Genomic DNA, 85,095 nt, shown 5'->3' with positions numbered 1-85,095 from the left:
CAGCGGGGGCCCCTCCCCCGCGCCCCCCCGGCCGGGCGGCCCGGCGGGCCCGCGCGGGCCCCGGGGCGTTTCCGGGCTCCTTGAGGGAATCAGATTCCCTCAAGGAGTCCTTCACGGACCGCCACGCAAGGAAGGGCCTGCCGGGGAGTCCCGGCAGGCCCTTCCTTTCACCCCTCGGTCACACCAGCAAGAGGAACGCCACTCCGTTGGGCGAGCCGAGGCCCGTCACGTCGTCGTAGCCCTTGGTCGTGTGGATCGTCAGGTTCGGGTAGTCGAGCACCCGGGCCGAGGTCTTCAGCCCGGCCGACGCGTCGGTCCCATTGGCGAAGTCCACGCGCTGCACCGCGCCGTCGACGTGCTGCACGTCGTGGATCGCCGACGTGCGCGACGTCAGCTGGTACAGCACCGGGTTGATGAACCCGTGGTGGAAGTGGTCGAGGCTGTCGGCCACCGCCATCACGCCCGCGAACACCGGCGACGCCAGGCTCGTGCCGCCGATCCGGTACTGGTCGTAGTAGACGCCGTCCGGGAAGGTCTGCGTCTGGCCCACCAGGAACCCGGTGTTCGGGTCGGCGATCGCGGAGATGTCCGGGACCACGCGGCCCTTCGCGCCGCCGGTCTGGTTCTTCGTGGACAGTGCGTCCGGCACGATTCCCTTCTGGTAGAAGGGCTGGCCGAACAGCCGGCTCGTACCGCCGCCCGCGCCGCCGTTGAACGTGCCCGGGAACGCCGGGGCGTAGGCGCCGTTGTCCAGCGTCGACTTGCCGGTCTCCCAACCGGTTTCGAAGATCCGCTTGCCGTCCTGGCCGACCGCCAGCGACGTGCCGCCGACCGCGGTCACCCACGGAGCCGAAGCGGAGAAGTCCGGCGACGGCGTGCCCAGCCGCGCGACCTCGTCCCCGTTGTCGCCGGAGGAGAAGTACACGCCGATGCCCTCGAGCACCGCCTGCATCGAGATCTGGTTGAACACCTTGACCTCGGCGGCCGGGATGTCCTCGCCGGTGTCGCCGTAGGAGTTGGAGATGATGTCGGCCTTGTGCCCCGCGACGACGTAGTTCAGCGCGGTGTCCAGCGACAGGTCTTCACAGTCCTGCCCGCCGACGTAGAGGATGTTCGCGCCCGGCGCGAGCCCGTGCGCGGCCTCGACGTCCAGGGTCTCCTCGCCGTACCAGCCGGAAGCGTCGCACTGGTCCGGCCCTTCGAGCACCGGGTTCGGCGGGAAGATGTGCTGCTTGAACTGCTGCTTGGTCAGCGGGTGCGCCGGGTCGTTGCGCTTGGCGTACTCCGCCGCGTCGGCGTAGATCGTCGGCGAGGCGAACGCGTCCACGATGGCGATCGTGGTGCCGCGACCGTCCGCACCGAGCTTCGCGGCCTGGTCCAGCCCGTACGCCGAACGCAGTTGCGCGGGCGTGTAACCGCACGGCGCGTAGGGAAGCTGCTTGCCGTTGTACGCCGGGTCAGTCGTGTCGGTCTTCTCGCCGTAGTAGGCGCTACACGGTCCCGAGTTGCGGAATCCCTTGCTGGGCGGCGCGGTAGACGGGCTGCCCTGCACGCGAGACTGCTTCGTCGCCGGCGTGTCCGCACCGTCGGTGTGGTCCGGCTTGAACAGATTCGTCGCCTGATCGACGCCGACGACGCCGAGCACGTCCTTGGCCAGTGAGGCCGGAACGGACAGGTCCTTGTCCGCCGCCCGCAACGTCTGTCCCTTGACCTGGTACTTGCCCAGGTTCACGGCGAACGCGCGCTGCACCTGGTCAGCGGTACCGGTCGCCTCGACGTACGCCCGGTTGGACGGCACCTCGCCGGTGGTGAATCCGCTTGCGGACAGCCAATTCTTCACCGCGGACACAGTCTGGTCGGAAGCCGCGAACTGGTCGCGCACCTGGTCCGGCGAAAGATAATGCCGGTACCCGCGACTGTTCGGATCGGACACCGACTGCGCGGCCGCCTCCGCCGCGCCCTGGTCCTTGAGGTTCAAGTAAACCCGAAAGTCCATTGTGGACGACGCGGCCGTGTCGGCCACCTTGGACTGCGGATTGGCCCAAGCCGGATGCGATTGCGGAATGTCCGCCCGCCCCTGAGCCGACGCCACGGCAGGCGAAGCGGCCAAGCCGCCCACCACCGCCAGCGAAAGAAACATGGTGACGCTTCTACGCACAGCAACTCCCTCGTGTTGCGCGGCCTCGACCCCGCCTGCCGCCGGAACGAGATTAGGACTGCCCCCGCCCGCCAGGGAAGCGTCAAGCTCCCCGGTGCGGAACCGTTATCTGCTCCTCTCATCGCGACACAAGGGACAAGCGCGACCAAAGTCCGTTTCATCCGCACTGTCCACAGCGGAATGTGCCGAAATCAGAAAAACGCCCGTTTCGCAGCCCTCCCCGCACAGCACTAGACAGCCCCAAACACCACCTACGAAGGTCGCACAATCCCGATCAGCAACACCAAAAACTCACCCATCTGCCCAACCGCAGCAGACTCACCCGCCCATCGAGACACCCAGCCCCTCCCCCAACCCCGATACGAAGCCTCCCTGCGGTCTGAGGGTGCTTGCCAAGGCATCTTTCCCGCCTTGACAAGCACCCCCAGACCGTCAGCACAATCAACCTTCGGGGTGCCCCGCGCAACCAACGCAGCAATGTCGCCGCCAGGCGACAAGCCGAACCCCGCACATGAAACCGATTCACCCCCAGGAAACACTCGGTGACATCCACCCCCGATATCACCCCTTATGGGGTATTCCTCCCCAAGTGGATCTAGCTAACCGGCGCAAACGCTCCTAGCATGCCGACCATGGGGACCTTGCCGCCAAGGCGGGTAAATTGATTTCGCTGACCTTCCGGATCCTGGGGCCGCTGGAGGTCATCGCCGAGGGCAGGGCCGTACCGCTGGGCGGCCCGAAGCCCCGCTTGCTGCTGGCCGCGCTGGCCCTCCAGCCGAACATCGTCGTATCCACCGAAGCCCTGGTCGAAGTCCTGTGGCCGACCACCGCCCCGCGCTCCGCGGCCGCCAACATCCGCACCTACGTCCACTCCCTCCGCCGCCGCCTTGCCGAAACCTCTCCGGACCTAGCCGACCGCATCACGAGCCGAGCCTCCGGCTACCTCCTGACCGTCCCGGAAGAGGAACTCGACCACCTCGTCTTCACCCGCCTGGCCACGCAAGCCTGGGAAACCCAAGACAACCCAGAAACCGCACTAACCCTCCTGGACGAGGCCCACGCCCTCTGGCGCGGCGAAGTCTTGGAAGGGCTCCCCCACGACCCGACCTGGGGCCCCACAGTCGCCCGCCTGGACGAACTACGCCTGGCAGTACAAGAACAACGCCTACGCGCCCGCCTAGCCCTGGGCCGCCACAACGAAGTCATCGCCGAACTACGCGCCCTGGTCACCGAACACCCGCTCCGCGAAGAACTCTGGCACCACCTCATCACCGCACTACGCGACGCAGGCCGCACCACCGAAGCCGCGGAAGCGTACGAACTGGTCGAACAAACCCTCGCCGACGAACTGTCCGCGAGCCCCGGCGCAGCACTCCGCGAACTCCGCACCACCCTCGAAGTCCCGTGCGCCAAAGTCCCGCCGATCTGCCAATTACCGCTGGACCTGCCAGATTTCACCGGCCGCGGCGAAGTAACCCGGCATCTGGTCGCGAAACTCCGCCAACACGCCGAAGCGGAACGTCCCACGATCGTCGTCCTGTCCGGCGCACCGGGAATCGGCAAATCCTCAATCGCGGTACGGGTCGCGCACGCGGTCCGAACCGTTTTCCCAGACGGGCAATTGCATGTAGACCTCGCCGGGACGTCGTCGTCCCCACGCTCGCCCATGAGCGTCCTGGCCGAACTCCTGCGCGCCCTGGGCATCCCGGATTCCGGCCTCCCCCGAGACCTGGCGGAACGCGCCGCACTCCTGCGTTCCCAGCTCGCCGGCCGCCGGATGTGCATCGTCCTCGACGACGCGGGCAGCGCCGCCCAAGTACGCCCGCTGCTCCCCGGCGCAGGCGCGTGCGCCGTGCTGGTCACCAGCCGAATCCGCCTGCCGGACCTGCCCGGCGCGGTCCCGGTGGACGTCGACCTGCTGCCGGAGCCGGAAGCCGCCCGTCTGCTGGAAGGCATCGTCGGCCACGACCGAGTAGCCGCCGAACCCGAAGACGCGGCGGCGATCCTGCGCCAATGCGGACATCTGCCGCTGGCGATCCGCGTGGCCGGCGCCAAGCTCACCCATCGCCCGACCTGGTCCCTGCGCATCCTCGCCGACCGCCTCCACGACGAACACCGCCGCCTGGACGAGCTGCGCGTCGGCGACCTGGCCGTCCGCGCGAGCGTGACCCTGAGCTACGACCTCCTGCCCATGTCCGCCGCCGCGGCCTTCCGCCGGTTAGGCGCATTGGGTCCGGTGCAATTCCCGGCGTGGGCAGTCGCCGCGGTCCTGGGCCGCCCGTCCGCCGACGACGTCCTCGACGTGCTCGTCGACGCACACCTGGTCGAGCTAGTCGCCACTGATGTCGCGGGCCAACCGCGCTACCGCCTGCACGACCTCCTGCGCGTGTACGCCGCCGAACTGGCCGAACCCGACGAAACCCGAGCCGCGGTCGGCCGCGTACTCGAGGGATATCTAGCGCTCGCAGTAGAAGCCGCCGAGCGAATGCCGATCCACTTCTTCGGCCAGTACCACGACGAAACCGACCCAGCCCTGCCGCCGGACGCGGACCGGCTGCTGACCGACCCAGCCGCCTGGTTCGCCGCCGAACGTGCCACCTGCGTCGCCGCCGTCGCACTGGCCGCCGAACGCGGTTTCGACGACCTGACCTGGCGGCTCACAGTGGCCCTTACCCCGTACTTCGACCTCCGCGGCCACCAGGACGACTGGCACGCCACCCATCTGATCGCCCTGGAAGCGGCACGCCGGGCAGGCGCGCTCCGCGGCGAGGCAGTCGTCCAGCGCAACCTCGGTCAAGTCCTGCTGTACCAAGACAACGACGCGGACGCGATGGTCGCCTTCGAAGCCGCACGCGAGCTGTACCACCGCATCGGCGACCAGCAAGGGCTCGGCGAGGCACACGCCGGCCTCGGCACCGTGCTGCGGATGCAAGGCCGAACCGACCGCGCGCTCGAGCCCTGCCACGAAGCGCTCCGGCTGTTCGGCGAGGCGGGCGACCCGCACGGCGAAGCGGTGATCCGGATCGCGATCGGGTCGATCTGGGTCGCGCGCAAGTGCTACGCGACCGCCCGCCGGTGGTACACCGACGCACTGGAGCTGTCCTGCGAAATCGGCGACCGGCACCGGGAAGCCCATGCGCTGCAACGGCTCGGGCTCCTGCACCAACGCGAGGGCAATCTCGCCGAAGCCCGCGAACACGTCACCCGTGCCATCGCGGTGTTCACCGATCTCGGCGACGACCACTGCGTCGGCTACGCGAACCAGAACCTGGGCGAACTCTGCCTGTACAGCGGCGATCTCGCGCACGCGCAGCTGCTGCTGGTGAACTCGCTGAGCGTGCACCGCCGCAACGGAGACCGCCGTTCCGAAGCCCACGTGTCCCAGCTCCTCGGCGAACTCCACTCCGCGCTCAGCCAGCCCGAACGGTCCCGCGGCTACGCCGAACGCGCCCGGGCCATCCGCCGGGAACTGTCCGCCGACGTCCCGGTCGACGACCAGCCGCGCAAGACCGGGCCGCACCGGATCGTTTCCGCCTGACGCGCGGGCCCGGTTGCGCGGCCAATCCCGCGCGCCGGGCCACGATGCGCTCATGAAAACCAGGAAAGCGGCTGGTCACGTCCTTCTCGCGGTGACAGTTATCGCTTTGTCGACTCCAGCTCCCGCGTCGGCCAAACCCAAGCACGGCCGAAGAGTCCTGGAGAGACCGCAGACCTACCGCCTCTACGCGACTCGCGAAGGGCTCGTCGGCGGCACCACCTCGAGCGGGCACCGGATCACCGAACGGGACCATTTCGTAGCGCTCCCGTCCACGAAAACGGTGTCCTCCAAGGGAAGAGGGACGTTCACCGTCAAGGTGTGCCGAACCGACGGCGCACGCTGCGAGTACGCGCCGGTGTGGGATGTCGGGCCGTGGAACGAACACGACGACTACTGGAACACCGCCGAGCGCCGCGCGCAGTTCGATTCGCTCCCTCAAGGCGTACCGGAAGCACAAGCGGCGTACCAAGACGGCTTCAACGGCGGCAAGGACGAACACGGCCGCACCGTGCGCAACCCAGCCGGCCTCGACCTGGCCGACGGCACATTCTGGGACGGCCTCGGCCTCAAAGGCAGCAGCTACGTGGACGTCACTTTTCTCTGGACTGGCAGCGCGCCAGCCACCGGCGTGGTGACCGGCGGAGCCCCGCTGGTCGTGCGTACGTCGGCGGACAACGATGCGCCATCAGCCGGATTGGCGGCCGATTCCGCACAGGTGCCGATCGAGTGTTCCGTGCGCGGCGAATCGGTGGACGGAACTACCCGCTGGAACCGGATAGGCCCCGGGCACTATGTGTCCGAGGCCTATCTCCGAGCCGATTCGCCGGTGCCGTCCTGCTGAACCTCAGTGCTGGTGGTGGGCATGCACGACGGCGTGCCCACGACCGCGGCCGATCATCCACTTGTTGACCGGAACCGTGACCACGAAAGCGATCGCGAGCGACAAGGCCAGCGACAGCCAGAACAATCCGCTCGACAGTCCCGCGTCCATCGCGCCCGGGATCGCCACGACGACCGTGTTGTCGATGACCTCCATGACCGCGATCGACACCGTGTCGGCGGCGAGCGCGACCTTGAAGGCCGCCCCGAGCGCGAGGCCCGACTTGAGCACGCCGCGCATGGTGAGGGCGTAGCCGAAGACGAACGCCAGCACGATGGACAGCACCACAGTGGCCGCGTTGTGCAGGCCGAACGCGGTGCCGAGAACCATGCCGAGCACTTCGCCGATGGCACACCCGGTAAGGCAGTGCAGCGTCGCCTGGGCGGCGGTGGACCAAGACGCTCCGTGCTGGTGCTCGTTCATGCGGCCGACTATACCCCTGCGGGGTATCAATGGCGCAAGGTCGCCCGATGTGATGACTGTCGCCCGGCGCGTCTGGCAAATCGGTATAACCGGAAGTGTGGTGATCAACTTGGCGCGCCGTTGCGCCACCGCACTTGTCCTTGTTTTTCTCCTCGGAAGCTTCCTCAGCGCTCCAGCCGGCGCGCAGACGTCCCAGCTCAAGTGGGGCGAATGCCCGGCCGGGACACCCCGGCAGGTGTCGTGCGCGCGTCTTCAGGTGCCGCTCGACTACGCGAAACCGGACGGGAAGCAGATCACCCTCACCGTCTCGGGCATGGGCAGTCTCAGTTCGCCGCACTTTCTCTTGGTGAACCCCGGCGGCCCGGGCGCGTCCGGGCTCGGCACCGAGAAGCTCGTGTTCAGCCAGCTGCCGCAGGACGTCGCCCAGCAGTACGCGGTGTTCAGCTTCGATCCGCGCGGAATCGGTGCGAGCACACCGGTTTCCTGTGGCGACACCTCGAAACTCACGCCGCATCCCGCGGCGCCGTACCAACCGGCCGGCCTTCCGCAAGAGCGCGAACGCGAAGATCTGGCCAAGCAGATCGCGGCGCAGTGCGCGGAGAACGGGAAAGACCTGCTTCCGCACCTCACCACCGAGAACGCGGCGCGCGACATGGACCGGATCCGCGAAGCGCTCGGCAAGGACAAGATCGACTACCTCGGCTATTCCTACGGCACCAAGCTCGGTGCCACCTACGCGACGTTGTTCCCGGCGCACACCGGCCGGATGATCCTGGACAGCGTCGTCGATCCGACGGTCACCACGTATCAAACGCAGTTCCAGCAAAACGCGGCACTGCAGGCACGGGCCGAGCAGCTGTTCGCGTGGACCGCGGAGCGCGACAGCACGTATCACCTCGGCGCCACCCCGTCCGCGGTGAAGGCTTCGTGGAACGAGCTGCGCGAGAAACTCGCGGCGCAACCGGCTGGCGGCAAGACCGGAGTGTCCGAATTGGACGATCTGCTGTCGTCCGCGATGTACGGCGACTGGGCCTGGCCGTCGCTGATGCAGGCGGTCGCGAGCCACCGCGGCGGGGATTCGACCGGGCTGAACATCGCCGCCGGACAGGCCCAGTACGCGGTCGATCCCGGCCAGCTCGCCTACAACTGCGCCGACGCCGGCTGGCCGCGCAACTGGGCGACCTGGCACGCGGACACCGCGAAGTCGGCCACCGCCGCGCCGCTGTTCGCCTGGCTCAACAGCTGGTACAGCGCCCCGTGCGCGTTCTGGCGGGTCCCGCCGTCGCCGGAGGTCCGGATCGGCTCCGCCCCGGTGCCGCCGATCCTGTTGCTGCAAGGGAAAGACGACGCCGCGACGCCATTGGCCGGAGCACAGCGGATGCACCGGGTGCTGCGCGGTTCGAGCCTGCTCGTCGACGGCGGCGGCAACCACGCCGCCTACCTCAACGAGGCCAACCCGTGCGTCGACGACAAGGCCGCGCACTACCTGCTGACCGGTGAACTGCCCGCGGACGGGACATGTCCGGCGGGCGGAGAGGAGGCTGCGCCGTCCGGCGGTTGAACTCGTTTGCGTAACCGTTTGATCGCGTTCGGTTGACCCCCTGTGGCCACTGGCCCTACCTTCGGCTCCCAGGTCGAGTTGCCGGGGAACGGTGGGGGATGCGAGGGCGGACCAAAACGCTCGTGCTGGGTGCGGCGCTGGTGGCGACCGCGGCGGCGGTGGCGGCCAGTTGCACGCCGGTGCTGTCGGACTCGGCTCCGGAGCCGGCGAAAATCGCCTTCGTGCCGAAAATCGGCGGGATCCCGTACTTCGACGCGATGAACGCCGGCGGCATGCTGGCCTCCGAACGGCTCGGCGCGAAGTGGTTCACTCGCGCGCCGGCGAGTGTCGACCCGGAGGCGCAGACGGCGATCCTGCGGCAGCTCATCGCCGAACGCGTCGACGTCATCGCGGTGGCCCCGAACGATCCGGCGGAGCTGGCCCCGACGATCGCGGAGGCGCGGGCGAAGGGCATCCACGTGCTCACCACGGACACCGACGCCGCCGATTCGCAACGCGAGGTCTTCGTGAACCAGACGACGGCCGAGGGCATCGGTTCGGCGCTGGTCGGCTCGCTGATGAAGAAAACCGGCGGCACCGGCGAGTACGCGATCGTCTCGTGCGGGCGCGCCGCGGCGAACCTCAACTCGTGGATCGAAGCCGAGAAAGCCTATGCGGCACAACACTATCCCCGAGCGAAACTGGTCGAGACGGTGTACGCCGACGAGGACACCACCACCGCCACGAAGCTGGCGAAGGAGATCCTCAACCGGCATCCGAAGCTCACCGGCATGATCGGCCAGTGCACGACGGCGACACCGGGCATCGCGCGAGCGGTGCGTGATCAGCAGAAGATCGGCCAGGTGTTCACCGTCGGCACCGGCACGCCGCAGACGATGAAGCCGTACCTCGTCGACGGCTCCTGCTCCATGACGGTGCTGTGGAACGTCGAATCCCTCGGCTACCTCACCGCCTGGACCGCCGAGCAGCTCGCGACCGGCACCCCGCTCCGGCCCAGCAACAACGTGAGCCCGGAGCTCCCTGCAGTGCGCTACGACGCGGCCACCCGGACGGTCCTGCTCGGCGATCCCCTGCTGATCACGCAGAACAACGTGGATCAGTTCAAGTACTGACGCCCCTTAGCGCACGTCGACGGTCACCGTCAGCGTGCGCGTCCGCGCTGGCAGCTTCGTCATATCCACCTGCAGATACTCGCCGTCGTCCTGACGCCCGTTCGGCTGCGTCTTCGCATGCAGCCTGTACGGAGCCGCCGAGTTCGACACACCATCGATGCCGAAGTCACTGTCATTGCTGATCACCACGGTCCGGCCGCCGTCGGTCGTCGCGACGCCTTCCACCTTGTCGTGGCCGAAGAACCCACCACTCGGATCAAGCCCAGTCACCAGACCACCGACGTCGAGGAACAGCTTCTTCGCCACCCGCGTCACACCGACCTTCTTAAGCGCGTCAGCAGCCTCGGCGGTGGTCGCCTTGCCGACGTACGCCTCAATGCTCTTGCCGCCATCGACGAGCAGCCCGCCCTTGGCCGCGTCGTAGGTCGCGCCCGGCACCTTCGCGGCGGGGCCGAGATCAGTCGCCTTGCTCAGGTCGATCTCGAACAGCTTCTTGTACGCGCCGGGCTCGGCCTTGCCGTCGCGCTCGTCCACGAGGAACCGAGTCGCCGACAGCGCGGTGATCTCGGAGACCGCCGTGCCGGTCTCGTCCGGGTTGTCGAGCAGGTACGCGTACTCGTGCGTCGCGCGGGTCTTCAGGTCGACCGTCACGATCCGCAGTGCGGGAACCTTGCTGGGCTTCTTCGTGAGATCCGGCTGCTGCAGCGCGGACTGCATGACGCCGACGAGTGTCCGCCCGTCCGGCGTGAGCGCGAGACCCTCCATGCCCTTGTTCGGAACGCGGTTCTTCAGTTCCTTCGGCAGCGAACCGTCAAACGGCGAGAGCCGCTCGATCGCGCGGCCGTCGGCGCGGAAGTGCGTGATGAACGGGCCGTACTCGTCGGACACCCAGAACGTCCCGTCGCGCTGGGCGACCAGGCCTTCGGAGTCGTAACCGTTCGGCGACGCGGGCAGTTTCGCGCCATTGAGGTCCACGATGGTCTCGCCGGTGTTCGCGAGGGTGTTGACCTGGCCGTTGTACGGCGAACCGTCGGCCGCGCGCAATGGAATGTTCCGCTCCAGCACGGCTTTCCCGCCCTTGAGCCGAAACTTGCCGATGGCGGGCTTGAACGACGGGATCGGCTCCACTTTGGACCCGTCCGGAGCGTCGACGTTCGGGCCGCGGTCGGTCAGCCCGTAGAACTCGTCGCGCGAACCCGGCACCGGGGTGAGCGCGGAACCGTAACCGCCGCCGGTGATCTTGACGCCGCCGATCGTGCCGAGCGGCGGCAAGTCCGTCGGGTACAGCCGGACCGCGTCGCTGACGGTATAGGTGAACGTGTCGCGCCCGGTGAACCCGGCGGCGGGCGTGTAGCGGAACGCTCCGTCCGGGCCGATGGCCAGCGCGCCGTGCCCGGGGGCGGTGTGCCGCACGACCGCGCCGTCGCGCTGGGCGTCGCCGCGCACCTGCAGCGTGTGCCCGGCCCGCACCCGGTAGTGATCGTCCGGGCGGCCCTTGGCCTCGGCCGGGCCCGCGGCGGCCAGCGGCAGCACCAGCGCCCCGGCGACCAGCCCGATCTTCACGCGTTTCATCGGCTTTCTCCTCCTCTGGCGTCATTTCGACGCCCGGGGAAGTCTCGACGGCCGAGTTGGACAACGTCCGTCATCGAGACGACTGCCGCGTTAACGAGCGCGCCGTGCTCGAGCCGCTACCGCACCTCCTCCGACGATCAGCAGGATCGCCGCGACACCCCAGCGGCGCTGCTTCTTCACATTGGCGCGCGCTTTTGCCGCTCGTTTCTCGGGCGGTTTCTGGATGGCCTTCACCGGAGCGGCGCGCGAGGGCGCAGGGGGTTGCGGCATCGGGATGGGCTGGATGATCGCGTCCCGCGGCTGCGTCGGGGTCGGGGTCGGGGTTGGTGCGATCGGACTCGGCTGGGTCGGCTCAGGGGAGGGTGGGGTTGACGGTGGGGTCGGTGGCGTTGAGGACGGCGTGGGGCTCGCCGAGGTCGACGGCGTCGGGGATGGAGACGGCGTCGGGGACGGTGTGGGAGAAGGCGAAGACGGCGGCGGTGTCGAAGACGACGTCGTTGGCGGTGGCGGTGGTGGAGGCGGAGGCGGCGGGGGCGGTTCGGCCAAGCACCCGGCACCGTCGGAAAGCACCAACGGCGGCCCGGTGCTCACCTCGACCGCGGAACCGCCGTCCATCCGGTACGTGACGCTCCGCCCGTCGATCCAGTTCGCGGTCGCGTAGAGCTTGTGGTCCGGCCCGAACACGACCGAACCGTAGGTCGCGTCCGGGAACCGCTCCCCCGGCACCTTCGCGACCTTTCCGCTCACCGGATTCACCGTGACCACCGCACCCTCTGCCGCGGAGGAAACCCCGTACAGCAGACCGTCTTCGGGGTTATACGCGAAATCGTCAACCCCCGAAGCGAGCCACCACGGATGCAGCAGCACCGGCCCGGTCGCGGTGAGATAACCGGAGCTGTGCGGGTCAACGTCCACTGTGTACAGACTGGTCGCCCGCTTCACGTACCAGGAATTGCCGGACATCGCTCCGGCCGTCGCGCCGGTCACCCAGCTCCAGACGCCGTGGTGAGTGTCGCGGCCGACCGGACCGAGGTCGGTCAGCTCGCCGTCGGAGTCGATCCGCACCGCGTGCCAGCCGTCGCGGAAACGGCCGTCGGCGACGCCGTACGTCACGTCCTGCGCCGCCGAGTACGCGATGGCATTCAGCGCGAAAGGACTGTGGTGCAACAGATGCCGGGCACCGGAGGGCAACGTCAGCCGCACGATGTCGGACGACCACCCGTCGCGGCTTTCGACCTGCAGCACCCGGCAGGACGTCGCGGCCGCGCGCTGCCGCGCGGGGGCCAGCCAACCGGACGCGACGAGCAGCCCGGCGACCGCGGCCGCGGCGACCACCACAGTCAGGTACCGGGAACCTCGCACCGGTCAGCCGAGCCGCGAGATCGCCGTGGTGAACGCGTCCGGATGCACGTTCGCGCCGCCGGCATAAGGGTTCTGCAGCTGGAAGATCGCATAGAGCAGCAGGACGATCGTGCCGGCCAGGGTCGACACGATCACCAGGTGCGCGGCCATCCGGGTGCCGCCGAAGAGGTTCGGCAGCAGGATCGAGATCACGCTGCCGAGGATGAGCGCGAACCACATCACCGAGCCGACGCCGTCGGTTTCCGCGCCGGTGATGCGGGTCTGCCGGGCCTGGTAGACCTGCCAGAGCTGGGCGGCGGCGTCCTTCTTGCGGTCGTTCGTCCAGTCGTCGCCTGCCTGCGCGTTGGCGACCACGCGGCGCATCTGGTCGAGCTGGGTCCAGCCGGTCTCGGGGATCGGACCGTCGTCGATGAGCCGGGGCCACTCCTGCTTCGACACGGTCGTCGCGTACGCGATCGCGAGGTGCCGCACCTGCTCGCCGGTGTCGCCGGGCAGCGCCTGAGCCGACCAGGTCGCGGCGACCAGGCCTTCCGCCTCGGTGTAGGAACCCTCGCGCGTGGACGTGACGGCGTCGAAGAGCGAGATCAGCACGAAGGCGACCAGCACCGCGTGCAGCCCGCCGACGATGGTGAACACCTGGCCCGCGGCGTCGTTGTTGTCGCGGCGGCCCTCGTCCCAGCCGAAACGCCGGACGAGATAGCCGATCACCGCGGCCGCGATCGCCGCGCCGACGACCCAGAACACCCCGGTCACGTAGACGTTCATCCGGTTCCTTTCGCGCGGGGAAATACGCTGGCCGACGCTATCCAGCCGATTCCGGAACGGACAACGGCGGAACGCGCGATTCAGCCGGGTGGCCGTCCGGAGCCCCCGCGGTTCGCCGGATCGGAGCAGCGGGCCGGATACCGGTTCCCCCGATTGACCTTGCTTGGCAAGGGAAAACGACTCGGGTACCGGTGGCGCGCACACGACCGGGTCACGGCAGCAGACCCACGGTGACGCACCCGCCGTTGTCGACCCGACAACAGCACCGGCAATGTCCGAAAAGGAACCTCGGCAAACAGGTGAACCGGCGGCGGCTACCCGATCGAGTGATTGTCGGGGTGATCCCGCTTGCTATGTTGATCCGCGGCGCCGCTTTTCGATTCGCATTCCTTGCCCGCTCCCGGAAAAACCGTGTCTCTCCGTGTTCCCGGGTGTTTTCGACGTTAGGTGGTTTCGCAGTGACCGTCACCCACCCCGCCGCACTGTCCGCTTTGGCCGCCGCGCCGCGCAGGGAAGCGGTGCGACGATGACGACGGTGGACGCGCGCGCCGGGGCCCGCTCCGTCGCCGAGGTGCTGGACTGGAGCCGGAGCCGGTGGGAACCGGCGATGCGGGCGGCGGTCGACCGGCTGCCCGTGTCGATGCGCCGGATCGCCGGCTACCACCTCGGCTGGTGGGACGAGACGGGAACCGCGACGAGCGCCTCCGGAGGCAAAGCACTGCGCCCGGCGCTGGTGCTGCTCTGCGCCGAGGCCTGCGGCGGAGACCCGGAAGACGCGATCCCGGCCGCGGTGGCCGTCGAACTGGCGCACAACTTCTCGCTGCTGCACGACGACGTCATGGACGGCGACCGCACGCGACGGCACCGCCCCACCGCGTGGACCGTGTTCGGCACCGGACAAGCGGTGCTGGCCGGAGACTCCCTTCTCGCCCTGGCCTTCGACGTCCTGTCCCCCGACGGCCCCGCCGCGGCGCGTCTGCTGAGCACAGCGGTGCTGGACCTGTTGCACGGCCAGCACGAAGACCTGTCGTTCGAACAACGGACGAACGTCGAGGTCGCGGAATGCGTGCGAATGGCACAGGGCAAAACGGCGGCCCTGCTGAGCGCGGCGTGCACGCTCGGCGTGCTGGTGGTCGGCGGCCGAGGCGAACACGTCGAACGATTCGGCCGCTTCGGCCGATCGCTAGGCCTGGCCTTCCAACATGTAGACGACCTCCTCGGCATCTGGGGCGACCCGGCCGTCACCGGAAAGCCGGTGTACTCGGACCTGCGCAGCCGCAAGAAGTCCCTGCCGGTGGTCGCCGCGCTCACCTCCGGCACGTCAGCCGGAGCGGAACTGTCGATGCTGTACCGGCAACCGCTGTCGGACGATTGCCTCGCCAAAGCCGCGGCCCTAGTCGACGAGGCCGGCGGCCGGGCATGGAGCCACGCCCAAGCGGACGAGCTGCTCACCGACGCGCTGACCGCACTGACCGCCGCCAACCCGACCCCGCGCGCGACAGCCGAACTGACTGCTTTAGCCCAGCTCATCACCCGCCGAGACCACTGACCCGGCCGATCACCCGCCCCGGACGAACGCCCGTCTATGCCGAACACCCGCCCAGGGCGATTGTCCGCCCCGCACGGTCGCCCGGCCCGGACAATCGCCTAACCGGGGCGACCGCCCGACCGGCACGGACGCCTGCCCTGGACGACCGCCCGACACTCAAGACGATCTGCGGCCTAACCGCCCGACCACCTGCCCAGTACGACCGTCCGACCAGGGCGAACGCCCGCCCTACACGGACACCTGCCCAGGGCAGTCGTCCAGGGCGATCGCCCTGATGCCGTCCCGGCCGCATCCCACCACGCCCCGGGAGAAGGCGGGCCATCGCCCCAGCGGCATCGGGTGCTCCATCGACACCTCGCCACCGAACCGGCCCGAACCGTCACCGACCCGGGCGGCTCAATCCGTCATCCCCAGCACCCCGGGAAAGCACCACCTCATCGGTATTGGCGAGCGCTTCCTTCCCCCGCTGCGTCGGCGGCGCAGTCGTCAGGTCCCGCAACCGAATCGGCGGCCCGAGGTCGATCAACGTCGGCACATACTCCGCCTTGTCCACCGCCCAATGCCCGTCAGCCCGGCTGAACCGGAACCGCGCCGCGACCCCTTCCTCAGTCGACCCGCGAGGCTCGTCATGCCGAGCGACCTCATTGCCCAGCCCGAACGCCACCCACTTGCCGCCGACCTTCTGGAACGGCTGCACCACGTGCGCGTGATGCCCGATGATCAGGTCGAGGTCCGGCGACGCCGTCAGCTTCTGCGCCAACTGCTTCTGCTCAGCAGTCACGTCATGCTGATACTCGACACCCCAATGCAGGCTGGCGATCACGACCTCCGCCCCCGCCGCCTTCGCCGCGCGCGCCGCAGCCAAGATCTCGTCGGGGTCGATTTCGTTGGCCAGCCACGGTTTCCCGGCCGGCCGCTTGATCCCGTTGAACCCGAACGCGTACGAAAGCTGCGCGACCTTCACCCCGTGCACGTCCACGATCAGCGGTTTCCCCGCCTCCTCAGCCGAACGCGCGGAGCCGGTGTGCTTCAGCCCGGTCTGGTCGAGCTTGTCCAAAGTGCGCGTGACACCCGCCGCGCCCTGGTCGAGGGTGTGGTTCGACGCGGTGGAACAGGTGTCGTATCCGGTGTCCTTCAACGCGTCCGCGATCTCCGGCGGCGCGCTGAACGACGGATATCCGCTGTACGGCCCGCCTTCCGGCGCGAGCGGCGTTTCGAGGTGGCAGATCCCCAGATCCGCGCCGGACACGAGCGGTTTGACCCCGGCGAACAGCTGCCGGTAGTCGATCTTCCCGCCGCCGTCCGCCTCGGCCTGCTCGGTGAGCCGCGGGTGGATCAGCACGTCGCCGGTCGCCACGACGGTGAACGAATCCGGCGAAGCGGCCGCCGACGACGACGGCCCGGCCGAGGGCGATCCGTCACGTTGCGGGGCGGCTTCGCTCCCACACGCCGTGAGCATCAGCGCGACCCCGGCGAGGGCGGCGGCGCGGCGCATGTTCGTCATGATCATCCCCTTTGCCCGACTGCCCGGCACATCCTTCCTCATCACTCTTGTGGGTTAACACCCCGGTCGTGACCAGGCGAAACGCTCAGGCTAGGCAGTCGGCGGGCTGTCCGCGAGTCAGCGCCGGATCGGTCTGGTCGAACGTCCGCGCGACGCCCGGGCCGGACGTGCGCGTTTCGAACCGCACCGTCACCCGGCCGTGCCCCGCGCCCTGCACCCAGCCCGTGCCGTGTTCGGCGTGCACGACGTCGTCGCCCGGACGCCATCCTGACGACGACACCGGCGCACTCCCGCCCGGCGACGGCTCCGAGGTCGAGGTGACCACCGGCTCCTCCGTCGCAGCAGGCACGGTCAAGCTGAACAACGCGTCCTGATGCGGCACCGAAAGCCCGCTGAACGCAACGCCCGCCAGCCGCACGCCGCCGAACTCCTGCGGGTCGAGCAGCAGCCGTTCCGCAGTAGCCGCAAGCTGTTCGAGGTCGTCAGTCGGCGAAGCGGTGGTCTCGGAGCGGGTCACGGTGCTCATGTCCGTATGCCGCAGCTTGATCACCACCGTGCGCGCGACACGACCCGCCTTCACCAGCCGAGCGTGCGCGCCAGCCGCGATTTTCCTTACCTCAGCACGCAACCGGACGAGATCGACCACATCGACGTCGAAGGTCGTCTCCGCGCTCACCTGCTTGGCTTCGCCCCGCTCCGCGACCGGACGGTCGTCGAACCCGCTCGCCAGCCGTCGCAAGTCGCGGCCCACCACACCACCGAGCGTCGACACCGCGTCCGGCTCCGGCAATGCCGCCAGCTCGCCCAACGTGAGGACACCGATCGTGCGCAGTTTCGCTTCCGCTACCGGCCCGATCCCCCACAACGCGCGCACCGGCAGCGGGGCCAAGAACTCACGTTCAGTACCCGGCGGCACAACGAGCAGACCGTCCGGCTTCGCGCGGTCCGAACCGATTTTCGCGACCTGCTTGCCAGTCCCCGCCCCGACGGACGCAGTCAGCCCGGTCTCCGAACGGATCCGCGCCCGCAGATTCTCGGCCCACTCGGTCACCTGCTCGACCGAAGCGCCAGCCAATGCGGGCGGTTCGGCGAACGCCTCGTCGAGCGAAATCCGTTCCAGCACCGGCGCGACCTCGCCGACGACGTCGAAAACCTGCTTGCTCAGGACTTCGTACAACCGGAACCGCGGCGGCAGCACCACTCCGCCAGCCGGGAGCAGCCGTCGCGCCTGCGACATCGGCATCGCCGAACGCACGCCGTATTCGCGGGATTCGTAACTCGCCCCTGCGACGACGCCGCGATGCCCGGTGCCGCCGACCACCACCGCGCGCCCGCGCAGCGTCGGCCGGGTGAGCTGTTCGGCGGAGGCGTAGAACGCGTCGAGGTCCAAGTGCACGACCCAGCGAGACATGTCAGGTTCCAGCGTCCAGGAGCCGTTGCAACGCCTTGGTGTAGCTCTCGAACGCGGCCCGGCCCTTGCTCGTGAGCCGCACCAGGGTGACCGGCGTGCGGTGCTCGTAGGCCTTGGTGATCTCGACGTACTCGGCGTCCTCGAGCTTGCGCAGATGCGTCGAGAGGTTGCCCGCGGTCATCTCCAGCAGCTGCTGCAACCGGGGGAAGGTGATCTGGTCGGCGGGACGCAGCCCGGCGAGCGCGACCGTGACGCGCAGCCGCGCCTGGGCGTGGATGACGGGGTCGAGCTCCGGCAGCTCAGCCACGGGGCCGCACCACGTAGACCAGCGCCGCGACCGCGAATCCGCCGCCGCCGGCTAGCGAGAGGACGAGGAAGTTGCCCGGCACACCGACCAGGACACTCGCCCCGCTGCACACGATGATCCAGCCCCCGAGGAAGTACTGCCGCATGTCCTGCCAGAGCATCCCGCCCGCGAGGTAGAGCGTTCCGGTGAGCAGCAGCGACGTGCCCGACCACAGCAACGGCACGAGGTCCGAGCCTTCGGGGAGGAGTTTGGTGATCCGGATGTCGATCAGGCACATCGCGGCGTACGAGATACCCCACGACCAGCCGTACATCGCGCCGATCCGCCGCGACGGGCCGCGGATCCCCCGGCTGGGTTTGCTGCCGTGCCAAGCGGAGTAGAAGATCGCGCCCACCATGAGCACTGCGACGACGATTCCCGCGACCCAGCCGGGCAGCAGCGCCGCCGACCGGTCGTCGGAGAGGTAGACGAGTCCCCAGCCGACGAGCCAGGTGAACGCCCAGACGCCGAACAGACGCGCCGGGCTGACTCGCAGCTCCCGGCGCGTCCGCTCGTGCTGAAGGGCGATGAGTTCGAGCGATTCCGCCGCGGACAGCGGCTCGCCCTCGTCCTCGACGGGGTCCCCCGCGTCGTTGTTCACCCCGGACCGCCCTTCCCCCGTACTGACCCCGCATGCAGCACGGAAGCTAACACGTCACGCGACCTTCACCGGTCCCAGCCGGAACCGCCGCACCACCACGAGCGCGGGCACGACCAGCCACGCCGCCAGCACGCCGACCGCAAGGCCGAGACCGCCCGCGTGATCGATCGGGAGCGTGCCGACGCGGCCGAGCCAGTACGTAGGGAAGAAGTGCGCGAGGGTGGACATCCATTCCGGCAGGAACGCGAGCGGCATCCACAACCCGCCGAACACGCCGAGCGGCAGCATCAACGCACCGGTCATCGCGCCGACTGTGTCGCCCTTGCCGAACAGTCCGAGCAGCAGCCCGAGCACCGCGAACGGCAGCGCGCCCAGCCACAACGAGACGCCGCTGATCAGCCACTGTGTCGCAGTCAGCTGCACCCCGCGCAGCGCACCGGCCACGAAGATCACCAGAACCACCGGCAACGCCATCGCCATCGAGGACGCGATCTTCACCGCGAGGTAGCCGGGTCCACGCATCGGTGTGAGCCGAAGCTGTCGCTGCCAGCCGTCAGTCCGCTCGGTCGCGACCCGGGTGCCGGTGAACAACGCGCCGCTCATCGCGCCGTACGCGCCCATGTTGATCATCGTCGTGACGCTGCCCCTGATGCCGTTCGCGCCGACCTGGTCGCCGAACAGTCCGCCGAACAGCAGGAACATGCCGAGCGGAACCACAATGGTGAACAGCGCGAACTGCGGACTGCGGACGATGCGCAGGATCTCGAGGCGGAGGTAGACGAGGTTCATCGGAGCGCTCCCTGCGGCTCGTCGGAAGTGAGGGCGAGGAACGCTTCCTCCAGCCCCGCGGAGGTGATCTCGATCGAGCTGGCCTGTGGGAATGCCGTGAGCAACGCGCGGATCGCCAGGTCGGAGTCGCTACAGCCCAGTTCCGCACGTTCGCCCTGAACACGTGCACTGGCGACCCCGTCCAGCGCGGCCAGAGCTTCCTCGCGGGCGCCCTGTACGACTGCCCTGATCACTCGCCCGGACACATTCGCGCGCACCTCGTCGACCGCCCCGTCCGCGACGACCTTCCCGTGCCGCATCAACACGACCCGGTCCGCGTAGTCCTCGGCTTCGGCGAGGTAGTGCGTCGCGAAGAGGACGGTCCGCCCAGCCGCCGTGAACTCGTGCATCGACGCCCAGAACTCGCGCCGGGCGTCGACGTCCAGCGCCGCCGTCGGCTCGTCGAGGAGCAGCAGCTCCGGGTCGCCAGTGAGCGCGAGCGCGTACCGGACCCGCTGAAGCTGCCCGCCGGACAACTTGCCGCACCGCCGCTTCGCGAACTCCCCGATGCCAGCCCGCTCGTAAACCTCCTTGGCCGGCAACGGATTCCGGAACATCGACCGATGCAACTCGACCAGCTCGCCCGGCGTGACGTCCCGCAGCAGGAACCCGTTCTGCACCATCGCCGCGAGCCGCCCGGAGTCGAGCGCCGCCCGGGGCGAGCCGCCGAACACCTGCACGCTCCCCTCGTCCGGCGAGGTGAGCCCGAGCAGCATGTCGATGGTGGTCGACTTGCCAGCGCCGTTCGGCCCCAGGAGCGCGACGACCTCGCCGCGCCGCACGGTCAAGGACACGCCGTCGACCGCGCGGACCTGCTTGAACTGCTTCACCAGGCCGGTCAGCCTGAACGCTTCTGTCATCTCGTCCCCCAGTGCTTCGCTGTCCTGAACTTTGTAACACAAAGTTGGTTGCGATGGAAAGTAGTAGGTGATGCGGAGTTGTTCACCACGGCAAGCCGGTGACGGCTATGCCCGGCAAATCCGGTTGCTCCCCGCGACCGGCCGCACTACCGTCCCGGTCCATGACGATCTTCGCCCGCTGCCGCCTGTCCTGATCCCGGCACGACTCTCCGGGCCGCCCGCCACCGGGCTGCCCCTTCTTTGCGTGCCGGACCGCATCTCGTCCGGAAAGGACACTTTCGCCTTATGGGCAAGCACATCGTCGTGGTCGGCTGTTCCGCGCCCTCCCACGTCTACCCCTCGCTCGGAGTCATCCGCGAACTCGTGCGACGCGGGCACCGGGTCAGCTACGTCGTGGGCGAACCGCTCGCCGAACTGGTCGAATCGACCGGCGCGGACGTCGTCGCGCATCCCACGATCTTCCCGATCGGCCCGGACGCGGAGTGGCCGGAGGACCCGGCCGAAGCGATGCGCGTCTTCCTCGACGAGGCCATCGCGATCCACCCGCAACTGATCGAAACCTTCGACCAGGACCGCCCGGACCTGCTGCTTTACGACATCGGCGGCCTCGGCGCGCCCCTGCTCGGCCTCCGCTACGGAGTACCGGCGGTGCAGCTCTCCCCCACCTACGTCGCCTGGGACGGCTACGAGGAAGAACTCGCCGAGGTCCTCAAACCGATCCGCACCTCACCGTCCGGAGTGGACTACGACCGGACGTTCACCGAATGGCTGGCGGAACACGGCGTCACCGAAGACGCCTGGACGTGGCTCGCGCGACCGGTACCGATCCTGTCCCTGATCCCGCGTGCGATGCAGCCGAACGCCGACCGCGTGCCGGAGGACCGCGTCCAGTTCGTCGGCCCATGCCTCGACCCGGCGCGCGCGGCAGAGCACTGGACGCCGCCGTCCGACGGGAAGCCTGTACTGCTCGTGTCGTTCGGCACCGCGTACAACGATCAACTGGACGTCTACCGGCACTGCATCACGGAGTTCGACGGCTGGCACGTCGTGCTCTCGATCGGCAAGCACGTCTCGAAGGACGACCTCGGCCCGCTGCCGGAGTCGGTCGAGGCGCACGAAACGGTGCCCCAGCTGGCGATTCTCGACGTCGCGTCGGCCTTCATCACGCACGCCGGCATGGGCGGCTGCACGGAATCCCTGTGGTACGGCGTCCCGACAGTCGCCATCCCGCAGGCCGTCGACCAGTTCGGCAATGCCGCGCAACTGGAAGCGTTGGGGGTCGGCAAGCATCTTCCCGCAGACCAGGTGACCGCCAAGTCCCTCCGCGAAGCCGTCGATGAGGTCAGCAGTTCGCCGGACGTCGCCGCGCGACTGGCCGAGTTGCGCGCGGAAATCCGTGCCAACGGCGGAATCACTGCGGCTGCGGACGCGGTGGAGAGGTTCCTGAAGTAAGCGCACATAGGCCGCCCGGGCTTGGCAGCACCAAGCCCGGGCGGTTCGGCTATCCGGCCCGGATTTCGTTGAGGTAGTTGTAGATCGTGTACCGAGTCACCTCGAGCTGCCCGGCCAGGTGGTCCACGGCGTCCTTGATCAAGAAGTATCCGGCCTCGTCCAGCTCCCGGACCACCGCCGACTTGTGCCGCTTCTTCATCAGCTCCACCGGAATCCCGGATTTCCCGATCGCCCGCCCGACGAGGAACCGCTGCAGGCTGTCGACGTCCGGCAGGAACGTCTCCTCCCGCCGCTCCTCTGACGTCTGCGCCGCTGCGGGAAGCTCGCTGTTCACGCACAGACAACCGATCGCAGTACCCTCGGCGTCCCGCAGGAACAATGTGGACGACCGGATCTCGCGACCGTCCGGACTGTGCGTGCGGTAGTTCGTCAGGTCCTGCGTCGTGCCGCGACGGACGAGCCCGAGCAGCAGATCCGTCATCGGCCCGCCGACCGAGCGGCCGGTGAGCCTCCCCGCGATCGCGACGATCGAATCCGGCAGCCGTGACAGGTCGTGCAGCAACACCTCGTTGCCCGGCCCGAGCATCGCCGCCAGCCCGTCCACCGCCGGAATCAACGCGGTGAGCAGCTCATGCGTCGCCGTGCCCGAAGCCGACGCGACCGGTACGACCCGGCGCGGCCGGATCAACGTTTCCAGCGCATCCCGCACGAGATCGGCAGCCGCCACCGGGGTCGACGCGTGCGGCGACAATCGGACATGTTCCGGACGGACCGTCGCCGCGATCCCCGCCGCCGTCAACGCCGCCCCGACCTGCTCCGCTGGCTTGTCCGGCAAAGAGAACGCGAGAATCCCGGCCCGTCGCTCAGTCGCCGACACGATCTCCGCGCCGAACGAACGCAGCACTTCCTCTAACTCGCCGACGCGTTCATCGATCCGGCCAGCGATCGCCGCGACTCCGGTTTCCTCGACCAGTTCGAGCGCGGCCGCGAACGCTCCGGACGTGACCGGGCTGAGGTTCGAGATCGACCAGCTCGCCGCGGTCGGGTCGGCCGGGTGGATCTCGTTGTCGAACAGACCGGGGTCGCGCGCGCCGGTCCAGCCGGACAGGATCGGGTCCATCCGCGCCAGCGCCCGGTCCGACAGCACCGCGAACCCGGTGCCCCAGCCCGCCCGCAGCCACTTCTGCCCGCCGACCACGAGTACGTCGGCGACCTCCCACGGCGCGTCGACGGCCCCGAAACCCTGGATCCCGTCGACCACCAGCAGCCGGTCGCCCACCACCTCGCGCAACGCGGCGAGATCGGCCCGGTAGCCGGTGCGGAAGTCGACGGCGCTCACCGAAACGACCGTGGTTTCCGGCGTGAGCGCTTCCGCGAGGCGATCAGCGGTGACGTAACCGCCTTCCAGCCGCCGCATCCGCACTCTTCCGGCCTGCTCGGCGCGCGCCCACGGGTACGTGTTGGCCGGGAACTCCGCGGCCGAAACGAGCACTTCGCCGTGACTGTTGAAAGCCGCCTGGAACAAACCGAGGCTGGTGTGCGGCAGCAGTACCGTGTGGTCGGTGTCGCTGCCGCAGAGCCGCGCGGCCGCTGCTTTCGCCCGGATCTCCTGCCGCATCAGCTCGTCCACAGTGGACGGACCGGCCTTAGTCGTCGCCTCCAGCAATCGCGCGGTGGTGTCTAAGACGGTGTGCGACGGCGGCCCGAACCGCGCGAAGTCCAGGTAGCCGGCGGGCTCGTCGAACTGGAGCAGGTACCGGGGCGGGATCCGGGTCACGAGAGGACCCGCGCGAGGAACTGCCGCGTCCGCTCGTGTTCCGGCGCCTTCAGCACGCGCTCCGGCGGCCCGGTTTCGACCACCGCGCCGTCGGCGAGGAACACCACCTCGTCGGCGGCCTCCGCGGCGAAGGCCATCTCGTGCGTCACGACCACCATCGTCATCCCCTCCCGAGCCAACGTACCCATCACCGCGAGCACCTCCCCTACCAACTCCGGGTCCAGCGCGGACGTCGGCTCGTCGAACAACATGAGCTTCGGCTTCATCGCCAGCGACCGCGCGATCGCGACGCGCTGCTGCTGCCCGCCGGACAGTTGCCCTGGGTAAGCGCCCGCTCGGTCCGCGAGCCCGACCCGGTCGAGCAGGTCCAGCGCCTCTTTCCGGGCCCGCGCCGGATCGACGCCGAGCACCCGCACCGGTCCCTCGACCACGTTCTCCAGCGCCGTCCGGTGCCCGAACAGGTTGAACCGCTGGAAAACCATGCCGATGTCCCGGCGCTGCCGTGCGACGTCCTTCTCCCGCAACTCGTACAGCTTGCCGCCGCGCAGCTTGAACCCGATCGGCTCGCCGTCCACCCAGACCTGGCCGCCGTCGATCGTCTCGAGGTGGTTGAGACAGCGCAGAAACGTGCTCTTGCCCGCCCCGGACGGCCCGAGCAGGCACACCACCTGTCCTTTATGGACCTCCAGGTCGATGCCCTTGAGCACCTCGGTGTGCCCGTAGTTCTTGCGAACCCCGACAGCTTTCAGCAGCGGCTCAGACACGCGCACCCCTCACCAACGGCATCCCCTTGAGCGCCTTCCCGGCCCGCGCCACCGGACTCCGGTCAGCCGCCCCGAACGATCGTTCAAGGTAGTGCTGGCCGATGCCCGCCACCGTCACCACGACCATGTACCAGATGGCCGCCGCGATCAGCGTCTCCATCACCAGCAGGTTGTTGGACGAGATGTTGTTGGCCGCGTGGATCAGCTCGGTCACGCCGATCACCGACGCCATCGACGTGCCCTTGAGCATGTTGATGAAGTCGTTGCCGGTCGGCGGGATGATCACGCGCATGGCCTGCGGCAGCACGACCCGGCGCAGCGTCGCGCCAGGCGTCATGCCGATGGATTTCGCCGCCTCGGTCTGCCCGGTGTCGACGCTGGTCAGCCCGGCGCGGACGATCTCCGCCATGTACGCGCTCTCGTTCAGCGCCAGTCCGAGCAGTGCCGCGGTGAACGCGCTGATCAGCACATTCGTCGGCTCGTGGACGAGGTAGCCGCCGAACGGCAGCGGGATCGAGACCGTCGGGAAGATCAGGGCCAGGTTGTACCAAATCAGGATCTGAAGCAGCACCGGAAGCCCGCGGAACAGCCAGATGTAGGCCGCCGCGAACCACTTCGCGACCGGGTTGGCGCTGAGCCGCAGCAACGCGATCAGGATGCCGAGCACGATCGCGACCGCCTGCGCGATCACCGCCAGCACGACGGTGTTGAGCAGCCCGAGCGCCATCACTCGGTAGAAGACGAAGTCGGGTACCGAACTCCACTCGATCTGCGCCTGCGCGAGCGCGAAACCCAGCAGCACCAGCAGTGCGACGATCACCGCCGCGCTGACCCAGCGACCCCAATGCCGCAGCCGGACGATCGGCAGCGGTTCAGCTTCCGCCATTGACGGCCGCCTCCTTGACCGCACCCTGCTCGACGCCCCAGGACTGCAGGATCTTGCCGTACGTCCCGTCGGCGACGAGCGACTGCAACGCCTGCTTGACGGCGTCACGCAGCTTGGCGTTGCTCTTCGCGAACCCCATCCCATACGGCCCGCCCTCAATCGGCTGGCCAGGTACGACCTCGAAGAACTTGCCGTCGCCCGCGGTGCGCGAGATGTAGACCGCGCTCGGCAGGTCGTTGAGAATCGCCGCGACGCGACCGGTACGCAGCTGATTCTGGTTCTGGTTGTCGCTGTCGGTCGCGGTCACCGTGATCGCTGACTTGCCCGCCTGCGTGCACTTCGCGCTCTGCGCGGTGGCGAACTTCTGGTGACTGGTGCCCTGTACGACTGCCACGTTCTTGCCGCACAACGTGTCCGGCCCGGTGATGCCGTCCGGGTTGCCCTTGCGGATCATGATCGTGATGCCGGACGAGAAGTAGTCCACGAAGTCGATCTGCTTCTGCCGTTCCTTGGTGTCGTTCATCGCCGCCATGGTCAGATCGACGCGGCCGGACTGCAGACTCGTGATCAGCGAACCGAACGCGAGATCCTGGTACGCGACGGTCACCCCGAGTTTCGCCCCGACCGCCTTCGCCAGATCGACCTCGTAGCCGATCGGCGTCTTGCCGTCCGCGGCGTAGAAGTTGTTCGGCGCCGACTGGATATTGGACGCCAGCCGCAACGTCTTGGCCTGCGCCACCGCCGGCGGCAATGCCCCGGCGACCTGCGGGTCAGCCTTGATCGAGCCGAGCAACGCGGCGTTGTCCGGAACAGCGCTCTGCTTTTGTGGTTGCCCGCCGCCAGCCCCGTCAGGACCTCCTCCACAAGCGGTAGCGAACGCGAGCAAGCCGCCGAGCAGAACGGCCTGCCAGGCACGGGAACGAAGCGACGACATGCGGAACCTCCAGGACGTCGTTGGTTCCGCGGGACGCTACAACTGGTTGTTAAAGAGGTCAACAAGCAGTTGAATTCCTGTCTCGTCTAGCGTGCGGACATGACACTCGACGAGGGCTTCCGCCAGTTCTGGACCGAACGGCGGCTCGCGTCGCTCACGACGGTGCGCCCGAACGGAACGCCGCACGTAGTCGCGGTAGGCGTGACAGTCGACTTCGAACAGGGCCTCGCCCGCGTGATCGCCTCCGGCACGTCGTACAAGGCCCGCCTCATCCGCGCCGCCGGCGACACCGGCCTGGCCGCCGCGGTGTGCCAGTTCGAAGGCCGGACCTGGTCCACGCTGGAAGGCCGAATCCGTCTCCTCGACGACGCTGTTTCGGTCCGCGACGCCGAAGAGCGCTACGCCCAGCGGTACCGGCAGCCGCGAGAGAACCCGCAACGAGTCGTCCTGGAACTCACCATCGGACGGGTGCTGGGCAACGCTTGAGTCTCCGCACCTCCGGACGACCGCCCTAGTCAATCGCCCTGGGCAGCCGCCCTGATCATCTGCCCTGGTCAATCACCCCGGGCAGTCGTCCTGGGCAGTCGTCCTGGGCAGTCGCCCTGCGCACATGCCCTGGGCAGCCGCCCCGGGCAGTTGTCCTGCCCGCCCGCGCTGGTCAGCCGTTGCTCTGATCAGCCGCCCCGGCCTACCGCCTTGATCAATCGCCCTGAGCAGTCGTCCTGGCAGTTGTCTCGGTCAACCGCCCCGGTCGACTGCCCTGATCACTAGCCCCGGTCAGTTGTCCCGCCAACCAACCCGGTCGACCGTCCAGGGCAACTGCCCTGGACGACTGCCCGAGTCACACGAACTGCGCCAGCAGCCCTTCCGCACTGCGCACCACAACCTGCGCCGCCGCGCGCTCCGCCAGCGCCCGGTCCGGCCGCTCCGCCTCATGACGCCATCGCATCACCGCGTCGAGACCGGCTTCGTACATCTCGCGCGGATCCGTACCCGCCGCGAGCCCCAACCGCTCCTCCGGCTGCGTTCCCTCCGCGCCCAGCAGCCGCACAGCTTCTTCCGCCGACTCTCCCGCCAGCGCGGTACGCCCGCCGCGAATGTCCGCGATCAGCCGCAACTCGCGAAAGTCATGCGCACCAGCCGAAAACCGCTCAACCCGCGCCGCAAGCCGATCACTGTGCGGCCGAGGCTCCGCGTTCAAGACGGTCTCCAGCCGAATCAACGCCGTCCGCGCACGCAACGCGTCCGCACGCGCGGCGAAACACCCCGCAATAGTGTCGCGAAGCTCGCCAAGACCACTACGCCGCACCAGTTCCGTCGACAGCTTCACCCGGTCGTCACAGCCCGTTCGGATCAACGTCAGCGCGAGCTTCACCCCGAACAGCCCGAAGCGCACCACCAACGACCGTCGCGTCTCGACCGACACCGGTCCAGGAAACGCCGGATCAGTAAACGAATCCACTGACAGCAGGTACCGCTCCAACTCCTCACGCGGTACAGCAGCGAAGGCCGCGAGAAGCTCAAACTCGTCATCAGTAAACGCGCGCGCCCCGTACGCAAGCTGCGCCGCCACCGCAATCACGCCTTGGAATCCACTGCACAGCGGATCTTCGCGCCACGCGCGCCGCGCAATCTGCTTCGCAGTCAGCAGTGCGTCAATCCGCCCCGCGCCTGTTTCGTCCGCGCGCGCAAGCACAAGGATCGTGTCGACGGCCGTCTGTCGCGCGAACGCTGAAGGCGCTGTCGGACGCAGCGTCGCCAACTGCTCGGGCTCAAGGTGACGCAGCAGTCGTACGGATGCGTCAGTGAGCGTCGACGGATGCGGCGCGTCGAGAAACTCCAGATCCCGCAACGCCCGCGTCGGCCAATCGCCCAACGCCGCAGCCAGCGTGGACTTCCCCGTCCCCGCAGTCCCTCCGATGCTCACCCGAAGCGGCTCATCAAGATGATCAAGCGCTTCCCCCAGCAACGCCGAAGCCCGCGGACTGTCGCGGTAGTACGCACAAGCATCCGCCAGAAGCGCCCGAACGTCCTCAACCACGCGCGACACCACTCCTCACTCGACTCACGCCGCCCAGCACAGTCCCGCACATCCTCGACTACCCGGCGACCTCCCGCTCACCGACCACCGAATCCGGCCATCGCCAATCCGGCCACCAACTCCCGAAACGCCTCAACCGCCCAAGAAGGCCACGTTCCCCGCAGCCGAACCACCACGCAAGAGCACCTCCGCCTCAGCTCCGGCGACCGAAGCGTTTCAACCCCGCCAACCCAAACCACAACTCGCCAACCAACCACCGAAACTGCTCCACCACGCAAACTGATGCCAGCTCACCAAACCACGTTCACCGCGGCAAAACGCCTCAGCGGACCAACTGACTCCCACGATGCGGAACCCCGCTCGGCAACCACCAGCCCAAGGCTCAGATTCCGCGCCTCATCCAGCCAGCACCGAACCCCGCCGAAGACTCAGCTCACTCAACCAATCCCGAGGAAAGCCATCCGCACAACCAAAGACGCCGCATCCGGCCATCCCCGCCGAAGTCACGCAGGCAGTTCCTCGGGCCCGGTCGGCACGCGAACTCCCAGCCCGCAGAGCCGCCCGCACCGCTAAAGCCCAACCATCCCCGCGAAGTCGCGCAGCCAACTCTGCAGACACCTGATTAGCCAGCATCCCGCTCGCCAGCCCGCAAAGCCCTCTGCCCTGCCTGAGCAAGCCGCACCTAGCCATCCCCCGAGGTCACGCGGGCAACTCCCTGGGCACCCGACCAGCGAGCATTCCCACCCACCAAGCCGCTAGCGGAACACGCCGCACTCAGTCGAGGTCAAGCGAACAACTCTTCTGGTGCCCGGCTGGCCTGCATCCCCAAGCCCCGCCCGCAAACGCCCAGCACTACCCGAACAGGCCGAGTCAGCCGAGGTCACGCAGGCAACTCCTTCGGCGTCCGATTAGCCAGCATCCCCAACTCCCCAGCCCGCTTGTGCAACCCCGCGAGCCGGTCGATCTCCCGTCGCAGCGACGCGCTGCGCCGCTCCCGCTCGGCCGATCCGGCGATGATCATCTCGCGTTCCCGCGTCAGCTCGTCGGCAAGACCGTCCGCGAGTTCAGTGAAGTGGTCCCGCAACCGACGCTGCACATGGCGGATCGCATCGCGGCATTCCTTGCTGAAGCGCAAGAACACGTCGTCGACATGCCGTTGCGCGGTCATCTTCGCCACCGCCTGCCGACGTTGCAGCCGCATGCCGCCCTCGTCGCTGATCGTCTTCGCCGCGAACGCGACGCCCGCGCCGATGGACACCGGGTTGATCAACGGCAGTCCCGCCAACCCGGTCACCAGGCCGAACATCAGCACGCCACCGTACGAACCGCGCAACCCGGTGAACGCCTTCTGCCCGATCTTGAACCGCTCGATCCGCGGCTGCCGAACCTCGGCGATCTGGTCCACACCGGAGTCGATCAAGGCCAGTTCCGGCAGGTCGTACTGCGCGCCGAAGCTCACCGCCACTGCCTGGGCGATCCACTCGGCGCGTTCTGCCGTGAACGTATAAGTCGTATCGACCGCTTCCGCGAGCGTGCTGTCCAGCCACGGCCCAAACTCGTCCCACACCTTCACCGGGTCGCCGCGGTCGAAGGTCTCGTCGATCGTCTCGACGATCTTCCGGGTGCGTTCGCGCAGGTCGTACTCGGCGTCGGACTGCAGGTCGGCGATTTCGTCCGACAGCAGGTTCTGCCAGCGGCTGTTGCGCCGGCGCAGCTCGTCGGCGCGACGTTGGGAGCGTTGCAACAGCGTCGTCTGGTCGACGCCTGCTTCCTGCCCCGCCGCTTCGGCCCGCGCGCGCAATGTCTCGACCAGCTCCGCTGCCGCCGCTCGCACGCTCACCGCGGCAAGCAATGCGGCCGTGCTCTCCGCCGGCCGCGACACCTGTGTCGCGATCCACGAAAGCAGCTCCGGGAATCCGGACCGCGCGTTGAGGTCTTGATCGCCGCCCTTGGCCGCGGCGAAACGAACCGTCGCGGACACCGGCAGCACCGGCGAGTCGATCCCCGCCGACGACAACGCGGTCCGGTTCTGTTCGGCGACCGTGCGCCACCCGGCGCTGACATCGATCTTGGTCAGCGCGATGACCACGTGCGGACACCACGTCCGGATGTGATGCGCCAACGCCAGCTCGGCCTGATCCAGCGGAGCGGCGGCGTCGGAAACGAGAATGACCGCGTCGGCGTCCGCGAGAACGTCGAGAGCGGCAGCCGTGCGAGGCGACCTGGGGTCACCGATCGCCGGAGTGTCGATGAGCACCAGGCCCGCGGACAGCAAATCGCGCGGGACCCCGACCTCGACCCGCCGCAGCGACCCGGCCGGCCGTGCGCCGACCTCGCCGGTCAGCTTCTCGATCTCGACCGGCATGCGTTCGTCAGCGCGTCCGACGAGCGTCGCGCCGGGTTCGGCCGCGTACGCGACTTCGATCGGCACTGCGGGTGTCGCCGCGTCGCCGACCGGGCAGACCGGCGCGTTGAGCACCGCGTTGACCAGGTAACCCTTGCCTTGTTTCGGGAAGCCGAGCACCGCGACGCGCGTGCCTCCCGGCGGCCGGTCCTGACGCCGGCGAAGGCGCTGGGCCAAGTCTTCGCGGCCGTGCGTCCGGCAGGCGTCCGAGGTCTCGGCGAGCACTTCGAGCCAAGCTGGAGCCGTCACGGCGAACCAGTGTCCCCTGTGTACGGGGAGTATCCGAACCGGGTGGTGGCTCCGCGGTCGCACCCAGACCGCGGAGCCACTCCCGAATTACCCTTGCTCAGAGGGAAATGTGCAGCTCACCGCCGCCGTGCGAGGTCTCCGCACCGCCGTGCAGGTCAAGGCCGAGGCCCTGGTGCCCGAGGTCGGAAACCGTCGACACGGTGTCGTGCACCATGCCGACGCCGGCGTCGGTCCCGGTGTGCGTCTCAGTCGCGGCGTCGGAACGCTCGGCGTCGCCGTGCGACATGAGCGAGTGCGCCTGCTGGGTCACACCGTTGACGGCGTGGTTCAGGCCGTCGGCGCTGAGCGTGTTGCTCAGGCTGCCGACGTTGTCGGTGACAGTCCCGACAGCGTCGCTGACGTGCCCGGCGATCCCGCCGCCAGCCTCGGTCGCGTGGTCGGCGACCTGCGCGCCGGAGTTCGCGACCGGCAGGTCGCTGACGTTGACCGGCGAAGCCGCGGCGAGCTCGCCGCCGACGTGCTGCACCTGCGAGACGGCACCGTCAGCCGCGGCGGCCGCCTGCCCGCTCGCCTGCGCGACGGCGCTGGAGTCCAGCCCGCTGGCCAGGTCGTTGCCCAGGGCGAGTGCACTGGTCGGGTTCTGCACCAGCGCGGTCACCGACGCGGCAGCGTTCTGCACGTCGCCGACGCCCGGCACCGAGGGCAGAGCCGGAGCGGCCGGGAGACCCGGCACAGCCGGGACCGACGGCAGCTCGCCGGCCACCGGCAGCGCCGGAACAGCGCTGGCGACGTCGCCGACACCCGGCAGCTCGCCGACACCCGGAAGGGAACCGGCACCCGGCAGCTCGCCGAGACCAGGCAGCTGGCCAACGCCCGGGAGCTCGCCCAGACCCGGCACCGCCGACAGTTCGCCAAGGCCCGGCAGGTCACCGGCCGCGGGCAGCGCCGAAGCACCGGCCACGTCGCTGACGACGGGCAGTTCGCCGAGACCGGGCAGGTCGCCGACGGCCGGCAGCGCACCCGCGCCCGGCAGCTCGCCGAGACCCGGCAGCTCGCCCAAGCCCGGCACCGCCGGCAGCTCGCCGAGACCCGGCAGCTGAGGCGCACCCGCGGACGCGGCCGCACCGCCGAGCGAAGCGGTGAGCGCCTGCAGCTGCTCGATCGCGCCCTGCGGGCCGTCGCCGAGCGCAGTGGTCAGGTCGCCCGCCTGGGGCAGGTGACCGAGAGAGGCCAGGTGGTCCACCGGGACGTAGTCGAGCACCAGCGGCGCGACCTCGTTCACGTCGGCGGCGCTGATGTCGCCCAGCCCGGCAGCGGCCAGCGCGGCCTGCGGGTCCTGGCCGAAAGCGGCGAGCGCGGACGGGTCTTGGAGCAAGGTGAGCGTGAAGTCGTGCAGAGTCTGCACCGAATCCATTGGGGGATCTCCACTTGTCGCGATTACGGGGGAATGCCCGGCCCTCCCCGGCCGGGCGTGGCGCCCAAGGTAGGGACGGGGCACCCCCGCTCACATCGGGGTTTACACCCAGTCGCGCCTCGCTCAGCCGTTAGGGGGTCGATATGAGATCGTTAGGGAGTTAGGGGATCGGACACGCGGAACCCGGTTGGGTTAAATCCCACCCCACCCTTGCCCGTCTGACCCGAACGGGTGAGGATGCGTATCCGTTGAGTGAGTTACGCCCCTTGGCCGAACCCTGACTGCGACGAAGGGAGGAAGCGGCGGTGCCCTACGTGCTCGGCATCGACCTCGGCGCTGCCCGGACCCACGCCGCGCTCCGTCGCAGGCAAGGTGACCGGTGGGACGATCCCGAGCCGTTGTGGCTGGGCGAGACGTCTCCGGCGACCGCGACCGCACTCTTCCTCGACGACGAGGGATACCTGCTCACCGGCGATGCGGCCACACAAGCTGGTGCCGCCGTGCCGTCCCGGCTGATCACCGGCTTCCACCGCCGCGTCGGGGACGACGTGCCGGTATTCATCGGCAGCGAACCGTTCACGCCGGAATCCCTGACGACAGTCTTCGTCGAAGGCATCGCCGACGTCGCGGCCAGCCAGACCGGCGGACCGCCGCGCCAGCTCGTCGTCACCCACCCCGGTGACTGGGGCGGTTACCGGCGTGACCTCCTGCGCCAGTCGCTCGCGGAGTCTGGTTTCAACGCGGTCACCCTCGTTCCCAGTGCGGTCGCCGCGCTTTACGCACACCTCCCGGAGCCCGGCGCGGGCGACCGGACGGCCGCGGTGTGCGAGTTCGGCCCGGACGGCGTCACCGTCACTTTGGCGACCGCTTCGGGAGCCAGCGGATGGATCGCCCGGACCAGCACCGAAGGCGTCGCCCCGGGTGCCGCGATCACGACCGCGTTCGGCCTCGCACAGGCGGCGAACGTCACCCCGGAGTCGCTGGCCGGCATCGTGTTCTGCGGCGAACCGAGCCAGGGCGTCCGCCCCGGACGTTTGCCCTGCCCGTTTTTCACCGGCCCTCAACCTGCGGATACGGCCGCCATCGGCGCCGCGATCCTCGCCAGCCAGCGGACGAGGCCCCTCGCACGGCGGGAGGCCCCCGCCCCCGAAACCACCTTGCTGCCGCGAGTCGACCGAGAACCCGAACTTCCCGAGAGACCCGAGCGGCCGCCGGTGGAAATCACTCCGTTCACACTGCCGGAGCCCGAGGGCGCTGCCAAACTGATGCGTCGCTGGCGACCACTCGCCGCCGCGGCGGCCGTGCTGGCGGTCAGCTCCTCGATCCTGATCGCGGTCCTCACGTCACACGAAGCGACCGCGGACAAGGAACCCGCTTCTCCCCGTCCCCCTGTCCTGAGTTCGTGCGCCCACCCAGCCACAGCTCCCTCCGGTGAAGGTCACTGTTGAACGCACTGCTGGCGAAAACCGGCAACGACGCCGTCCACCCCGCAGCCCGCCGCCTCCTTGAACAACTCGCCGACACCCCCGCGGCCCCAGTCCGGCTCGTTGTCGTGGCCCCGGGCGGTTACGGCAAGACTGCCTTGCTCGGTGCCCTCGACCGCAGCTACCGCGAGGCAGGCATCGAGGCAACCGTCGTCGACGACGCCGACCAGCTCGACGACGATGACTTGACCAGGCTCACCAGGCTCGCCGCCGCCAAAGAGGGGCCGCTCGTGGTGGCACACCGTCCAAATCCGCGCGCGCAAGCATTGCGGGCCCTCGGCGAAACGCTGCTGCTGCCGCCGCTGACCGTCGACGAAGTCGGCAAGCTCGCGAAACAACTCACCGGCCGCACCGCGGACGCCTCCGCTCTGCACGCCAGCACCGGCGGCGTCCCTCGCCTCGTAGAACGCGTCGTAACCGCCCACCTCGCCGACTTCCGCGCCGAACTGGCCGCACTCGACGACAACGTCCTCCGCTACCTCATCGCCGCCGAAGCCGGCGCGGCGCGCAACCTCGACCTGCTCTGTTCCTTGCTGGAGCGCACACCGGACGAACTTCCCGAAGTCGTCGACGGAGCCCGCGCTACCGGTCTCCTTGATGCTGAAGACATCCTCCTGCCTGCCGCCGCCGAAGCGGTGCGCGCTTATGGTCCGCCTGCCCGTCGCCTCGCGGTTTTGCAACAACTCGTGGAAGCACAGCTGACCCGCGGCCTGCCCGTACTCGATCTCGCGACCTCGCTCCTCGACGCCGGCAGCTCTGGTGCCTCCGCAGCCACCGCATTCGCAACCGCAGCAGGCGAAGCGCTCCCCACCGATCCAAAGCACGCCGCACGCCTCTTCGAAGCCGCAGCCGAAGCCGGTGCCCGCGACGCCGCGACTACTACTGGCTGGGCCCGCGCCGCCGCGCTGTCCGGGGATCTGGACACCGCCCTCCGCCTAGGCGACGGCATGCTGTCCGGTGAAGACCCCGAAGCACGAGCCGCCGGCGCGGAGATCGCCGCGACAGTCTTGGCCCACCGCGGCGAACTGGCTCGAACCGCAGAGCTGTACCGCTGGGCTGCGGCCACGGATAACTGGTCTCGTCAACACGCAGCTACCACGTCGTCCAGCGCTGGCGGCAACGGCTCCGCCCCGGCAGGCACCGAAAACCCCAACGCCGCAGCAACGAGCCGCCAAGACGCAAACCACCCGACGGCAGCCAATTCGCCACATTCTCAGGCCTCTGCGCTCCCCCACGGCACGAACGTTGTCGAAGCTCCGAGCGATCCCACTGCTCCGGCACCCACCGCATACGCTCCCAACGGGAATGCCTCTTTCTCGACGTCGCCTCAACAAAATGGCGAGAGCTATCGCTGGGTGGGCCCTGGCGCGGTGGATGCGTTCGCCACGATCGCCCTCGTCGGAACCGGCCAGACCACCGACGGCCAAGCTGTCGCCACCGTCCCGATGCCGGGCGTCGCGCCGACGTTGTTCACCGGTGCCGCAGCGCGAACGGCGAGCGGGATCGTGGAATCGGTATTCGGTTGCGGGACAGAGGCGTTGCCGACGCTCGTAGGTGCAGCGGCAATGCTCGAACCAGCCGTCGGCGGCGCGCCGCTTCCGGACAGTCCGGCCGCGCTCGCCGCACTCGCCGGTCTACATGCTGGTGAACTGGCGCTCGCAGAATCGGTGCTGGAACGAGCGCTGGCCAGCAGCGTCGGCGGCGACCTGCTCGCCACCCGGCACCGGCTGCTGCTCGGTTGGGTCGCGATGACCGGTGGCCACCTCGCCGCCGCGACTGAACACCGAGACGCCGTTGCTGGTACCAAACTCGAAGCCCGCGACGAACTGTTTTTCGCGACGCTGGAACTCGGTCTCGCTCGGCGGGCCAGCGACCTGGTCGGACTGCAACAGTCGTGGGAGCGGGCGTATCAGGCGTCCATGCGTCAGCAAGTGGACTTGTTCACGCTGTTGCCGTTGGGCGAGTTGGCAATCGCAGCAGCTCGGACCGGTGCGCACGCCAAGCTGTCCCGGCGGCTAGAGCGCGCCCACGCCATGCTGGACCGTCTCGGCAATCCTGCTTTGTGGACAGTTTCGCTGTGCTGGCACGAACTGCATGCCGCAATCACCACGGAAGACCGAGTCACTGCGGAACGGCAACTGGCTGCACTGAACCGCTTCGCGGACTGCGGCCGCTATCCGGCTGCGCTCGCCCGCGCGGCTGGGTGCTGGCTTGCCGTGCTCAGCGGCACGTTCGATCCGGGCGAAATCTCCGCAGCGGCCGCAGAGCTTCACGAGCTGGACCTGTGCTGGGACGCTGCCCGCCTTGCGGGCCAAGCCGCGATTCGCACCTCGGACCGCAAGGCGATGGTCCAGCTCCTCGAAGCAGCTCGGCAGTTCCAAGGCACAACTGGACGTCTCGAGTCCTCCACCCCGGCTCCAGGCGCGGCGACCGGATTGAGCGCACTGAGCGAACGAGAGCTGGAGGTCGCACGCCTCGTAGTCGACGGGCTTACCTACAAACAAGCTGGCAGCAAACTCTTCATCTCCGGCAAGACCGTCGAACACCACATGGCCCGCATCCGCGGCAAACTCGGTGCCGCCGACCGTCGCGAACTGCTCGCGACTCTGCGCGAACTGCTCGCCAAGCCGACCGTGCATTGACTGGTGGACGGCCTCAGTCCCGGCTGGGGCCGAAACGCTCGGTGCGGATCGACTGCGGCGAATGCCCCAGCGCGAGCATGATGTCCGCAGCAGTTTCGACGAACCCGGTCGGCCCGCAAATGTACGTGGTGGCACCGAATTCAGCTGGCCACGCGGCAGTGCTCAACGTGGCCACATCGATGCGCCGAGGAATGCCGGAGCGCCCTTCCGGAAGCTCTCGCGTGTAGACGTATGTGATGTCCAGCCCCGCGTACGGACGGCGAAGTTCCTCGGCATAGTACAGCTCCGCTGGGGTACGTAGCGAATAGACCAGCCGGAACAGCGCTTTGCTGCCAGCGTCGCGCCGAGCCCGGATCATCGACATCAGCGGGACAATGCCCGCACCACCGGCGACAAGCAGCACCGGAGTCGAATCGGTGGGACGCCATACGAACCAGCCGCCGATCGGCCCGCGGATCTCGACCGGGTCTCCGATCGAGTAAGGGCCGGTGAGGTGTTCGGACACTTCGCCGTCGGCTACCCGCTGCACAGTCAGTTCGATCCGGTCTCCGTTCGCCGGTGCGGCGAGCGAATAGCTGCGCTGCGCGGTGTAGCCGTCAGCCGCGGTGAGACGAACGTCGACGTGCTGTCCCGCGATATGGCCTGGCCACCCGGGGACGTCGAAGACCAGCGTGCGCGCGGTCGGCGTCTCCTGCCGGATCTCCGCGAGCCGGGCGACGCGCCACGCTAGTCGCCCTGATACCGCTGTTCCCGCCATGGATCTCCGTAGTCGTGGTAGCCGGCCGCTTCCCAGAAGCCCGGATCGTCCTTCGCTGCGAGTCGCAGTTCGCGCACCCATTTCGCGGACTTCCAGAAATAGAGGTGCGGCACCAGCAGCCGGGCGGGACCGCCGTGTTCCGGAGTGAGCGGCTTGCCGCCGTATTCATAGGCGATCCACGCCTGCCCGCTGAGGAGGTCGGCGAGCGGAAGGTTTGTGTTGTAGCCGCCGTAGGAATGCGCCATGACGTAATCAGCGGCTGTCTCGAGGTCCCCGACGAGCGTGTCCACTGAGACGCCGCGCCAACGAGTGTCCAATTTGGACCATTGAGTGACGCAGTGGATGTCGACCGTGATCTTCTCGCTCGGCAGCGCCATCAATTCCGGCCACGACCACGAGCGACGTTCGCCGCTTTCGGTCACCACCGCGAACTCCCACCGCTCGGTGCTCACTCGAGGGGTGGGCCCGGCCGAAAGAACCGGGAAGTCCTCGGCGAGATACTGCCCTGGCGGCAGCCGTGGGTTGGCACCACGGGCGCGTCCGGTGAAGCCTGGCGTGACGACTCCCATCGCGCTCCCTTCCGGACATACCCGACAGCTCAGCCCCTGAACGCGAGACTACCCGCGCACCTGTAACCCGAGCGACGTGACGAGCACCGCTGCCTGCTCCGGGGACACGATCGCGCCAGTCAGCGACGCACGGGTCAGGTCAAGCGACGACAGATCGCTCCCCCGCAGCTCAGCGCGTGTGACGTCGATGTCCTGCAGTTCCGCCCCGGACAGATCCACGTCGGTGAACACGGCACCCGAGCACTTCGCCTTGGTGAGGTCCGCTTCGCGCATCCGGACGCCCTGGAACGTGACTCCGCGCAGGTCGGCACCGTTCAATCCGACGAAAGACCAGTCTCCGCCCGTTACGCGCAACGGCCGCAGGTCGCAGTCCTGAAATCGGCTGCCGACCAGCTTGCATCCGGTGAATTCGGCGTCGAAGAGATTGCACCCCTTGAACGCGCATCCGGTGAACGCCGAGTCGGTGTGCCGCGAAGCGTTGAACTGGACGTTCCCGAACACACAGTCCAGGAAAGTGACACCGCGCGTAACGGCCTCGGTGAGATCAACCTGGTGGAACTCACAGCGCACGAACCGCCGCGCCGTGAACTCCTCCGCGTACCAGTCTTCCCGCCGGTAGACACGGTCCTCGACCGTCTCGATGCCGGGCGGCTCCGGCTCGTGTTCGGACATTCGCCAAGCCTAGTTCGCTCGCCTGCCGACCGGGTGCTGAACGCGACAGCAGCGTCTCGCCGCCACGGGATTTTGGCTGGTGGTGGTCAGGATCACCGGAGCCGCCGCACGTGCTCTGTCGCCTGTTGCCTGGCCGGTTGTGTGATCGGCCCCTTCCGCTCCGCTACGCGGCTCATGCCACAGCGAGGAGCGGTCGCCTCAGGACAGCCATACGATGGCCGGATGAGCGAAGGCCGATGGTTCGATGCCTGGGTGCCCTGGCCCGAACTGTCGGGCCTGGCCGCCGCGGGCCGGGCGCTGCTGCCCGCAGTGCCCGCGACCCCGGCCGCGCTCGCCCGGACCGTCACCGAGCAACTGGTGGGCCGTCGCCTTACGACAACGGTGCAAGGCCACGAAGTCGGCCTGACCCTCACCGAACTCGATTACCCGGCGGACTCGCTTCGCCTGGCCACCGGCCGGGTGGGAGACGTCCGCATTGTCGCGGAAGACGTCGACTGGCCCGTTCCGAACAGTTCGGCGGCCCCCGCTGAGCACGGCGCTGGCAGCCTTGCCGGCACTGCCGGCTCGTCTCGATACGCAGCGGCTGCAGCAGCGTCGAACGCGCGTGGTGAAACAAAGGACGCGACCACTTCGGGCTCATCCGGCGCGCCTGCCGAGAAGGGCACGCGACCTCCCGCTGACGAGCCGAGCAACACGGACGGCTCGCCGGACACGGCTGATCTTGCGACTGGCCGCATCGAGCAGCCCGGCGACGACCGAACTCCCGCACGCCCATCCGGTCCACGAGAGACGACGGCATCGTCGGATTCTGTTCAGGCGCACCGTGATCGCCGAATCGCGGAAGCCACCCAAGGTGCCGCAACGCGGAAGCCCACCTCGGCACCTGACGCATCAACCGCGGAACCGCGCGAATCCGAGCAACCGACTTCTCGGCAGAACTCCGGACGGCCGTCCAGCAGTCGCCAAGCCGACTCGGCAAGCCGGTCGACTGCCGACACGCCTGCACAATCAGACGTCGACCGCATTCCGCTGCGCCGCGTAACCGTGCTCGCCAAGGACGTACGGCTTCGAGGATTGCCTTCGCCAGCGGCGATTCCCGGATCTGTCGAACTCGAGATAGAAGTGAGCGGGACTGTGGTGCGGGATCGGGTTGCCGCGGCACGTCCCGATCTGATCGCGACGCCGCATCCGGAAGGGTTCCGGGTGCGCTGGCGAAAGCATCCGCGCTGGGGGCATCTGACCCTCGTCGCAGGCATCGAAGACGAAGCAATAGTGCTGACCCCGACCGCGCTCCGCCTCGGACGGTGGGCGAGGCGTCCGCCGAAGCGGATCCGGCCGATCGTGCTTCCGCTCCCGGATCTGCCGAAAGGGTTGCGGCTGACCGGAATCCGTCCGGACGAAGACGAGCTCGCGCTGACGATCGCAGCCGACGAATGGCCCGGACGGCTCGCCCGGATTCCGTTGCCGGACATGCTGACCTGGCTGACGACAGCGGCAATGACACTGACACTTCCCGGATTCGGATCACGGTCCCTCCCCTGAACCGGCAGCGGCGCCCACCGAGCCCCTTGTGGGCCCGGGCAATGGACGCGGCACTGCCGTGATCCAGAGTGCTCGAACATCCGTTCGGAATCATCACTCGATCGGGGATAGATCGAAAACCGTTGGCGCACAAGGGAAACGCGAAATCAGCTCGAAATCCTGTCGGTGCGGTCGGCTAACCTCGGAATCGAGCCGTCAATTCGCTCCGAGGGGATGCCACCGATGACAGTCACCGCAGAACTGCTCCGAAGAAGCCGAAGACCCCGGTCCCATGCCGGGCCTCCGCAGGCAAGCGCGCGTTCAGAGCGACGCTTGTTCCTCCACCGGAAGGCAGACCTCGAACCGGGTGTCGCCCGGTTCCGACGTCACCTTGATGTCGCCCGAATGCCGTTCCACGACGATCCGCCACGAGATGTCCAGCCCGAGACCGGTTCCCTCGCCCACGCCCTTGGTGGTGAAGAACGGCTCGAAGATGCGCTGGCGCACCTCTTCCGGGATTCCCGGCCCGGTGTCGCCGATTTCGACGCGCACCTGCTTGCCGACCTGCCAGGTGCGCAGGGTCAGCGTTCCCTCGCCGCCCATGGCGCCCACGGCGTTGTCGATGATGTTGGTCCACACCTGGTTCAGTTCTGCCGCGTAGGCGGGAACCCGGTCGATCGAGCAGTCGTATTCCTTGACCACGCGGATTCCTTCGCCGAGCTTGCCCGACATCATCACCAGTGTGGAGTTGAGTCCTTCGTGGACGTCGATGAACTGGTGCGGCGCGCGATCCATTTGCGAGTACTGCTTCGCCGCGCCCACGAGCGTGGAGACCCGGCTGGTCGAGTCTTCGATCTCGCCCATCAGCATTTCGGTTTCGAGCGCGTACGCGAGCCAGCGGATCGCGCCGTCGAGCAGCCCCTCGCCCACCGATTCGAGGACGTGGTCGAGATTCTTCGGAGTGAGCCCGGCCGCGACGAAGATGCTCGCGAGGTCCCAGCCCTGGTCGATGCCGTGGTCGTCGAGCCAGTCGCCGATCTCGTCCTCGCGGTCGGCCTGCTGCATCGCGGTGAGCTTGGGCGCGTCGCCGACCTGTTTCACCAAGCGTTCCTGCACGTCGAGCAGCAACTCGAGCAGATCCGGATCGATGTCTTTCTTCGCCAGGATCGCCAGTTTGTGCCGCATTCCGGCGACCCGCTCCCGCAGGGCGGCGGTCGCCCGCACCGCGGCCGCGGCCGGGTTGTTGAGTTCGTGCATGAGCCCCGCGGACAGTTCGCCGAGGGCGACGAGCCGGCGCCGCGACGACACCAGCGCGTCGGTGTTGCGCCAGCCGAGGTACATCCCCTCCAGCAGGTGCGCCGCCATCGGGAACCATTGCCGGAATTCGACGGCGAACTCGGCGGCGGGAAGCGTGAGGAAAGTCAGGTCGCTGACTGCGTAGATCGTCGCACCGTAGGTGGCTTCGCTGTCCTGGTAGGCCAGGAATTGCGTTGCACCGCAGTAGGAACCGCGCTGGTCGGACCGCTTCATCTCGACCTCGGCTCCGGCCACCACTCGGGTCATCCGCAGCGCGCCGTTGAGCAGGACGTAGAAGCAGGTGGCCGGATCGCCCTCGCGGATCACCACGGAGTCAGCCTTGAACTCCTCGCGCACCGCGTTCCGCTCGATCCAGTCGAGCTGCGCGTCCGAGAGATGTTCGAACAAGAACAGGCCGCGCAGTTCCTCGCGCGGCAAGGCGGGCTGAGTCACTGTTCCTCCAAGTAACGGTGGACCAGGGTCACGGCCATGGCGCCCTCGCCGACGGCGGACGCCACGCGTTTCACCGACTGCGAGCGCACGTCTCCGGCCACAAACACGCCGGGCACTGACGACTCCAGGTAATGCGGATCGCGGTCCAGCGCCCATCCCGGCGGCCTGCGTCCGTCTTCCACGAGGTCCGGGCCGGTCCGGACGAATCCGTGGGCGTCCCGGAGGACGCCTTTCCCCAGCCACTCCGTGCGCGGAGCGGCTCCGATGAAGATGAAGAGGTGTTCCGTGTCCAGTTTCTCGGTCACGCCGTCTTTGCAGACCGTGACGGACTCGAGGTGATCGTCCCCGTGAGCTTTGAGCACCGTGGTGTGCGTGCGGACGTGGACGTTCTCGATCGCCGCGATCTGCTCGATGAGGTAGTGCGACATCGAAGACTCCAGCGACGCGCCGCGCACCAGCAGCGTCACGTCGGTGGCGTGCTGAGCGAAGAACACCGCGGCCTGTCCCGCGGAGTTCGCGCCGCCGACGATGTACACGTGGTCGTTCGAGCACTCAGGCGCTTCCGTCGCCGCGGAGCCGTAGTAGACGCCGCGGCCGGTCAGCTCCTTGATTCCCTCGGCTTCCAGCGCGCGGTAATTGACGCCGCTGGAAAGGATCACGGAGTGCGCGGCGATCTCGGATCCGTCGCCGAAGGTCACGACCCGGCTCGATCCGCGCGCTTCCAGGCCTACGACATCGCGAGCCGTGAGCACTTCGGCACCAAACTTCTGCGCCTGGCGACGGGCTCGGTCCGTGAGCTGCGCGCCGGACACCCCGTCCGGGAAGCCCAGGTAGTTCTCGATCCGGGAACTGGTTCCGGCCTGGCCGCCGGTGGCCTTGCGCTCGACGAGCACGGTGCGCAGCCCCTCGGAGGCTCCGTACACCGCGGCACCGAGTCCGGCCGGGCCGCCACCGATCACCACCAGGTCGTAAAAGTCTTGCGCCGGCTGGGTAGAAAGGCCCACCGCGTCGGCGATCTCGCTACCCGACGGCTGTTTCAGCACCGTGCCGTCCGGTGTCACGACCACCGGGATGTCGGTCTCGCACGCGCCAGCGGCTTGGAGGAGGCGGCTGGCCTCTTCGTCGTCGACCGAGTACCACCGGTACGGCACGGCGTTGCGAGCGAGGAAGTCGCGCATCCGGAACGACGGCGCCGAGTACCGGTGCCCGATCAGCTTCGTCTCCTCCACCGGGCGATCGCCGACGGCGAGCCAGGTCTCGACGAGAGAGTCGATGACCGGGTACAGCTTCTCCTCGGGCGGGTCCCAAGGCTTGAGCAGGTAGTGATCGACGTCGACCACGTTGATCGCCTGGATCGCGGCGTCGGTGTCGGCGTAGGCCGTCAGGAGCGCGCGCCGGGCGTTGGGGAAGAGATCCATCGCCTTCTCCAGGAAGACGATGCCGTCCATGTGCGGCATGCGGTAGTCGGCGAGGATCGCCGCGACGGCGTCGCCGCGCAGCTTGATCTCGCGAAGTGCGTCGAGGGCGTCGGCACCCGAGTCCGCGCGGATAACGCGGTAGTCCTTGCCGTAGCGGCGACGCAGGTCGCGCGCCACCGACCGCGAAACGGCGGGGTCGTCGTCGACGGTCATCAGGATCGGCTGGCTCACATGGCACAGCCTACGGTGTCCCGGCGGCCCTCGTGGCAAGCAACAGAACCAGGGACCGGTGCCCGCCGCGGCCGCCACCGCGGCGGGCACCGGTTGTCCAGGTGGTGGCTACGGATAGCGCACCAAGTTCGCCGGTTTCGTGCCCGCCGGGGTCGTTGCGCCGACGTCGTTGATCACGTGGGTGATCGTTCCCTGGTCGTTGAGCGAAACCGTCACCATGTCGTGGAACCGCACGTCCGGGACAGCAGGGGCGGCGAAGGCGTGCGAGCAGGCCACCGACGGGTTCGTGCTGAAGAAGCAGTAGCTGCCCAGGCCCCAGGCCTCGTGGCTGGTCACATCCGAGGCCACCTGGTAGGCGGGGTAGCCCTCCGCCTCGCCGTTCATCCAACTGGCCTGGTCGGGGACGTCGTAGGGCATCTCGTTCTGGAAGAAGTAGGTGTTTCCGCCGTTTCCGTTCCAGGCCACCTGAGTCTTCTGGAAGTGCTCGACAAACAACCCGTAGACCGTCACGTCGTCGCCGTTCACAACCAGGCCGGTGTCGGCGGCGTTAGAGCTCCAGCCGACGTGGCTGTCGTCAGCGCCGTGGTCGGCTCGCCAGAGCCACAGGTGGTCGCCGATCACGTCGTTGCTGTTGACGACGAGGCTGGTGCGCGCTTTTCCGACGGCGGCACCGCCGACGCGGAAGAACACGTCGTGCAGCGAGGTCGGGTTCGCCGAATGGTCTGCGTCCGCTCCGGGGTCGCCGACCTCCATGAGCATGGCCGACGAGGTCGTCCCGGCGTCGATCAGCAGGCCGGCGATCTTCACCCCGTCCACGTCGTCGACCTTTATGGCGGTGATTCCGCCGTCCGGCACCAAAGTCGCGATGCCGAGACCGAGGACGACGGTGTCCTGGCGAGTCACGTGCAGCGGCTGATCAAGGTGGTAGACGCCTGGGGTGATCAGCAGGTTCTTGCCCGCCGTGAGCGCCGCGTTCATCTCGGCCGCGGCAGCGCCGGGCTGCACGATGAAGAACTGGTCGATCGGCAACGAAACGCCTGGTGCGCTGTCCTGTTCCCAGGTGACCCCGGAGGTGCTGGTCCGCAGTGCGGGCACGAACACTCGGTAGTGCCCGGACTCGTCGACCTGAAGGCACGGCTTTTCGCGCACGATCGGGGTCTGGTCGACCGTCGTGTAGGGCGGGTCCGGGAAGGTGCCGGCGGGTGCGCCGTCCACTCCGACGAACACCATGTTCCAAGTGGACCCGCTCCAGCTGCCGAACCGCGAATCGCGCGAGATCCATTGCTGTTGCGACCCGGAACGGACCTGGCCGTCGATCTTCGTGTCCGAGATCCAGCCGCCGCTCGACCAGCCGCCGCCGTGGTCGAGGCGGAGGTCGCCGCGGACGTGCATCCGCCGGTACGGGCTCGCCTGCGAGACGGCCCACTGATCCGAGCCCCCGATGGGGTTCACTGACAGGTTTTCCGCGCCGCGCCAGAAGTTCTGGGTCGCATTGTTAGGGGGAAACCAGTCCGCTTCGACGTGCACCGCGCCGTCGATCGTCACGGCGTCGGGTGTGCTGCCCAGTCCGAGGATTTGGGTGTAGAAGCCGACGTTCACGTCGTTGGCGTACGTGCCCGGCTTGAACAGCACCGCGTAGCGCTGGCAACCGAACTGGTTCTTCTCCTGCTCCGCGAAGATCGCGTCCAGCTTGCGCTGGATGCTCGCGCTCGGCATCGACGGATCGAAAACGACGACGTTCGGCCCCAGGTCCACTTGTCCCGGCGGCGGAGAAGTAGTGCCACCCACGGAGATCAGTGTGAACGACCGGTTGGCGGCGTCCTGACGGCCGGGCCGCTGCGGCTTCGCGCGTTCGGCAGCCGGTCCGCCCGGGCGCGGTTCGCGGTCTCGGCCGGAGTCAAGATCGACAACGGCCGCGGCCGGATGCGCTGGCCATCGCGGGTCGACCTCGGGGAACGGCAATCGCGACGAGACTGCGGCGCGGCACGTTCCCGGAGCGTTCTTGTCCCTCGGAACAGGAAGCTGGGACGGCTGGGTGGTCGTCTCGGCATCGCCCTCGCGGGTGAGGTGAAAGTGCCAATCGTGCGCGTTTGTTCCGGTGCCGATGTACGTGCGGGCCAGCGGGACGGGCCTGGCAGGCGACTGAGCGGCGGCTCTTTGAGCGTTCGCTGCCGCGGTTTGACCGGGCCGCGCTTCAGCGGTTGCCGTGAGGGGTTGATGGGGCAGCGCGCCGCTATCCCTCGCGGGGAGGTAGCCCGCCGGGTTCGGAGGTGTCGGCAGCAGTGCAGCCACTCTCCGTGATTCGGGACCCATCGCCACCTCCTTGCCGAGACGGGGCCATCGGGCGACCTCGGCCGGGGGATGCGGTCCGCCGCATGGCTGGGGTCGGCTCGACGGCGCGACTGCGGAGGAATGTAATCGCGGGCACACCTGCACTCAACGCAAACCTGAAGAAAAGTCAGGAAGGGCAGTCGACCTGCACTAATGAGCCCCGAGAGGGAGAGGGAGGTGCGGGCTTGACCAGCTTGACGTGGCTTTCGGCCGCGCTTGCGGCGGGTAACCGACCCCCTGCCGAAGGCCTCGGATTCGGGGTGTACTGTATGTCCATACGAGATGCGGAGTTCACCTCTGCTTCGGGGCTATGGCGCAGCTGGTAGCGCACCTCACTGGCAGTGAGGGGGTCAGGGGTTCGAGTCCCCTTAGCTCCACACATAGTTGGCCCGTGCCCGCCAAGGGTGCGGGCCATGTGTGTTTCGCCATCATGTTGGGGCGTGCAATCCCCCAGCCCCGTTCGGAGTGTGCCTCGCGCCCGCGTCTGGTCGCGTTGGTCTTGTTCGCTCGGGTTCAGGCGTTGGGCAGGGCGATTCCTAGGGGCGTTGTCCGGCAAACGGGCGCGTTGCGGATATCTACGATGCTGATTCCGTTTCAGTGGTCGTCGCGAGTGAAGCCGCCTGTTGTGTATGCGGTGTGGCCGTTGTTGGTTGCTGCTGCGGCTTCGTGGGAGCAGGATGCTGTCCTTGATGATCGCGGTGCCGTGTTGGCGGGTGTCGGCCGTCATTGGTTCGGTGGTGGTGTGGCTGGACTTGGGGTCTACAACCAGGAGTCGGTCGCCTTCGAAGGGCAGCAACGGGGCACCGTCGAAGGGCGTGCGGCTGCGTAGTGCGGTTTGAGCCAGGAACGCTAGTTCCGGCCGGTGCGACGGGTTTACGAAGATGCTGCGGGCGCTCCAGTCGCAGGTGTTGACGACGGTGACGTTGAAAGGTCGGGTGTCGGCTGGTGTGCCGGCGGCTGTGCGGCGGGCGATGTCGATCGTCTCTAGGACGCCGTTCCGGTTGGGGACGTCCGGGGTAGAGCGATGCTCATGCCGCCGCTGCGGTATTCGTCGGTGCGTGTCGGTGCGGTAAGAGATCAGGGCGGTGCGTCGCTGAGTTGCGGTGTCGGCGGCTACGTCTCTGCGATGGATGCTCAGGCGGTTCCGTCGGAGCCTAGAGCGATTTCGTAGGGTGCTGTGCCGACTTGGGCCTAAGTGGGTTCCGGTGCGGAGCGATGGGTCGCCGAAAGTGGCCGTGTGGCAACGAAGTCGGCGGCCAGAAGGCCCGGCGCGAGACGCTTATCAGGTGAAGGAGCCGGCGTGTGGGGGCTTGAGTGCGCTGCCAGCGTTAGTGCCGTCGCGGCGAATCCTGGTGCGGCGAGAAGGAAATGTCGGCACCGCAAGGGGGATCTTTTCGCGGACTGGCCTTTTCAGCGCAGGGTATCCCTCGTTCGGTGGCTCAGACGTCGACCTACAGGACAGGTCTGGATGGCGCAACCGGCACCGAGGTCATCCGGACGGGCGGCCTCGATGCCGGGAGAGGCTATTCAACCGGCTGGGTTACGGGGCGAGGTTCGCGATGGGCGGTGACGTTTGCCTGGGGTTTTCACACGCGGCGCGAGGGCAGGAACCGGGCGGCTGGCATTTCGATGGAGCGGTGCCGCAGGTTTGGGCACAATCGCCGTCGCGGGAGCGGCGAGTACCGCGATTTCCGGGTCGGCTCGCGGCACGGAAATCGCGTTGCTTCGACGGGATTTTCGGGTCGGCGCGCGGCACGGACGGGGTGAGTGGCGGGTACCTGCGGACCGGGTAGATCGCGGAGGTCCGGCTCGACCGCTCCCGAATAACCTTTGACAGGCTGATCCGGTCGTTCGTGCGCGTTATCAAGAGCACCACGGCGATCACCAGCGGCAGCGTCCGGAGCATCGCGTTGTCCTGGAAGGTGAAACGCTGATGCGGTCGGGACCAGGTGAACAGCGGCGCCTGCACCGAGACCGAGCGCGATGTAGCGGTGCGCGGCTTGCGTGCGCACGAGCGAGATGAGCTGCCGATGCGGAACTCCTTGCCTGGCTTGATGCGCCCGCATGTGCGGCGCGCCGGAGATCTAGCAGAGGGAAAGCTCGGACAACAGGATCATGATGGAACAGACGACGGCTAGCAGTACCGGCGATGCCAGGGTTTCCGAAGCAGCAACGGGATCGACGCAGCGACCCAGCAACGCGGCAACGCGGCAGGAGACGATGATCTGGATCTAGAGCGTCCAGGTGACCCCGGCCATGCCGATCCGCAGCCGCTGGAAGAAGTTCCAGATCGCCGAGGTCCAGCTTCGGGCAGAAGCGATCGAGGAGACCTGCAGGCCTACGTTGGTCATCAGGTACGCGATCGGAGTGACCACCTACAGCAGGGGCAACAGCCGGTACAGGGAGGCACCCGGTCCTTCCCGCTGTCGCATGCGTGACGGCCACGCCGCTGGTCATCAGGAAAGTACGCACCCCGAGGGAGCAGAGGGGTTTAACGCTGAGCCGGAAGTCCTCGACCGCCTGCTCCAGGAGCCGGTCGGTGAGCGCCCGATGGTGGTGCGCCAGCGTGGAGTACGCGGCCGAACAGGACGAGGCAGGACGGCCAGCGCAGCAGTTTGGTTCAGCCGGGGAAGTCTGCGGATTCCACGTTCGGTCCGTACAGGGCGGCCTTGATCGCTTCCAGCAGTTCCTCGAGGCTGAGCTGAGCGACGCCGTCCGGACTCGTGAGCGTCCAGGTGTCGTCGGTCCAGGTGACCGCGTACACCTCGTGCCGGTAGTTCTCGAACTCCGCGAACAGGTCGTCCCGGCCCTCGCCGCGGGTCACCACGCCGACTAGCCCCTTGACTCCGGAGAAGCCGCGTTGTCCTTCCAGCGAACCGTCGTCTCCGCGGTAGCGGAACTTCAAGTACGGGGACGGCGGACGGTCCCAGCTGGTGCCGCGGATGCCGTTGCCGCGGGTGTAGCGGAACTGGGCTTCCGGGAGGGGTTCGTCGCCGGCTACCTCGCAGCGGTAGATCGGGACGAGCGACCGGACCGCCTCATGCTTTTCGGCGTCGTCTGGGAAGAGGCGGTGCACGTCCGGGCTGGCTGTGGCGACGGCGTCGAAGCCGAAGCCTGCGTGGGAGAAGCCTTCGGCCACCGTGATCGGGTGGTCGGTGGTCAGTTCGGCGCTGTGCGAGCGAGCGAAGGACAGCAGGGCGACGGCCAAGCCTTCGTCGTACGAATCCAGCGCGTATGCCTGGAACGCGCGCTCGCCGCCGTCGTACAGGGCGGCGCTGTAGTCGAAGCCGGGCACCTTCGCCCAGTGCCAGGCGTCGGCGAGGTCGCCGAGGGCGGCGGCGTTGGGCATCGCCGCGTACGTCTCGCGCAGGTCCATTGTCCGTCTCCCGGTATCGCCTTGTTCAGTGCGCCAAGGTACATGGATGCCGCGGTCCCGGCGCGGTCTTCGCGTACCGTTCGTCCAGCTTGGCGCCTTCGGACGAGTTCTGCGACCGGCTCATCGCTTCCATGTCGTCGGTCTTGTTGTACCAGGCCTTGCGTTCCGCGTCGGTCATGTTGTGGCCCTCGTCCCGCCAGTGCTCCACGACCGGGGGAACGTGCTCGTAGGTCAGGTTCGTCTTGCCCTTGGCGTCGTAGTACGGGATCGGATTGCCTTCGCGGTCGACCCAGTTCAGCTGGTCGTGCGGGATGCGGGCGCCGGTCGTCGGGTCCCGGGGGACGCCGCCGAGCGCGCGGCCTTCCTCGGTCCACTTGGTCGCCATCGTGTCGTGGGTGGACTGCAAATAGCCCTTCGGGTACTCGGTGCCGCGGTTGTGGATGTGGTCCGCCGGCGGCAGGGCCGGGTCGCGGGCCCACCGCTTGGACACCGGGTCCTGGTAGCCGGCCAGGCCCAGCGGGTCGGCGACGACCAACGGGTTCGGGACGTAGGTGTAGTTGTTCGAGGACGGGGACAGCCCGATCGGGTCCGGCGAGAGGTACCGCGCGGTGTGCGGGTCGTAATACCGGTGCACGTTGTAGTGCAGGCCGGTTTCGTCGTCGTAGTACTGGCCGGGGAAACGCAGCGGGCACCCGGTGCCGTCCGAAGCGGACATGGCGATGGTGTTGCCCCACAAGCCGCTCGTCCGGTACCAGGCGACGCGGCCGTTCGCGTCCACCAGTTCGGTCGGTGCGCCGATCAGGTCGGCGACGATGGCGTGGAAGCGGGTGTCGATCGTCTCGGCGGGCGCGTCCGCCAGCCAGGAACGCGTGGTCTGCGCGATCGGTTCGGCCGAGCCGCCGCGGTAGTCCCACGACGTGACGGTGGTCCGGCCGTCGACGGTGCGGGCGGCTTCGGCCAGCACGGTGCCGTCCCAGGAGAACCGGGTTTCTTCGGCGACGCCGCCGTCCGCGGCCAGCCGCTGCTTGGCGATCCGGCGGCCGAGCGGGTCGTAGCGGTATCGCCAGCGGGAGCCGTCCGGGGTGGTGACGGCGACCAGCTGGCCGAGGTCGTTCCATTCGTACTCGCGGATCCGGCGCTGGCCGGACAGGCCGCGGCGGACTTCCCGGACGACCCGGCCCGCCGCGTCGTACGAATAGGACGTCCGGCCCGCGCTGCGCAGCAGCATGCCGTCCACCGCGCGCGGACCGGCGACGTCCGCTGTGTCCTCTGTGGACGGACCGGGTTGTGCGGAGACCAGGTTTCCCAGTGCGTCGTACGCGTATTGCTCGGTCCAGGTGGCGGCCTGCACGCCGGTGACGCGGCCGCCGGGGGTGAGCTGGAAGAGCCGGGCGCCGTGCACCCGGTCGTCGATCGCGAGCACCTGGCCGTCCGCGCGGTAACGGAAGCTGCGTTCCTGCAGCGCGCGATTCGGCTCGCTGGCGGAGAAAAGAGCCTGGCTGGCGAGGCGGCCCAGTTCGTCGTGGGTCTGCGTCAGGCTCGCGCCTTCGCCGAGGCGGCGCAGCACCTCAAGCCCGTCCCGGTATTCGAAGGCGATCGTCCCGGCGGTTCCGGCCATCGCGGTTTCCCGGCGCATCTCGTCGTACTGCCACCGCGCTTCAACCCCGGACGGGGTGACCCGGCGGACGCGGCGGCCGACCAGGTCGTACTCGCTGCGCAGCACCCGGCCGTCGACCGATTCGGCGACTGGGCGGCCCAACAGGTCGCGCTCGTAGGTCACTTCGACGGCGGCGTCGGCGATCCGGCTCAGCTGGCCGCCTTCGTCGTAGTCGTAGGCGACGATCGTTTCGCTGGAAGTCTGGCGGAGCACCCGGCCGCGGACGTCGCGCGTCAGCTCGGTCGCCGGGCCGCCCGCTTCGGTGCGCGAGATCAGCGCGCCGTTCGCGTCGACCCGGTACTCGAGCGAGCGGCCGGTGAAATCCCGTTCGCCGATCAGGTTTCCGGCCGGGTCGTAGCGGTAGGACCAGGCCTGTCCGGCCGGGTTGCGGACCTCGGTGAGCCGCATCTCGGTGTCGTGGGCGAAGGTGTGCCGAATGCCGTCATGGCCGGTGCGCGCGCGGAGCAGGCCGAACGGGCCGCGTTCGAAAACCGTGATCGCGCCGCTGACCGAACGGTCCCGGACCAGGCTGCCTTCGAGATCGTAGAACCGTTCCTCCCGGTCGCCGTTGGGAGCGACGCGCCAGGCCAGCGCGCCTTCGCGGGTCCAGCCGTACCGGGTGGTGCGGCCGCGCGAGTCGGTCGCTTCGACCGGCTTGCCGAAGCCGTCGAACCGGAAGGTGGTGGTTTCGCCGTCCGGCGAGGTGATCGAAAGCGGGCGGCCGGCGTCGTCGCTGGTGTAGGTCCAGCGGGCACCGTCCGGTTCGACGGTGGCGGCGAGATGGCCCCGCTCGTCCAGTTCGCTGGTCGCGACCGCCCCCATCGGGTCCACTGTGGACACGATGCGGCCGGCGTCGTCGTAGGTGTGCCGCCAGACCGCGCCGTTCGGCTGGACGACCGTGCTCGGCAGCCGCCAGCGCGGGTCGTACTCGATGGTCAGCGCGGTGCCGTCGGGGTACTCGATCCGCGTCGGATCGCCGTTCTCGTCGCGTTCGTAGCGGGTGACCGCGCCGTTCTTGTCGGTGAAGGACACCAGGCGGTGGAACTGGTCGAACTCGGGGCGTTCGACCTCGCCGTTCTGGTCGACCACCGCGGTGATGTGGTTGTGCTCGTCGTAGTGGTACTGGGTTCGCTGGCCGAGGCTGTCGGTGATGGTGGTGACCCGGCCGGGCAGGTCGTAGTCGAACGTCGCGTCGAGGTACCCGTCCAGACCCGCGCCGCGGACGACGCGTCCGTCCGCGCCGTATTCGTACGCGTAGCGGTAGCCGGTGCGATCGGTCCAGGCGACGATGCGGTCCTCGTCGTCGTAGTCGTACTGGTACGGCGCGCCGGTCGAGTTCACGATGCCGGACAGCCGGCCGCGCCGGTCGTAGCGGAACGACACGACCGGCACGTCTTCGCCTTGTTCTCCGCCGCTGAGCAGCCGGTACCCGGCGATGCGGAGACCTGCCGGGCCGTCGACGGTCTCGACGCCGATCCGGTAGCCGCCGGAATGCGTGACGGCGAGCGGACGGCCCGCTTCGTCGCGCAGGTAGTCGACGCGGTGTCCGCTGCGGTCCGACAGCGAGCTGATCTGCCACTCGCCGGGAGCCGAGGGGTGTGCGGCGAATCGGCGGGTCCATCCGGATTCCTGGTCGACCAGTACGTACGTTTCCGCGGCGGCGTCCCAGCTCAGCGGCCAGCGGGCGCCGAAACTCGGCAGCACCGGCGAGCCGTCGCGCGCGGGGTGGACGTAGCTGAGCACCTCCGCGTCCGCGCCGTAGTACCGGACGAAGTCGTCGGTCAGCTCCAGCCGCTGGTCCATTGTGGACGCCCAGCCGGGGCCGAACGACCGGCCGGCGTCGTAGCCGGAGGCGTACCCGCGGTTCAGCACCAGCGGCAGCAGCCCGGGCAGGTCGACGTCGGTGCCCGCGGTGATCATCTGGCCGGACACCGCGTCGACCGGGTCGCCGCCCTTGCCGTCGCAGCCGCCGGTGCCCTCGGACTTCTGCCCGCCCGCCGCCTCCGGATCGCGGCTGCCGGGTGCGGCCGGGTCGTGGCCGCCCGGCGGTGTGCCGTCCGGGACCGTGCCGCCCGGCTCCGGCGAGGAGGACGGGGTGGTGCCGTCGTGCGGGGCGCCGGGTTCGTGCGGGCCGCCGGGGTGGCCGGGTTCGGCCGACGAGACGTGCGTGCCGTCCCCGCCGGGGCGGCCGTGCAGTTCGGACATGACCTTCTTGACCGCGGCGAAGATCTCTTCGAGCTTCGACATCAGCGGCCGCAGCTTCTCGACCGAGTTGATCAGCTTCTTGACCAGCGCGCCGATCTTCTCGATCCACGCCGACACCTGCTCGACCACCTGCGCCACCACGACCGGGGTGCCGAGCCCCAGCGAACAGACCTCCTCCAGCGCGTCCTGGATGAAGTCGCCAACCGCCTGGGTGATCATGTCCCGGACCATGGCGCGCACCGCGGCGGTGATGACGCCGACGACCTCCACCACGGTGCTGATCCCGCTCGCGCAGGTCGCGGCCGCGTTGAGGTGGTCGATCTTGTTCTTGACGTTCGCGCGGTAGGCGTCCGCGGCCTGCCCGCCCCAGTGCGCGGTGTCCTTCTGCACGCTGTCGCCCAGGTCCTTGGCCGCTTTCTCGACAGCCTTCGCGATGTTGCCCCAGGTCTGCGAGTACGCGGTGATCTGGTCGGCGTCGCCCGCGAGCTGGTTCAGCGCGTCCTGCAGCGGTTTGACGTGTTCGATCAGCCAGTTGAGGCCGTAGGAGATGAGCGTGCCGACCGGGTTCATCGCGATGGTCAGCAGGTCCATCGCGGTGCCGAGCGCGGCGATGCCGCCTTCGATCCACGAACCGGACTTGATGCCGTCGTACGCGCCGATCGCGTCGTCGAGGACGTTGACGCCGGTGTGCCAGGTGGTCGAGTCCTGTTTGCCGGCGACCAGCGGATTGCTCACGGCAGGTCCTTGCCGAGGCTGCTGATCCGCTGCGAATGCGCTTGTTCGGCGTCCTGATAGGTCTTCGCGGCCTGCTGGATCGACTGGGACAGCGTGCCCATGGCCTGCTGCGCGGCGCCGAGGGTGAGCAGGCCCGGCGCGCTGACCGCGAGCACCATCGGCACGAACAGCGGGCCGCAGATCAGGCCGTAGGCCTGCACGCCCATGGTGACCTGCTCGGCCGCGGCCAGCGCCTGGCCGAGGGTCTGGCCGACCTGCTCGACCGCTTTCGCGTGCGTGAGCAATTCGTCCGGGCGGACCTGATAGCCGCCGTTCGCCGCGCCGTCCGGCATCGTCGCCTCCCCCAAGTCCCGGCTATTCGCGGATCATGACCGGGCCGCCGAAGCCCTCGTCGTTGTCGTCGTCATCGCCGGGCGGGGCCGGACGCCGCGGCGCCGGCGGCGGCTCGGCAGGCCGCGGGGTCTCCGGTTCGTCGGCGAGCCGGCCGATCCGGCTGTCCGGGGGCGGCGGCGGAGCTTCGTCCGGCTCGGGTTCGGGTTCGGGGAATTTCGCCCGGTAGCTGCCGACGATCGTGTCGCGGGTCTGCGGATCGTCGCCGATGGTGTCCGCCATGACCTCGCCCAGCCGGTCCGGCAGTTTCGCCTGCGCGGCGCGCAGCGCGCTCAGCACGGCCTTCGCGACCTGATCGCCGGACATCTCCCGCACGCGGTCGGTGATCCGCAGGTCGGCGACATTGCCGGCGGAGTCCACCGTGACCGTGGCGGTGCCGTCCTTGCTGGCCGCCGACACCGAGACCTGTTCGACGGCCTGCTGCATCGCGCGGTACCGCTCGGCTTTCCGCTTGGTCTGCGCGACCAAGTCGTCGATCCGGGCTTCCGCATTGTCCGATAATGGATCGCTCATCCGGTTTTGTGCTCCCCCATCGCCGGGTCTGTACGAGGAAACCACCGAAGCCGGAGTGAAAGGTGGCAGACCTTCCGGAATTACGCCGAATGGCGCACGACGGCAACTGATCGATGGTCGGCGGGCCCGGTTCGGGAGCGGGTGCGACAAGAGCACAAAGCGGATTTTTCCGGCAGGGAAACGTCATCCGCGGCCGGAGTCGTTCCGGCCGGGTTTCGTCCACAGTGGATTCAGCGTGGGCTCCGGCGGTACGGGCGAGTCGGCTCCGGTCCCCCGGCGCCGGTTCTTCCACCACGGCTACAACGAAAATCGTGCGGGCGATCCTACGGTCCGAGCATGTCTGACAGCTGGCCGCGGCCCGGGCGCGGCACCGCGCCGGAGCGGGTCGTGGTGCTCGGCGGGACCGGGTTCCTCGGCCGGAACCTGTGCGTCTCGCTGACCGCCGCCGGGTGCGCGGTCACCGCGGTCGCCCGGCGGCCGCCCGCCGTTTCGCTCGGCTGCCGGTTCCGCCCGTTCGACGTCGTCGCGGCCGGAGCGGCCGGATTGGCGCGGCTGCTCGCCGACGAACGCGCGACTGTGCTGGTCAACGCGGCCGGAGCGGTCTGGCGCGGCTCGGACTCGGATCTGACGAAGGCGAACGTCGAGTTGGTCGGCGCCGTCCTCGAAGCGCTCGCGTCGTGCCCGGCCGCGCCGCGGTTGATTCAGCTCGGCACGGTCTACGAATACGGGAACCCGGCCGGGTCGGCCGAGCTGCGCGAGTCCTCGCCCGCGGCGCCGGTGAACCATTACGGCCGCGGCAAGCTGCTTGCCACCGAGGCGGTGCTGGCCAGTCGGGCACGGGCGGTCGTGCTGCGGCTCAGCACCTCGGTCGGGCCCGGGATGCCGCCGGAAAGCCTGCTGGGAATGACGGTCCGACAGCTCGCGGACGGTGCCGCGGTGATCGAGCTTCCGGCGCTCCGCGGCCGGGGCGACTTCCTCGACGTGCGGGACGTCGGCGCCGCGGTGCTCGCCGCGGTGCGCACGCCGGCGGCATCCGGCGTGTTCAACATCGCGCGCGGCGAGCTCGTCCCGGTCGCCGACGTGGTGCGGCAGCTGATCCGCCTCAGCGGAGTCCCGGCGACGGTGGCCGACCGCGGCGGCGGGCAGTCGCGGCGGGCGGCGGGGTTCGAGGCCCGGCGGATCGTGCCGGACGCCGCGAAGCAGGTGCTCGGCTGGGAGCCGCGCCGGTCGCTGACCGAGGCGCTGCGCTCTCTGTGGCAGGAAACCAGCTCTGAACGGAGACGGCAGGCATGAACGACCCGGCAACGCAGTCCATTCTGGAACAGACGCGGAAGCTGCACCGCAGCCGCCGCACCGACGGGGCGTTCGTGCCCGGGGTCACGCCGATCCTGGCGTCCGGCGCGGTGCTCGACGAGGACGACCGCGCGGCGATCGTGGCCGAGGCGCTGGAACTGCACATCGCCTCCGGGGACACCGCGTTGCGGTTCGAGCGGGAGTTCGCCCGCGCGCTCACTCTGCGCAAGGCGCATCTGACGAATTCCGGGTCGTCGGCGAACCTGCTCGCGCTGAGCACGCTGACCTCGCCCAAACTCGGGGAGCGCCGGCTGCGGCCGGGCGACGAGGTGATCACCGTCGCCGCGGGGTTCCCGACCACCGTCAACCCGATCCTGCAGAACGGCCTCACCCCGGTCTTCGTGGACGTGGACCTCGCCACCTGCAACACGACCGCGGACCGCGTCGCGGCCGCGATCGGCCCGCGCACCAAGGCGATCATGCTGGCGCACGCGCTCGGGAACCCGTTCCCGGCCGCCGAGATCGCCCAGCTCGCCACCGACCACGACCTGTTCCTGATCGAGGACAACTGCGACGCCGTGTGGTCGACCTACCAGGACCGCTACACCGGCACCTTCGGCGACCTGGCCACCGTCAGCTTCTACCCCGCGCACCACCTGACGATGGGCGAGGGCGGCTGCCTGCTCACCGACAACCTGGCGCTGGCCAAGATCGCGGAGTCCTTCCGGGACTGGGGCCGCGACTGCTGGTGCCCGCCGGGCGAGGACAACAAGTGCCTGAAGCGGTTCGACCACCGGATGGCCGAGCTGCCGCACGGCTACGACCACAAGTACATCTTCTCCCACGTGGGCTACAACCTGAAGACCACCGACATCCAGGCCGGGCTGGGGCTGAGCCAGCTGCGCAAGCTGGCCGATTTCGTCGCGGCCCGCAAGCGGAACTGGCGGCGGCTGCGCGCCGAACTCGACGGGCTGCCGTGGCTGCTGCTGCCGGAGCCGACCCCGGGCAGCGACCCGAGCTGGTTCGGTTTCGTGATCACGGTCGACCCGGCGGCCCCGTTCGCCCGGCGGGATCTGGTGCGGTTCCTGGATTCCCGCCGCATCGGCACCCGGCTGCTGTTCGCCGGGAACCTCACCCGGCAGCCCGCCTACCAGGACCAGCGGTACCGGATCGCCGCGGATCTGCGCAACAGCGACGTGATCACCGAGCAGTCGTTCTGGATCGGGGTCTATCCGGGGGTGACCGGCGAGATGATCGACTACATGGTCGCCTCGATCAGCGAATTCGTCACCGGGCGCCGCGGCTAGCGACCGGCCCGCACCGAAGGAGACCTGCTGATGAGAGTGCTGGCCCTGCCGTCCCCGTCCGCGGCGACGCACATCATGGCCATGGTGCCGCTGATGTGGGCGCTGCGGGCGGCCGGGCACGAGGTGCTGTTCGCGGGCACCCCGGACATCGCCGGCTCGGCGCACGCCGCCGGGTTCAGCTTCGCCGCGCTGGGGTCGTCGGAGAACTTCAACCGGGACCTCTACGTCGACCCCGGCGACCGGTTCCCGGTCGAGGAGTGGAAACACCGGGAAACCACGCGGTACGGCCGGTTCCTGGTGGAAATGCTCGCGGATCTGCACGCGGACTACGCGGACGCGGCGCTGCCGGACTACGAGCGCTTCGCCCGCGAGTGGCAGCCGGACCTGCTGCTGCCCGACTCGACCGCGCTGATCGGCCGGGTGCTCGGCGGCGTGCTCGGCGTCCCGGTCGCCACCCACCGGTACGGCGTCGACGCCACCGGCCCGGTCTACCACGACAAGGCGAGGTGGGACCTCGCCCCGCTGTGCGACCGGCTCGGCCTCGCCGGGCTGCCCGATTCCGATCTCGTCCTCGACCCCTGCCCGCCGAGCCTGCAATCGCGGGAAGCGAGTCCCGGCCTGCGAATGCGGTACGTGCCCTTCAACGGGGCCGGCACCGTCGCCGACTGGGCGCTGCGCCCGTCGCCGCGCAAGCGCGTCTGCATCTGCTTCGGCAAGACGCTGCTCTCGATCTGCGGGCCGCGGCCGCTGGTGCGAGTGGCCGAAGCGCTCGCCGGCCTCGACGACGTCGAGGTGGTTCTCGCCGTCAGCAAGTCCGACGTCGGCCTGATCGGCGAGCTGCCGCCGCACTGGCGGGTCGTCGAGCTCATGCCGCTCACCCTGTTCCTGCCCGGCTGCGACCTTTTGATCGCGCTCGGCGGAAGCGGCGCCGCGCTGTCCGCCGCGGCGCTCGGAGTCCCGCAGCTCGTGCTGCCGCAGGTGTTCGACCACTTCGACTGCGCGAGCCGGATCCAGGAAGCGGGGGCCGGACTGTCGATCGACACCCGGGCGGCGCAAGCGGACATCGGCGGGATCCGGGACGCGATCAGCACGATCCTCGGCGACCCGTCGTACGCGGCCGCCGCGCGGCGGGTGCGGGAGGAGAACGAGGCGGGCCTGACACCCGCGGAGGTGGTGCCGGTGCTGGAACAGCTGGCAGCGGACCGGCGCTCCGGCGAGCACCGCGTCGCCCGGCCCCGGGCAGGCGCCCCGAGTTGACTCGTCATAAAAAGACTAGTATCTTCATGGCTATCGGGCCTCCCGGCCGGTAGCCGGTCTTCGCCGCGCTGAGGACGCCCGCCGGGAATCGAGCCCGGCTGCCGGCGCTGTGCCGCCGGTCGACGACAGCGAAAACTATTCAGAGGGTGAGACGCATGGCAGACGAGGAACGCGTTCCGGTCCTGGTGGTGGGGGGTGGCCTGGTCGGGCTGGCCACCACGTTGTTCCTGGCCGAGCAGGGGGTGCGCACCCTGCTGGTCGACCGGCACCCGGGCGCGTCGATCCAGGGCCGGGCCCGCGGGATCAACCAGCGGACGATGGAGATCTACCGGGCGCTGGGCCTGGAAACCGCCATCCGCGAGGCGGGCAAGCCGTTCGAGGACGACTGGGGCGTCGCCCGGTGCGAGACCCTGGCGGGCGAGTGGCACTGGCTGTTCGACGACGACGCGCCGCGGATCTGGCCCGCGCTCAGCCCGGGCGAGTTCTGCCAGGCCGACCAGAACGCGGTGGAGCCGATCCTGATCTCCGCGGCCCGGGAAAAGGGTGCGGAGCACCGGTTCAACACCGAACTGGTCTCCATCGTCACCGACGACAACGGTGCGACCGCGGTCATCCGCGACCGCGCGACCGGCGCCGAGGAGACCGTTCTCGCGGACTACGTCGTCGCGGCGGACGGGCACCGCAGCCCGATCCGCGAGCAGCTCGGCATCCACCGCACCGGGCCCGGCGTGGTCCAGCACTCGGTGAGCATCGTCTTCCGCGCCGACCTCTCGGAGTTCGTGCCGCGGCCGGCGCTGTTCTGGATCATCGTGAACGAGAAGGTCGGCGGCGGCCTGGTCACCACGGCGGAGCCGAACCGCTGGGGCATGAGCGTCGGCTACGACCCGGCGGCGGGCCAGTCGCCCGCGGACTTCACCGTCGAGCGCTGCGTCGCCGACGTGCGGAACGCGATCGGCCGGGACGACCTCGAGGTCGAGATCGAGGACGTGGCGGCCTGGGAGCAGGCCATCGGCCTCGCCGACCAGTACCGCAGCGGCCGGGTCTTCCTCGCCGGCGACGCCGCGCACGTGTGGCCGCCCGCGGGCGCGATGGGCGCGAACACCGGCGTGCAGGACGGGTACAACCTGGCCTGGAAGATCGCCGGCGTGGTCAAGGGCTGGGCGGGCGAGGGCCTGCTCGACACCTACCACACCGAGCGGCACACGCTCGCCGTGGAGCTGTCGGACCTCGTCGTGAACCGGCAGATGCAGCGCAACAGCGCGGAAATCGAGGACGACACCACCGACGACCAGCTGTGGACGCTGGGCCAGCGCTACTGGTCCTCGGCGGTGCTCGGGGCCAAGCACGACTCGGTCTTCGGCGACACGCTGAGCAAGACGGCCGAGCCGGGCCTGCGCGCCCCGCACCTGTGGGTCGAGCGGGACGGCGAGCAGATCTCCACCCACGACCTGTTCGGCCGCGGGTTCGTCCTGTTCACCGGGACCGACGGCACCGGCTGGTCCGAAGCCGCGGCCGCGGTCTCGGAGCGGCTTTCCTGCCCGGTCAAGGCTTTCCGCATCGGGTCCGCGGAGGCCGGGGCCGACCTGGTCGACGTCGACAAGGTCTGGGAGCAGCACTACCCGCTCGGCGCGGGCGGCGCGGCGCTGATCCGCCCGGACGGGTATGTCGCGTGGCTGAGCCAGACCGGCGACCAGCCGGCGGCGGCTCTGTCCGGCGCGCTGGAGCGGGTCCTGCAGACCCGCTGAGCGGCAGCGGAAACCGGCCCGGCGGGCGGACTCGGGCAGTCCTCCCGCCGGGCTTTTCGCGTGCCCGCCGCCCGCGCGGCCGACGAGTCCTTTGTGGACTGAACGGTTCCAGCCGAGCTCCAGCGGCGGTCGAGCCGCCCCGAACACTGTTGGTGCAGCACAGCATGTCTTGCCGAGAGCAGCAGTCCGACCTGATGAGGATGGGGCGATGGTGCAGACGACTTCGGGGGCGGGAACCCGCCTGCGCACGTTCGAGCGCGCGGTGTCGGTCCGGATCGCAGAGTCCGCGCTCGCCTTGAGCGGCGTCCTCGACCTGGAGCAGCTGCACGGCTGGCTGGCCGCGCGCAAGCGCCAGGAGGTGTTCGACGTCCGGCGCGTCGCGTTCGACGAGATGCGGAAGTGGTCGAGGGCAAGCGAAACCGGGAACTACGCGCACGAGAGCGGCAAGTTCTTCAGCGTCGAAGGGCTGTCGGTCGCGGTGTCCGGCGGCCCGGTGAAGGAATGGTCGCAGCCGATCCTCAACCAGCCGGAGGTCGGCATCCTGGGAATCCTGGTCAAGGAGTTCGACGGGGTGCTGCACTGCCTGATGCAGGCGAAGATGGAACCGGGCAACGCGGGCGGGGTGCAGCTGTCGCCGACCGTGCAGGCGACCAGGAGCAACTACACCCAGGTCCACAAAGGACGGACAGTGCCCTATCTCGAGTACTTCCGGGACACCGGCGGGCACCGGGTGCTCGCCGACGTGCTGCAGTCCGAGCAGGGTTCGTGGTTCTACCGCAAGCGCAACCGCAACATGGTCGTCGAGGTCTCCTCGGACGTCGAGGTGCTCGACGGGTTCTGCTGGATCACCGTCGGCCAGCTGCACCGCCTGCTCGCCGAATACGACGTGATCAACATGGACACCCGCACGGTGCTGTCCTGCCTGCCGTTCTCCGCGGCGGGCATCGCCTCGCTCTTCAGCTTCGGCGGGGACGATTTCCAGTCCTCGGTCATCCGCTCGCTGTCCGAGGACAACGGGAGCCTGCACAGCGCGGGCGACGTCCTCAGCTGGATCACCGAATGCCGGGTCGGCAACGACGTCGCGACGAAGCTGATCCCGCTCGCCGAAACGACGGGCTGGCGGCTCGGCGACGACGTCATCGAGCACGAGACCGGGGCCTTCTTCGACGTCATCGCGGTCGAAGTGAGCGCGGGCAACCGGGAGGTGCACGGCTGGTGCCAGCCGATGATCTCGCCGCACGGGACCGGTCTCGTCGCCGTCCTCGTCAAGCGGATCAGCGGGGTCCTGCACGTGCTCGTCAACGCCCGCGTGGAACCGGGCTACCTGGACGTGATCGAGCTCGCGCCGACAGTCCAGTGCGCCCCGGAGAACTACGAGCACCTCCCGCCGGAAGCCCGCCCGGCCTATCTCGACGACGTGCTGGAGGCGCCGCCGGACGCGATCCGGTACGACACGGTCCTTTCCGAGGAGGGCGGCCGCTTTTTCCAGGCGCAGAACCGCTACCTCGTGATCGAGGTCGGCGACGACGAACACGAGGACGTGCGCCAGGACTTCCGCTGGCTGACCGTGCACCAGTTGACCGCGCTGATCCGGCACAGCCACTACGTGAACGTCCAGGCCCGCAGCCTGGTTTCCTGTCTGCACAGCCTTTCCTTCGCCGCGCCGGGCGGCCTCGGATGACCAGACAGGAAACACTCGCCGGCTCCGGCGAGCCCCCGGTCCGGCTCGGCGTGCTCGGCGCGTCCTCGGTCGCCCGGCGCCGGACGCTGCCCGCCGCGCTCGCCGCCCCGAACGTCGTGCTCGCCGCGGTCGCCAGCCGGGACCGGGAGAAAGCGGAGCGGCTGGCCGCCGAATTCGGCTGCCGCGCGGCGAAAGACTACGACGCGGTGCTCGCCAGCCCGGACGTCGACGCGGTGTACCTGCCGTTGCCCGCCGCGCTGCACCGCCGCTGGACGCTCGCCGCGCTGGCCGCGGGCAAGCACGTGCTCGTGGAGAAGCCGATGGCGACCGATGTCGCCGAAACCGCCGAACTGCTGGCCGCCGCCGCGAGCCGGGGCCTGGTGATCCGCCAGAACCTCACGTACCCGCATCACGGCCAGCACGCCGCGGTGCGCGATCTGGTGCGCGCGGGCCGGATCGGCTCGCTGGTGGAGTTCCAGAGCGCGTTCTGCATTCCTTCGCTGCCCGCCGCCGACATCCGCCATCGCCCGGAGCTCGGCGGAGGCGCGCTGCTCGACGTCGGCGTGTACCCGATCAGCGCGGCGAGGTTCTTCCTCGGCGACGATCTCGAGGTGGCCGGAGCCGTCCTGCGCTGGGACGACGAGTACGGCGTCGACGCGGGCGGATCCGTCCTGCTCCGGTCCGTCGGCGGCCGGACCGCGACGTTGAGCTTCGGCTTCGAGCACGGTTACGGCGCCCGATACCTGCTGTGGGGCGGCAGCGGCCGGATCAGCGTCGACCGCGTCTTCACCCCGCCCGAATGGCTGCGGCCGGTGGTGCGCATCGAAGAACAGGACCGGGTCGAGGAAATCGTGCTGCCCGCCGATCACCAGTTCCGGAACTCGTTGTCCGCCTTCGCCGACGCGGTGCTCGCGACCCGGCGCACCGGTGCGGATCCGGAGCGGGAGGCCCAGGCCGCCTCGGCGCTGGGACTGGCCCAGCTGCTCGCGGACATCGCGGCCAAGGCTCAGCGGGTTCCCGCGACCCGGGGTGCGTGATGGAGATCGTCGGCAACGGGTTTGTCGCACGCGGCCTCGCTTCGCTGGCTTCCCGCCACCCCCGGGTGACTGTGCTCGCCGCCGGGGTGTCCAGCACCCAGGTCGCGGGCAAGACGGAGTTCGACCGCGAGGCCGAACTGGTCACCGAGGTCCTCGGCCGCTGCCGCCGCCAGGGCGCCGCGGTCGTCTTCCTGTCGACCGCGTCGCAGGCGATGTACGGCTCGACCGACGTCCCGGCCGCCGAACACCGGCCGGTCTTCCCGGAATCGCCGTACGGCAAGCACAAATACGCGCTGGAGCGCCGGGTGATGGACTTCCCGGTGTCCTGGCTGGTGCTGCGGCTGAGCCATCTGGTCGGCGACGGCCAGCGGGCGCACCAGCTGCTGCCGAACCTCATCCAGCAGATCCGGTCCGGGACCGTCCGGCTGCGCCAGGGTGCGCACCGGGACCTGATCGACATCGCGGACCTGCGCTGCGCGCTGGACCACCTGCTGGAGAAGGAGATCACCGGCGAGGTGGTCAATGTCGCGTCCGGGCGGCCGAACCGCGTGGAGCACATCGTGCAGGGCATCGAGGACCGGCTCGGCATCACCGCGCGACGGCTCGTCATTCCCGGACCGCCCGCCCGGACCGTGGTGTCGACGGAAAAACTGTGCAGCCTCGTGCCGCAGATCTACTCGCGGATCTCCCGCGACCGCTACGCCGAAAGCCTGCTCGACCGCTACGTCCCTTGCTACTAGCCGTTCCGCGAACAGACAGGAGTGACGAAATGCGCGTGCTGTTCACGGTTTCCAGCTGGCGGAGCCACTATTTCCCGATGGTGCCGCTCGGCTGGGCGCTGCAGGCCGCCGGGCACGAGGTGCGGGTCGCCTGCGCCGCTTCGGAAAGCACGCACGTGACGCGGGCCGGACTCGTCCCGGTGCCGATCCTCGCCGGGACCGAGCAGCTCCTGCACGCCCGCTGGCTCAACGCGGTGCAGGCCCGGCGCGGCCAGTGGCGCTACGCGTCCCCGCCGCCGCACCCGGAAACCGGGGCCGAGGTGAACGACCTCGACGAGATCGACCTCGCCGGGATCACCGCGCGGCTGCGCGCGGACGGCGCGGCGGCGGCCGCACGGAGCGCGGACAGCGTGGTGGCCTTCGCTCGCGACTGGCGTCCCGGGCTGGTCGTGCACGATCCGGTCAGCTTCGAGGGACCGCTGGCCGGCCGGGTGCTGGACGTGCCGTCGGTCAACCATCTCTGGGGCCCGATCGGTCCGGAGGAGATGGTCCTCGCCTTCGCCGGGCTCGACGAGACCGCGAGCATCCACGACCTGGTCCAGTTCGACGACGAGTACGTCCTCAACCGCCCGCTGACCGACGCGCTGGCCAGGTTCGGGCTCCCGGAAACCGCGTCCGGGCCCGGTTACGTGCTGGACCCGTGCCCGGCGAGCGCCGAGCCGGGCCTCACCGCCGTCCGCCTCCCGATCCGCTATCTGCCCTACAACGGGCCCGGGCGGGAACCGGACTGGCTGCCGGAGCTGGACCCTGACCGGCAGCGGATCTGCGTGATCTGGGGCAACTCGTCGCGGCAGATCTTCGGCAGCCGCGCGCTCGCGGTCCCCCCGGTCGTCCGGGCGCTGGCCGAGACCGGGGCCGAGGTGCTGGTCGCCGCCAACGCCGCGGACCTGGCCGAGCTCGGCCCGCTGCCGCCGGGGGTGCGGCCGATGGAGAACGTGCCGCTGCACCTGGTGCTGCCGCGCTGCGACCTCCTCGTCCACCACGGCGGCGCCGGTTCGGTGATGACCGCGCTCGCGACCGGCGTTCCGCAGCTGGCCATCCCCCACGGACTCGACCAGCACGTGATCGCGCGGCGGGTGGAAGCCGCGGGCGTCGGCCGGAACATCGCGGCGTACGAGGCGAACGAGAACGACATCGGCAAAGCCGCGCTGGAGATCCTGGCCGACCCCGCGTACCTCCGGAACGCGGCCGAGGCGAGCAGGCAGTTGCGGGAACGACCCGCCCCGAGCGAGGCCGCCGGGGCGCTGGAAGACCTGGCGAACCACGGAACCGCGACGACGCACGGAAAGAGCTGAGCATGACCGCCGAACGAACCCGCACCGAGGCCGTGACTTACACCCTGCCGAACGGGAAACAGGTGGACTGCTTCGACGAGGTCGAGGCACGGATCCTCTGGGAGGAGATCGACGGCGACACCCCGTACACCGAGGCGGTCGCGGGAGTCCGGCCGGACGAGGTCGTACTCGACGTCGGCGCGCACGTCGGACTGGCGTCGCTGTGTTTCGCCGAGCTCGCCCCCGGTTCCCGGATCATCGCCTTCGAGCCGGCTGCCCGCACTTTTTCTTGCCTGGAAACGAATTTCGCCCGGAATGTGCCGGGCGGCACCGCGTTGCGGCTCGCGGTCGCGGCCGAGCCCGGCGAGGCCGAGTTCGTGTACCACCCGCACGCCGCCTCGAAATCGACCCTGCACACCGATCAGGCCGAGGAGGACCTCAACCTCGAGGCGTACCTGACCAACGTCGGCTTCGACGAGGCCGCGAAACCGCTGGTGCGGGAGATGCACAACGTCCGCGAGACCGAGACCGTCCAGGTGGTGACGCTGAGTTCGGTGTTCGACGAGCACGGGATCGACCGGGTCGGCCTGCTGAAGATCGACGTCGAACGGGCCGAGCTGGAAGTGCTCGACGGGGTGCGGGACGACCTGTGGCCGCGGATCCGGCGGGTGCTGGCCGAGGTGCACGACCGCGACGGCAGCCTCGGTGAGACGGTGGCCCGGCTGGCGGGCCGCGGCTTCGACGTCCGCGTCCGGCAGGCGCCGGTGTTCGCGGGCGGGACGGTCTACGTCGTGCTGGCGACGAGGGACTGAACCTTATTCGCGCGAAAGGGGCGGCCGCGGGAATTCCGCGGCCGCCCCGGGCTTGTCGCGGCCAGGTCAGCTGACGCCGGTGCCTTCGTAGGCCCCGATGTTCAGCTTGCTGGTGATCGGGTTGCCGAAGAAGTCCTTGCCGCCGTTGTCGGTCACCGGCGCGCCGTGGTCGATCGCCGGCGAGGTCTGGTGGAGCTGGTAGCCGGTCGCGGTCGCCATCGAGGTCGCGGTGCCGGGGCTGAGCAGCCCCGGGTCGCCGAGAATCGAGGTCGGGTCGGCGAGCGGGGCACCGGAGACCTGGTAGAAGACGTTCTTCAGGTACTTGCCGGTGGTGTCGCTGACGCTGGAATTGCCGGGCTGGCCGTAGAAGATGTTGTTGGTGAAGCTGACCCCCATCGTGCTGGTGCTGATGTTCGTGACCAGCCGGGGACTGGCCGGGGCGTAAAAGACGTTGTTGTAGATCTGGGTGTTCGACGCGTCGCCGCAGGAGATGGTGATCGTGCTGGTGTAGGGCCCGTCCGTGCCCGCCGCGTCGTTCTGGCTGAGGTTGTACCGGGCGATGCCGTTCGCGGACTTCACGTCGTTGCCGGAGCACTCCAGCAGGAAGCCGCCCTTGTTGTCGTGCGAGAAGTTGTATTCGATGACCGTGTCGATGTTCGCGTCGTCCAGGCTGAACGCCATCGCCTGGCCCTTGCCGTTCGACACGTCGTTGTACCGGATCCGGGTGCCGGTGGCGTTCCAGCCGTACGCGCCCGCACTGTCCTGAGTGGACCGTTCGTTGAACCCGTTGATGACGTTGTGCTCCATGATCGCGCCGGAGCCGTTGAACACCACCATGCCCTCGCCGCCGATGTCCCGCACGGTGTTCCCGGAGAACCGCACGTTCGTCATCGGCACGAGCGGCGAACCGGTCCAGGTGGACAGCATGCCGATGCCGATCCGGTCGACGTGCTGGACGGTGTTGCCGGTGACGGCGACGTCGTCGAACCGGGTCGGGGTCGCGGAGCCGGTCGCGTAGAACACCACCCCGCCGCTGGGCGGGAACCGGCAGTCGCATCCGTTGACGTCGTGGACGTCCACATTGGAGATCACGTAGTGGCTGCCGACGCCGTAGTCCTCGAGCAGCGCGTAGATGCCCGCGCGCTGCTGGTTCGCGGCGGGCGCCGGGCCGGTGTTCGTGATGTCGAGGTCGCGCAGCTCCCAGCCCGCGACGTTGTGCAGATAGATCGCGCTGGCCCCGCCGTTGCCGTCGATGCGGGGTTTGGCCCCGGAGCCGAACTTGCCGACCTTGATCGGAGCCTTCGCGGTTCCGGAGCCGCTGGGCGCGAAGGTCCCGGTGCAGGTGACCCCGGACTTGAAGAGGACGGTGTCCCCGGGCAGGAACTTCGCGGTGTTGGCTTTGGACAGCTTCCATGCCTGGTCAGGACTGGTGCCGGGCCCCACGTCGAGGCCGCGTGCGCAGTCGACGTAGTAGGTGCGCGGTGTCTTGGGCGCGGCGGCTTCGGCCGGGGCCGCGGCAAGTCCCGCGCCGAGAACGAGCGAGGCCGCGGCGGCCAGGACCTTGGCCGCGACGGCTCGTTTTCCGTGCATGAATGTTCCCCCACTGTTCGATTCGTGCTTTTTGTGCTTCTCCAGCTAATGGCGTACTCCGACAGGGGTTTCGTCACCCTCGGTCAGATAACTGAACATCCTTTTAGCCCCGCCGGATGAACTTCCCCAGAGCTAGTCGCCGGCGAGTAACGCTGAGTCTAATGACGCACACCGGGTATGTCCATCAAAGGAATAACTAACTCATAACTATAGACAAGATAACTGGCGCTTTCGTTTCGCTGCGCGCACGCCTTGCTACCTAATATATTGCAGAGATAACTAACGTTATTCTGATTAACACTACTATGACTAGGTGAGTGTCGATGGCGAGTGAGCTGCAGCGGGTGCCGGTCCTGATCGTCGGCGGGGGCCTCGCCGGCCTCGCTGCGTCGGTTTTCCTGACCCGCCACGGGGTGCGGTCGGTGCTGGTGGAACGGCGGCCCGGGGTGCGCCCGCCGGGCGGCGGCTCCGGCATCGACCAGCGGACCATGGAGATCTGCCGCGCGCTGGGGCTCGAAGAGGAGATCCGGGGGACGGTCCGCCGCGGCGCGTCGCCCGGCCCCGGATGGTGGCCGGATCTGTGCCCGTGCGATGTCCACGAGGGCGACCGGCACGCGGTCGAGCCGGTCCTGCTCGAGGCGGCCCGCCGGCCGGGAGCCGTGATCCGGTTCGGCGCCGAGCTCGTGTCGATCGCCACCGACTCCGCCGGGGCCGACGCGGCGCTGTTCGACCGGGCCACCGGCCGGACCGACGTCGTCCGGGCGGACTACGTGATCGCGGCGGAGGGCGCGGGGGGCCGGGTCGCGGGCAGCCTGCTCGTCCGCCCGCCCGGGCGGACTGCCGCTCCGGGGAACGAAGCAAGGTACGCGGGCGAGCCGATCTCGGCGCCACGCCGGGCCGGGACGCGGCGGTACCTGTCCGGCACCGCCGAGACGTTCCGGATCGGGCGGGTGTTCCTGGTGGGAGACAGCGCGCGCTGGTGGCCCGGAGCTGACGCGCTCGGGGCCGGCCTCGCGGTCCAGGAAGCGCACAACCTGGCGTGGAAGCTCGCCGGGGTGATCCAGGGCTGGGCCGGGTCCGGTCTGCTCGACAGCTACGAAGCCGAACGCCGTCCGGTCGCGCTGGAACTGGAGAAGCGGTGGGTGCCCGGCAGCGCGCGGATGCCGTCGGACGAGGCGGAGGACCAGGTGCTGACGCTGGGGCAGCAGTATCCGGCGGGCGCGCTCGTCGGGAACCGGCCGGACTCGGTGTTCGAGGACCGGTTCTCGGTGCGGGCCCGCCCGGGGACGCGGGCCCCGCACCTGTGGCTGGAACGGGCCGGGTCCCGGCTGTCCTCCCACGACCTGTTCGACGGTTCGTTCGTCTTGCTGGCGGGGAGCGACGGGGCGGAGTGGACCGCGGCGGCGCGCCGGGTCGCCCGCCGCACGTCGGTGCCGCTGCGCGCGTACCGGCTCGGCCGCGGCCCGGCGGAAACGGAGCTGAAGGATCTCGACGGCTGGGGATCGGCCCGCTATCCGATCGGCGACGGCGGAGCGGTGCTGATCCGTCCGGACGGGTACGTCGGCTGGCTCACCGAAACCGCGCCCGCGTCGCCGGAACTCGCGCTGGCCGGGGTGCTCGGAGAGCTGTTGCGGTGAGCCGTCCCGGCCCGTCCGCCGTTCGGGGGCGGGCCGGGACCGGCGTCAGGGTTTGCGGCAGATGACGAGCGTGTCGTACGCGCCGAGCGGCTGCTCGGTGATGTCCCGGCAGCCCGCCGCGGCGGCGTGCTCCTTCACCTCGGTCACCGGGTACTCGGAGCCGCCGTCGGTGACCAGCAGCATGTCGAGGCTGATCACGAGGTTCTCGACGTGGGCGGGCTCGTCGTCCAGCATGCGGTCGTAGACGAGCAGCGCCCCGCCCGGCTCGACCGCGGCGTACGCCTTGGCGACGAGTTCCTTGCGCTGGGCGGGATCCCAGTCGTGCAGGACGTGCCCGAGGTTGACCAGGTGCGCGGTCGGCAGCGGGTCCTCGAAGAAATTGCCGCCGTGGAACGAGGCCCGGCCGGTCAGTCCGGTCTCGGCCATCAGCTCGGCGAAGAACGGCTCCATCTGGGGCAGGTCGAAGACCGTCCCGGTGATCCCGGGGTTGGCGCCGAGCACTTTGGACAGCAGGTTCCCCCGGCACCCGCCGACGTCGAGGACGGTGCGGTGCTGGGCGAAGTCGTACGCGGCGACCAACTGCGGGCCGAGCACCTGGGTCAGCCCGTCCATCATCCCGATGAACTGGCGCAGCAGCCGGGGATCGGCGACCACCTGGTCGAAGTTGCCCACCGCCTGCGGCTTCCCGGTGCGCAGCGCCTCGGCCAGCTTGCCCCAGGCCGGGTACAGGTTGCGGTCGGACCGGAGCAGGAACCCGCCGATGTAGTCGTCGGTGCCGCGGATCAGGTACTTCGCCGCCGAGGGCGTGTTGGCGAACCGGCCGTCCTCGAAGTCCAGCAGGCCGAGCGCGGCGAGCAGGTGCAGCAGGTCGGACAGCCCGCGCCCGGCGACGTCGAGCCGGGTGCGGATTTCTTCGGCGGTGCCGGGATTGTCCTGCAGTACGCCGAAGAGGTCCAGGTCGACGGCGGTGAGCAGCGCCTTGGCGTCGGAGAATCGGTTGCCGAGGCGGACGATCTGCTCCGGACTGTCCAAAACGGACACTCCGGGGGCGGCGCTGGTGCTGGGCATGTGCGGGCTCCTCAGTGCTCGGTCGGATCGGGGTTCGGTTCAGCCGAAGGCGACCTTGGCCAGCTGGTCGAGCTGTCCGGGGTCGGCGGTGGTCGGGAAGAGGATCAGTTCGTCGCAGCCGGCGGCGGCGTAGCTGTCGATCGTGTCGCGGAGCCGGGCTTCGTCGGAAAGCAAGCCCTTGGCCAGGAACTCGGCTTTCGGCCCGATGTAGGAGTAGTAGTCGCGCAGGTACTGGGCGCCGCGCGCGGAGTTCTCCTCGCCGAGGCCGACGTAGGTCATCGCGGCCATCCGCGGTTTCTCGGTGCGGCCGGCCGCGGCGAACGCGGTGTTGGCACGCTCGACCAGCTCGGAATAGGCCGATGCGCTGCCGCCCGGGGAAATCCAGCCGATGCCGTGCTTGGCCGCGCGGGCCAGTGCCGCCTCGGAGTGCCCGCCGATCCAGATCGGGATCCGGCCGCGTTCCGGTTTCGGGCCGATGCCCGGCACCGCGCCGCCGCCGGACCAGACCTGGCCCAATTCCTCGAGCAGCGCGTCCAGCCGGGCCCCGCGACGGCGGTAGGCGACGCCGGAGGCGGCGAAGTCGTCCTCCCGCCCGCCGGCCGCGACGCCGAGCACCAGCCGCCCGCCGCTGATCCGGTCGATGCTGGCGAGCTGTTTGGCCAGCACCGCGCCGCTCGGCCGGTACGCGGCGAGCAGGATCGTGCTGGCGAGCGTGATCCGCTCGGTCGCCGCGGCCGCCGCGGCCAGCGCGACCAGGCTGTCGTAGCTGTCGTAGACGAGCCGGTCGAGCACCGCCAGCGTGCTGAACCCCAGCTCCTCGGCCCGCCCGGCGAACTCGACGAGTTCCTTGCCCGCGGCGCCCGGCACCGTGCTGGGCAGCCCTACTCCGATGTCCATGCGCCCTTCCTTCCCGAAGTCGTGCCCCGGCCGCGGCCGGGTTTCCTGCTGGTCGTCCCGAGCCTGCCGAGGGCCGATCGGACCGCGCTGGAGCCGAAATGGGGCAGCCGGTTCATTCGCTCCGCCGGGCCGGCAGGAGCCGGCAAAGCGCGGCGGCCAGCAGGAGAACACCGGCCTGCACCCACAGCGTCGTCGTGGTGGCGTCGGCGAACGCGCGCTGTTTCGCGCCGGTCAAGGCAGCGGCGACGGCCGGACCGCGCAGCTCCGGAACACGGCAGGAATCCGCTGGCGCGAACGGGTTCGGCCCGGTCGTTTGATCGTGGACACAGGTGCGGAACGCGGCCTGCGGCGTGCCGACCGGAACGGACAGGTCTTGGCTGCCGCCGCGCGCCACGAGGGCGAAGAAGACGGCAGCCGCGACGCCGACGCCGACCGCGCCGGCGAACTGGAAGACCGCGGACAGGATGCCGCCCGCCGCTCCCGCGTCGCGTTCCGGCACATCGCGGAGCTGGATGTTCACCAGCGTACCGACAACCAGCGCCATGCCGGACCCGGAAACGAACAGCGCGGCGGACACCGCGAGCGGCGAGACCGCGGCGCCGGCGAGATCCACCAGCACGCTCAGCAAACCGACGCCGGCCGCCATCAAAACCGCCCCGGTGGCAACGGTTCCCCGGCCGAAGGACGGCACCCGCTTCGCGCCCCAGGTGCCGACGGCGACCAGTGCCACCGCGAAACCGACCAGGCCGGCCGCGGTCCGCATCGGCGTCCACCCGAGCGCGAGCTGCGTGAACCAGACCAGGACCAGGTTCACGGAAATGACCGAGGACAGCACCAGCATCGCGAGCAGACCGGCGGCGGAGAACGACCGCGACCGGAACAGGCTCGTCGGCAGGACCGCGTCCGGGCCCCGCTTCCGCTCGTACCGGATCAGCACCGCCAGCAGCGGCGGCACTGCCGCCAGCATGGCGAACAGCCACCACGGCCAGTGCGCTTCGCGGCCCTGCTGCAGCGGAACGACGGCCAGCGCGGTGACCACCGCGATCAGCACGATGCCGACCGGGTCGAGCGCGGGACGGCGGTCCGGCCGGGACTCCCCGACCAGCGCCCGCGCGGCGACCGCGATCGCCGCCCCGATCGGCACGTTGACCAGGAAGATCGCCCGCCAGCCGAGGCCGAGCAGGTCCTGGGTGGCCAGGATCCCGCCGAGCAGCGGCGCGCCGATCTGGGCGAGGTTGATCACCGCGCCGTAGATCAGGAACCCGGTCCCGCGCTGCTCCGGCCGGAACAGCACCTGCATCATCGCGAACACCTGCGGGGTCATCAACGCGCCGAAAGCCCCCTGCAGGAGCCGGGCGGCGATGAAGAGACCGGCGGTGGGGGCGGCGGCGCAACAGGCGGACAGCACGGTGAAACCGGTGACGCCGATCAGGAAAACCCGGCGCCGGCCGTAGCTGTCCCCCAGCCGGCCGCCGACCACCAGCACGATCGAGAAGGCCAGGACGTACGCGACGACGAACCACTGGCTCTGCGCGTAAGTGGCGCCGAGATCGCGCTGGATCACCGGCACCACGACGGTGACGATGCCGACGTCGAGCAGGTCCATGAACGAAGCGAACGCGAGCACGAACATGGCGAGGCCCGCGCGACGCGGGACAGCCGGGGCCGGGACGGTCGTCATGGCAGCCCTTCCAGGACTGGCACCCCGCGGTGCCGTGGAGAGCGGCGCGGCCCGGACCCCGGGCCGCGCCGCGGTCAGATGGCCAGGTCGACCTGGTAGTGGCGGAGCCACGCGTCGAACTGCAGCGCGGTCTCCACGTTGATCCGGCTCTGCCATTCGTGCGCCGAACCGGTCGGGTTCGCGGCCGTCTCCTTCGCGGCCTTCACGTCGAGCAGCGGCAGCACCGGCGACGACGGGTCGGCAAGCACGTCGGCGAGTTCGCGGTGCAGGGCCTCGGTGTAGGCCGGGTCCTGGGTGACCGGCCACGGGCTCTTCCGGCGCTCCACAATGGACTTGGGCAGCAGATCGCCGACGGCCGCCCGCAGAAGGCTCTTCTCCCGGCCGTCGAACGTCTTGAACGCCCACGGGGTGTTGTAGAGGTATTCGACCAGCCGGTGGTCGCAGTACGGGATGCGGGTTTCGAGCCCGTGCGCCATCGCCAGCCGGTCGCCGCGGGCCAGCAGCATCGGCAGCCAGCGGGTGAAGTGCGCGTAGCAGATCTCGCGCATCTTGTGCTCCAGGCCGTTTTCCCCCTCCTGGTGCGGGGTTTCGTCGACGGTCTGCTGGTAGTTGTCGGCGTAGTAGGTCGCCATGTCGAGCTTCCGGCTGAACAGGCCCTGGTCGAACAGCCCGCGGCCGTGGCCGGTGCTGCGCATCTTGTTCTCGTTGGCCACCCAGGGAAAGGTGCCGGAGTTGGTGAAGTCGGGGTCGAACATCCAGCGGAAGCCGCAGAACACCTCGTCGCCGACCTCGCCGGTGAGCATGACCGTGGAGTGGTCCCGCACCGACTTGAGCATCAGGTAGTGCGAGTAGTCCATGTCGCCGAGGGTCGAGGGCATGTCCTGGGCCAGCAGCACCGCCCGCCGGGTCTCCGGGTCCATCAGGTCCGCGGTGCGGATCACCAGGTCGGTGTGATCCGACCGGACCAGCGCCGCCATCTCGGCGGCGAACGGGCCGTCGGGGGTGTCGCGGACGTCGTCCGGGCGGAAGTTCTCGGCGTACCCCTCGAAGGCGTGGGTCACCGTGCGCACCCGCTCGCCGCCGAGCTTCCACTGCCATTGCGCGGCGAGCGCGGTGATCGCGCTCGAGTCCAGGCCGCCGGACAGCCCGACGCACAGCGGCACGTCGGCGACCAGCTCGCGCAGCACGATGTCCGACAGCAGGGAGCGCACGTGCGAGATGGTGCCTTCGAGGTCTTCCTCGTGCGGCTTGGCCTCGAGCTTCCAGTAGGTCTGCTCGTGCAGGCCCTTGCGGCTCACGGTCAGCGTGTGGCCTGCCCGCAGTTCCCGCATGTCGCGGAAGACCGCGGCGCCGGGGCGCTTGGCGGTGGAGAAGATCTCGCGCAGGCCGTCCAGGTCGACGGTCGGCCGGATCGCCGGGTGCGCCAGCAGCGCCTTCGGTTCGGACCCGAAGATGAATCCGCCCGGGACCTTCGCGTAGAACAGCGGTTTGATGCCCATCCGGTCGCGGATCAGCACCAGTTCCTCGGTCCGCAGGTCCCACACCGCGAACGCGAACATGCCCTCGAGGCGCTCCGCGCAGCGCACGCCCCACTCCAGATACGAGCGCAGCACCACCTCGGTGTCGCTGCGGGTGCGGAACCGGTGCCCGCGCTCGCGCAGTTCGGTGCGCAGCTGCTGGAAGTTGAAGATCTCGCCGCTGTAGGCGAGGACCGCGGACGGATCGCCGCCGTCCTCGGCGATCATCGGCTGGACGCCGCCCTCCGGGTCGATCACCGCCGTGCGGGTGTGCCCGAGGCAGGCGTGGCCGCGCAGCCACAGCCCGTGGTCGTCGACGCCGCGGCTCGCGATCGCCTCGGTCATCCGCTCCACGGTCGGCCGTTCGGTGGCCAGGTCACGGTGGTAGTCGACCCAGCCGGTGATTCCGCACATGTGCTAGCCCTCTCGTCCGATCGAAACCACTCCGGCACAGACTTGCCAGCGGGGCTCGAGCAGAACTCGACCCGATCTGAAAGAAGACGGGCGGCAACCGGCGTTCGAGCCCGGTTCGAGAGCGGCCGTCCAGTCTCCCGGCACGGCCACTCGGCGAGAAAACGGGAGACGACGATGACCGCATGGGGAACACGTTCGGCCGGTGTGTTGGCGGTGGCCCTGCTGGCGGTCTCGGCGACCGCCGCGCCCGCCGCCGCTGCCCGTCCGACGACGTATTTCGTGGACTGCCAACGAGGATCGGACGCAGCGGCCGGCACGCGCGCCTCGGCGCCGTGGGCGTCGGCGGCGCGGGCGAGCGCGCAGACCTACCGGCCGGGCGACCGCGTCGAGTTCCGGGCGGGCAGCCACTGCGACGGCACCTTCGCACCGAAGGGATCCGGCACCGGCACGCGCCCGATCACCGCCGGTTCCTACGGCGCGGGTGCCAAGCCCCGGATCGACGCGCACGGCGCGCTCGCGGCCGTGCTGCTCGACAACGTCGAAGGCTGGGAGATCGAAAACCTCGACCTGTCGAACTCCGGACCGCCGCCCGCCGCGCACGAAATCCGGTTCGGCGTCTACGCCCGGCTCACCGACTACGGCATCGGGCGGCACTACGTCGTACGCGACGTCGACGTGCACGACGTCAACGGCTGCCAGTGCCAGAACCCCAGCGACCGGGACCCGAGCGGCGGAATCCTTTTCAAGGCGGCCGGAACGCAGCGGCCGACCGGTTTCGACGACGTGGTCGTCGACCGCAACACCGTGACCCGGGTCGGCCGGACCGGCATCGGCACCTCGTCGGACTGGGAACGCCGGCCCGAGTACCCGGACGGCAGGGGCACTGCGTACGTGCCGAACACCCGGGTGCGCATCACCGGGAACACGCTGCGCACCGTCTACGGCGACGGCATCGGTGTCTACAATGGACTCGGCGCGGTGGTCGAGGACAACGTGCTCGACGGCTACGCCATCGGCGGGACGAAGTACACCACCGGCGTGTTCTCCTACAACTCGAACGGCACGCGGATCCGCTACAACACCGTGTCGGACGGGCGCGGCGGGGAGGCGCTGCCGTCGCAGGCGTTCATGATCGAAACCGCGTCGATCGACACGGTGTACGAACACAACCTCAGCCGGCGCAGCGACGGCGGTCTGCTGATCGTGTGCAACGACCCCGACGCCACGTCCGACCGCACCGCGTTCCGGTACAACGTCAGTCTCGACGACAATTCCCTCGGCCGGTACCCGAACGGCGTCCGCACCGGAGTGTTCACCTTCATGTGCGGCAATCCCGGATCCCTTGCGGTGTACGGAAACGTGGTGCGCACGAGCACCGCCGACGTGCTGGTGAACAATGTCGCGGACTTCGGCGCGTCGTTCGTCGGCAACGTGTTCTCGGGCCGCCGCGGCGGTTCGCGGATCGACGACCCGCACAGCACCTACCGCGGCAACCTGTTCCTGAACGTCGTCGACCCGCCGTCCGGCAGCGCTTTCGCCAGCCCCGCGGTGACCGCGGGCGCCCGCCGCGACAGTGTCACGGTGCGATGACCGGCTTGCCCGAGCTCGCTTTCCCGCTCGCCGACGCGCCCGCGCTCGACCCGGACGCCCGCTTCCCCGCGTTGCGCGAAGCGGGCCCGGTCCGGGTCCGGCTGCCGTTCGGCGAAGCCGCCTGGCTGGTAAGCAGCTACGAGCACGTCCGGCTGGTCCTCGGGGACCGGCGGTTCTCCCGCGAGCAGTCGCTCGAAGGCGACGAGCCGCGAGTGGTGCCGATGCCGCAGCGCGCCAACCTGATCCTGAACCACGACGAGCCCGCGCACAGCAGGCTGCGCGGTTCGGTCGCGGCCGCGTTCACCCGGCCTGGCGTGCGCCGGATCGAGGCGGCCGTCGAGGGTTTCGTGGCCGATCTGCTCGACCGGCTGTGCGCGGAAGGCTCCCCGGCGGACCTGGTCTCCGGGCTGGCCGCACCGTTGCCCGCGCTGGTGATGGCCGAACTGCTCGGCATTCCGGCGGGCGACCACGAGGAGTTCGTCGAGCTGACGGGGTCGCTGCTGGCGTCCGCGTTGGCCAGGCAGCCCGCGGAACAGACCAAGGAAGCCGGGCTGCGGCTGTGGGAACGCCTCGGCGATCTGGTCCGTGTCCAGCGCCGGTCTCCCGGCGTCGGGCTCGTCGCCGAACTGGTGCGCGGCGGGGCGAGCGACGAGGAGACGGTCGCGCTGTGCGCCACCGTGGTGATCGCCGGGCACGACGCGACCACTATGCAGATCGGCAACTTCTGCTACCAGCTGCTCACCGCGCCCGGCCAGTACGCCCGCCTCGTCGCCGACCCCGGGCTGATCGAAAACGCCGTCGAGGAGCTGATGCGCTACAGCCCGCTCGGCATCAGCACGGCCTTCCCGCGCCGGGTCACCGAGGACGTCGAGCTCGGCGACGTGCTGCTGCGCGCCGGCGATTACGTCGTGGTGGCGCTGACCGCGGCCAATCGCGACGGAGCCGTCTTCGACCGGCCGGAGGAACTCGAGCTGACCCGGCGGCCGAACCCGCACCTCGGATTCGGCTACGGGGTACACCGGTGTCTGGGGGCGCAGCTGGCGTTGCTGCAGCTGCGAATCGTGTTGCGGGCGCTGGTTTCGCGGTTCCCTCGGCTCGCGCTCGCGGTTCCGGCGGCGCGGGTGCGCTGGTCCCCCGGTTTGCTCGCGCGCAGCGCGGAAACCTTGCCAGTGCGCTGGTGACCGCGGCGGCGCGGGCTGTTCAGCAGAGCGCGCCGTCGACGGTGACCGCGGAACCGGTGACGCCCAATGCCAGGAACTTAAGGCTGTGCTGCGGACACGCTTCAGGATTGTGGGCCGTGAGGGGAACCCTGAGGGAATCTGATTCCCTCAGGGTTCCCCTCACGGACTTCAAGACCCGGCCACATGGCGGCAAATCGGGCATTCCTGGTCCGATGATGTCCTTTGTGGACGGTCAGCGGGCCGAGGTCGCGCCACTTATAATAAGTTCCTGGCATTGCCGGTGACGCCGTCCTCGACCGCCCGAAGGAACACGAGCTGACCCGGCGGCCGAACCCGCACCTCGGATTCGGCTACGGGGTGCACCGGTGTCTAGGGGCGCAGCTGGCGTTGCCGCAGCGTCGAATCGTCCTGCGCGCACTGGTTCCCGCAGCTCGCGCTCGCGGTTCCGGCGGCACGGGTGCGCTGGTAACCGCGGCGGCGCGGGCTGTTCAGCAGAGCGCGCCGTCGACGGTGACCGCGGAACCGGTGACGTAACCGGCGAGATCGCTGGCCAGCCAGCGCACCGCGTCGGCCACCTCTGCGGGCTCGGCCAGCCGCTCGAGGGCGATGACCGGACGGAACCGGGCCAGCAGCGCGGCGCGGTCGGCCTCGTCTAGGTCGTCGTAGACCTCGGTGCGGACCATGCCGAGCGTGAGCAGGTTGAACCGGATGCCGGACGGCCCGTACTCCCGGGCCAGCGACCGGCTCCAGCCCTGCAGCGCGGCCTTCGACGCGGTGTAGTGCGCGCGCCCGGCCAGGCCGAGTTCGGCGGATCGCGAACTCATCGCGACGACCGAGGAGCCGCGGCCGAGCAGCGGGAGCACCGCCGCGGTCAGTTCGTGCACGGCGGTCAGGTTCGCGGACAGCACGGCCGTCCACTCGGCGAGGCCGAGTTCCCGGTACCCGCACTGGCCGACTGCCGCGGCGTTGTGCACTACGAGGTCCAGCCTGCCGGACCGGGCGGCGCAGAGCCCGGCGAGGCGCTCGGCCTCGCCGGGAGCCGCGATGTCGGCCTCGCAGACGAGGTGGTCGCCGCCGATCGCGTCGAGTTCCGCCCGCAACGCCGCCATGCTCTCGCCGCGGCCGCGCGCACAGGTGACGACGTCGACGCCGTCCTTGGCGAGCGCCAGCACCACGGCCTTGCCGATCCCCCGCGTGCCGCCGGTCACCAGTGCGCGTTTGCCCCGCAGTTCGAGGTCCATGCTCAGCGGCCGCCCGCCACGTTGATCACCTCGCCGTTGATGTTGCCGTTGGCCTCGGAGCAGAGGAACACGATGAGCCTGCCGACGTCCTGCGGCGTGCTCAGGTGCCCGCTCGGGGTGGTGGCCGACGCCTGTTCGACGATCGCCGGGTCGACGCCGTCGAAGCTTTCGGTCAGCGTGCCGCCGGGGGCGACCACGTTGCTCAGCACGCCGCCCTTCGTCCACATCAGCCCTCGGACGAACCCGTTGAGCGCGGACTTCGCGGCGCTGTAGATCTCCGACGCGTACATCCCGCTGGTGGCGGTCACCGAAGACAGCAGCACCACCCGGCCCCAGCCGCGGGCGCGCATGCCGCCGAGCGCGGCCTGCACGGTGCGGAGGTGCCCTTCGCTGTTCTCGCGCAGCTTCGTGTACCAGTCCTCCTGGAAGTCCTCGAAGTCGCTCAGGTCCTCCGGGTTGATCCAGGTGAACGTCTGTGCGTTGCAGACCACCACGTCGATGCCGCCCCACTGCTGCTCGACCTCGGCGACGGCGGCCTTGATCACCGCCGGGTCGCCGAGGTCGTGCCGGACCGCGAGCGCCCGGCCCGGACCGCCGAGTTCGGCCACCAGTTCGTCGGCCGCGTCCTTGCCGGTGTGGTAGGTGACGGCGACCCGCGCGCCCTCTTCGGCGAACAGCCGCGCCGTCGCCTTGCCGATCCCCCGGGTCGCCCCCGTGATCAGCACCCGCTTGTCCTGAAGCCCCAGATCCATAACGTCACTCCGCGGTCGTAGTCGTGGCAGGCGCCCGGCAGGCGCCGCACCCCTCAACCATAGCCATACTATGGTTATGGTTAATAGGGCTTTGCCCTCTTCCGCTCAGTCGGCGCGCAGCGCGGCGGCCAGCACCGGGTACTCGCCCTCGGTGGGCGCGGTGATCCGCAGGCCGGACACCCGGCCGGGCTGCGCGCCGGAGAACACCCGGACCACCACCCCGTGCCGGAGCAGCCGCTGGTGCTCCCGCTCGGCGTCTTCGGTGTAGACGAACCGGTAGTGCACCGGGACGCCGGTGCCGACGACCGGATAGCGGGCGCGGAGCAGGGCTTCCATCCGGTCCGCGGTGGCCAGCAGCCTGCTGCGGCTGTGCGCTGCCCATCCGGTGTTGCGCAGCGCCTCGGCGGCGACGATCGCGTCCAGGCCGGAGATCGACCAGTTCAGCTGGCGGCCGCGGATCGCCGCGCGCAGCTTCGCGTCGGGCGTCCACATCACGCCGGTCCGGGTGCCCGCGATGCCGAACAGCTTGTTGGGCGAGAGCAGCACCACGACGTTGCCGAGCCCGGACCAGATCATCGAACGCTGGGCGCCGCCGTCGGCGAAGTCGATGTAGGCCTCGTCGACGATCAGCGTCGCGTCGGGATTGTCCCGGCAGATCGCGGCGAGTGTCTCGGCCGGGACGTAGAGACCGAGCGGATTGTTCGGATTGGACAGCAGGACGCAGTCGTAGCGGCGCATCGCGTCGGCGACCCTGTCCGCGCGGCTCTCGACGGTTTCCGGCCCGCCTCCCGACGGGCCGACGTGGTTGGCGATCCACCGGATGCTGTCGGTGTAGTCCGGGGTCACCACCGCCGTGCGCGAGGCCGGGAAATGGGCGGACAGCAGCCGGATGAACTCGGTGATGCCCCGGCCCGCCACCAGATCGCCGGTCCCGATGCCGAGATAGTCCGCGTAGGCCGAGAGAAACAGCTCTTCGGCGTCGTAGGGATGCGCGCGCAGCGACCGGATGTCCACCGCGCGCAGCGCCGAACCCACGCTGGTCGGCGGACCGTACCGGTTGATGCAGGTGCCCAGGTCCAGATACGGCCGTTCGCCGAGCGCGCGCAGGTCGCCGCCCTGCCATTCGGTGGCCGTGAGCGCCTCGGTCACTTCTCCGCGGCCTTGTGCAGTTCGACGAGCGTCTCGTTGCTGTCCAGCGCGACCACCTTGCCGCGCCGGAATCCCGCCGCCTCGCCGAGTTCGGTCAGCTCGGCGATCGAGTACTCCGATCCGCCGGGCGTCACCAGGCGCATGTTCAAGCTGGCGACCAGGTTCTCGACGTGCCCGTAGTCGTCGGGCAGCATCCGGTCGAAGACCACCAGCACGCCGCCGGGATTCACCGCCCGGTAAGCGTTTTCGACGATCTGCCGGCGTTCTTCGGGAGACCAGTCGTGCAGGATGTGCCCGAGCACCACCACGTCCGCGGCCGGGATCTGGTCTTGGAAGAAGTTGCCCGCCTGGAAGCGCACCGAATCCGGGCTGCCGATTTCGGCGCGGTACTCGTCGAAGAACGGTTCGATCTGCTCCCGGTCGAAGACGGTGATCTCCAGTCCGGGATGTGCCTTGGCGAGCTGGCTTGCCAGGTTGCCGCGGCCGCCGCCGGCGTCGACCACGGTGCGCCGCCCGGCGAACCCGGCCGCCTCGATCACCTTGGCGCCGAGGACCTGCATCAGCCCGTCCATCATCCGGACGTACGGAGCGATCATCTCCGGGTTGTTGAGCATCACCTCGAAGTCGCCGCCCGCCTGGGGCTTGCCGGTGCGCACCGCGTTGCCGAGGCCGCCCCACACCGGGTACAGGAAGTGCTTGGCCCCGCCGAGGAAATCCCCGATGTAGCCGGTTCCGCCGGGCACCAGGTGCCGGGAGCCCGCCTCGGTGTTGCGGTAGCGCTCGCCCTCGGTTTCCAGCAGGCCGAGCGCGACCAGCAGGCGCAGGAAATCGCGCAGGCCGCGGCCGTGCAGACCCAGCCGCTCCCGGAGCTCCTCCTCGCTCGCCGGGCCCGCGGCGAGACTGCCGAAGAGGTTCAGCTCGACCGCCGTCAGCAACGCCTGCGCGTCGCAGAAGGAGTTGCCCAGCCGAAGGATGTCGGCCGAACCGTCGGTGTGCCGGGCGAGAGTGTCCTGGGCGGGCGGGGTGGTGGTGTTCGTCATCGGCGTCGTTCCTCTCCTGGTTCCGGTCCCGGCCAGGGTGGCGAGGTCCGGTCGAGGATCGCTGGGACGGGACTGGGCGCGCCGCCCGCTGACCGCTGCTCCAGCGCCGCACCAGCGGGGGGCGCGACGGTGTGCGGCGAGCAAATGCCCAGTTCGCCGTCGGCGCGCGGCTGACCTGAGAGAGGTGCCCGGTGTCCGGTTCGTGCCCTGTTTCTTACCCGTTCGCGTGGACTCCGCCGCTGGAGATCCCCGAGAAGTGGCGGGCGCTGCGCGAGCAGCCCATCCTCGAGATCTCTTTGCCCAGCGGCGATCCCGCTCTCCTCGTGACCCGGTACCAGGACGTCAAGGCGTTGTTCGCCGACGTGCGGCTGAGCCGCAACACCGCCCGGCACCCGACGTCGCGGATCTCGCTCAACAACGACCTGTTCGGCGACCCGGAGATCGACTCGGACCCGCCTCGCTACAACGCCGAGCGCGGACTGGTGACCCGGGCCTTCAGCGCCCGGCGGATCGAGTCGCTGCGGCCGCTCGCGACGAAGATCACCGAAGAGCTCCTCGACGACATGGCGCGGGGCGAGCCGTCCGCCGAACTCAACGAGGCGATCGCGTTCCCGCTGCCGATCCGCGTGATCTGCCATCTGCTCGGCATTCCCGAGGAGGACATGGAGGTCTTCCGCGGGCTGGTCGACGGCTTCCTGTCGATCAGCAAGCTGCCCGACTCCGAGGTGGCGCGCTGCCGGGAAGACCTGTGGAGCTACATCGACAAGTTCATCCGGCTGCGCCGCGAAACCCCGGGCGAGGACCTGACGAGCGCGCTGATCCAGATCAGCGACGGGGACCGCGACCGGCTCTCGGATTACCAGCTGCACCACTGGATCCGCACCCTGCTGATCGCCGGCTACATCACCACGGCCAGCCAAATCGGTTCCAGCATGGCGGTTCTGCTGCACCGTCCGGAAGTCGTCGCCGATCTTCGCGCCGACTACTCGCTCATCCCGTCGGCGGTCGAGGAACTGCTCCGGTACGAGCTGATGGGGTCCTCGCTCGGCTCGCTGCGGTACGCGCTGGAAGACATCGAACTCGCCGACGGCTCGGTGGTCCCCAAGGGGTCGACCGTGCTGCTGTCCACCGAGGCGAACGTGGACGAATCGATGTTCCCCGACCCGTTGAAGCTCGACATCCGCCGCACCGGCAACCACCACCTCACGTTCGGCTCGGGCATCCACTACTGCGTGGGCGCGGCGCTGGCCCGGATGGAGCTGCAGGTCGTCACCGAGGGCTTGCTGCGCCGGTTCCCCGGGTTGCGCCTCGCCGTGCCCGCGGCCGACCTGCCGCGCAAGGACGGCGGGTTCCTGGAGGCGTTCGCCGAGATCCCGGTCGAATGGTGACCGGCGAGGACGCGCTGCGCGTATCGGCGGACCGGGAGGTCTGCGTGGTCAGCAGCCTGTGCGTCTACCGGGTGCCGGAGGTGTTCGACCAGGACGACGAGGGCCGGGTCAAGGTCGTCGACCCGGCCCCGCCCGCCGCGCTGGCGCCGGAGGTGCGGCGGGCGGTGCAGGGCTGCCCGACCCGGGCGATCCGGATCGAGGAGCCCGGTCCGGGGGACGAGCGATGACCCAGGAGACGGCGGGCGCCCGGTCGGCGGCGGGTCCCGCGCCCGCGCGCGCCCGCGGGATTTACGCGGCGCTCGTGCTGGCCGCGATCCTCGGCCAGATGTCCGGTGCGATGCCGACCGCCGCGCTCGGCGACATCGCGCTCCGGCTGCCCGCCTCGGCGGCCTCGGTGGGATTCGCCCATTCCCTGTGTTTCCTGCTGGGCGGCCTGGTTTCGGTGGTGGTGGCCAGTTACGCGGACTACTCCAGCAGGCGACGGCTGCTGATCGGTTCGCTCGTGGTGACCTGTGCCGGTTCCGCGCTCGCCGCGGCGGCGCCGGACATCGGGACGCTGATGGCGGCGCGGGTCCTGCAGAGCGCTTCCGGCGCGGCGTTCCCGCTGGCGTTGCGGGTGTTGTGGGAGACGATGCCCGCGCAGCGGTTCGGCCGGGCGATGGGCATCATCACCGCGGCGTACGGCGGGGTGGCCGGGATCGACTCCCTGATCGGCGGCTGGCTGACCGATCACGGCGGCTTCCGCGCGGTTTTCGGCTTCATGACCGCGTTCGGGCTGCTCGCGCTGTACTCCGTCGTCCGCGCGGTGCCGAAGTCCGCGCCGTCGCGCGAGGGCAGGATGGACTGGCGCGGCGCGGCAGTGCTCTGCCTGTGCCTGGCGGCGATCCAGGCGGCGGCCGGGATGGCCGACCGGCCGGTGGTCTGGCTGCTCGGGCTCGCCGCCGTCGCCGCGCTGCTGTTCCTGGTGTTCGTCCGGGTGGAAGCGCGGCTGCCGAACGCGCTGATCCCGGCGGAGTACCTGCTTTCGCGGCAGATCTGGCCGATGCTGCTGACCTCGGTCCTGCTGCTGGTCGGCGTGCTCAGTGTCATCAACTACACGGTCCCGCTGCTCGCGATCTTCCCGGCGGGCGGCTACGGCTTCTCGGCGACGATGATGACCCTGGTGTTCATGGTGCCGCCGTGCGCGGTCACTGTGCTCGCGTCGCCGCTCGCCGGGGCGCTCGCGCCGCGGGTCGGCTGGCTCCGGCTCCTGCGGCTGTCGCTGTTCGGGGTCGCGCCGCTGATCGTGGCGATCGCACTGGCCCACCGTTCGCCGTGGGCGGTTTTCGGTCTGGTCATCCTGCTGGCGGCGGTCAACTCGGTCGCGCTGACCGCGCTCAACGGGCTCAGCGTCGTGCTCGCCCCGCCCGGAAAAGCCGGGGTGCTGCCGGGAATCAACTCCGCCTGCCTCGGTCTCGGCGGTTCGATCGGCATCGCGCTCGCCTCGCAGCTGTCCAGCCGCCCTCCGGGAAGCGGCTCGCCGACGGCGGGTTTCGCGGCGGCGCTGTGGATGGCGGCGATCGCGGCGGCACTGGCACTGGCGGTCTCGTTCGCGGTGCGGGACCGGCGCGCGACGGGTTGATCCCGGCCCGACTGTCCTCTGTGGACTAAATACTGTGCGAGCCGGAAACGGCGGCAAGGGCTCCGGTGCGCAATCCGCGCCGGAGCCCTTCGGCGTGGCGGCTGTTGTCCCCGGCCCGGCGCGGTTCCCGGGCCTTGCGGCTCGGGCGATCCAGGCGTCCGGCCCGGCGGGATCGACAGATCCGGCGGAACGGATACGCGCCCTGACCCCGGTGACTCGAGCCGTCTCCCGCGCCTGGCAACCCTGTCCACTATGGACTAACACCGCGTGCGAGCCGGGAACAGCGGCACGAAAGAAGGGCCCCGGTGCGCGATCCGCACCGGGGCCCTTCGGCAGGGCATGGGCCTCCGCTGGGGGCCGGGGGCCCGAGCCGGGTCAGGGGGTCACTCAAGACGGCGCCGCGGGTGTGGTTTGCGGGCGGGCCAGGCGTCCGTGAGGGGAACCCTGAGGGACTCTGATTACCACAAGCTTACACCCAACGTGAAGATAGCGTAGGGCCGCGC

The 85,095-nt window shown here is 69.4% G+C and carries 64 protein-coding genes and 1 tRNA gene; 27 read left to right on the top strand and 38 right to left on the bottom strand.

The window, feature by feature from the left end; all coding sequences use genetic code 11:
- Positions 1-178: 178 nt before the first annotated feature.
- On the bottom strand, positions 179-2,140 hold the full coding sequence (locus ABZX37_RS33790; protein WP_354746504.1) for a S53 family peptidase: 1,962 nt from the start codon (positions 2,138-2,140) through the stop codon (positions 179-181).
- 679 nt (positions 2,141-2,819) lie between these two features.
- Between ABZX37_RS33790 and ABZX37_RS33785 the strand changes: the two genes are divergently transcribed.
- On the top strand, positions 2,820-5,696 hold the full coding sequence (locus ABZX37_RS33785; protein WP_354746502.1) for a BTAD domain-containing putative transcriptional regulator: 2,877 nt from the start codon (positions 2,820-2,822) through the stop codon (positions 5,694-5,696).
- Positions 5,697-5,748: 52 nt separating this feature from the next.
- Entirely contained in the window at positions 5,749-6,537 is a 789-nt protein-coding gene (locus ABZX37_RS33780) for a hypothetical protein (protein WP_354746501.1), read from the top strand.
- A 3-nt stretch (positions 6,538-6,540) separates the two neighbouring features.
- Here ABZX37_RS33780 and ABZX37_RS33775 read toward each other — a convergent pair whose 3' ends face one another.
- Positions 6,541-6,999 carry a DUF4396 domain-containing protein gene (locus ABZX37_RS33775; RefSeq protein WP_344269565.1) on the bottom strand — a complete coding sequence of 153 codons (459 nt, stop codon included), beginning with the start codon at positions 6,997-6,999 and terminating at the stop codon, positions 6,541-6,543.
- A 256-nt stretch (positions 7,000-7,255) separates the two neighbouring features.
- Here ABZX37_RS33775 and ABZX37_RS33770 point away from each other — a divergent pair, with 256 nt between their 5' ends.
- Both ABZX37_RS33770 and ABZX37_RS33765 read left to right on the top strand, forming a co-directional pair.
- Positions 7,256-8,560, top strand: coding sequence for an alpha/beta hydrolase (locus ABZX37_RS33770; RefSeq protein WP_354746499.1), 1,305 nt, complete (start codon positions 7,256-7,258; stop codon positions 8,558-8,560).
- Between the two features lie 98 nt (positions 8,561-8,658).
- Positions 8,659-9,672: an autoinducer 2 ABC transporter substrate-binding protein gene (locus ABZX37_RS33765; protein ID WP_354746497.1), complete on the top strand. Its 1,014-nt coding sequence runs from the start codon at positions 8,659-8,661 to the stop codon at positions 9,670-9,672.
- Positions 9,673-9,678: 6 nt separating this feature from the next.
- On the opposite strand, the gene ABZX37_RS33760 is transcribed toward ABZX37_RS33765, so the two are convergent.
- The 3 genes from ABZX37_RS33760 to ABZX37_RS33750 form a co-directional block, all read right to left on the bottom strand.
- A complete protein-coding gene (locus ABZX37_RS33760) occupies positions 9,679-11,244 on the bottom strand; it encodes an esterase-like activity of phytase family protein (RefSeq protein ID WP_354746495.1) in 1,566 nt (521 codons plus the stop codon).
- A 90-nt stretch (positions 11,245-11,334) separates the two neighbouring features.
- A complete protein-coding gene (locus ABZX37_RS33755; protein ID WP_354746493.1) occupies positions 11,335-12,606 on the bottom strand; it encodes a hypothetical protein in 1,272 nt (423 codons plus the stop codon).
- 3 nt (positions 12,607-12,609) lie between these two features.
- Positions 12,610-13,371 carry a hypothetical protein gene (locus tag ABZX37_RS33750; RefSeq protein ID WP_354746491.1) on the bottom strand — a complete coding sequence of 254 codons (762 nt, stop codon included), beginning with the start codon at positions 13,369-13,371 and terminating at the stop codon, positions 12,610-12,612.
- A gap of 526 nt (positions 13,372-13,897) precedes the next feature.
- Between ABZX37_RS33750 and ABZX37_RS33745 the strand changes: the two genes are divergently transcribed.
- Positions 13,898-14,920 (top strand): family 2 encapsulin nanocompartment cargo protein polyprenyl transferase, encoded by a 1,023-nt coding sequence (locus tag ABZX37_RS33745; RefSeq protein ID WP_354746489.1) that lies wholly within the window; start codon positions 13,898-13,900, stop codon positions 14,918-14,920.
- Positions 14,921-15,299: 379 nt separating this feature from the next.
- On the opposite strand, the gene ABZX37_RS33740 is transcribed toward ABZX37_RS33745, so the two are convergent.
- The 6 genes from ABZX37_RS33740 to ABZX37_RS33715 all read right to left on the bottom strand — a co-directional run bounded on the left by ABZX37_RS33740 (position 15,300) and on the right by ABZX37_RS33715 (position 20,470).
- On the bottom strand, positions 15,300-16,424 hold the full coding sequence (locus ABZX37_RS33740) for a CapA family protein (protein ID WP_354746487.1): 1,125 nt from the start codon (positions 16,422-16,424) through the stop codon (positions 15,300-15,302).
- A gap of 85 nt (positions 16,425-16,509) precedes the next feature.
- Positions 16,510-17,835, bottom strand: coding sequence for a DNA polymerase IV (locus ABZX37_RS33735; RefSeq protein WP_354746485.1), 1,326 nt, complete (start codon positions 17,833-17,835; stop codon positions 16,510-16,512).
- Position 17,836: 1 nt separating this feature from the next.
- Positions 17,837-18,142: a transcriptional regulator gene (locus ABZX37_RS33730; protein WP_344269543.1), complete on the bottom strand. Its 306-nt coding sequence runs from the start codon at positions 18,140-18,142 to the stop codon at positions 17,837-17,839.
- A complete protein-coding gene (locus tag ABZX37_RS33725; RefSeq protein ID WP_354746483.1) occupies positions 18,135-18,782 on the bottom strand; it encodes a hypothetical protein in 648 nt (215 codons plus the stop codon). Before ABZX37_RS33725 ends, ABZX37_RS33730 begins: the two co-directional genes overlap by 8 nt.
- Positions 18,783-18,836: 54 nt before the next feature.
- Positions 18,837-19,571: an ABC transporter permease gene (locus tag ABZX37_RS33720; protein ID WP_354746481.1), complete on the bottom strand. Its 735-nt coding sequence runs from the start codon at positions 19,569-19,571 to the stop codon at positions 18,837-18,839.
- Positions 19,568-20,470: an ABC transporter ATP-binding protein gene (locus ABZX37_RS33715; RefSeq protein WP_354746479.1), complete on the bottom strand. Its 903-nt coding sequence runs from the start codon at positions 20,468-20,470 to the stop codon at positions 19,568-19,570. Before ABZX37_RS33715 ends, ABZX37_RS33720 begins: the two co-directional genes overlap by 4 nt.
- Before the next feature lie 285 nt (positions 20,471-20,755).
- Between ABZX37_RS33715 and ABZX37_RS33710 the strand changes: the two genes are divergently transcribed.
- On the top strand, positions 20,756-21,922 hold the full coding sequence (locus tag ABZX37_RS33710; RefSeq protein WP_354746477.1) for a macrolide family glycosyltransferase: 1,167 nt from the start codon (positions 20,756-20,758) through the stop codon (positions 21,920-21,922).
- A 49-nt stretch (positions 21,923-21,971) separates the two neighbouring features.
- Here the strand turns inward: ABZX37_RS33710 and ABZX37_RS33705 are convergent, their stop codons facing one another.
- From ABZX37_RS33705 to ABZX37_RS33690, 4 genes are read right to left on the bottom strand one after another with little or no spacing between them, the layout of a single operon-like run.
- Positions 21,972-23,699 carry an aminotransferase class V-fold PLP-dependent enzyme gene (locus tag ABZX37_RS33705; RefSeq protein WP_354746475.1) on the bottom strand — a complete coding sequence of 576 codons (1,728 nt, stop codon included), beginning with the start codon at positions 23,697-23,699 and terminating at the stop codon, positions 21,972-21,974.
- Complete coding sequence (locus tag ABZX37_RS33700; RefSeq protein WP_354746473.1) at positions 23,696-24,463, bottom strand: amino acid ABC transporter ATP-binding protein; 768 nt, start codon at positions 24,461-24,463, stop codon at positions 23,696-23,698. The genes ABZX37_RS33705 and ABZX37_RS33700 overlap by 4 nt, the downstream gene beginning before the upstream one ends.
- Positions 24,456-25,349 carry an amino acid ABC transporter permease gene (locus ABZX37_RS33695; protein WP_354746471.1) on the bottom strand — a complete coding sequence of 298 codons (894 nt, stop codon included), beginning with the start codon at positions 25,347-25,349 and terminating at the stop codon, positions 24,456-24,458. Before ABZX37_RS33695 ends, ABZX37_RS33700 begins: the two co-directional genes overlap by 8 nt.
- The gene (locus ABZX37_RS33690) at positions 25,336-26,283 is read right to left on the bottom strand and encodes an ABC transporter substrate-binding protein (protein WP_354746469.1); all 948 of its coding nucleotides are present in this window, start codon (positions 26,281-26,283) and stop codon (positions 25,336-25,338) included. Before ABZX37_RS33690 ends, ABZX37_RS33695 begins: the two co-directional genes overlap by 14 nt.
- A gap of 99 nt (positions 26,284-26,382) precedes the next feature.
- Between ABZX37_RS33690 and ABZX37_RS33685 the strand changes: the two genes are divergently transcribed.
- Positions 26,383-26,769 carry a pyridoxamine 5'-phosphate oxidase family protein gene (locus ABZX37_RS33685; RefSeq protein WP_354746467.1) on the top strand — a complete coding sequence of 129 codons (387 nt, stop codon included), beginning with the start codon at positions 26,383-26,385 and terminating at the stop codon, positions 26,767-26,769.
- Positions 26,770-27,124: 355 nt separating this feature from the next.
- On the opposite strand, the gene ABZX37_RS33680 is transcribed toward ABZX37_RS33685, so the two are convergent.
- The 3 genes from ABZX37_RS33680 to ABZX37_RS33670 form a co-directional block, all read right to left on the bottom strand.
- Positions 27,125-28,324, bottom strand: coding sequence for a GTPase (locus ABZX37_RS33680; protein ID WP_354746465.1), 1,200 nt, complete (start codon positions 28,322-28,324; stop codon positions 27,125-27,127).
- A gap of 880 nt (positions 28,325-29,204) precedes the next feature.
- Positions 29,205-30,977, bottom strand: a complete 1,773-nt coding sequence (locus ABZX37_RS33675) for a dynamin family protein (protein WP_354746463.1) — start codon at positions 30,975-30,977, stop codon at positions 29,205-29,207.
- 97 nt (positions 30,978-31,074) lie between these two features.
- On the bottom strand, positions 31,075-32,391 hold the full coding sequence (locus tag ABZX37_RS33670) for an IniB N-terminal domain-containing protein (protein ID WP_354746461.1): 1,317 nt from the start codon (positions 32,389-32,391) through the stop codon (positions 31,075-31,077).
- Positions 32,392-32,696: 305 nt separating this feature from the next.
- Between ABZX37_RS33670 and ABZX37_RS33665 the strand changes: the two genes are divergently transcribed.
- Both ABZX37_RS33665 and ABZX37_RS33660 read left to right on the top strand, forming a co-directional pair.
- Positions 32,697-33,839, top strand: a complete 1,143-nt coding sequence (locus tag ABZX37_RS33665; RefSeq protein ID WP_354746459.1) for a molecular chaperone DnaK — start codon at positions 32,697-32,699, stop codon at positions 33,837-33,839.
- Complete coding sequence (locus ABZX37_RS33660) at positions 33,836-36,517, top strand: helix-turn-helix transcriptional regulator (RefSeq protein WP_354746457.1); 2,682 nt, start codon at positions 33,836-33,838, stop codon at positions 36,515-36,517. Before ABZX37_RS33665 ends, ABZX37_RS33660 begins: the two co-directional genes overlap by 4 nt.
- A 13-nt stretch (positions 36,518-36,530) precedes the next feature.
- Here the strand turns inward: ABZX37_RS33660 and ABZX37_RS33655 are convergent, their stop codons facing one another.
- The 3 genes from ABZX37_RS33655 to ABZX37_RS33645 are packed head-to-tail and all read right to left on the bottom strand — an operon-like array spanning position 36,531 to position 38,515.
- Positions 36,531-37,274, bottom strand: a complete 744-nt coding sequence (locus tag ABZX37_RS33655) for a ferredoxin reductase (protein ID WP_354746455.1) — start codon at positions 37,272-37,274, stop codon at positions 36,531-36,533.
- Positions 37,244-37,843: a sulfite oxidase-like oxidoreductase gene (locus tag ABZX37_RS33650; protein WP_354746453.1), complete on the bottom strand. Its 600-nt coding sequence runs from the start codon at positions 37,841-37,843 to the stop codon at positions 37,244-37,246. Before ABZX37_RS33650 ends, ABZX37_RS33655 begins: the two co-directional genes overlap by 31 nt.
- A gap of 48 nt (positions 37,844-37,891) precedes the next feature.
- Positions 37,892-38,515, bottom strand: a complete 624-nt coding sequence (locus ABZX37_RS33645; protein ID WP_354746451.1) for a pentapeptide repeat-containing protein — start codon at positions 38,513-38,515, stop codon at positions 37,892-37,894.
- Positions 38,516-38,737: 222 nt separating this feature from the next.
- Between ABZX37_RS33645 and ABZX37_RS33640 the strand changes: the two genes are divergently transcribed.
- Positions 38,738-40,057, top strand: coding sequence for a hypothetical protein (locus ABZX37_RS33640; protein WP_354746449.1), 1,320 nt, complete (start codon positions 38,738-38,740; stop codon positions 40,055-40,057).
- Between the two features lie 300 nt (positions 40,058-40,357).
- On the opposite strand, the gene ABZX37_RS33635 is transcribed toward ABZX37_RS33640, so the two are convergent.
- From ABZX37_RS33635 to ABZX37_RS33625, 3 genes are all read right to left on the bottom strand, one after another.
- A complete protein-coding gene (locus ABZX37_RS33635) occupies positions 40,358-41,785 on the bottom strand; it encodes an ATP-binding protein (protein ID WP_354746448.1) in 1,428 nt (475 codons plus the stop codon).
- Positions 41,782-43,434: an FAD-dependent oxidoreductase gene (locus ABZX37_RS33630; RefSeq protein WP_354746446.1), complete on the bottom strand. Its 1,653-nt coding sequence runs from the start codon at positions 43,432-43,434 to the stop codon at positions 41,782-41,784. The genes ABZX37_RS33635 and ABZX37_RS33630 overlap by 4 nt, the downstream gene beginning before the upstream one ends.
- 108 nt (positions 43,435-43,542) lie before the next feature.
- A complete protein-coding gene (locus tag ABZX37_RS33625; RefSeq protein WP_354746506.1) occupies positions 43,543-45,150 on the bottom strand; it encodes a coagulation factor 5/8 type domain-containing protein in 1,608 nt (535 codons plus the stop codon).
- 919 nt (positions 45,151-46,069) lie between these two features.
- Between ABZX37_RS33625 and ABZX37_RS33620 the strand changes: the two genes are divergently transcribed.
- Together ABZX37_RS33620 and ABZX37_RS33615 are read left to right on the top strand one after the other, a co-directional pair.
- Positions 46,070-46,142, top strand: a tRNA-Ala gene (locus ABZX37_RS33620).
- 203 nt (positions 46,143-46,345) lie between these two features.
- Positions 46,346-46,594 (top strand): hypothetical protein, encoded by a 249-nt coding sequence (locus tag ABZX37_RS33615; RefSeq protein WP_354746444.1) that lies wholly within the window; start codon positions 46,346-46,348, stop codon positions 46,592-46,594.
- Positions 46,595-47,996: 1,402 nt separating this feature from the next.
- On the opposite strand, the gene ABZX37_RS33610 is transcribed toward ABZX37_RS33615, so the two are convergent.
- From ABZX37_RS33610 to ABZX37_RS33590, 5 genes are all read right to left on the bottom strand, one after another.
- Positions 47,997-48,140: a hypothetical protein gene (locus ABZX37_RS33610; protein WP_354746442.1), complete on the bottom strand. Its 144-nt coding sequence runs from the start codon at positions 48,138-48,140 to the stop codon at positions 47,997-47,999.
- A 245-nt stretch (positions 48,141-48,385) separates the two neighbouring features.
- Positions 48,386-49,141 (bottom strand): hypothetical protein, encoded by a 756-nt coding sequence (locus ABZX37_RS33605; RefSeq protein WP_354746440.1) that lies wholly within the window; start codon positions 49,139-49,141, stop codon positions 48,386-48,388.
- A gap of 25 nt (positions 49,142-49,166) precedes the next feature.
- Positions 49,167-53,738 carry an RHS repeat-associated core domain-containing protein gene (locus ABZX37_RS33600; RefSeq protein ID WP_354746439.1) on the bottom strand — a complete coding sequence of 1,524 codons (4,572 nt, stop codon included), beginning with the start codon at positions 53,736-53,738 and terminating at the stop codon, positions 49,167-49,169.
- A complete protein-coding gene (locus ABZX37_RS33595) occupies positions 53,735-54,070 on the bottom strand; it encodes a type VII secretion target (protein WP_354746437.1) in 336 nt (111 codons plus the stop codon). Before ABZX37_RS33595 ends, ABZX37_RS33600 begins: the two co-directional genes overlap by 4 nt.
- 22 nt (positions 54,071-54,092) lie before the next feature.
- Entirely contained in the window at positions 54,093-54,641 is a 549-nt protein-coding gene (locus ABZX37_RS33590; RefSeq protein ID WP_354746435.1) for a YbaB/EbfC family nucleoid-associated protein, read from the bottom strand.
- A 336-nt stretch (positions 54,642-54,977) separates the two neighbouring features.
- Between ABZX37_RS33590 and ABZX37_RS33585 the strand changes: the two genes are divergently transcribed.
- From ABZX37_RS33585 to ABZX37_RS33545, 9 genes are all read left to right on the top strand, one after another.
- Positions 54,978-55,934, top strand: coding sequence for an NAD-dependent epimerase/dehydratase family protein (locus tag ABZX37_RS33585; RefSeq protein ID WP_354746433.1), 957 nt, complete (start codon positions 54,978-54,980; stop codon positions 55,932-55,934).
- Positions 55,931-57,241, top strand: a complete 1,311-nt coding sequence (rfbH, locus tag ABZX37_RS33580; protein ID WP_354746432.1) for a lipopolysaccharide biosynthesis protein RfbH — start codon at positions 55,931-55,933, stop codon at positions 57,239-57,241. The genes ABZX37_RS33585 and rfbH overlap by 4 nt, the downstream gene beginning before the upstream one ends.
- A 30-nt stretch (positions 57,242-57,271) precedes the next feature.
- The gene (locus tag ABZX37_RS33575; protein WP_354746430.1) at positions 57,272-58,498 is read left to right on the top strand and encodes a nucleotide disphospho-sugar-binding domain-containing protein; all 1,227 of its coding nucleotides are present in this window, start codon (positions 57,272-57,274) and stop codon (positions 58,496-58,498) included.
- A gap of 155 nt (positions 58,499-58,653) precedes the next feature.
- The gene (locus ABZX37_RS33570) at positions 58,654-60,243 is read left to right on the top strand and encodes an FAD-dependent monooxygenase (RefSeq protein ID WP_354746428.1); all 1,590 of its coding nucleotides are present in this window, start codon (positions 58,654-58,656) and stop codon (positions 60,241-60,243) included.
- 208 nt (positions 60,244-60,451) lie between these two features.
- On the top strand, positions 60,452-61,924 hold the full coding sequence (locus tag ABZX37_RS33565) for an NDP-hexose 2,3-dehydratase family protein (RefSeq protein ID WP_354746426.1): 1,473 nt from the start codon (positions 60,452-60,454) through the stop codon (positions 61,922-61,924).
- Positions 61,921-62,961: a Gfo/Idh/MocA family oxidoreductase gene (locus ABZX37_RS33560; RefSeq protein WP_354746424.1), complete on the top strand. Its 1,041-nt coding sequence runs from the start codon at positions 61,921-61,923 to the stop codon at positions 62,959-62,961. The genes ABZX37_RS33565 and ABZX37_RS33560 overlap by 4 nt, the downstream gene beginning before the upstream one ends.
- Positions 62,961-63,701: an NAD(P)-dependent oxidoreductase gene (locus ABZX37_RS33555; RefSeq protein WP_354746422.1), complete on the top strand. Its 741-nt coding sequence runs from the start codon at positions 62,961-62,963 to the stop codon at positions 63,699-63,701. Before ABZX37_RS33560 ends, ABZX37_RS33555 begins: the two co-directional genes overlap by 1 nt.
- Before the next feature lie 29 nt (positions 63,702-63,730).
- Positions 63,731-65,035 carry a nucleotide disphospho-sugar-binding domain-containing protein gene (locus ABZX37_RS33550; RefSeq protein WP_354746420.1) on the top strand — a complete coding sequence of 435 codons (1,305 nt, stop codon included), beginning with the start codon at positions 63,731-63,733 and terminating at the stop codon, positions 65,033-65,035.
- Positions 65,036-65,037: 2 nt separating this feature from the next.
- Positions 65,038-65,826 (top strand): FkbM family methyltransferase, encoded by a 789-nt coding sequence (locus tag ABZX37_RS33545; protein ID WP_354746418.1) that lies wholly within the window; start codon positions 65,038-65,040, stop codon positions 65,824-65,826.
- A gap of 66 nt (positions 65,827-65,892) precedes the next feature.
- Here ABZX37_RS33545 and ABZX37_RS33540 read toward each other — a convergent pair whose 3' ends face one another.
- Positions 65,893-67,416 carry a right-handed parallel beta-helix repeat-containing protein gene (locus ABZX37_RS33540; RefSeq protein WP_354746416.1) on the bottom strand — a complete coding sequence of 508 codons (1,524 nt, stop codon included), beginning with the start codon at positions 67,414-67,416 and terminating at the stop codon, positions 65,893-65,895.
- A 323-nt stretch (positions 67,417-67,739) separates the two neighbouring features.
- Between ABZX37_RS33540 and ABZX37_RS33535 the strand changes: the two genes are divergently transcribed.
- A complete protein-coding gene (locus ABZX37_RS33535) occupies positions 67,740-69,053 on the top strand; it encodes an FAD-dependent monooxygenase (RefSeq protein WP_354746414.1) in 1,314 nt (437 codons plus the stop codon).
- 45 nt (positions 69,054-69,098) lie between these two features.
- On the opposite strand, the gene ABZX37_RS33530 is transcribed toward ABZX37_RS33535, so the two are convergent.
- The 4 genes from ABZX37_RS33530 to asnB all read right to left on the bottom strand — a co-directional run bounded on the left by ABZX37_RS33530 (position 69,099) and on the right by asnB (position 74,630).
- Positions 69,099-70,121 carry a methyltransferase gene (locus ABZX37_RS33530; protein ID WP_354746412.1) on the bottom strand — a complete coding sequence of 341 codons (1,023 nt, stop codon included), beginning with the start codon at positions 70,119-70,121 and terminating at the stop codon, positions 69,099-69,101.
- 39 nt (positions 70,122-70,160) lie between these two features.
- Positions 70,161-71,018, bottom strand: a complete 858-nt coding sequence (locus tag ABZX37_RS33525; protein ID WP_354746410.1) for an LLM class flavin-dependent oxidoreductase — start codon at positions 71,016-71,018, stop codon at positions 70,161-70,163.
- Between the two features lie 112 nt (positions 71,019-71,130).
- A complete protein-coding gene (locus ABZX37_RS33520) occupies positions 71,131-72,699 on the bottom strand; it encodes an MFS transporter (RefSeq protein WP_354746408.1) in 1,569 nt (522 codons plus the stop codon).
- A gap of 74 nt (positions 72,700-72,773) precedes the next feature.
- Positions 72,774-74,630, bottom strand: a complete 1,857-nt coding sequence (gene asnB / locus ABZX37_RS33515) for an asparagine synthase (glutamine-hydrolyzing) (RefSeq protein WP_354746406.1) — start codon at positions 74,628-74,630, stop codon at positions 72,774-72,776.
- A 174-nt stretch (positions 74,631-74,804) separates the two neighbouring features.
- Here asnB and ABZX37_RS33510 point away from each other — a divergent pair, with 174 nt between their 5' ends.
- Positions 74,805-76,220 carry a right-handed parallel beta-helix repeat-containing protein gene (locus tag ABZX37_RS33510; protein ID WP_354746404.1) on the top strand — a complete coding sequence of 472 codons (1,416 nt, stop codon included), beginning with the start codon at positions 74,805-74,807 and terminating at the stop codon, positions 76,218-76,220.
- On the top strand, positions 76,217-77,401 hold the full coding sequence (locus tag ABZX37_RS33505; RefSeq protein WP_354746402.1) for a cytochrome P450: 1,185 nt from the start codon (positions 76,217-76,219) through the stop codon (positions 77,399-77,401). Before ABZX37_RS33510 ends, ABZX37_RS33505 begins: the two co-directional genes overlap by 4 nt.
- Before the next feature lie 488 nt (positions 77,402-77,889).
- On the opposite strand, the gene ABZX37_RS33500 is transcribed toward ABZX37_RS33505, so the two are convergent.
- The 4 genes from ABZX37_RS33500 to ABZX37_RS33485 form a co-directional block, all read right to left on the bottom strand.
- On the bottom strand, positions 77,890-78,642 hold the full coding sequence (locus ABZX37_RS33500) for an SDR family oxidoreductase (protein ID WP_354746400.1): 753 nt from the start codon (positions 78,640-78,642) through the stop codon (positions 77,890-77,892).
- Between the two features lie 2 nt (positions 78,643-78,644).
- Complete coding sequence (locus ABZX37_RS33495) at positions 78,645-79,394, bottom strand: SDR family oxidoreductase (protein ID WP_354746398.1); 750 nt, start codon at positions 79,392-79,394, stop codon at positions 78,645-78,647.
- A gap of 105 nt (positions 79,395-79,499) precedes the next feature.
- Positions 79,500-80,543: an aminotransferase class I/II-fold pyridoxal phosphate-dependent enzyme gene (locus ABZX37_RS33490; RefSeq protein WP_354746396.1), complete on the bottom strand. Its 1,044-nt coding sequence runs from the start codon at positions 80,541-80,543 to the stop codon at positions 79,500-79,502.
- Positions 80,540-81,583 (bottom strand): methyltransferase, encoded by a 1,044-nt coding sequence (locus ABZX37_RS33485; RefSeq protein WP_354746395.1) that lies wholly within the window; start codon positions 81,581-81,583, stop codon positions 80,540-80,542. Before ABZX37_RS33485 ends, ABZX37_RS33490 begins: the two co-directional genes overlap by 4 nt.
- A gap of 191 nt (positions 81,584-81,774) precedes the next feature.
- Here ABZX37_RS33485 and ABZX37_RS33480 point away from each other — a divergent pair, with 191 nt between their 5' ends.
- The 3 genes from ABZX37_RS33480 to ABZX37_RS33470 are packed head-to-tail and all read left to right on the top strand — an operon-like array spanning position 81,775 to position 84,592.
- Positions 81,775-82,971 (top strand): cytochrome P450, encoded by a 1,197-nt coding sequence (locus tag ABZX37_RS33480; RefSeq protein WP_354746393.1) that lies wholly within the window; start codon positions 81,775-81,777, stop codon positions 82,969-82,971.
- Positions 82,965-83,198 (top strand): ferredoxin, encoded by a 234-nt coding sequence (locus ABZX37_RS33475; RefSeq protein ID WP_354746391.1) that lies wholly within the window; start codon positions 82,965-82,967, stop codon positions 83,196-83,198. Before ABZX37_RS33480 ends, ABZX37_RS33475 begins: the two co-directional genes overlap by 7 nt.
- The gene (locus ABZX37_RS33470) at positions 83,195-84,592 is read left to right on the top strand and encodes an MFS transporter (protein WP_354746389.1); all 1,398 of its coding nucleotides are present in this window, start codon (positions 83,195-83,197) and stop codon (positions 84,590-84,592) included. Before ABZX37_RS33475 ends, ABZX37_RS33470 begins: the two co-directional genes overlap by 4 nt.
- The last annotated feature ends 503 nt before the right edge of the window (positions 84,593-85,095 follow it).

Source organism: Amycolatopsis sp. NPDC004079, from assembly GCF_040610415.1.
In the GTDB taxonomy this organism is placed as follows: Bacteria; Actinomycetota; Actinomycetes; order Mycobacteriales; family Pseudonocardiaceae; genus Amycolatopsis; species Amycolatopsis halotolerans.
Note: the sequence above shows the minus strand (reverse complement) of the source record. Positions and strands in the feature narration are given on the sequence as shown.

Coding starts and splice junctions, on each gene's coding strand:
- ABZX37_RS33575 (WP_354746430.1), top strand. CDS start 57,272: ATGAGAGTGCTGGCCCTGCCGTCCCCGTCCGCGGCGACGCACATCATG.
- ABZX37_RS33535 (WP_354746414.1), top strand. CDS start 67,740: ATGGCGAGTGAGCTGCAGCGGGTGCCGGTCCTGATCGTCGGCGGGGGC.
- ABZX37_RS33760 (WP_354746495.1), bottom strand. CDS start 11,244: ATGAAACGCGTGAAGATCGGGCTGGTCGCCGGGGCGCTGGTGCTGCCG.
- ABZX37_RS33510 (WP_354746404.1), top strand. CDS start 74,805: ATGACCGCATGGGGAACACGTTCGGCCGGTGTGTTGGCGGTGGCCCTG.
- ABZX37_RS33685 (WP_354746467.1), top strand. CDS start 26,383: ATGACACTCGACGAGGGCTTCCGCCAGTTCTGGACCGAACGGCGGCTC.
- ABZX37_RS33475 (WP_354746391.1), top strand. CDS start 82,965: ATGGTGACCGGCGAGGACGCGCTGCGCGTATCGGCGGACCGGGAGGTC.
- ABZX37_RS33735 (WP_354746485.1), bottom strand. CDS start 17,835: ATGTCTCGCTGGGTCGTGCACTTGGACCTCGACGCGTTCTACGCCTCC.
- ABZX37_RS33595 (WP_354746437.1), bottom strand. CDS start 54,070: ATGCCGGACGGCGCGGCGAACGGCGGCTATCAGGTCCGCCCGGACGAA.
- rfbH (WP_354746432.1), top strand. CDS start 55,931: ATGAACGACCCGGCAACGCAGTCCATTCTGGAACAGACGCGGAAGCTG.
- ABZX37_RS33485 (WP_354746395.1), bottom strand. CDS start 81,583: ATGACGAACACCACCACCCCGCCCGCCCAGGACACTCTCGCCCGGCAC.
- ABZX37_RS33645 (WP_354746451.1), bottom strand. CDS start 38,515: ATGTCCGAACACGAGCCGGAGCCGCCCGGCATCGAGACGGTCGAGGAC.
- ABZX37_RS33780 (WP_354746501.1), top strand. CDS start 5,749: ATGAAAACCAGGAAAGCGGCTGGTCACGTCCTTCTCGCGGTGACAGTT.
- ABZX37_RS33670 (WP_354746461.1), bottom strand. CDS start 32,391: ATGGATTCGGTGCAGACTCTGCACGACTTCACGCTCACCTTGCTCCAA.
- ABZX37_RS33565 (WP_354746426.1), top strand. CDS start 60,452: ATGGTGCAGACGACTTCGGGGGCGGGAACCCGCCTGCGCACGTTCGAG.
- ABZX37_RS33715 (WP_354746479.1), bottom strand. CDS start 20,470: ATGACAGAAGCGTTCAGGCTGACCGGCCTGGTGAAGCAGTTCAAGCAG.
- ABZX37_RS33625 (WP_354746506.1), bottom strand. CDS start 45,150: ATGCCGAGCGCGAGCATCCAGCGCAAGCTGGACGCGATCTTCGCGGAG.
- ABZX37_RS33690 (WP_354746469.1), bottom strand. CDS start 26,283: ATGTCGTCGCTTCGTTCCCGTGCCTGGCAGGCCGTTCTGCTCGGCGGC.
- ABZX37_RS33560 (WP_354746424.1), top strand. CDS start 61,921: ATGACCAGACAGGAAACACTCGCCGGCTCCGGCGAGCCCCCGGTCCGG.
- asnB (WP_354746406.1), bottom strand. CDS start 74,630: ATGTGCGGAATCACCGGCTGGGTCGACTACCACCGTGACCTGGCCACC.
- ABZX37_RS33605 (WP_354746440.1), bottom strand. CDS start 49,141: ATGGACCTGCGCGAGACGTACGCGGCGATGCCCAACGCCGCCGCCCTC.
- ABZX37_RS33765 (WP_354746497.1), top strand. CDS start 8,659: ATGCGAGGGCGGACCAAAACGCTCGTGCTGGGTGCGGCGCTGGTGGCG.
- ABZX37_RS33790 (WP_354746504.1), bottom strand. CDS start 2,140: ATGTTTCTTTCGCTGGCGGTGGTGGGCGGCTTGGCCGCTTCGCCTGCC.
- ABZX37_RS33500 (WP_354746400.1), bottom strand. CDS start 78,642: ATGGACCTCGAACTGCGGGGCAAACGCGCACTGGTGACCGGCGGCACG.
- ABZX37_RS33470 (WP_354746389.1), top strand. CDS start 83,195: ATGACCCAGGAGACGGCGGGCGCCCGGTCGGCGGCGGGTCCCGCGCCC.
- ABZX37_RS33655 (WP_354746455.1), bottom strand. CDS start 37,274: ATGGCGGGAACAGCGGTATCAGGGCGACTAGCGTGGCGCGTCGCCCGG.
- ABZX37_RS33530 (WP_354746412.1), bottom strand. CDS start 70,121: ATGCCCAGCACCAGCGCCGCCCCCGGAGTGTCCGTTTTGGACAGTCCG.
- ABZX37_RS33615 (WP_354746444.1), top strand. CDS start 46,346: ATGCTGATTCCGTTTCAGTGGTCGTCGCGAGTGAAGCCGCCTGTTGTG.
- ABZX37_RS33550 (WP_354746420.1), top strand. CDS start 63,731: ATGCGCGTGCTGTTCACGGTTTCCAGCTGGCGGAGCCACTATTTCCCG.
- ABZX37_RS33505 (WP_354746402.1), top strand. CDS start 76,217: ATGACCGGCTTGCCCGAGCTCGCTTTCCCGCTCGCCGACGCGCCCGCG.
- ABZX37_RS33745 (WP_354746489.1), top strand. CDS start 13,898: ATGACGACGGTGGACGCGCGCGCCGGGGCCCGCTCCGTCGCCGAGGTG.
- ABZX37_RS33545 (WP_354746418.1), top strand. CDS start 65,038: ATGACCGCCGAACGAACCCGCACCGAGGCCGTGACTTACACCCTGCCG.
- ABZX37_RS33710 (WP_354746477.1), top strand. CDS start 20,756: ATGGGCAAGCACATCGTCGTGGTCGGCTGTTCCGCGCCCTCCCACGTC.
- ABZX37_RS33775 (WP_344269565.1), bottom strand. CDS start 6,999: ATGAACGAGCACCAGCACGGAGCGTCTTGGTCCACCGCCGCCCAGGCG.
- ABZX37_RS33540 (WP_354746416.1), bottom strand. CDS start 67,416: ATGCACGGAAAACGAGCCGTCGCGGCCAAGGTCCTGGCCGCCGCGGCC.
- ABZX37_RS33520 (WP_354746408.1), bottom strand. CDS start 72,699: ATGACGACCGTCCCGGCCCCGGCTGTCCCGCGTCGCGCGGGCCTCGCC.
- ABZX37_RS33555 (WP_354746422.1), top strand. CDS start 62,961: ATGGAGATCGTCGGCAACGGGTTTGTCGCACGCGGCCTCGCTTCGCTG.
- ABZX37_RS33585 (WP_354746433.1), top strand. CDS start 54,978: ATGTCTGACAGCTGGCCGCGGCCCGGGCGCGGCACCGCGCCGGAGCGG.
- ABZX37_RS33650 (WP_354746453.1), bottom strand. CDS start 37,843: ATGGGAGTCGTCACGCCAGGCTTCACCGGACGCGCCCGTGGTGCCAAC.
- ABZX37_RS33740 (WP_354746487.1), bottom strand. CDS start 16,424: ATGACGAACATGCGCCGCGCCGCCGCCCTCGCCGGGGTCGCGCTGATG.
- ABZX37_RS33525 (WP_354746410.1), bottom strand. CDS start 71,018: ATGGACATCGGAGTAGGGCTGCCCAGCACGGTGCCGGGCGCCGCGGGC.
- ABZX37_RS33590 (WP_354746435.1), bottom strand. CDS start 54,641: ATGAGCGATCCATTATCGGACAATGCGGAAGCCCGGATCGACGACTTG.
- ABZX37_RS33720 (WP_354746481.1), bottom strand. CDS start 19,571: ATGAACCTCGTCTACCTCCGCCTCGAGATCCTGCGCATCGTCCGCAGT.
- ABZX37_RS33495 (WP_354746398.1), bottom strand. CDS start 79,394: ATGGATCTGGGGCTTCAGGACAAGCGGGTGCTGATCACGGGGGCGACC.
- ABZX37_RS33570 (WP_354746428.1), top strand. CDS start 58,654: ATGGCAGACGAGGAACGCGTTCCGGTCCTGGTGGTGGGGGGTGGCCTG.
- ABZX37_RS33640 (WP_354746449.1), top strand. CDS start 38,738: ATGAGCGAAGGCCGATGGTTCGATGCCTGGGTGCCCTGGCCCGAACTG.
- ABZX37_RS33695 (WP_354746471.1), bottom strand. CDS start 25,349: ATGGCGGAAGCTGAACCGCTGCCGATCGTCCGGCTGCGGCATTGGGGT.
- ABZX37_RS33750 (WP_354746491.1), bottom strand. CDS start 13,371: ATGAACGTCTACGTGACCGGGGTGTTCTGGGTCGTCGGCGCGGCGATC.